This is a genomic window from Streptomyces soli (genome assembly GCF_003999195.1).
GTDB classification, from domain to species: domain Bacteria; phylum Actinomycetota; class Actinomycetes; order Streptomycetales; family Streptomycetaceae; genus Actinacidiphila; species Actinacidiphila soli.
Genome location: NZ_RJVR01000360.1, coordinates 1 through 101,549, shown reverse-complemented (window position 1 = coordinate 101,549; position 101,549 = coordinate 1). Strand labels below are relative to the sequence as shown.

The 101,549-nt window shown below is 69.7% G+C and carries 89 protein-coding genes and 7 pseudogenes; 39 read left to right on the top strand and 57 right to left on the bottom strand.

From position 1 onward, the window contains the following. Positions 1-101: 101 nt before the first annotated feature. Positions 102-2,747, bottom strand: a complete 2,646-nt coding sequence (gene glgP, locus EFK10_RS44765) for an alpha-glucan family phosphorylase (protein WP_164836437.1) — start codon at positions 2,745-2,747, stop codon at positions 102-104. Positions 2,748-3,024: 277 nt separating this feature from the next. Here glgP and EFK10_RS44760 point away from each other — a divergent pair, with 277 nt between their 5' ends. From EFK10_RS44760 to glgB, 5 genes are all read left to right on the top strand, one after another. Further along, a complete protein-coding gene (locus EFK10_RS44760; RefSeq protein WP_127361369.1) occupies positions 3,025-4,242 on the top strand; it encodes a S8 family peptidase in 1,218 nt (405 codons plus the stop codon). Between the two features lie 352 nt (positions 4,243-4,594). Beyond that, entirely contained in the window at positions 4,595-6,592 is a 1,998-nt protein-coding gene (locus EFK10_RS44755) for an alpha-1,4-glucan--maltose-1-phosphate maltosyltransferase (protein ID WP_127361368.1), read from the top strand. Further along, positions 6,589-8,307, top strand: a complete 1,719-nt coding sequence (gene treS, locus EFK10_RS44750) for a maltose alpha-D-glucosyltransferase (protein WP_127361367.1) — start codon at positions 6,589-6,591, stop codon at positions 8,305-8,307. Before EFK10_RS44755 ends, treS begins: the two co-directional genes overlap by 4 nt. A gap of 229 nt (positions 8,308-8,536) precedes the next feature. Then, the gene (locus EFK10_RS44745; RefSeq protein ID WP_127361366.1) at positions 8,537-9,976 is read left to right on the top strand and encodes a maltokinase N-terminal cap-like domain-containing protein; all 1,440 of its coding nucleotides are present in this window, start codon (positions 8,537-8,539) and stop codon (positions 9,974-9,976) included. Positions 9,977-10,128: 152 nt separating this feature from the next. Next, positions 10,129-12,369: a 1,4-alpha-glucan branching enzyme gene (glgB, locus tag EFK10_RS44740; RefSeq protein WP_127361379.1), complete on the top strand. Its 2,241-nt coding sequence runs from the start codon at positions 10,129-10,131 to the stop codon at positions 12,367-12,369. Between the two features lie 364 nt (positions 12,370-12,733). Here glgB and EFK10_RS44735 read toward each other — a convergent pair whose 3' ends face one another. From EFK10_RS44735 to EFK10_RS44720, 4 genes are all read right to left on the bottom strand, one after another. Beyond that, positions 12,734-13,000, bottom strand: a complete 267-nt coding sequence (locus EFK10_RS44735; protein WP_127361365.1) for a hypothetical protein — start codon at positions 12,998-13,000, stop codon at positions 12,734-12,736. Positions 13,001-13,146: 146 nt separating this feature from the next. Next, entirely contained in the window at positions 13,147-13,575 is a 429-nt protein-coding gene (locus EFK10_RS44730; RefSeq protein WP_127361364.1) for a MarR family winged helix-turn-helix transcriptional regulator, read from the bottom strand. Further along, entirely contained in the window at positions 13,575-13,982 is a 408-nt protein-coding gene (locus tag EFK10_RS44725) for an SRPBCC family protein (protein WP_127361363.1), read from the bottom strand. The genes EFK10_RS44730 and EFK10_RS44725 overlap by 1 nt, the downstream gene beginning before the upstream one ends. Positions 13,983-14,086: 104 nt before the next feature. Further along, positions 14,087-15,253 (bottom strand): YncE family protein, encoded by a 1,167-nt coding sequence (locus EFK10_RS44720; protein ID WP_206305834.1) that lies wholly within the window; start codon positions 15,251-15,253, stop codon positions 14,087-14,089. Positions 15,254-15,633: 380 nt separating this feature from the next. Here EFK10_RS44720 and EFK10_RS44715 point away from each other — a divergent pair, with 380 nt between their 5' ends. Beyond that, entirely contained in the window at positions 15,634-16,308 is a 675-nt protein-coding gene (locus EFK10_RS44715) for a class I SAM-dependent methyltransferase (RefSeq protein WP_127361361.1), read from the top strand. Here the strand turns inward: EFK10_RS44715 and EFK10_RS44710 are convergent. Next, positions 16,274-16,594: a metallophosphoesterase family protein gene (locus EFK10_RS44710; RefSeq protein ID WP_407647265.1), complete on the bottom strand. Its 321-nt coding sequence runs from the start codon at positions 16,592-16,594 to the stop codon at positions 16,274-16,276. The two genes, EFK10_RS44715 and EFK10_RS44710, sit on opposite strands and share 35 nt — an antisense overlap. 143 nt (positions 16,595-16,737) lie before the next feature. Next, positions 16,738-18,096 (bottom strand): cation:dicarboxylate symporter family transporter, encoded by a 1,359-nt coding sequence (locus EFK10_RS44705; protein ID WP_127361360.1) that lies wholly within the window; start codon positions 18,094-18,096, stop codon positions 16,738-16,740. Positions 18,097-18,225: 129 nt separating this feature from the next. Between EFK10_RS44705 and EFK10_RS44700 the strand changes: the two genes are divergently transcribed. Together EFK10_RS44700 and EFK10_RS44695 are read left to right on the top strand one after the other, a co-directional pair. Then, positions 18,226-19,854, top strand: a complete 1,629-nt coding sequence (locus EFK10_RS44700) for a sensor histidine kinase (protein ID WP_127361359.1) — start codon at positions 18,226-18,228, stop codon at positions 19,852-19,854. Next, positions 19,851-20,555 carry a response regulator gene (locus tag EFK10_RS44695; RefSeq protein WP_127361358.1) on the top strand — a complete coding sequence of 235 codons (705 nt, stop codon included), beginning with the start codon at positions 19,851-19,853 and terminating at the stop codon, positions 20,553-20,555. The genes EFK10_RS44700 and EFK10_RS44695 overlap by 4 nt, the downstream gene beginning before the upstream one ends. Before the next feature lie 290 nt (positions 20,556-20,845). Here EFK10_RS44695 and pyk read toward each other — a convergent pair whose 3' ends face one another. From pyk to pta, 3 genes are all read right to left on the bottom strand, one after another. Next, complete coding sequence (pyk, locus tag EFK10_RS44690) at positions 20,846-22,267, bottom strand: pyruvate kinase (RefSeq protein WP_127361357.1); 1,422 nt, start codon at positions 22,265-22,267, stop codon at positions 20,846-20,848. Between the two features lie 86 nt (positions 22,268-22,353). Further along, positions 22,354-23,502 carry an acetate kinase gene (locus tag EFK10_RS44685; RefSeq protein ID WP_127361377.1) on the bottom strand — a complete coding sequence of 383 codons (1,149 nt, stop codon included), beginning with the start codon at positions 23,500-23,502 and terminating at the stop codon, positions 22,354-22,356. Positions 23,503-23,525: 23 nt separating this feature from the next. Beyond that, positions 23,526-25,610: a phosphate acetyltransferase gene (gene pta / locus EFK10_RS44680; protein WP_127361356.1), complete on the bottom strand. Its 2,085-nt coding sequence runs from the start codon at positions 25,608-25,610 to the stop codon at positions 23,526-23,528. A gap of 222 nt (positions 25,611-25,832) precedes the next feature. Between pta and EFK10_RS44675 the strand changes: the two genes are divergently transcribed. Further along, entirely contained in the window at positions 25,833-26,858 is a 1,026-nt protein-coding gene (locus tag EFK10_RS44675) for an ATP-dependent 6-phosphofructokinase (RefSeq protein WP_127361355.1), read from the top strand. A 95-nt stretch (positions 26,859-26,953) separates the two neighbouring features. On the opposite strand, the gene EFK10_RS52975 is transcribed toward EFK10_RS44675, so the two are convergent. Continuing rightward, positions 26,954-27,727 carry a hypothetical protein gene (locus EFK10_RS52975; protein ID WP_322973475.1) on the bottom strand — a complete coding sequence of 258 codons (774 nt, stop codon included), beginning with the start codon at positions 27,725-27,727 and terminating at the stop codon, positions 26,954-26,956. Between the two features lie 22 nt (positions 27,728-27,749). Here EFK10_RS52975 and EFK10_RS52970 point away from each other — a divergent pair, with 22 nt between their 5' ends. Then, a complete protein-coding gene (locus EFK10_RS52970; protein WP_322973474.1) occupies positions 27,750-28,214 on the top strand; it encodes a hypothetical protein in 465 nt (154 codons plus the stop codon). 6 nt (positions 28,215-28,220) lie between these two features. On the opposite strand, the gene EFK10_RS44665 is transcribed toward EFK10_RS52970, so the two are convergent. From EFK10_RS44665 to EFK10_RS44650, 3 genes are all read right to left on the bottom strand, one after another. Then, the gene (locus EFK10_RS44665) at positions 28,221-28,760 is read right to left on the bottom strand and encodes a DUF6114 domain-containing protein (RefSeq protein ID WP_240677856.1); all 540 of its coding nucleotides are present in this window, start codon (positions 28,758-28,760) and stop codon (positions 28,221-28,223) included. Positions 28,761-28,855: 95 nt separating this feature from the next. Then, the gene (locus EFK10_RS44660) at positions 28,856-29,482 is read right to left on the bottom strand and encodes a DUF6230 family protein (protein WP_127361353.1); all 627 of its coding nucleotides are present in this window, start codon (positions 29,480-29,482) and stop codon (positions 28,856-28,858) included. Positions 29,483-30,093: 611 nt separating this feature from the next. Then, entirely contained in the window at positions 30,094-31,059 is a 966-nt protein-coding gene (locus tag EFK10_RS44650; protein WP_127361352.1) for a tetratricopeptide repeat protein, read from the bottom strand. Between the two features lie 110 nt (positions 31,060-31,169). On the opposite strand from EFK10_RS44650, the gene EFK10_RS44645 reads away from it, so the two are divergent. Next, the gene (locus tag EFK10_RS44645; protein ID WP_127361351.1) at positions 31,170-31,784 is read left to right on the top strand and encodes a TetR/AcrR family transcriptional regulator; all 615 of its coding nucleotides are present in this window, start codon (positions 31,170-31,172) and stop codon (positions 31,782-31,784) included. A gap of 66 nt (positions 31,785-31,850) precedes the next feature. Here the strand turns inward: EFK10_RS44645 and EFK10_RS44640 are convergent, their stop codons facing one another. From EFK10_RS44640 to EFK10_RS44630, 3 genes are all read right to left on the bottom strand, one after another. Then, the gene (locus EFK10_RS44640; RefSeq protein WP_127361350.1) at positions 31,851-33,551 is read right to left on the bottom strand and encodes an acyl-CoA mutase large subunit family protein; all 1,701 of its coding nucleotides are present in this window, start codon (positions 33,549-33,551) and stop codon (positions 31,851-31,853) included. A 94-nt stretch (positions 33,552-33,645) separates the two neighbouring features. After that, complete coding sequence (locus EFK10_RS44635; protein WP_127361349.1) at positions 33,646-33,984, bottom strand: DUF3817 domain-containing protein; 339 nt, start codon at positions 33,982-33,984, stop codon at positions 33,646-33,648. Between the two features lie 33 nt (positions 33,985-34,017). Beyond that, positions 34,018-34,530 carry a MarR family winged helix-turn-helix transcriptional regulator gene (locus EFK10_RS44630; RefSeq protein WP_127361348.1) on the bottom strand — a complete coding sequence of 171 codons (513 nt, stop codon included), beginning with the start codon at positions 34,528-34,530 and terminating at the stop codon, positions 34,018-34,020. 263 nt (positions 34,531-34,793) lie between these two features. Here EFK10_RS44630 and EFK10_RS44625 point away from each other — a divergent pair. After that, positions 34,794-35,129, top strand: a pseudogene (locus EFK10_RS44625) (M4 family metallopeptidase); the annotation flags it as partial. A 93-nt stretch (positions 35,130-35,222) separates the two neighbouring features. After that, positions 35,223-36,221 (top strand): ArsR/SmtB family transcription factor, encoded by a 999-nt coding sequence (locus EFK10_RS44620; protein ID WP_127361346.1) that lies wholly within the window; start codon positions 35,223-35,225, stop codon positions 36,219-36,221. Here EFK10_RS44620 and EFK10_RS44615 read toward each other — a convergent pair. The 3 genes from EFK10_RS44615 to EFK10_RS44605 all read right to left on the bottom strand — a co-directional run bounded on the left by EFK10_RS44615 (position 36,189) and on the right by EFK10_RS44605 (position 37,699). Beyond that, positions 36,189-36,827, bottom strand: a complete 639-nt coding sequence (locus tag EFK10_RS44615; protein WP_127361345.1) for a TetR/AcrR family transcriptional regulator — start codon at positions 36,825-36,827, stop codon at positions 36,189-36,191. The two genes, EFK10_RS44620 and EFK10_RS44615, sit on opposite strands and share 33 nt — an antisense overlap. Before the next feature lie 237 nt (positions 36,828-37,064). Further along, positions 37,065-37,355: an MTH1187 family thiamine-binding protein gene (locus EFK10_RS44610; protein WP_127361344.1), complete on the bottom strand. Its 291-nt coding sequence runs from the start codon at positions 37,353-37,355 to the stop codon at positions 37,065-37,067. Then, the gene (locus EFK10_RS44605; RefSeq protein ID WP_127361343.1) at positions 37,352-37,699 is read right to left on the bottom strand and encodes a DUF3817 domain-containing protein; all 348 of its coding nucleotides are present in this window, start codon (positions 37,697-37,699) and stop codon (positions 37,352-37,354) included. The genes EFK10_RS44610 and EFK10_RS44605 overlap by 4 nt, the downstream gene beginning before the upstream one ends. Positions 37,700-37,869: 170 nt before the next feature. Here EFK10_RS44605 and EFK10_RS44600 point away from each other — a divergent pair, with 170 nt between their 5' ends. The 5 genes from EFK10_RS44600 to EFK10_RS44580 all read left to right on the top strand — a co-directional run bounded on the left by EFK10_RS44600 (position 37,870) and on the right by EFK10_RS44580 (position 41,423). Next, entirely contained in the window at positions 37,870-38,667 is a 798-nt protein-coding gene (locus tag EFK10_RS44600) for a DUF2127 domain-containing protein (protein WP_127361342.1), read from the top strand. A gap of 3 nt (positions 38,668-38,670) precedes the next feature. Further along, complete coding sequence (locus tag EFK10_RS44595; protein WP_127361341.1) at positions 38,671-39,309, top strand: AIM24 family protein; 639 nt, start codon at positions 38,671-38,673, stop codon at positions 39,307-39,309. Positions 39,310-39,311: 2 nt separating this feature from the next. After that, positions 39,312-39,962 carry an AIM24 family protein gene (locus tag EFK10_RS44590; RefSeq protein ID WP_127361340.1) on the top strand — a complete coding sequence of 217 codons (651 nt, stop codon included), beginning with the start codon at positions 39,312-39,314 and terminating at the stop codon, positions 39,960-39,962. Between the two features lie 100 nt (positions 39,963-40,062). Then, on the top strand, positions 40,063-40,851 hold the full coding sequence (locus EFK10_RS44585; RefSeq protein WP_127361339.1) for an AIM24 family protein: 789 nt from the start codon (positions 40,063-40,065) through the stop codon (positions 40,849-40,851). A 65-nt stretch (positions 40,852-40,916) separates the two neighbouring features. Beyond that, entirely contained in the window at positions 40,917-41,423 is a 507-nt protein-coding gene (locus tag EFK10_RS44580) for a MarR family winged helix-turn-helix transcriptional regulator (RefSeq protein ID WP_127361338.1), read from the top strand. A gap of 31 nt (positions 41,424-41,454) precedes the next feature. Here the strand turns inward: EFK10_RS44580 and meaB are convergent, their stop codons facing one another. Continuing rightward, positions 41,455-42,411, bottom strand: a complete 957-nt coding sequence (meaB, locus tag EFK10_RS44575) for a methylmalonyl Co-A mutase-associated GTPase MeaB (RefSeq protein WP_127361337.1) — start codon at positions 42,409-42,411, stop codon at positions 41,455-41,457. Positions 42,412-42,452: 41 nt separating this feature from the next. Next, the gene (locus EFK10_RS44570) at positions 42,453-43,652 is read right to left on the bottom strand and encodes an acetyl-CoA C-acetyltransferase (protein ID WP_127361336.1); all 1,200 of its coding nucleotides are present in this window, start codon (positions 43,650-43,652) and stop codon (positions 42,453-42,455) included. A gap of 140 nt (positions 43,653-43,792) precedes the next feature. Between EFK10_RS44570 and mce the strand changes: the two genes are divergently transcribed. From mce to EFK10_RS44540, 6 genes are all read left to right on the top strand, one after another. Continuing rightward, on the top strand, positions 43,793-44,221 hold the full coding sequence (gene mce / locus EFK10_RS44565; protein WP_127361335.1) for a methylmalonyl-CoA epimerase: 429 nt from the start codon (positions 43,793-43,795) through the stop codon (positions 44,219-44,221). 182 nt (positions 44,222-44,403) lie between these two features. Continuing rightward, a complete protein-coding gene (gene scy / locus EFK10_RS44560) occupies positions 44,404-48,198 on the top strand; it encodes a polarized growth protein Scy (RefSeq protein WP_127361334.1) in 3,795 nt (1,264 codons plus the stop codon). A gap of 104 nt (positions 48,199-48,302) precedes the next feature. Next, positions 48,303-49,232, top strand: a complete 930-nt coding sequence (locus tag EFK10_RS44555; protein ID WP_127361333.1) for a coiled-coil domain-containing protein — start codon at positions 48,303-48,305, stop codon at positions 49,230-49,232. Positions 49,233-49,398: 166 nt separating this feature from the next. Further along, a complete protein-coding gene (locus EFK10_RS44550; protein ID WP_127361332.1) occupies positions 49,399-50,409 on the top strand; it encodes an ABC transporter ATP-binding protein in 1,011 nt (336 codons plus the stop codon). Position 50,410: 1 nt separating this feature from the next. Continuing rightward, complete coding sequence (locus EFK10_RS44545) at positions 50,411-51,181, top strand: ABC transporter permease (RefSeq protein ID WP_127361331.1); 771 nt, start codon at positions 50,411-50,413, stop codon at positions 51,179-51,181. Between the two features lie 86 nt (positions 51,182-51,267). Further along, entirely contained in the window at positions 51,268-51,858 is a 591-nt protein-coding gene (locus tag EFK10_RS44540) for a Uma2 family endonuclease (protein ID WP_127361330.1), read from the top strand. A 35-nt stretch (positions 51,859-51,893) separates the two neighbouring features. Here EFK10_RS44540 and EFK10_RS44535 read toward each other — a convergent pair. Further along, positions 51,894-52,228, bottom strand: a pseudogene (locus EFK10_RS44535) (LD-carboxypeptidase); the annotation flags it as partial. Positions 52,229-52,488: 260 nt separating this feature from the next. On the opposite strand from EFK10_RS44535, the pseudogene EFK10_RS44530 reads away from it, so the two are divergent. Both EFK10_RS44530 and EFK10_RS44525 read left to right on the top strand, forming a co-directional pair. Next, positions 52,489-53,499 (top strand): annotated as a pseudogene (locus EFK10_RS44530) (ABC transporter ATP-binding protein); the annotation flags it as partial. 20 nt (positions 53,500-53,519) lie between these two features. Continuing rightward, positions 53,520-54,407 carry an ABC transporter permease subunit gene (locus EFK10_RS44525; protein WP_240677855.1) on the top strand — a complete coding sequence of 296 codons (888 nt, stop codon included), beginning with the start codon at positions 53,520-53,522 and terminating at the stop codon, positions 54,405-54,407. Positions 54,408-54,433: 26 nt separating this feature from the next. On the opposite strand, the gene EFK10_RS44520 is transcribed toward EFK10_RS44525, so the two are convergent. Further along, complete coding sequence (locus EFK10_RS44520; RefSeq protein WP_127361328.1) at positions 54,434-54,769, bottom strand: ATP/GTP-binding protein; 336 nt, start codon at positions 54,767-54,769, stop codon at positions 54,434-54,436. A gap of 203 nt (positions 54,770-54,972) precedes the next feature. On the opposite strand from EFK10_RS44520, the gene EFK10_RS44515 reads away from it, so the two are divergent. Next, the gene (locus EFK10_RS44515) at positions 54,973-56,025 is read left to right on the top strand and encodes an LLM class flavin-dependent oxidoreductase (RefSeq protein WP_127361327.1); all 1,053 of its coding nucleotides are present in this window, start codon (positions 54,973-54,975) and stop codon (positions 56,023-56,025) included. 49 nt (positions 56,026-56,074) lie between these two features. Here EFK10_RS44515 and EFK10_RS44510 read toward each other — a convergent pair whose 3' ends face one another. Continuing rightward, complete coding sequence (locus EFK10_RS44510) at positions 56,075-56,467, bottom strand: SCO5389 family protein (RefSeq protein ID WP_127361326.1); 393 nt, start codon at positions 56,465-56,467, stop codon at positions 56,075-56,077. 237 nt (positions 56,468-56,704) lie between these two features. On the opposite strand from EFK10_RS44510, the gene nucS reads away from it, so the two are divergent. Continuing rightward, on the top strand, positions 56,705-57,370 hold the full coding sequence (nucS, locus tag EFK10_RS44505; protein ID WP_127361325.1) for an endonuclease NucS: 666 nt from the start codon (positions 56,705-56,707) through the stop codon (positions 57,368-57,370). A 320-nt stretch (positions 57,371-57,690) separates the two neighbouring features. Here the strand turns inward: nucS and EFK10_RS44500 are convergent, their stop codons facing one another. The 4 genes from EFK10_RS44500 to EFK10_RS44485 all read right to left on the bottom strand — a co-directional run bounded on the left by EFK10_RS44500 (position 57,691) and on the right by EFK10_RS44485 (position 61,992). Then, positions 57,691-60,183: an ATP-binding protein gene (locus EFK10_RS44500; RefSeq protein WP_127361324.1), complete on the bottom strand. Its 2,493-nt coding sequence runs from the start codon at positions 60,181-60,183 to the stop codon at positions 57,691-57,693. Positions 60,184-60,384: 201 nt separating this feature from the next. Beyond that, positions 60,385-60,705 (bottom strand): STAS domain-containing protein, encoded by a 321-nt coding sequence (locus EFK10_RS44495; protein WP_127361323.1) that lies wholly within the window; start codon positions 60,703-60,705, stop codon positions 60,385-60,387. 173 nt (positions 60,706-60,878) lie between these two features. Beyond that, positions 60,879-61,727, bottom strand: coding sequence for a 3-hydroxyacyl-CoA dehydrogenase family protein (locus tag EFK10_RS44490; RefSeq protein ID WP_127361322.1), 849 nt, complete (start codon positions 61,725-61,727; stop codon positions 60,879-60,881). Between the two features lie 79 nt (positions 61,728-61,806). After that, complete coding sequence (locus EFK10_RS44485; protein ID WP_127361321.1) at positions 61,807-61,992, bottom strand: hypothetical protein; 186 nt, start codon at positions 61,990-61,992, stop codon at positions 61,807-61,809. Between EFK10_RS44485 and EFK10_RS44475 the strand changes: the two are divergent. After that, positions 61,962-62,883 (top strand): annotated as a pseudogene (locus EFK10_RS44475) (ABC transporter permease). The gene EFK10_RS44485 and the pseudogene EFK10_RS44475 sit on opposite strands and share 31 nt — an antisense overlap. A 14-nt stretch (positions 62,884-62,897) precedes the next feature. Further along, a complete protein-coding gene (locus tag EFK10_RS44470; protein ID WP_127361374.1) occupies positions 62,898-63,470 on the top strand; it encodes a cob(I)yrinic acid a,c-diamide adenosyltransferase in 573 nt (190 codons plus the stop codon). A 13-nt stretch (positions 63,471-63,483) separates the two neighbouring features. On the opposite strand, the gene EFK10_RS44465 is transcribed toward EFK10_RS44470, so the two are convergent. The 25 genes and pseudogenes from EFK10_RS44465 to EFK10_RS44345 all read right to left on the bottom strand — a co-directional run bounded on the left by EFK10_RS44465 (position 63,484) and on the right by EFK10_RS44345 (position 89,095). Then, the gene (locus EFK10_RS44465; RefSeq protein ID WP_127361320.1) at positions 63,484-63,930 is read right to left on the bottom strand and encodes a DUF2550 domain-containing protein; all 447 of its coding nucleotides are present in this window, start codon (positions 63,928-63,930) and stop codon (positions 63,484-63,486) included. 121 nt (positions 63,931-64,051) lie between these two features. After that, positions 64,052-64,429, bottom strand: a complete 378-nt coding sequence (locus tag EFK10_RS44460; protein ID WP_127361373.1) for a F0F1 ATP synthase subunit epsilon — start codon at positions 64,427-64,429, stop codon at positions 64,052-64,054. Between the two features lie 125 nt (positions 64,430-64,554). Next, complete coding sequence (atpD, locus tag EFK10_RS44455) at positions 64,555-65,997, bottom strand: F0F1 ATP synthase subunit beta (protein ID WP_127361319.1); 1,443 nt, start codon at positions 65,995-65,997, stop codon at positions 64,555-64,557. Between the two features lie 5 nt (positions 65,998-66,002). Next, positions 66,003-66,941, bottom strand: a complete 939-nt coding sequence (locus tag EFK10_RS44450) for a F0F1 ATP synthase subunit gamma (protein WP_127361318.1) — start codon at positions 66,939-66,941, stop codon at positions 66,003-66,005. Positions 66,942-66,943: 2 nt separating this feature from the next. Further along, complete coding sequence (gene atpA / locus EFK10_RS44445) at positions 66,944-68,515, bottom strand: F0F1 ATP synthase subunit alpha (RefSeq protein WP_127361317.1); 1,572 nt, start codon at positions 68,513-68,515, stop codon at positions 66,944-66,946. 109 nt (positions 68,516-68,624) lie between these two features. After that, positions 68,625-69,473, bottom strand: coding sequence for a F0F1 ATP synthase subunit delta (locus EFK10_RS44440; protein ID WP_127361316.1), 849 nt, complete (start codon positions 69,471-69,473; stop codon positions 68,625-68,627). After that, positions 69,470-70,015, bottom strand: a complete 546-nt coding sequence (locus tag EFK10_RS44435) for a F0F1 ATP synthase subunit B (protein ID WP_127361315.1) — start codon at positions 70,013-70,015, stop codon at positions 69,470-69,472. The genes EFK10_RS44440 and EFK10_RS44435 overlap by 4 nt, the downstream gene beginning before the upstream one ends. Positions 70,016-70,054: 39 nt before the next feature. Continuing rightward, positions 70,055-70,291, bottom strand: coding sequence for an ATP synthase F0 subunit C (gene atpE / locus EFK10_RS44430; protein WP_127361314.1), 237 nt, complete (start codon positions 70,289-70,291; stop codon positions 70,055-70,057). Positions 70,292-70,364: 73 nt separating this feature from the next. Continuing rightward, on the bottom strand, positions 70,365-71,174 hold the full coding sequence (atpB, locus tag EFK10_RS44425) for a F0F1 ATP synthase subunit A (RefSeq protein ID WP_127361372.1): 810 nt from the start codon (positions 71,172-71,174) through the stop codon (positions 70,365-70,367). A gap of 222 nt (positions 71,175-71,396) precedes the next feature. Beyond that, complete coding sequence (locus EFK10_RS44420) at positions 71,397-71,810, bottom strand: hypothetical protein (protein ID WP_127361313.1); 414 nt, start codon at positions 71,808-71,810, stop codon at positions 71,397-71,399. A 261-nt stretch (positions 71,811-72,071) separates the two neighbouring features. Beyond that, positions 72,072-73,376: an MraY family glycosyltransferase gene (locus tag EFK10_RS44415; protein WP_127361312.1), complete on the bottom strand. Its 1,305-nt coding sequence runs from the start codon at positions 73,374-73,376 to the stop codon at positions 72,072-72,074. Between the two features lie 95 nt (positions 73,377-73,471). After that, positions 73,472-74,755 (bottom strand): serine hydroxymethyltransferase, encoded by a 1,284-nt coding sequence (locus EFK10_RS44410; protein WP_127361311.1) that lies wholly within the window; start codon positions 74,753-74,755, stop codon positions 73,472-73,474. An 81-nt stretch (positions 74,756-74,836) separates the two neighbouring features. Further along, a complete protein-coding gene (locus EFK10_RS44405; protein ID WP_127361310.1) occupies positions 74,837-75,472 on the bottom strand; it encodes an arsenate reductase/protein-tyrosine-phosphatase family protein in 636 nt (211 codons plus the stop codon). Beyond that, entirely contained in the window at positions 75,469-76,116 is a 648-nt protein-coding gene (locus tag EFK10_RS44400; protein WP_127361309.1) for an L-threonylcarbamoyladenylate synthase, read from the bottom strand. The genes EFK10_RS44405 and EFK10_RS44400 overlap by 4 nt, the downstream gene beginning before the upstream one ends. Before the next feature lie 109 nt (positions 76,117-76,225). After that, positions 76,226-77,071, bottom strand: coding sequence for a peptide chain release factor N(5)-glutamine methyltransferase (gene prmC / locus EFK10_RS44395; RefSeq protein ID WP_127361308.1), 846 nt, complete (start codon positions 77,069-77,071; stop codon positions 76,226-76,228). A 45-nt stretch (positions 77,072-77,116) separates the two neighbouring features. Then, the gene (gene prfA, locus EFK10_RS44390; protein WP_127361371.1) at positions 77,117-78,202 is read right to left on the bottom strand and encodes a peptide chain release factor 1; all 1,086 of its coding nucleotides are present in this window, start codon (positions 78,200-78,202) and stop codon (positions 77,117-77,119) included. Positions 78,203-78,322: 120 nt separating this feature from the next. Beyond that, on the bottom strand, positions 78,323-78,547 hold the full coding sequence (gene rpmE / locus EFK10_RS44385) for a 50S ribosomal protein L31 (RefSeq protein WP_127361307.1): 225 nt from the start codon (positions 78,545-78,547) through the stop codon (positions 78,323-78,325). A gap of 137 nt (positions 78,548-78,684) precedes the next feature. Beyond that, positions 78,685-79,761, bottom strand: coding sequence for an LCP family protein (locus tag EFK10_RS44380; RefSeq protein WP_127361306.1), 1,077 nt, complete (start codon positions 79,759-79,761; stop codon positions 78,685-78,687). 168 nt (positions 79,762-79,929) lie between these two features. Next, entirely contained in the window at positions 79,930-81,984 is a 2,055-nt protein-coding gene (gene rho / locus EFK10_RS44375) for a transcription termination factor Rho (protein WP_240677854.1), read from the bottom strand. 359 nt (positions 81,985-82,343) lie between these two features. Next, on the bottom strand, positions 82,344-83,267 hold the full coding sequence (thrB, locus tag EFK10_RS44370) for a homoserine kinase (RefSeq protein ID WP_127361305.1): 924 nt from the start codon (positions 83,265-83,267) through the stop codon (positions 82,344-82,346). A 331-nt stretch (positions 83,268-83,598) separates the two neighbouring features. Continuing rightward, positions 83,599-84,666, bottom strand: a complete 1,068-nt coding sequence (thrC, locus tag EFK10_RS44365) for a threonine synthase (RefSeq protein ID WP_127361304.1) — start codon at positions 84,664-84,666, stop codon at positions 83,599-83,601. 33 nt (positions 84,667-84,699) lie between these two features. Continuing rightward, the gene (locus EFK10_RS44360) at positions 84,700-85,992 is read right to left on the bottom strand and encodes a homoserine dehydrogenase (RefSeq protein WP_127361303.1); all 1,293 of its coding nucleotides are present in this window, start codon (positions 85,990-85,992) and stop codon (positions 84,700-84,702) included. 121 nt (positions 85,993-86,113) lie between these two features. Continuing rightward, positions 86,114-87,505, bottom strand: coding sequence for a diaminopimelate decarboxylase (gene lysA, locus EFK10_RS44355; RefSeq protein WP_127361302.1), 1,392 nt, complete (start codon positions 87,503-87,505; stop codon positions 86,114-86,116). A gap of 10 nt (positions 87,506-87,515) precedes the next feature. Then, positions 87,516-88,514 carry an ArgS-related anticodon-binding protein NrtL gene (gene nrtL / locus EFK10_RS44350; protein ID WP_127361301.1) on the bottom strand — a complete coding sequence of 333 codons (999 nt, stop codon included), beginning with the start codon at positions 88,512-88,514 and terminating at the stop codon, positions 87,516-87,518. Positions 88,515-88,614: 100 nt separating this feature from the next. Then, a pseudogene (locus EFK10_RS44345) lies at positions 88,615-89,095 on the bottom strand (response regulator). 751 nt (positions 89,096-89,846) lie between these two features. On the opposite strand from EFK10_RS44345, the gene EFK10_RS44340 reads away from it, so the two are divergent. Together EFK10_RS44340 and EFK10_RS44335 are read left to right on the top strand one after the other, a co-directional pair. Then, the gene (locus EFK10_RS44340; RefSeq protein ID WP_127361299.1) at positions 89,847-91,109 is read left to right on the top strand and encodes an alginate lyase family protein; all 1,263 of its coding nucleotides are present in this window, start codon (positions 89,847-89,849) and stop codon (positions 91,107-91,109) included. Positions 91,110-91,194: 85 nt separating this feature from the next. After that, positions 91,195-92,625 carry a chitinase gene (locus EFK10_RS44335; protein ID WP_127361298.1) on the top strand — a complete coding sequence of 477 codons (1,431 nt, stop codon included), beginning with the start codon at positions 91,195-91,197 and terminating at the stop codon, positions 92,623-92,625. A 108-nt stretch (positions 92,626-92,733) separates the two neighbouring features. Here EFK10_RS44335 and EFK10_RS44330 read toward each other — a convergent pair. Continuing rightward, positions 92,734-92,933: pseudogene (locus EFK10_RS44330) on the bottom strand (SigE family RNA polymerase sigma factor); the annotation flags it as partial. Between the two features lie 364 nt (positions 92,934-93,297). On the opposite strand from EFK10_RS44330, the gene EFK10_RS44325 reads away from it, so the two are divergent. Together EFK10_RS44325 and EFK10_RS44320 are read left to right on the top strand one after the other, a co-directional pair. Continuing rightward, positions 93,298-93,534, top strand: a complete 237-nt coding sequence (locus tag EFK10_RS44325; RefSeq protein WP_127361297.1) for a hypothetical protein — start codon at positions 93,298-93,300, stop codon at positions 93,532-93,534. 111 nt (positions 93,535-93,645) lie between these two features. Beyond that, positions 93,646-93,906, top strand: a complete 261-nt coding sequence (locus tag EFK10_RS44320; RefSeq protein WP_127361296.1) for a hypothetical protein — start codon at positions 93,646-93,648, stop codon at positions 93,904-93,906. 50 nt (positions 93,907-93,956) lie between these two features. Here the strand turns inward: EFK10_RS44320 and EFK10_RS44315 are convergent, their stop codons facing one another. After that, positions 93,957-94,463: a DinB family protein gene (locus EFK10_RS44315; protein ID WP_127361295.1), complete on the bottom strand. Its 507-nt coding sequence runs from the start codon at positions 94,461-94,463 to the stop codon at positions 93,957-93,959. Positions 94,464-95,309: 846 nt separating this feature from the next. On the opposite strand from EFK10_RS44315, the gene asnB reads away from it, so the two are divergent. Beyond that, positions 95,310-97,154 (top strand): asparagine synthase (glutamine-hydrolyzing), encoded by a 1,845-nt coding sequence (gene asnB / locus EFK10_RS44310; RefSeq protein WP_127361294.1) that lies wholly within the window; start codon positions 95,310-95,312, stop codon positions 97,152-97,154. Between the two features lie 24 nt (positions 97,155-97,178). Beyond that, positions 97,179-97,610 carry a MarR family winged helix-turn-helix transcriptional regulator gene (locus EFK10_RS51625; protein ID WP_127361293.1) on the top strand — a complete coding sequence of 144 codons (432 nt, stop codon included), beginning with the start codon at positions 97,179-97,181 and terminating at the stop codon, positions 97,608-97,610. A gap of 75 nt (positions 97,611-97,685) precedes the next feature. Here EFK10_RS51625 and EFK10_RS53680 read toward each other — a convergent pair. After that, a pseudogene (locus EFK10_RS53680) lies at positions 97,686-97,952 on the bottom strand (transposase family protein); the annotation flags it as partial. A gap of 716 nt (positions 97,953-98,668) precedes the next feature. Between EFK10_RS53680 and EFK10_RS44295 the strand changes: the two are divergent. The 3 genes from EFK10_RS44295 (at position 98,669) to EFK10_RS44285 (ending at position 101,145) form a co-directional block, all read left to right on the top strand. After that, a complete protein-coding gene (locus EFK10_RS44295) occupies positions 98,669-99,109 on the top strand; it encodes a superoxide dismutase family protein (RefSeq protein WP_322973473.1) in 441 nt (146 codons plus the stop codon). A gap of 399 nt (positions 99,110-99,508) precedes the next feature. Then, the gene (locus EFK10_RS44290; protein WP_127361290.1) at positions 99,509-100,438 is read left to right on the top strand and encodes an ADP-ribosylglycohydrolase family protein; all 930 of its coding nucleotides are present in this window, start codon (positions 99,509-99,511) and stop codon (positions 100,436-100,438) included. 527 nt (positions 100,439-100,965) lie between these two features. Further along, a complete protein-coding gene (locus EFK10_RS44285) occupies positions 100,966-101,145 on the top strand; it encodes a hypothetical protein (protein ID WP_164836434.1) in 180 nt (59 codons plus the stop codon). Positions 101,146-101,549: the final 404 nt, after the last annotated feature.

Sequence of the window (101,549 nt, the reverse complement as noted above, 5' to 3'; positions counted from 1 at the left end):
CGTGGGAGCCGCCAACGTTCTACGGGCCGGGCTGGTCCGTCGCGACGCCAACCCGGCGTAACGAGAAGCCCCCGGCTTCAGCCGGGGGAGGAGTCACGTAGCTACCGCAACAGCCCCGCCGTCATGCCCTCCGATTCCGCCGGGACCGCGATGAGCCCCGGCTCAGCCGAATTGGCGAGGAACGGATGGGTCGGAAGGACCCGGACGGTGTAGCCGAAGGGCCCGGTACGGTCGAGGGTGAGGGGCCCCTCGTAGTGCCAGCGGCCGTCAAGGTCGGGACGGCCGGTCGCCTTGAGGGAGACGACGGCCGGGTCCGCGATGCGGTCGGACTCGTCGACCCGCCCGGAGACCGCCTGGACATCCACGTCACCCGGATCGAGCTCGCCCAGAGCGACCTGCACCCGCAGCGTGAGCGTCGAACCGAGCTCCGGAGAGCCGCCCGCCGCCCCCGCCTCGACGTGGTCGACGGACACCCGGGGCCACTGCTCCCGCAGGCGCCGCTTCCACTCGGCCAATTCCCGCGCCGCGTCCCCGCTGACCGCCCGGTGGGCCCGGGCCGCGGGCGCGTACAGCCGGGAGACGTACTCCCGGACCATCCGCCCCGCCAGGACCTTGGGTCCGAGCGTTGTCAGCGTATGGCGGACCATCTCGATCCACCGCTCGGGCAGACCCTGCCCGTTGTGGTCGTAGAAGCGCGGAGCGACCTGCCCCTGGATCAGGTCGTAGAGCGCGGCGGCCTCGATGTCGTCCCGCCGGTCCGGGTCGTCCTCGGCGCGGAAGCCGTCGGCGGTCGGGATGGCCCAGCCGTTGTTGCCGTCGAACCACTCGTCCCACCAGCCGTCCAGGACGGACAGGTTGAGACAGCCGTTCAGCGCGGCCTTCATCCCGGAGGTCCCGCACGCCTCGAGCGGACGGAGCGGGTTGTTGAGCCAGATGTCGCACCCGGGATAGAGATGCTGGGCCATGGCCATGTCGTAGTCCGGCAGGAAGACGATCCGGTGCCGCACCCTCGGGTCGTCGGCGAACCGCGCCAGTTCCTGTACGAGTCGCTTGCCGCCGTCGTCGGCCGGATGCGCCTTGCCCGCGACGACGATCTGGATCGGCCGCTCGGGGTGGAGCAGCATCTCCATCAGCCGGTCCTGGTCCCGGAGCATCAGCGTGAGCCGCTTGTACGAGGGGACGCGCCGCGCGAAGCCGATGGTCAAAACGTCCGGGTCGAGGACGTCGTCGACCCAGCCCAATTCGGCCAGCCCGGCGCCGCGCTGGCGCCACGAGGCCCGCACGCGGCGCCGTACGTCCTCGACGAGCTGCTCGCGCAGCACGCGCCGCAGCTCCCAGATGGCGGCGTCCGGGATGTCGGCGACGGACTCCCAGCGGTCGGACCGGCCGATCATCATCGCGTCCTCGGCCCGCTGGGTGCCGATCTGGCGGGCGCCGAGCCGGAAGACCTCGGGGGCGATCCAGGTGGGTGCGTGCACCCCGTTCGTAATGGAGGTGATCGGCACCTCCTCGGGGTCGAAGCCGGGCCAGAGCCCGGCGAACATCCGTCGGCTGACGGCGCCGTGGAGTGTCGAGACGCCGTTGGCCCGCTGGGCGAGCCGCAGTCCCATCACGGCCATGTTGAAGACGTTCGGGTCACCGCCGGAGTACGTCTCCATGCCCAGCTCCAGCACCCGCTGGACGTCGACGCCGCCCAGCTCGCCGCCGTCGCCGAGATGCCGGGCGACCAGCTCGCGGTCGAAGCGGTCGATGCCGGCCGGGACCGGCGTGTGGGTGGTGAAGACGGTGCCGGCCCGCACCGCCTCCAGCGCGGAGTCGAAGTCCCCTAGCCCGTCGGTGGCGTCGGCCTCGCTCAGCTCCCTTATACGTTCCAGGCCGAGAAAGCCCGCATGCCCCTCGTTCGTGTGAAAGACCTCGGGCGCGGCGTGTCCGGTGAGCCGGCAGTATGTACGCACGGCCCGGACTCCGCCGATGCCGAGCAGCATCTCCTGCAACAGGCGGTGTTCGCTGCCGCCGCCGTAAAGCCGGTCGGTGACGTCTCGCTCGTTGGGATGGTTCTCCTCGACGTCCGAGTCCAGCAACAGCAGCGGTACGCGGCCGACCTGGGCCTTCCAGATGTGGGCGCGCAGCGACCGGCCGCCGGGCAGGGCCAGGACGACGGAGGCGGGGGAGTCGTCGTCCTCCCGCAGCAGGGCGAGCGGCAGCTCGTTCGGATCCAGGACGGGGTACTGCTCCTGCTGCCAGCCCTCCCGGGAGAGCGACTGCCGGAAATAGCCGTGGCGATAGAGCAGGCCGACGCCGATCAGGGGTACGCCCAGATCACTGGCGGCCTTGAGGTGGTCGCCGGCCAGGATGCCGAGCCCGCCGGAGTACTGCGGCAGGGCGGCGGTGATCCCGAACTCGGGCGAGAAATAGGCGATGGCGGACGGGGGTTCGTCGGGCTCTGCGGCAGCGCCCTGGTACCAGCGGGGATTGGTGAGGTAGTCGCTCAGGTCCTCCGCCGCGGCGGCGAGCCGGCGCAGGAAGCGGCGGTCCTTGGCGAGGGCGCTCAGTCGCTCCTTGGAGACGGTCCCCAGCAGCCGTACCGGGTCACCGGAAGCGGCCAGCCAGCCCTCGGGGTCGACGGACTGGAAGAGCTCACGGGTCTCGGGGTGCCAGGACCAGCGCAGATTCTGCGCCAGCTCCTGAAGCGGGTGTAGAGGTTCGGGCAGGACGGTTCGCACGGTGAATCGACGAATAGCCTTCACCTTCAGCAGCGTATAGCCCGCCGCCGGTGATCGACCGCTGAAGTTATTGCGCGCCGCGCTGCGCCTGCACTCGCGGGAGCGCACTGGTCACAGAGCTCTCCCCCGCGCACGCCCGTCCGCACGGAGGGCACCGCCTCAGTGCAACCACGGGCCGGACACCGTTCTCATCGGTGGGTGGGGGTGGGCGATTTGGCCGATTACACCACCGTGAGCCCCTTGTGTGCGGAGTGTCCCGCACGAAATCCTTTCGGTGACGTCTGAGGAGGGGACTTTCGTCATGCCATTCCCACGCATCAGCAGCAGAAGGGGGCGGCGGGTCGGGGCCGGGGTGGCCGCCGCCGCGGCGGCGGTCGCGCTGTCCGCCGTCACCTTTCCCGCCCATGCCGCGGTCGTCGAAGGGCGAATACTCGGCGCCGGGTCGCCCGGTTCCGTGAGCAGCAGTTACATCGTCACCCTGAAACAGGGCTCCGGGATCAAGGCGCCGTCGGTGGCCGGCAAGCAACTCGCCGCCAGATACGGGGGCACGGTCGAACAGACGTACAGCAAGGTGCTCAACGGCTACGCCCTGAAGATCGGCGAGAGCCAGGCCAAGCGGCTCGCCGCCGACCCGGCAGTGGCCTCGGTCGTGCAGGACACCGAAGTGTCCCTGGACCACACCCAGATCGACCCGCGCTCCTGGGGCCTGGACCGGATCGACCAGCCGGCGCCACCCCTGGACAAGTCCTACACCTGGCCCGCGACAGCCGGCGCGGGCGTGAAGATCTATGTCATCGACACCGGGGTACGCATCAGCCACCAGGAGTTCGGCGGCCGTGCGTCGTACGGATACGACTTCGTCGACAACGACACCACGGCCGACGACGAGAACGGCCACGGCACCCACGTCTCCGGCACCATCGCGGGCGAGACCTACGGTGTGGCCAAGCAGGCGGACATCGTCGCCGTCCGGGTCCTCGACGCCCAGGGCTCCGGCACCACCGCCCAGGTGATCGCCGGCATCGACTGGGTCACCCAGCACGCCCAGAAGCCCGCCGTGGCCAACATGTCGCTCGGCGGCCTGGCCAACAGCCAGCTCGACGCCGCCGTGCGCGGGGCCATCGCCTCCGGCGTGACCTTCGCGGTCGCGGCGGGCAACGACAGCCTCCCGGCCTCGCTGTATTCACCCGCCCGGGTCAAGGAGGCCCTGACCGTCGCGGCGAGCGACGCCACCGACGCCCAGGCGAGCTTCTCCAACTGGGGGGCGCGCGTCGACCTCTACGCGCCGGGCGTGGACATCACCTCATCGGTCAACACCAGCGACTCCGCGAAGGACACCTACTCCGGTACGTCCATGGCCACTCCGCATGTCGCGGGAGCCGCCGCCCTCTATCTGGCCGATCATCCGGCGGCAGCCCCGGCGGAGGTCGCCAAGGCCCTCACGGACGCCTCCGCCAAGGGCGTCGTCACCGGCGCCGGCCTCGGTACCCCGAACCGCCTTCTGCAGGTCAGCGGGTGAGTCGGCCCGTTCAGGAGTGCCCCGGAAGGTCACGCCTTCCGGGGCATTCACAGGGCATTCTCAACTTACGGCCCGGTACCCCTTCCCTCCGGGTATTCAGCCGTCATCCAATGGGCAGGCTCCCCCTTGCGCAGTGCGGCGCACACCTTCCTGCACATCTCTCTCGTCCCAGCCAACTCGCATCGGTCCACCCGAGTGAACGCGGACAGGAGCGGCCATGCCCGCCAACACCCACCACGGCATACCAGGGAAAAAGCAAGTAAAAAGGACTGAGGCACATCACCCTCTTCCGCCCCCGGCACCATCACCAGCTGCATCCACCGCCCAACTTCCAGCGCAACCAGGTGAGCCAATGATCGGCCGTATCCCCGTCCTGGACATCCGCCCGCTCGTGGACTGCGGGCGCCGGCCCGCGAAAGCGGTGGTCGGCGAGACCTTCGAGGTGACCGCCACGGTCTTCCGCGAGGGCCATGACGCGGTCGCCGCGAATGTCGTGCTGCGGGATCCGTCCGGACGCAGCGGTCCCTGGACGCCGATGAGGGAGCTGGCGCCCGGCACTGACCGGTGGGGGGCCGAGGTGACCCCCGCCTCCGAAGGGCGCTGGACGTACACCGTGGAGGCGTGGAGCGATCCGATCGCCACCTGGCGGCACACCGCGGGCATCAAGATCCCGGCGGGGATCGACACCGAACTGGTGCTCGCCGAAGGCGCCGAACTGTTCGAACGCGCTGCCACCGGAGTGCCGAAGAAGAAGAACCGGGCGGTGGTCCTGGCCACCGCGGACGCCCTGCGGGACGAGACGCGCTCACCCTCGGCGCGCCACGCCGCCGCCAACGAGCCCGAGGTCACCGCCCTCCTGGACCGCTACCCGCTCCGTGAGATGGTCAGCGCCGCCCGGCCGGTCGCCCTGCAGGTGGAGCGGCAGCGGGCCCTCTTCGGTTCCTGGTACGAGTTCTTCCCCCGTTCGGAGGGCGCGGAGGTCGACCCGCTCGGCATCAAGCCACCGAAGTCCGGCACCTTCCGCACCGCCGCAGATCGGCTTCCGGCCGTCGCCGCGATGGGCTTCGACGTCGTCTACCTGCCGCCCATTCACCCGATCGGATCAGCCTTCCGCAAAGGACCCAACAATTCGCTGACCCCCGGCCCGCATGACGTCGGCTCACCCTGGGCGATCGGCTCCCCGGAGGGCGGGCACGACGCCATCCATCCGGACCTGGGCACCATCGAGGACTTCGACTTCTTCGTGGAGCGCGCCCGCGAGCTGCGCATGGAGATCGCCCTCGACTTCGCCCTCCAGTGCTCACCGGACCACCCCTGGGTGGCGAAGCATCCGGAGTGGTTCACGCACCGTGCCGACGGCTCGATCGCGTACGCCGAGAATCCCCCGAAGAAGTACCAGGACATCTACCCCATCGCCTTCGACGCCGACTTCACCGGCCTGGTGGCCGAGACCGAGCGCGTCCTGCGGTACTGGATGGACCACGGGGTACGGATCTTCCGGGTCGACAACCCGCACACCAAGCCGGTGGTCTTCTGGGAAAAAGTCATCGGCGACATCAACCGAACCGACCCGGACGTCATCTTCCTTGCCGAGGCGTTCACCCGGCCCGCGATGATGCACACGCTGGGGCAGATCGGCTTCCAGCAGTCGTACACGTACTTCACTTGGCGCAATACGAAGGACGAACTCACGGAGTACCTCACCGAGCTGTCCGGGGAGGCGGCCGATTACATGCGGCCGAACTTCTTCGTCAACACCCCGGACATCCTGCATGCCTATCTGCAGCACGGCGGCCGCTCCGCCTTCGAAGTGCGGGCCGTCCTCGCCGCCACCCTCGTCCCGTCATGGGGTGTTTACGCAGGATTCGAGCTCTGTGAGGCCGTTCCCGTGCGCGAGGGCAGCGAGGAGTACCTAGACTCGGAGAAGTACGAGCTCAGGCCGCGTGACTGGGCCGCGGCGGAGGCCGCGGGCCGTTCACTGAGCCCGCTCGTCACGGCACTTAACCGGCTGCGACGCCGACACCCCGCGCTTCAGCAGCTCCGGAACCTGCGCTTCCACCCCGTGGACAACGACGCGGTGCTGGCGTTCTCGAAACGTTCCGGCGACGACGTCGTACTGGTGGTCGTCAACCTCGACCCCCACCACACCCACGAGGCAACCGTGTCGTTGAACATGCCGGAACTCGGCCTCGCCTGGCACGAGTCCTTCCCGGTGCGCGACGAGCTCACCGGCGAGACCTACCACTGGGGCAGGGACAACTATGTGCGCCTGGAACCGGGCCAAGGGCCCGCGCCCGCGCACATCCTCTCTCTGCGACCTACTCCCGCGACTGGAGGGTCACCCACTTGATCGTCAACGAACCCGTCCCTGACACCTTCGAGGACACCCCCGCCAAGGACCGCGATCCCGACTGGTTCAAGCGGGCGGTTTTCTACGAGGTCCTCGTCCGCTCCTTCCAGGACAGCAACGGCGACGGCGTCGGAGATCTGAAGGGCATCACCGCCAAGCTCGACTACCTGCAATGGCTCGGGGTCGACTGCCTCTGGCTGCCCCCGTTCTTCGCCTCGCCGCTGCGCGACGGAGGCTATGACGTCTCCGACTACACGGCGGTGCTCCCGGAGTTCGGCGACCTCGCCGACTTCGTGGAGTTCGTGGACGCCGCGCACCAACGCGGAATGCGGGTGGTCATCGACTTCGTCATGAACCACACGAGCGACCAGCACGAGTGGTTCCAGCAATCCCGGTCCGATCCCGATGGCCCCTACGGCGACTACTACGTATGGGCGGACGACGACAAGCGCTACCAGGACGCGCGGATCATCTTCGTCGACACCGAGACCTCCAACTGGACCTTCGACCCGGTGCGCAAGCAGTACTACTGGCACCGCTTCTTCTCCCACCAACCGGACCTCAACTACGAGAACCCGAGAGTGCAGGAGGAGATCCTCGCCGCGCTCCGGTTCTGGCTGGACCTCGGCATCGACGGCTTCCGGCTGGACGCGGTCCCGTACCTCTACCAGGAGGAAGGCACCAACTGCGAGAATTTGCCGCGCACCCACGGCTTCCTGAAGCGGGTCCGCAAGGAGATCGACACCCACTATCCGGACACGGTGCTGCTGGCCGAGGCCAACCAGTGGCCGGAGGACGTCGTCGACTACTTCGGCGACTTCCGCAAGGGCGGCGACGAATGCCATATGGCCTTCCACTTCCCGGTCATGCCGCGCATCTTCATGGCGGTGCGGCGGGAGTCGCGCTACCCGGTCTCGGAAATCCTGGCCAAGACGCCCGCGATCCCGGACGGCTGCCAGTGGGGCATCTTCCTGCGTAACCACGACGAGCTCACACTCGAGATGGTCACGGACGAAGAGCGCGACTACATGTACGCCGAGTACGCCAAGGACCCGCGGATGCGGGCCAACATCGGCATCCGGCGCCGGCTCGCCCCCCTGCTGGAGAACGACCGGAACCAGATCGAGCTGTTCACCGCTCTGCTGCTGTCCCTGCCCGGTTCGCCGATCCTCTACTACGGCGACGAGATCGGCATGGGCGACAACATCTGGCTCGGTGACCGCGACGCGGTCCGTACGCCGATGCAGTGGACCCCGGACCGCAACGCGGGCTTCTCGTCCTCGGACCCCGGGCGGCTGTATCTGCCGACGATCATGGACCCGGTCTACGGCTACCAAGTCACCAATGTGGAAGCCCAGATGAGCAGCCCGTCATCGCTGCTGCACTGGACCCGGCGCATGGTCGAGATCCGCAAGCAGAATCCGGCCTTCGGGCTCGGCTCCTACACCGAGCTGCCGTCCACCAACCCGGCGGTCCTGGCGTTCCTCCGGGAGGCCCCCTCAGTTGAGGGAAAGGGGGACGACTTGGTGCTGTGCGTGAACAACTTCTCACGCTTCGCCCAGCCGACCGAGTTGGACCTGCACGCCTTCAACGGCCGGCATCCGGTCGAGTTGATCGGCGGGGTGCGCTTCCCCGCCATCGGGGAGTGGCCCTACCTGCTGACACTGGCGGGACACGGCTTCTACTGGTTCCGGCTGCGACGCGACACGGCGTAATCCTTATGGCTTCAGCGGCTCTGCGCGGTTTTGCGCAGAGCCGCAGGGGCAGGCTCCACCGTGCCGGGTCTTCGCAGGATCTTTGTACGCCAACTGCACCACCTGCGCGGATGGCTTTCGTCCGACACGGTCCCCTCGTCGGACGTCCCCCATCCCTCGCCCCTTACCAAGGGGATCCAGCAGGCCCGGCCCCGGCTCCCCGGCCTCCGGCTTCCGAGGAAAGGACGTCATGTCGGACACCTCGTGGCTTCGCTCCTCCGCAATCCCGACCGAACACTTCGGTGCCGCCTCGCAGCAGGCCCCGGGCCTGCTGCAGGCGCTCACCCCCCTCTTGCGGGAGTGGCTGCCCCGGCAGCGGTGGTTCGCCGGGAAGGGCCGGCCGATCACCGGATTCGGGCTGGTGTCCGCGACCGAGCTGCTGCCGGGCGACGGCCGGATCGGAGCCCCGGGAATGCTGCATCTGCTGCTCGACGTCCACCAGCCCGACCAGCGCCCCGAGTGCTATCAGCTCGTCCTCGGCACCCGCGCGCTGCTCCCGCCGCCGCTCGCCCCCGCGTTGATCGGCCACGCGGTCGGCGGCCCGCTGGACGGGCTCACGATCTACGAGGCGCTGTACGATCCCCGGCTGGCCGGTGTGCTGCTGGAGCGGCTGCGGGCTCCGGGGCGGGCCGGGGAGCTGCGCTTCGGCTGCGAGGACGGGGGCGAGATCCCGGCCGGGCTCGCGCCCCGGCTGTCCACGGCAGAACAGTCCAACACGTCCGTCGTCTATGGCGATACGTTCATCCTGAAGCTCTTCCGCCGGGTGGCCCCCGGTCCCAACCCCGACCTGGAACTGTCGCTGGCGCTGGGCCGGGCGGGCTCGCGGCGGGTGGCGGCACCGGCGGCGTGGTTCGAGGCGGTGGGGGTGTACGAGGAGCCCGCGACGCTGGGGGTGTTGCAGAGGTATCTGCCCAGGTCGAAGGACGCCTGGGAGCTGGCGCTCCAGGCGGTGGACGAGGGGGCCGACTTCGCCGGGGAGGCGGCCGCCCTGGGGCGGGCCACGGCCGACGTGCACCTGGCGCTGGCGCAAGCCATGCCCAAGGCGGCGCTGCGGCGGCCGCAGATCGCGGTGCTCGCGGCGGCCATGGCGGAGCGGCTGGACGCGGCCGCGCTGGCGGTCCCGGCGCTGCGGCCCTTCCGTACCCAACTGCGCACCGCCTTCCACGACCTGGCCGAGCTGGGCGACCGGGGCGTCGTACTGGCGGCCCAGCGGATCCACGGCGACCTGCACCTGGGGCAGGCGCTGCGCACGCCGTCGCAAGGCTGGGTCCTGATCGACTTCGAGGGCGAGCCGGCCCGGCCGCTGGCCGAGCGGCGGCGGCCCGCACCGCCGGTGCAGGACGTGGCGGGCATGCTGCGGTCCTTCGACTACGCTGCACGGCACCGCGACCCGACCGCCGCGGGGGCCGCGGACTGGGCCGACCGCAACCGGGCCGCCTTCTGCGCGGGCTACGCCGAGACCGCGGGCACCGATCCACGTGACGAACCGGTCGTCATACGGGCCTTCGAGACCGACAAGGCCGTCTACGAAGTGCTCTACGAGGCCCGGCACCGCCCTGCCTGGCTCCCGATCCCCATGTCTGCCGTCCAACGGCTCGCGCAATCCCCTCCAGGGAGGACCTCATCGTGACCGATCGCCTGCAACCCGGCCCCGGATCCCAGCCGGAAGCCGTCGCGCGCGGCTACGACCCCGCCGGGTCCGAGCGTCCGCCCGCGTCGGGCACGGCCCCGCGACCGGCCACCACCACCCCCCTGCCGGTACGGTCCGCGACCCCGGCCCCGGTGCCGGCGCCCACCGCCGAGGCCCAGACCCGGGGCGTACGGCCCGCGCCGCGGCTCGACTCCGGCGAGCGGCAGCGCCTGCTGGACGGCGGCCACCACGACCCGCACGGGGTGCTGGGCGCGCACCCGGTGCCGGGTGGCGTGGTCTTCCGGGTCCTGCGCCCGTACGCGCGGGGCGTCGCGATCTCCGCCCAGGGGCTGGGGCTGCGGGCCGAGCTGCTGGACGAGGGCGACGGCCTGTTCGGCGCGGTGCTCCCGCTGCGGGACATCCCCGCGGACTACCGGCTGCTCGTGACGTACGACGACGGCGAGCACGAGGTCCACGACCCGTACCGCTTCCTGCCCGCCCTGGGCGAACTCGACCTGCACCTCATCGGCGAGGGCCGCCACGAACAGCTCTGGCACGCCCTCGGCGCCGAGCCCATGAATTACGCCGGCGTCACCGGCACCCGCTTCACCGTGTGGGCGCCGAACGCGCACGGCGTCCGGGTCGTCGGCGACTTCAACTACTGGGACGGCACCGGCTTCCCGATGCGCTCGCTCGGCTCCTCGGGGATCTGGGAGCTGTTCCTCCCCGAGGTCAAGGAGGGCGACCGCTACAAGTTCGAGATCACGACCCCGGCCGGCGAACGGCGGTTGAAAGCCGACCCGATGGCCCGCCGCACCGAGGTCCCGCCCGCCACCGCCTCGATCGTCGCCGCCTCGCACCACGTGTGGCGGGACGAGGAATGGCTCGCCCGGCGCGGCAGCGTCCCCATCCACCAGGCCCCGCTGTCCGTCTACGAGGTCCACCTCACGTCCTGGCGGCCGGGGCTCACGTACCGCGAACTGGCCGAGCAACTCCCGGCGTACGTCAGCGATCTGGGCTTCACCCACGTCGAGCTGATGCCGGTCGCCGAGCACCCCTTCGGCGGCTCCTGGGGCTACCAGGTCACGTCCTACTACGCCCCGACCTCGCGGCTGGGCACCCCGGACGACTTCAAGTACCTGGTCGACGCCCTCCACCGGGCCGGTATCGGCGTCATCATGGACTGGGTGCCCGCGCACTTCCCCAAGGACGACTGGGCGCTGGCCAACTTCGACGGCGCCCACTGCTACGAGCACGCCTTCCGGGGCGAGCACCCGGACTGGGGGACGCTGGAGTTCGACTTCGGGCGCACCGAGGTCCGTAACTTCCTGGTCGCCAACGCCGTCTACTGGTGCGAGGAGTACCACATCGACGGTCTGCGGGTCGACGCCGTCGCGTCCATGCTCTACCTCGACTACTCGAGGGAGGCGGGCGAGTGGGCCCCGAACGTCCACGGCGGGCGGGAGGATCTGGACGCCGTGGCCTTCCTCCAGGAGATGAACGCCACCGTCTACCGCCGCTGCCCCGGCGTCGTCACCATCGCCGAGGAGTCGACGGCCTGGGACGGCGTGACCCGGCCGACCGATCTCGTCGGCCCCACCGGCTTCGGCGGCCTCGGCTTCGGCCTGAAGTGGAACATGGGCTGGATGCACGACTCCCTGGAGTACGTGAAGCACGAGCCCATCCACCGCAAGTACCACCACCACGAGATGACCTTCTCGATGGTCTACGCGTACAGCGAGAACTACGTCCTGCCGATCTCCCATGACGAGGTCGTCCACGGCAAGGGCGCCCTGGTGAGCAAGATGCCGGGCGACTGGTGGCAGCAGCGCGCCACCCACCGGGCCTACCTCGGCTACATGTGGGCGCACCCCGGCAAGCAGCTCCTCTTCATGGGCCAGGAGTTCGCCCAGGGCGCCGAATGGTCCCACGACCACGGCCCCGACTGGTGGCTGCTCGACCCGACCTACTCGGCCGCCGCCGACCACCGCGGCGTACGCGACCTCGTCCGCGACCTGAACCACGTCTACGGCGAGACCCCCGCGCTGTGGCAGCTCGACACCTCACCCGAAGGCTTCGCCTGGCTCGACGGCGACGCCGCCGAGGACAACGCCTTCTCCTTCGTGCGGTACGACGCCTCCGGCGATCCCCTCATCGCCGTCAGCAACTTCTCCCCCGTCGTCCGCCACGGCTACCGCGTCGGCGTCCCCGACACCGGCTCCACCGCCGACGCCTGGCGCGAGGTCCTCAACACCGACTCCGCCCACTACGGCGGCAGCGGTGTCACCAACCCCGACCCCCTCAAGGCCGAGCCCCACCCCTGGCACGGCCGCCCCCTCAGCATCCAGCTCACGCTGCCGCCGCTGGCCACGGTCTGGCTGCGGCCGGCCTAGGGCCTGTCCGGCCGATCTCCGTGGCGTCGCGTGCCTCCCCCAGCCTGGCGGCTGGGTGGGGGTCCCCCCGGCCGAAGGCTGGGGGAGTGCCCCCAGGCACCAGCGCTCGCGGCGTTGCCGGACTGCCCTCGTAGCTCCGCTACGAGGGCAGTCCGGCGCCTTGCGATCACAGGCGCCAGACCCCGCTCCTTCTCCCACGGAGATCGGCAGGACAGGCCCTAGGCGCTGTCTGTCACATCCCGCCTGCCCCGCGACGCTCCCCCACCTGGCGGCTCGGGGAGGACCCCACCGCCTTGCGATCACACGCACCAGACGCCGCGCGGCCCGCCCTCCGGGGCGGCCGGCGCTATTTGTCGGACAGGGCCTAGCGGGGGCGAGGTCGGGGGATGGAGGCCAAAGCCCACTGCGCCATCAGCCTCAAGGCCGCGATGGCGGCCCCCGGGCCCATCAGGAACAGGCCAAGAACCACCGGCGCGGGATTGCGAATCCAGTAGCCCAGCATCGCGCCGAGGGACACCACCAGGTACGCGCTGGTGAGCCAGGTTCCTCGGCGCCTTGCGGCCATGAGCCCGAAGGGCACGCACGTCCACGCCAGAAGAAAGGCGTCATAGCTGTATGGCAGAAGGATCAACAGCGTGCCCCCGCTTAACCTGATGGGCCCCGAGCCGGGAAATCCGGCGCCAGGCTACGACACGGCCCAACGAACGCCCAGCCCTGTGCTGTCGACCGTTACGGCTTCGAAAGGCGTTCCCTCGGCGAACCTCTTGGCCGGGCCGGTCAGACCTCCGGCTGGGCCAGTCGCCGCAGCAGTCCTACCGCGTCGTCGACGGCCACCGGTCCGAAGAACTCCGCGTCGACGCCCTCCACCGCCTCGATCGCCCGCGGCGCGAGCTCGGCGCCGGCCGCGGTGACCCGTAGCCGCTTGGCGCGCGTGTCGGCCGGGTCCGTCTCGCGGGCGAGCAGTCCCTTGTCCTCCAGGGTGCGCAGGACCTGCGAGGTCATCTTCACGTCGGTGCCCGCCTGCCGGGCCACGGTCAGCTGGTTGGGGTGCTCGCCCTGCTCGTTGAGCCACCAGGTGCAGGCCAGGAGCACGAACTGCACATGGGTGAGGCCCAGTGGGCCAAGCGCGGCGGCAATGCCGCGCTGCCAGCGCAACGTGGCGTGCCACAGCAGGAATCCGGGGCTCTCCCCGGGGCTGAGGGACATCAGCCCCGGGTCTCGGCCAGGCGGGACAGCGCCGCCATCGTCTCCGGCCAGTCCGCGGTGATGCCGGGGCCGATCTGCGGGCCGATGTCGTCCGCGCCCGGGCCGGTGATCTCCATCCGGTACGTGACCAGGGTGCCGTCCAGCCGGTGCGTCGTCCGGAGCACGAGTTCACCGAAGCGGGCCTCGTCCACGAAGGCCTCGCCCTCGGTCAGTTCGGCGACGCTCAGCTCCACCGGGTCCTGGCCGGCGGGCGTCATCGTGATCCGGGCGCCCGCTGCGAAGGGTCCGCTGATCTCGATCTTCTCGATGTCGGCGTTCCAGTCGCCCCAGTTCTCAACGTCGGCCCAGAGCCGCCAGATCGCCTCGGGCGCGGCGCTGGTCTCGATGCTGTGCTCGTACACCCACATGGCAGCCTCCTCATGGCTGATAGACTATGCACAGACTATCTCTGCGCAGACTATCTGTCGAGAAAAGAGGGTGCGCGGGACCGAATCCCGCGCACCCTCAGGCGCTACGGCGCCGTAAGCCCGCCCAGTGCGGACTCGTCGACCTTGCCGAGGCGTTCGCGCTGCGGGAAGTCGCCGACGTCCACGCGGGCGACCTCCTTGGCGGTGCGGTAGTCGACCACGGAGACCTGGTCGAGGTTGCTGAGGGTCACGAGGCAGTAGTTGCCGTCGGCCGAGGTGGTGGCCCAGTAGGGCAGGGCGTCGGTCGGGTAGTTGACGAAGCCGTCGGTGGTCAGCGCGGGACGGGAGATGACGGCGGTGTAGTCGTCGATGGTGCCGACGTCGCAGAGCTTGGTCTTGGCACCGTTGAAGGCCATGCCGTGGTGCGCCGAGTTCTGCGGATAGTCGTCGGGGCTGAGGGCGGCGGCCTTGTCGCTGAAGGGCATCTGAACGGTTTTGGCGATCTTGCCGGTTGCGAGGTCGTACTCGACGAAGCCGTTGAGATAGGAGAGCTGGGCGTACATGGTCGTCTCGTCCGGGGTGATGACGGCCGGGCGGACGCCGTAGTCGAAGGTGTAGGTCTTGACGACCTTCAGGGTGGCGGCATCGACGACAGTGACAGCCTTGGTGCCCTTGAGGAAGTTGAGGGCTTTGGGGAAAGAAGTGACGCCGATGCTCATGTTGTAGATGTGCTTGCCGTCGGCGGAGTACATGTTCTCGTGCGGGTACGAGCCGGTGGCGAACTCGCCCACCACGGCGCCCGTGGCGGTGTCGAGCGCCTGGGCCTTGGACGAGGCGATCGCGGAGACGATGAAGCGGGTGCCGTCCGGGGAGAGGGCGGCGTGGTCGGCCTTGGAGCCCGCGATGTCGGTGCGCCAGAGCTCCTTGCCGGTGGCCACGTCGAAGGCGGCGGCGTCGCCGAGGGTGCCACGGGAGACATAAACCGTACGGCCGTCGGGGGAGAGATGGGCGTCGTCGACGTAGTGCTCGCCCTGGGTCTGGCTCACGATGATGTCGTGGAGGGCCTTGCGGAAGATGTCCCAGCTGTCGAAGAGCGCCTGCTTGTCGGGGATGACGTTGATCGAGCCGAGGTTCTTGAAGGTGTGGCCGTCGAGAAGGGTGACCGTGCCGTCGGAGCTGTTGCCGACCAGCACGACGTCGCGCAGGGAGCCGCTGTCGGCGGTCGCGGCCGGGGCCAGGCCGGCCAGCAGGAGGCTCAACGCCGCCAGCACGGTGGCCAGTAATCCTGCCCGGCGACCTCGTCCGCATCCGCTTCTGCCACGTATGTCCATGGGACTGTCCTTTCATCCGCACCCTTGAGCATGAAAGAGCCATGACAAGACAAGCTCATGGCAGGGCTACTGTGCCACGAGAGGGTTACCGACGGTAAGAGCACCACCCAAGAACAACGCCCGGAATCGGCCACCAGTTCAGGCGAACGTATGACGTGGAGGACCGTAAGCGGGGCGCGGACTTCCTCGACGGTGACCGACCGCTTCTGGCCGGCGGTGGCCGACTGAGGTTCTTGCCGACTCGGCAAGAACTTTTGTGAAGCTCCGGCGGGCGGGCGCACCATGGCCGCATGAACAGGGAAACAGGAGGCAGGCCGCCGATGACCGACGACACGAGCGGTACCCCGGGCGAGGCGTACTGGGACGCCCGCTACGCGCAGAGCGAGCGGATCTGGAGCGGGGACCCCAACGCGGCCCTGGTACGCGAGGTCAGCGACCTGGCGCCGGGTACGGCCCTGGACCTGGGGTCCGGTGAGGGAGGCGACGCGATCTGGCTCGCCCGGCGGGGCTGGCGCGTCACCGCCACCGACATCTCCGGGATCGCCCTGGACCGTGCGGCCGGGCACGCGGCGGCGGCCGGGGTCGCCGACCGGATCGACTGGCAGCAGCACGACCTGACCGAATCCTTCCCCACCGGCGCCTTCGACCTTGTCTCGGCGCACTTCCTGCACTCCCCCGGCATGCCCAGGGACGAAGTCCTGCGCACCGCGGCCGGGGCCGTCGCCCCGGGCGGGGTGTTGCTGATCGTCGGACACGCAGAGCAGCCTTCCGGGGACCACTCCCATCACCCCGACGTGCACTTCCCCACCCCGGAGGAGCTCCTCGGCGCCCTCGGCCTGCCGCCCGGGGAGTGGGAGGTCCAGGTCAGCGGCGAACACGAGCGCGTCCAGACCGGCCCCGACGGGCTGCCCGCCACACGCGTGGACAACACGCTCCGGGTCCGGCGTCTCGGCCTCAGCCTCAGTCCCAAGTCCGAGGGCTCCAGGCCTCGATGACCTCTTCGGCGGGGTAGGCGCGGCGTACGTACTCCTCCGCCCAGGCGGCGGCCTCCGGGAAGCCGGACTCGGCGGCGATACGGGCCGCCGCCGCGTCGTAGTCGTAGGCCGTACGCCTCAGTTGGGCACCGCCGCCGCCGAGCAGCGCCCAGTGGGCGCCCCTGCGGCCGTACGGCATGCCGACGCTGCCGGGGTTGACGATCAGGCGGCCGTGGGCGAGGCGGGCGTACGACATGTGCGTGTGGCCGCAGACCACGGTCTCGACGGAGGGATCGACGCCGGCCAACTACGTAAGGCGGCATGCGAGGTACGGTGCCGGGTCGCGGGGGGCGGCGGGGGCCCGTTCGCGGTGAGCGGAGGGGGGACCGCTACCGCGAGGGGCTGTCCCCCCGCCGCGCGCTGCCCGCGACCCGGCGGCTGGCGGGGTCGTCAGGCCGGGACGGGCTCCTTCGGCGGCGCCGCGGGCTCGGCCGGGGCGGTGGCGGCATCGACGAGGGTGGTCTCGTCGAAGGGCAGCTCGCCCGCGAAGACCCGCTGGGCCCGGTCGCGGTCGAACTCGCCGGTCCATGTACCGATGAGCACCGTGGCCACCGCGTTCCCGGCGAAGTTGGTGAGGGCCCGGGCCTCACTCATGAAGCGGTCGATGCCGATGATGAAGCCGACACCGTCGACGAGGGCGGGGCGGTGCGACTGGAGACCGCTCGCGAGGACGGCGACACCGGAGCCGGAGACGCCGGCGGCGCCCTTGGAGGCGATCATCATGAAGAGCAGCAGGGAGATCTGCTGACCGATGGCCAGCGGCTGACCCATGGCGTCGGCGATGAAGAGCGAGGCCATGGTCAGGTAGATCATGGTGCCGTCGAGGTTGAAGGAGTAGCCGGTCGGCACGGTGATGCCGACGACCGGGCGGCCGACACCGAGGTGCTCCATCTTGGCGATGAGGCGCGGCAGCGCCGAGTCCGAGGACGAGGTGGACAGGATCAGCAGGAACTCACGACCGAGGTACTTGAGCAGCTGGAAGAGGTTGACCTTGGCCACCAGCCGCAGCAGCGTGCCGAGCACCAGCACCACGAAGAGTGCGCAGGTGATGTAGAAGCCCAGCATGATCGTGCCGAGGGCCTTGAGAGCGTCGACGCCCGTCTCACCGACGACGGCGGCCATCGCGCCGAAGGCGCCGACCGGGGCGGCCCACATGATCATGGACAGGATGCGGAAGACCAGCTTCTGAAGATGACCGACACCGCGCAGCACGGGCTCACCGGCCGTGCCGAGCGCCTGCAGGGCGAAGCCGACGAGCAGCGCGACGAGCAGCGTCTGCAGCACCTGACCCTCGGTGAAGGCCGACACGAGGGTGGTCGGGATGATACCGAGCACGAAGTCGACCGGGCCCTCGGTGATGGTCGCCGCCTGGGTGTGGCCGACGGCCTTCGCGGCGGCGTCCAGGTGGAGGCCGGAACCGGGGTGCAGGATGTTGCCGACGACCAGGCCGATGCCGAGCGCGACGAAGGACATCACGAGGAAGTAGCCGAGCGCGAGGCCACCGAGCTTGCCGACCTTCGCCGCGCTGCGGATCGAACCGACGCCGAGCACGATCGTGCAGAAGATGATCGGCGAGATCATCATCTTGATCAGTGACACGAAGCCGGTGCCGAGCGGCTTGAGTTCCTTGGCCACACCGGGTGCGGCGAGGCCGAGAACGATGCCGGCGACCACGGCCACGATCACGGCGATGTACAGGTAGTGGGTGCGGTCTCTGCGACGGCCCCGGTCCTCGACGGCTGACACCATTGTCTCCTTCTGTCCCGGCGTCATCCCAACGCCTTCTGGTGGACACATCCCGGTGACTATGCGCGCCCTCCGTGACCCAGGTCACGTTTGCGTACATTGAGTTCGCGCCAGGGCATGCACACTGGTGGAATGCCGCGCGTGCCGTTCTCCCGCCGTACCCCGTCACGCCCGCGCAGCCTGGCCGGGCAGCTCTTCGCGATGCAGGTCGTGATCGTGGCCGCCGTGGTCGCCGGGTGCGCGGTGCTCGCGTATGTCAACGCCCACAGCCGGGCCGAGGACGCCGCCCGCGACCAGGTCGTGGCGGCTGCCGTGGCGGTCGCCGACTCACCCGCCGTGGTGCGGGCGGCGCGCTCCGCCAACCCCAGCGCGGCCCTGCAGCCGTACGCCGAGAAGGTCCGCAAGGACACCGGTGTGGCGTTTGTCACGATCATGAATCCGCAGGGCATCCGCTGGACCCACCCGGACGAGTCGCTGATCGGCAAGCACTTCCTCGGCCACATCGGCCAGGCGCAGCGCGGCGAGACCTTCACGGAGACGTACACCGGCACCCTCGGTCCGTCCGTGCGTGTCGTGACCCCGGTGAAGGACGGCGGAAAGATCACGGCGCTGGTCAGCGTCGGGATAACGGTCGACACGATCAGCCACCAGGTACGCGGCCAGCTCACCGCGCTGGTCGGCGTCGCGCTCGCCGCGCTGGCGGTCGGCGGCCTGGGCACGTACGTCGCCAACCGGCGGCTGCGGCGCCACACGCACGGCATGGCCGCGACCGAGCTGAGCCAGATGTACGACTACCACCAGGCGACCCTGCACGCGGTCCGCGAGGGCCTGGTGCTGCTGGACGCCGACCGCAGGGTCGCGCTGTGCAACGACGCCGCCCGGGAGCTGCTGGGCCTGCCCGAGGACGTCGTCGGCCGGTACATGGACCAGCTCGGACTGCCCGCGTCGCTGACCGGGGCCATGCTGGCTGCCGAGCCGCGCGTGGACGAGGTGCATCTGACGGCGGAGCGGGTCGTGGTGGTCAACACCTCGCCGGTGCGGGGCGGCGAGCGGCGCGGGACCGTGGTGACCCTGCGCGACCACACGGATCTGCAGGCGCTGACCGGGGAACTGGACTCCGTACGCGGCTTCGCGGAGGCGCTGCGCTCGCAGGCGCACGAGGCGTCCAACCGACTGCACACCGTCGTCTCGCTCATCGAACTGGGCCGCGCGGGCGAGGCCGTCGACTTCGCCACCGCCGAACTGGAGCTGGCCCAGGCCCTCACCGACCAGGTCGTCGCGGCCGTCGGCGAACCGGTGCTCGCCGCGCTGCTGCTGGGCAAGGCGGCGGAGGCCAGCGAGCGGGGCGTCGAGCTGACGGTCACCGAGGACAGCTCGATCGACGACGGCGTACTGCCGGCCGAACTCGCCGCCCGGGACCTGGTCACGGTGCTGGGCAACCTCATCGACAACGCCATCGACGCCGCCATCGACGGCTCCGCCGGCAACGGCACCCGGCCGCGCATCGAGGTCACCGCCCGCGTCGACGGCGGCGAACTGCTGCTGCGGGTCGCCGACTCGGGGCACGGCGTCGACCCGGCGACGATCCGCGAGGTCTTCCGGCGCGGCTGGACCACGAAGAGCGAGGGCCACGGGCTCGGCCTCGCCCTCGTCGAGCAGGCCGCGCGCCGGGCCGGCGGCACGGTCGGGCTGGACCGGGCGGCGGCGGGGGGCGCGGAGTTCACCGTACGGTTGCCTTTGCATCTGGAGGTACGCGCATGAGCAGCGTCAGGGTTCTGGTCGTCGAGGACGATCCCGTCGCCGCCGACGCACACCGTCTGTACGTCGAGCGTCTTCCGGGCTTCGAGGTCGCCGCCGTCGTCCACACCGGCGGCGCGGCGCTGCGCTTCCTGGAGAAGGAGCCGGTCGACCTCATCCTGCTCGACCTCAACCTCCCCGACGGGCACGGCCTCCAGGTCGTCCGCAAGATGCGGGCGGCCGGGCACACGGCCGACGTCGTCGCGGTGACCTCGGCCCGCGACCTGGGGGTCGTACGGCAGGCCGTGTCGGTGGGCGTCGTCCAGTATCTGCTGAAGCCGTTCACCTTTCCCTCCCTGCAGGACCGGTTGCAGCGCTGGGCCCGCTACCGGAACGAGCTGGCCGGCGGCGAGGCTTCCGGCCAGGACGAGGTCGACCGGGCGCTCGCCGCGCTCCGCAGCCCCGAGGCGGTACTCCCGAAGGGCCTCAGCGGGCCGACCCTGGAGGCGATCACCGTCGCCCTGCGCGACGCCTCCGACACCGGCGAAGGCATCTCCGCCAACGCCGCCGCCCAGGCCGTCGGCGTCTCCCGCATCACCGCCCGCCGCTACCTGGAGCACCTCGTCGACAGCGGCCGCGCGGTCCGCAGCCCCCAATACGGCCAAGTTGGCCGCCCGGAGCTGTGCTACCGCTGGTCCGGAAGCGCTCAGCGCAAACAACAGTAAACTTTCCTAACCAACGTCTTGTCGCCAGCATGGCGGGTTATTGGCGTTTCTCGGCACAGTGCAGCGCGCCGTATCGCGCGCCGCGCGGCTTCACGCGCTCATCCACAGCGACGGGACGTACGACTACAAGGCGCTCGCCGTGAAGCGGATCAACGCCATCAAGGCGGGCGAGCTGCATCAGCCAGAGGACGTACGACTTCACCAAGGGCCTGGCCGGCTACACCGGCTGAGGAAACGGCTGAAGGCGCCGATCCATCACGAGATCGGCGCCTTCAGCTGCGGAAGACGCGTCAGACACCCTCGCCGAGGTGGATCACGCGGACCATGTTGGTGGTGCCGGGGATGCCGGGCGGGGAGCCGGCCGTGATGATCACGGTGTCACCCTCGCCGTACTCCTGGAGCTTGAGCATCTCGGCCTCACAGATCCGGACCATCTCGTCGGTGGTCTGGACGTGCGGGACCACGATGGTCTGGACGCCCCAGGTCAGCGCGAGCTGGTTGCGGGTCGACTCGTCCGTGGTGAAGGCGACCACCGGTTGCGGGACGCGGTAGCGGGCGAGGCGTCGGGCGGTGTCACCGGACTTGGTGAAGGCGACCAGGGCCTTGCCGTCCAGGTAGTCGCACAGCTCGGCGGCGGCACGGGCGACGGCGCCGGACTGGGTGCGGGGCTTGCGCCCGTTGAGCGGCCAGAGGCCCTGCTTGAGCAGTTCGACCTCGGCGGCCTCGACGATGCGGGACATCGTCTTGACGGTCTCGATCGGGTACTTGCCCACGCTGGACTCGGCGGAGAGCATGACCGCGTCCGCGCCGTCCAGGATGGCGTTGGCGACGTCGGAGGCCTCTGCACGGGTCGGGCGCGAGGAGTTGATCATGGACTCCATCATCTGGGTCGCCACGATCACCGGCTTGGCGTTGCGGCGGCACAGCTCGATCAGGCGCTTCTGGACGACCGGCACCTTCTCCAGCGGGTATTCGACGGCGAGGTCGCCACGGGCGACCATGACCGAGTCGAAGGCCGCGACGACATCCTCCATGTTGTCGACCGCCTGCGGCTTCTCGACCTTGGCGCAGACCGGGATCCGCCGGCCCTCCTCGTCCATCACCTTGTGGACGGGGCGGACGTCGGAGGCGTCCCGCACGAAGCTCAGCGCGACCATGTCGACGCCCAGGCGCAGCGCGAAGCGCAGGTCCTCGATGTCCTTCTCGGACAGCGCGGGGACGTTGACGGCGGTGCCAGGCAGATTGATGCCCTTGTGGTCGGAGACGACCCCGCCCTCGACGACGAGACAGCGCACACGGACGCCGTCGACCTCGATGACGCGCAGGGCGACATTGCCGTCGTTGATCAGGATCGGGTCGCCGACGCTGACGTCGCCCGGCAGGCCCTTGTAGGTGGTGCCGCAGATGGTCTTGCCACCGGGGATGTCCTCGGTGGTGATGGTGAACTCGTCCCCCGCGACCAGCTCGACCGGGCCGTCGGCGAAGGTCTCCAGACGGATCTTGGGGCCCTGAAGGTCGGCCAGCACACCGATCGCACGCCCGGTCTCCTCCGAGACCTTGCGCACCCGGTGGTAGCGCTCCTCGTGCTCGGCGTGGCTGCCATGGCTGAAGTTGAAGCGGGCCACATTCATGCCGGCCTCGACCAGTGCCTTCAACTGGTCGTAGGAGTCAACGGCGGGACCCAGGGTGCAGACGATTTTCGCTCGGCGCATGAAGACGATCCTATCGGGTTTGTTCCGCTCCGGAATAATTCCTGTGCGGGCGGTGCGGGCTTTCGGTGCGGACGGCGGGCCATAGATTAGAGGGTGACCAGCGAGTACGCCTCCTGTGCGATCTGCAGTTCCTCGTCCGTCGGTACGACAGCCACCGCCACCCGGCTGCCCTTCGCCGAGATCAGGCGCGCCGCACTGCCTCGTACGGCATTGCGTACCGCATCCACCTCGATCCCGAGCAGACCCATTCCGCGCAGCGCGGCCTCGCGCACCGCGGCCGAGTTCTCGCCGACCCCGGCGGTGAAGGTGACGGCGTCGACCCGGCCCAGGACCGCGGTGTAGGCACCGACATACTTGCGCAGCCGGTGGACGTAGATGTCGAAGGCGAGTTGAGCTGCCTCGTCGCCCTCGGCCATCCGACGGCCGATCTCGCGCATGTCGTTGTCGCCGCACAGCCCGAGCAGACCGCTCTTCCTGTTGAGCAACGCGTCCACCTCGTCCGGGGTCATCCCGGCCGACCGCTGGAGGTGCAGCAGTACGGCCGGGTCGATGTCACCCGAACGCGTACCCATGACCAGGCCCTCAAGCGGGGTCAATCCCATCGAGGTGTCCACGCACACACCCCCGCGTACGGCGGACGCGGAGGCTCCGTTGCCGAGGTGCAGCACGATGACGTTGACCTCGGACGGGTCCTTGCCCAGCAGTCGGGCGGTGGCCCGGGAGACGAACGCGTGCGAGGTGCCGTGAAAGCCGTAGCGGCGGATGTGGTGAGCGTCGGCGGTGTCCCGGTCGATGGCGTAGCGGTAAGCGGCCTCCGGCAGGGTCGCGTGGAAGGCGGTGTCGAAGACCGCGACCTGCGGCAGGTCGGGGCGCAGCTCGCGGACCGCCCTGATGCCGGTGAGGTTCGCCGGGTTGTGCAGCGGGGCCAGCGGCACCAGCGCCTCGATCGCCGTCAGCACCTCGTCGGTCACCAGCGTCGGCTCCGTGAACCGGGTCCCGCCGTGCACCACCCGGTGCCCGACCGCCGCCAACTCCGGCGAGTCCAGCCCGAAGCCCTGCGCCGCCAGGTCGTCGCCCACCTGCTTGAGCGCGGTCACATGGTCGGCGGCCCCGCCCTCCTCACCGATCCGCTCGACCTGGCCCGCCGCCGGGCGGCTGCCGTCGGCCATGTCCACGATCTGGTACTTCACCGACGACGAGCCGGAGTTGAGGACGAGCACGCGGGTCGCGGTCACCGGGTCGGCGCTTTCGGTCACGATCACGGGGCGGACTCTCCCTGGGCCTGGATGGCGGTGATAGCCACGGTGTTGACGATGTCGGAGACGAGCGCGCCGCGCGAGAGGTCGTTGACCGGCTTGCGGAGCCCCTGCAGGACCGGTCCGACCGCGACGGCGTTGGCCGAGCGCTGGACGGCCTTGTAGGTGTTGTTGCCGGTGTTGAGGTCGGGGAAGATCAGGACGGTGGCCTGGCCGGCGACCTGGGAGTCCGGGAGCTTGGTGGCGGCGACACCGGCGTCGACGGCCGCGTCGTACTGGATGGGGCCCTCGGCCAGCAGATCCGGGCGACGTTCGTGGACCAGCTCGGTGGCCTTGCGGACCTTGTCGACGTCCGCGCCCGAGCCGGAGTTGCCGGTCGAGTACGACAGCATCGCGAGCCGGGGCTCGACCCCGAACTGGGCGGCCGTGGCGGCCGACTGGACGGCGATGTCGGCGAGTTGCTCGGCGTCGGGGTCCGGGTTGACCGCGCAGTCGCCGTAGACGAGGACCTTGTCGGCCAGGCACATGAAGAAGACCGACGACACGATGGCGGCCCCCGGCGAGGTCTTGATGATCTCGAAGGCGGGCCGGATCGTCGCCGCCGTGGAGTGGACCGCGCCCGAGACCATGCCGTCGGCCAGGCCCTGTTGCACCATCAGCGTGCCGAAGTACGAGACATCGGCGACGACGTCGTGGGCCAGCTCGTACGAGACGCCCTTGTGGGCCCGCAGCTCGGCGTACAGCCCGGCGAAGCCCTCGCGCAGCGGGGAGGTCTGGGGGTCGATGACCTCGCAGGCGGGGACGTCGAGGTTGATGCCCAGCTCGGCGGCGCGCTTGCGGACGAGGTCCTGGTCGCCGAGGAGGACGAGGTCGCAGACATTGCGGCGCAGCAGCACCTCGGCGGCGCGCAGGATGCGCTCCTCGGCGCCTTCGGGGAGGACGATGCGGCGGCGGTCGGAGCGGGCCCGCTCGAGGAGCTCGTGCTCGAACATCATCGGGGTGACGCGCTCGCTGCGGACGACCGACAGGCGCTGCAGCAACTCGGCGGTGTCGACGTGGTTCTCGAAGAGGCCGAGCGCGGTCTCGGCCTTGCGCGGGGTGGCGGCGCCGAGCTTGCCCTCCATCGCGAACAGCTCGGATGCGGTGAGGAAGCTGCCGGTCGGCACCGAGATGACCGGGGTGCCGGGGGCGAGCCGGGCGGCCAGGGCCATGATCTCGGGACCGGGGCGCTCGTCGAGGGTGAGCAGGATGCCGGCGATGGGCGGCGCGCCGGCGGAGTGGGCGGCCAGCGAGCCGATGATGAGGTCGGCGCGGTCGCCGGGGGTGATCACCATGCAGCCGGGGGTCAGGGCCTTGATGAAGGTCGGCAGCATCGCGCCGCCGAAGACGAAGTCCATCACGTCCCGCGACAGCCCGGAGTGGTCGCCGAGCAGCACCTCCGCCTCCAGCGCCCCGGCGATCTGCGCCACGGTGGGCGCCGACAGCGCCGGCTCGTCGGGCAGTACGTAGGCGGGCACCGGCAGCCGGCGGCTCAGCTGCCGCGTGGCGTCGGCGACGGCCTCGCGGGGGACGCGGTTGGCGATCACGGCGACGATGTCGCAGCCGAGGTTCTTGTAGGCGAGGTGCGCGTTGCGGACCTCGGCGGCGACGGACTCGGCGGTCTGGTCGCGGCCGCCGATCACCGGGAGGACGGAGGCGCCGAACTCGTTGGCCAGGCGCGCGTTGATGCCCAGTTCGCCGGGGAGGTTGGTCTCCTCGAAGTCCGAGCCGAGGACGAGGACCGCCTCGTAGTCGCGGGCGACGTCGTGGAAGCGGTCGACGAGGCGCGATATCAGCGCGTCGCGGCCCTGTTCGGCCTGGAGGGCGGCGGCCTCCCCGTAAGGCATCCCGTATGCCGTCCGCGGGTCCTGGGAGAGGCGGTAGCGGCTGCGCAGCAGGTCGAACATCCGGTCCGGTACGTCATGCAGCAGTGGACGGAAGACCCCGACCCGGTCCACCTGCCGGGTCAGCAGCTCCATGACCCCCAGCTCGACGACCTGCCGGCCGTCCCCGCGGCCGATGCCGGTTACGTACACGCTGCGCGTCACGCACTGTCTCCGATCCCTGTGTCGCGGCTGACGATCTCCGGTATTCCACTCGGAGGAGTGGCTTTATCCCCTTGACAATAGCGTCAGGGCCACATAGGGCGCCCACCGGGTCGGGGGCTGGAGATGCGCTGCCGCCAGCCTGGCATGGGAGTGCACATATAGGGTTAACACCGCGTGCACGAAGCACCGCCACAAGCGTGAGGAAGGAAGAGACAGACCGCCATGCGTATCGGAGTTCTCACCGCCGGCGGCGACTGCCCGGGCCTCAACGCCGTGATCCGCTCGGTCGTCCACCGGGCCCTGACCGGTCACCACGACGAGGTCATCGGCTTCGAGGACGGCTTCAAGGGGCTCCTCGAAGGCCGCTTCCGCCCGCTCGACCTCGACTCCGTCGGCGGCATCCTCGCCCGTGGCGGCACCATCCTCGGCTCCGCCCGCCTGGAGCGCGCCCGCCTGCATGAAGCCGCCGACGACTGGCGGGCCATCTGCTCCGACTACGGCCTGGACGTCCTGATCCCCATCGGCGGCGAGGGCACGCTGACCGCCGCCCGGATGCTCTCGGACGCGGGGATGCCGGTGGTGGGCGTACCCAAGACCATCGACAACGACATCTCCTCCACCGACCGCACCTTCGGCTTCGACACCGCCGTCACCGTCGCCACCGAGGCCATCGACCGTCTGAAGACCACCGCCGAGTCCCATCAGCGGGTGATGGTGGTGGAGGTCATGGGCCGGCACGCCGGCTGGATCGCCCTGGAGTCCGGCATGGCCGGCGGCGCCCACGGCATCTGTCTGCCCGAGCGGCCCTTCGACCCCGACGACCTGGTCGCGATGGTCGAGGAGCGCTTCGCCCGGGGCAAGAAGTTCGCCGTCATCTGCGTCGCCGAGGGCGCCCACCCGGCCGAGGGCACCATGCCGTACGCCAAGGGCGAGATCGACCAGTACGGCCATGAGCGCTTCGTCGGCATCGGCACCCGCCTCGCCGCCGAACTGGAGTACCGCCTCGGCAAGGAGGCCAAGCCGGTCATCCTGGGCCATGTGCAGCGCGGTGGCGTCCCCACGGCGTACGACCGGGTGCTGGCGACGCGCTTCGGCTGGCACGCGGTCGACGCCGCCCACAAGGGCGCCTTCGGGCACATGACGGCGCTGCACGGCACGACGATCGACCTGGTGCCGCTCGCGGACGCGGTGACCGCGCTCAAGCGGGTGCCGGAAGACCGGATGGAAGAGGCCGAGTCGGTCTTCTGACGCCCTTCACCTGAGCGGCGAAACGGCCGAGGGCGCCCGCCCCGCAAGGAGGTTGGCGCCCTCGGCCGTTTTCGTGCGGCTCCCGGAGGTCCGGTTCAGTTCGAGTTGTACACATGCATGCCGGGGACGGTCAGCGTGCCGCCGAACTGTCCCGCCTGGATGACCGTGACATTGGTGAAGAAGGCCACGGGGACGTTCACCGGCGGCGGGCTGTTGGGCGTGAAGGTGATCGGGATGAGGCCGAAGAGGTTGCCCTTCAGCGACTCCGTGTACATGGTCACCGTGCCGTCCTTGATGGTCGACGTGGAACCCGCGGCCGCCTGAACGTGGGACTTCGTACCGTTCGGGCCGTCCACGATCTGGTGCAGGTTCTTGATGTCGACGCCGGTCGCGGTGAACTTGAGGACCTTCTTGACCGTGCCGTTGTGCGTCCTGACCTCGACGATGCCCTTGTAGTCCAGACCTGTGAGGGTGAGCAGGTCGGTCTTCAGGGTCCAGGGCGTGTCCGGCAGCAGCGAGGACGTGTCCTGGGCCTGCGCGTTCGCCAGGGCTTGGGCGTCGTGCGTGGGGCAGGGGTACGGGGTGTCGGTGGACGAGGCGCTGGGGCTCGCGGTTGCGGTCGCCGTGGCCGCGGCCTGGTTGGCGGCCTTGGTGGCCTTCGCGAGGGTGTCCGCGGCCGAGGACGTCGCGTTGTCCGTCGTCTTCTTGGCCGCCTTGGTTGCCGTGTCCGACGCGGAGGCCGTGGTCGAGCTCGCCTTCGGGGTCGCCGTGGCGCTCGGGGTGGCACTGGAGGACGACGTCTTCGCCGACGAGGACGAGGACGACGTGGTGCTGTTGACGCCCAGCAGGTTCTTCAGCGCGTCGCCCACACCCAGCGGGTCCAGCGGGTTCGTGGTCGAACTCGCGGAGGCCGAGGGGGTCGAGGACGCGGTCGGGGTGCTGGTCTTGCCGCCGCCCGAGGACGACGAACTCTTCGTTGACGAACTCGCCGACGGGGTCGGCGTCGCGGTCGCCTTGGTGCCGGCGGTGCTGTCACTCGAGGACGACGAGGACTTCGAGGACGAACTCGCGCTCGCACTCGGAGTCGAGCTCGACGAGGACGATGCCGACGGCGTCGCCGACTCCGTGGTGTCGGAGCACGACGTACCGGAGAAGGGGTTCTTCGGTAGTTCGTCGGCGGACGCCAGGCGCGGTGTGAGCCCCATGCCCATGAGTACGGCGGTCGGCATGGCGGCGATGGCTATCGCCTTGCCCGCGGGTACCTGCAGTTTGGTCAGCAGCGACTTTCTCGGTGCCGCGTGGCGCGGCCCCGTTCCGACACGCGGGCCGCCACCCACGGTCACGTCGGCCTGCTGAGCCTCATCACCCCGCACTGTGCCTCCCGTTCGCTTCTACGGCGTGGTCGTGCTCGTACTCATGCGCGTACGCGTCGGTCTCGACGTACTCGCCCTGACCGCCGCCGTCCGCATCGCCGCCGTCCGGCAGCTCGGCCGGGTCGGCACCTGGTTCGGCCGCCGGGTCCGCGGGGACCCAGGCGACGGCGAGGGCGCCGCCGATCAGGCCCAGCAGGAAGCCCATCAGGAAGCCGCCGATGTTGGAGACGACCAGCGAGACCAGCGCCAGCATGATCGACGCGACACCGGCGAAGACCCGGGCCACCGCCTGGTACCACATGGTCAGGCCAAGCACCACCAGCAGTACGCCGATGATCAGCGAACCGGCTCCGGCCGTGGTGGCCATGGCCAGCGTGAGCCCGCCAAGGCTGAGATGTGCGTACGGGAAGTACGCGATGGGCCCCCCGGCGAGGATCGTGAGCAGGCCCGCCCAGAACGGCCGCTGCCCGCGCCAAACGCGGAAGCGGAACCGCCAATAGCCGACCCGGCCCTGTGTCTCGGCGCTCATGGAAAACAGCTCCCTGGGACTGACTTTCAAAGAAAGAGGGTGTGGCTGGGAAAGGTGAGGGGCGTCCCGCGCCCCTCACCCCCCTCAGTCAGTGCTTAGTAGCACTCGAAACCGGCGCCGGAGCCCTTCTTGACCGACATGCTCAGCCCGCTGAGCTTGAAGGTTCCCGCGCTGGTCGCCCAGGCGGTCTGCTTCACGTCGGTAAGAACGGCCTTGTCGGCCTCCTGGGCGAACGAGCCCGGGTCAGTGTGATCGCCGGCCTTGATGCCGGGACCCTTTGTGCTGTCACCGGCCGCGACACCAATGTTGATGTTGGTGAACGTGGCATCGGCGTTGAGCTGGTCCAGGTCGATGTAGAGGTTCTTCGCCTCGACAGGCGTGCTACCGCTACCCGCGCCCAGCTTCAGCGTCACATCACCGAAGACCGGGACCGGCACAACCACGGACTGGCAAAGGTTCTCGATCGTGGCGCTGTTGAACGCCGAAACCGCGACCGGGACCATCTTGCCGCCGTGCTGGGCGTCAAGAGCTCCGTACTGGACGAAGCCCTCACCGGTCAGCTTGTCGGCCGTGACCTTGAACTGCTGTCCGGACACACTGAACGACGCGGCGAGCGCACCCTGACCCAGGGCAACGCCAATCACCGCGGTGGCCGCGACGGACGGCACCATGACGACGGCGAACCGCTTCCATCTGGTACCGCCGCGAACGAGCGACTCCATGAAATTTTCCTCCTTCTCGGACGTACATCTCCGGCCGAGATCGGATCCGGGCCTGGGATGGGAGAAGTGCTACGTCCTCGGGAAGGAGAGCGCCGTCGACTTCACCGGCCATCCCAGGGGAATGCGGACGGCAGTGTCCGAACAATCGGCGATCACCCCCGAGCGACAACCACTCGGCCACGCTCTCGCGCAACCAGCTGGACAGGCCCCGCCGGTTGGCAGAGACCCCCCTGTCCACGGGCAGCGGCGATGGCCGCGAACCCGGCTCGGTGGGGACCCGTTTCCCTCGGGCCCGACCGGATGCCGGGCTGCGGTCACGGACCGAGCTTGGCCGATCGTGGTCCATTCGCGGCCGTCGCACAAGGGGCCTCGTTACTAGCGGGTAACGGAGCGATAACCCAGCACTGCCGGTCCGAACCGAGCTGCTCACGCTGAGTAGTTGAGGTGGGCCCGTGAAAGTCGGATAAAGAACGATGAAAACGGGCGAAAGGGCACCCTGCTCCTACCGGAAGTAACAGCGACCGCGCTTCATCAAGATTTGGTAAAGCGCGGCCGCCGAAGTCACTGCTGTACGCAAGTGGTCGAACCGGCATTCGATCCGGCCAACTTCGTCAGAACAGCACCCGCGCCAGCGCCGCCCGCGCCGCCGTCACCCGGGGATCGTCGGAGCCGATCACCTCGAACAGCTCCAGCAGCCGCAGCCGCGCCGCGTTGCGGTCATCTCCCGCCGTCCTGCGCACGGTCTCCACCAAACGCCCGAAGGCGTCCTCGACATGGCCGCCCGCCAGGTCCAGGTCAGCGGCCGCGAGCTGCGCCGGTACGTCGGACGGGTTGTCCGCCGCCGCCTTGCGCACCGCCTGCGGATCCGCGTCCTGCACCCGGTTCAGCAGCTCCGCCTGGGCCAGGCCCAGCTTCGCCTCCGTATTGGCCGGGTCGTCCGACAGCACGTTCTTGTACGCCTGGACGGCGCCGCCCAGGTCTCCCTGGTCCAGCGCGTCATGCGCCGCCGACAGCGCGATCTCCTGCGGCGTGGCCTCCCGCTCCGGCGCCTCCGCCGGAGCCTGGCCCTCCGCCACGGGGATCCCCACGATGCCGAAGCGCTGCTCGGCCACCGCGATCAACTGGTCCAGCACCTCACGGATCTGGTCCTCCGGCGCCGCGCCCTGGAAGAGCGGCATGGCCTGCCCCGCCAGCACCGCGAAGACCGCCGGGATGCCCTGCACCCCGAACTGCTGGAAGAGCATCTGGTTCGCGTACACATCGACCCTGGCGACGACGAACCGGCCGGCGTACTCCCCCGCGAGGCGGGCCAGCGTGTCGCCCAGCTCGAGGCTGGCGGGGGCTTGCTCGGCCTCGAAGCTGATGACGACCGGGACCTCGGTGGAGCGCTGCAGTACATCGCTCTCGAAGGTGGCCTCACTGACGTCGATCACAAGGGAAGAGGCGGTCGCGGCGGCACCGCCGCCGTTACGAGCGGCGTCCGCGCGGGCCTGTTCGGCCTTCGCCTTGGCCTCGCTGGCCGCCTTCACCGCGGCGAGGTCGACCACGCCGCTCATGGACATGTTCCGTGGCTGCATGAGACCAATCCTCCCCCCTCATCGCGGTCGCCGGACAATCGACCTTACGCTACGCGCCGTAGCGTATCTGCATGGCCGTTTTCCGCGCAACGGGGATAGGGTCCGAACCCATGTCTACCCACCCCACAGGGAAACGCACCGGCCGGCCGCGCAGCGCTTCGGCCGATCTGGCGATCCTGGAAGCGACGCGTGCCGCGCTGGTGGAACTGGGCTGGGGAAAACTCACCATGAGCGACGTCGCCGGCCGCGCGGGCGTTGCCAAAACCACCCTCTACCGGCGCTGGGCCAACAAGCACGACCTCGCCGTGGACGCCGTCGCCGTCCTCTTCGACGAGCTCCAACTTCCCGACCTGGGCAGCCTCCGGGCCGACGTGGAGGGCGTCGTCCTGCAGTTCGCCGCGCTGCTGGAGCGGCCCGAGGCAAAGACAGCCCTGATGGCGGTCGTCGCCGAGGCCACGAACGACGCCGCCCTCCGGCTGCGCATCCGCTCCTCCATCGTCGACCGCCAAAAACGCCTCGTCGTCGAGGGCCGCCGCCGCGCCCAGCGCCGCGGCGAAATCCCCCCCGACCCCCCCGGCACCGACCCCGCCCCCCAGATCGACCTCATCTTCGACGTCATCGCCGGCGCGGTGGTGCACCGCACCCTCGTCAGCGGCGAACCAGTCGACGCGACGTGGGTCGCCGGCTTCACGGCCCTGTTGCTCACGGGGCTTGCGTCAGCCTGAGCCGACGTGGTTGTGGGCAGGCGTTCCGCACTGGCGGACGGCCTACCCCCAATCCAGAGGCCACGTTCAGAAGCGCGCAGGCTCGATGTAGCCGCCCCACTCCTCCCTCAGGACCCCGCAGATCTCACCGAGCGTCGCTTCGGCCCGCGCAGCGTCGAGCATGGGGGCAATCATGTTCGTACCGTCTCGCGCGGCGGCGAGCATGGCCTTGAGGGCGGAGGCGACAGCCGCCTCGTCGCGGGCGGCCTTGCGATCGGCGAGGACGCGGACCTGGTCGCGTTCGACTTCGTGGCTGACGCGGAGGATCTCGAGGTCGCCGGTGACCGAGCCGTGGTGGACGTTGACGCCGACGACCCGCTTGTCGCGCTTCTCCAGGGCCCGCTGGTACGTGAAGGCGGCTTCCGCGATCTCCCCGGTGAACCAGCCGTCCTCGATGCCGCGCAGGATGCCGGAGGTCATGGGCCCGATGGGATGCCGCCCGTCCGGGACGGCCCGGACGCCCATCTCCCTGATCTTCTCGAAGATGCGTTCCGCGTCGGCCTCGATGCGGTCGGTGAGCGCCTCGACGTACCAGGAACCGCCCAGCGGATCCGCGACGTTGGCGACCCCGGTCTCCTCCATCAGTACCTGCTGCGTGCGCAGCGCGATCTCAGCCGCCTGCTCGCTCGGCAGGGCCAGGGTCTCGTCCAGGGCGTTGGTGTGCAGGGAGTTCGTCCCGCCGAGCACTGCCGCCAGGGCCTCGACCGCCGTCCGTACAACGTTGTTGTACGGCTGCTGGGCCGTGAGCGAGACCCCGGCCGTCTGCGTGTGGAAGCGCAGCCACTGCGCCTTCTCGCTCTTCGCGCCGTACACGTCCCGCATCCAGCGGGCCCAGATCCGCCGCGCGGCCCGGAACTTGGCGATCTCCTCGAAGAAGTCGAGGTGCGCGTCGAAGAAGAAGGACAGCCCCGGCGCGAAGGCGTCGACGTCCAGCCCGCGCGACAGCCCCAGCTCCACATAGCCGAAGCCGTCGGCCAGCGTGTAGGCGAGCTCCTGCGCGGCCGTGGAGCCGGCCTCACGGATGTGGTAGCCGGAGACGGACAGCGGTTTGTACGCGGGGATGCCGGCGGCGCAGTGCTCCATGAGGTCGCCGATGAGCCGCAGGTGCGGCTCGGGCTCGAAGAGCCATTCCTTCTGGGCGATGTATTCCTTGAAGATGTCGGTCTGGAGCGTGCCGTTGAGGACGGCGGGGTCGACGCCCTGGCGCTCGGCCGCGACAAGGTACATACAGAAGACGGGGACGGCCGGCCCGGAGATGGTCATGGAGGTCGTGACGTCGCCGAGCGGGATGTCCTTGAAGAGGAGCTCCATGTCGGCGGCGGAGTCGATGGCGACGCCGCAGTGGCCGACCTCACCCAGCGAGCGCGGGTCGTCGGAGTCGCGCCCCATGAGCGTGGGCATGTCGAAGGCGACCGAGAGGCCTCCGCCGCCCGCCTCCAGGATCATCTTGTAGCGCTCATTCGTCTGCTCGGCGTTGCCGAAGCCGGCGAACTGGCGGATGGTCCAGGTCCGGCCCCGGTACCCCGTCGCGTACAGGCCACGGGTGTACGGATACTCGCCGGGCCAGCCGATCCGCTCGAAGCCGGGCACCTCCGAACCGGGCGGCGGCCCGTAGACCGGCTCCACGGGGTCCCCGGAGAGCGTGGTGAAGTCCGCGTCCCGTTTGCGGGAGGCGTCGTACCGGGCCTGCCAGCGGCGGCGGGCCTCGTCGATCGCGTCGGCGTCCATACCTTCGAATTTACTAGGACGTCCTAGTAAATGTCGATGGCAAACCGCCCGCCGTACGAGCGATGCGCGAGGCGGGCGGTTGACGTCAGGACCGTCAGGCGCTGACCGGCTCGGCGGCGGCGGCCGCGATCAGCGGCTCGACCTCCCGCGACACCTTGCGTTCGACGAAGAACGCGGCGGTCGGGACCGTCCCGGCCAGCAGCACCCACAGGAGCTTGGGGAGCGGCCACTTCGCCTTGGAACCCAGGTCGAAGGCGAAGATCAGGTAGACCACGTAGAGCCAGCCGTGGGCGATGGCGACGACCTGGGTGAACGCCGCCGCCCCGTCGATCTTGAGGACGTACTTGGCGATCACACCGAGAGTCAGCAGGATCAGCAGTACGCCGGTGGTGTACGCGAGCGCGCGGTACCGGGTCAGAACACTCTGCTTCATGCGGATGAGCCTAACCGTTGCGATTCCGGCGCTTTACGCGCCCTCCTCGAAGTCGCCGGCCGCTATCCGCAGCGGCCTCAGCAGGGCGAAGATCTCGCCGCACTCCTCGGCGTCGTACGTCCCGAGGCCGAAGTCCATCGCCATGAGGTCCTCGGTCGCGGCGTCGCAGACCTCGCGGCCCTTGTCGGTGATCGAGGCGAGGGTGCCGCGCCCGTCGTTCGGGTTGGGCCGCTTGGCGACCAGGCCGGAGGCGACCAGCCGGTCGACGGTGTTGGTGACGGAGGTGGGGTGCACCATCAGCCGCTCGCCGATCTTGGACATCGGGAGCTCGCCGGCCTTGCTGAAGGTGAGCAGCACCAGCGCCTCGTACCGGGCGAAGGTGAGCCCGTACGGCTTGACGACAGCGTCGACCTGGCCGAGCAGGATCTGCTGCGCGCGCATGATCGAGGTGATCGCGGCCATCGAGGGCACCCGGCCCCAGCGCCGGGTCCAGGTCTCGTCGGCGCGTGCGATCGGATCGAAAGGCAGGCTCAGCGGCTTCGGCACGGGCCAGAGCCTACCCGCCGGTCACATCGTGGGCAGCCCTGTCTCACCGAACGGACGAGCCGAATCGATGATCATAAGCGATCGGCCTGTGGTGCCTATTACAGCGGTGTTTCAGCCACCCCAAGAGCGGATTACGGCCGGAAATCACCCCTCATAGGGGAGGGATTCCCCTAGTCCCGCGACGCTTTGGTGCCTCTTTATCCCTGGTAAGGCCAACGTAAGGGGACGTCCACGCGACCAATAACCGGCCATTGGGTGAAGTGGACCTGTGGTCCTCTTCGGTGAAGAACCTCGACGTCCACTACTCCTCGGGCGTCGGCAACCACTTCTACTACCTGCTCGCCGAGGGCAGCGGCTCCAAGACCATCAATGGCGTCAGCTACTCCAGCCCCACCTACAGCGGCACCACCGTCACCGGCATCGGCCGCGACAAGGCCGCCGCCATCTGGTACCGCGCCCTCACCGTCTACTTCACCTCCTCCACCAGCTACTCCGCCGCCCGCGCCGCCACCCTCAAGGCGGCCACCGACCTCTACGGCAGCACCAGCACCGAGTACAAGGCCGTCGCCGCCGCCTGGACCGGCGTCAACGTCAGCTGACCCCGCTCCTCAGGTCATCACCGGCGGTGGTGCGGTCCGTACGCTCTACGGACCGCACCACCGCTGTCGTACGTCCGGGGAGGTGACCGCCGCATGCCACTGCATCTGCGCTTCGGTACCGACGACCTGTTGCGCTGCCGGTTCGCGCTGTCGCCGCTGTGCGAGACGCATGAGGCCGTACGGACCCTGCGGCGCACCGAGCGGCACGGCTACCACCGGCCGTGGCTGCGGCGGATGCGGCCGGCCGTGGCCGGGCTCGATCTGGCGCCGTTGTGGCTGTTCATGCCGCAGCCGGGCTATACGCCGGACTTCCTGGGCCGGCCGCCGGCAACCCCCGCGCCCACCTTCGAGGACGAGCTGGCGCTGCTGCGCGGCACCGATCCGGGGCTGGCCCGGGAGGAGATGGTCCGGTCGCTGGCGTGCACGCCGGGTGCCGCCGAATCGCCCCTGGGCCGGGAGCTGCTGGCGGATCCGGCGTACGCCGTCCAGCGCCTGGCCGATGTCACCGAGCAGATCTGGCAGGCACTGGTCGCCCCGGACTGGCCCCGGCTGCGGGCGTTGCTCGAGGCCGACATCGCGTACCGCTCAAGGCAGTTGGCCCTGGACGGCCTGCGCGGGCTCTTCGCCGACCTGCACCCGAGGCTGGCCTGGGCGGACGGCACGCTGACCCTGCATACCCGCGACGACCACCTGGAGGAGCAGCGGCTCGACGGCCGGGGTGTCCTGCTGCTGCCCAGCGTCTTCGTCTGGCCGGACGCGGTCAGCGGCTTCGCCGAGCCCTGGCAGCCGACCGTGATCTACCCCGCCCGTGGCATCGGCGCCCTCTGGCAGACCCCGCAGGCCCCCTCCGACGCCCTCGTCCGGCTCCTCGGACCCAACCGCGCCGCCATCCTCGCCGGTCTCGACGAGCCCGCCTCCACCACCGTCCTCGCCGACCGGCTCGGCCTCGCCCCGTCCTCCGTCTCCGCGCACCTGACCGTCCTGCGGGACGCCGGACTGCTCACCTCGCGCCGCCACGGGCACCAGGTCCTGTACGAGCGCACACCGCCGGGCCTCGCCCTAGCGGGAGCCGGGGGCAGCGGTCCGGCGTAGCCTCGCCCGTACCGCGCGCTGCGCGACCGGGCCCAGCTCCTCCAACGCGGTCATCAGCCCGGCCAGTTGCTCCAGCGAGGACAGCGCGCGCTCGGTCCCCTCCGGATCCACGCCCTCGTACAGCTCCAGCCCGACAAAGCCCGCCGCCACGGCCCGCGCGAGCCCGCCGACATCCACGAACTCCGCGAGCGGCGTACCGCCCAGCACCCGCGTCAGCACCTGCTCGGTCTCGTCCACCCACAGCGTGAGCCCCGCCGCCGTCGCCGGCACCAGCCGCTCCTGCGTCTGGGCCCCGGCCAGCAGCTGGGCCAGGACGGCGACATGGCCGGCGGCGCGTTCCTGCGCGTGCAATTGCCTTGCCAGGGCGATGAGTTCGGCCAGCGTACGGACCTCTCCGAGCCGCTCCCGGTACAGCGCGACCCGCTCCTCGGCGCCATGCCGGGCGGCCGCCGCCAGCAGCTCGTCCATCGACCCGAAGTGATAGAAGACCAACGCCTGGTTCACCCCCGCCGCCGCCGCAACCGTCCGCGCCGACGCCCCCGCGATCCCGTGCTCCCCCAGCACCTCCAGCGCCCCCGCCAACAGCCTCTCCCGCGTGTCGCTCATGCCCGGGCCTCCTCCCGCACGCCGTGCACAGCGAAAGCCGGGGTCCGGATCCCGTCCGAGCAGTGCCGCTCCCCAGCGGTGGTGGTGCCCGACCAGTGACGCATTGAGTCCCGGAAGGACCCGGACCCCGTACCTGAATCGCCGCGGCTCCCCTTCCGCGCGTCCCAGGCAACTTTTGAGCGGTCGCTCAATTTGACTTTAAGGCAAATTTGAGCGACCGCTCAATGAGGGAAAACCCTACGCAAGGTGCCGTTCGATCGTTTCGACCTTGGACGTCAGGCCGTCCGTGACGCCCTGCCGGATGTCGGCCTTGAGCACGAGGGACACGCGCGGCGCACGGGCCTCGACGGCTGCGACGGCGCGCTTGACGACGTCCATGACCTCGTCCCAGTCGCCCTCGATGGAGGTGAACATCGCGTCGGTGCGGTTCGGGAGGCCGGACTCGCGGACGACGCGGACGGCGTCGGCGACGTATTCGCCGACGTCCTCGCCGACGCCGAGCGGGGAGACGGAGAAGGCGACGATCATGCCTTGGCTCCCGCTTCCTGGCGGGCCCGGGCCGCGATGATCTCGTCGTCCAGTTCGCGCCTCAGCTTCCGCTCGGCGACGAACCCGCCAAGCGGCACCACCGACAGGACGAGGTAGACGAAGGCGGGCTTCTTGTCCCACCTGGCACGGTTCCACGCGTCGGCCCAGAAGACCACGTACAGAATGAAGAGGATGCCGTGTACCCAGCCCAGCACGGGCACCGGGTTGAAGGAGGTCGCGTTCTTGAGGACCACCCCGATCGGCAGCAGCAGGAAGTAGGACACCGCCTCGGGGGCGGAGACCAGTCGGAGCCTTTGCAGCGCTGAGGCTGTTTTGATGTCCACGGATCACCTTCGGGGGTTGGGGCAGCGCTTGTGCGTACGTTCACAAGCAGCTCCCATTATCGCCCGTCCGTTCGCCGACCCTCGCCGGGGGTCGGCAACCGCGGGTCGCACGGTAGCGTCCCCCTCCACGACACCTGTGACACTCGCGACCAGCCAACGGGGATTGAGCCATGAAGTTCGACTGGGACCGGCGTACCTGCTCCCGCAAGGGGCACGTCACCTACGCCCCGGAGGAGGAGCATCTGCGCGAGCGGCTGCACGCCGCCACCGCGCTCGGCGACGCCTGGCGCTGCCTGCGCTGCGGCGACTTCGCGCTGGGCGCCCCGCACGGCTCGGGGCCGGCGGACCGGGCGCCCGAGGTGCCGCGCGGACGGGCGCTGCGGGACCTGTTCATCCTGCGCTTCCTCGCCGTGGAGCGGATCCTGCGCGGGCTGTTCATCGTCCTCGCCGCCTGGGCGGTGTGGAAGTTCAGCAACTCGCAGGACGCGGTCCACCGCCTCTTCGAGAACAACCTCACCGTCTTCCGGCCGATCGCCCAGCACTTCCACTACGACATCGACCACTCCCCCGTCGTCGACACCATCCGCAAGACCTTCGAGTACAAGCACTCGACGCTGTTGATCGTCGCCGTGGCCCTCCTCGCGTACGCGCTGATCGAGATCATCGAGGGCGTCGGCCTGTGGATGACCAAGCGCTGGGCGGAGTATCTGACCGTCGTCGCCACGGCCGCCTTCCTGCCGCTGGAGATCTACGAGCTGACGGAGAAGACCAGCTGGATCAAGATCGCCACGCTGGTCCTCAACATTCTCGCCGTCCTCTACATCCTGCTCTCCAAGCGGCTGTTCGGGCTGCGTGGCGGCGTCGAGGCCTTCGAGGCGGAGCGCCGCAGCGCGTCGCTGCTGGAGGTCGAGGAGTCGGCGGGCGAGCGCAACCCGGTGACGAGCGGCACGACGACGGATACGGTCTGACCCGTGGCGCAATTCCGACTGCAGGGCAGCAAAGTGCTCGCCGTGGACATGACCGGCGATGCCGTGAAGGCGAAGAACGGCGCGATGGTCGCGTACGACGGCCAGATGGCGTTCAAGAAGATGTCCGGCGGCGGCGAGGGCATCCGTGGCATGGTCACCCGCCGGCTCACCGGCGAGTCGATGGAGGTCATGGAGGTGAAGGGGCACGGCACCTGCTACTTCGCCGACCGCGCGAGCGAGATCAATCTCGTCCGCCTGCAAGGCGAGAAGCTCTACGTCGAGGCCAGCAACCTCCTCGCCACCGAGGCCGCCCTCCGCACCGGCACCACCTTCACCGGTCTGCGCGGCGCCTCCCAGGGCAACGGGCTGTTCACCACCACCGTCGAGGGCGTCGGCCAGGCCGCCATCACCTCCGACGGCCCGGCGATCGTGCTGCGCGTCACCTCCGGGACCCCGCTGCAGGTCGACCCGGGCGCGTACGTGGCCCACACCGGCAACCTCCGGCAGAACTTCCAGACCGGCATCAGCTGGCGCTCCATGATCGGCGAGAGCGGCGGCGAGTCCTTCCAGATCCGCTTCGAGGGCGAGGGCCTGGTCTACGTCCAGCCCAGCGAGCGCAACACGATCGGGGGGCAGTTCTGACCATGGCCTTCACCCGGATCAACTCCAAGATGGTCGAGGCCCAGGTCCTGCCGGGGCAGCGGCTCTTCAGCCAGCGCGGCGCCATGCTCGCCTACCGCGGCGACGTCACCTTCACCCCGAACATCCAGGGTGGCCAGGGCGGCTTCGCGTCCATGATCGGGCGGCGGGTCGCCAACGAGGCCACCCCCCTGATGACGGTCGAGGGGCGCGGCTCGGTGATGTTCGGCCACGGCGGCCACCACGTCCACACCATCGACCTGACCGGCGACACCCTCTACGTCGAGGCCGACCGCCTGCTGGCCTTCGAGGGCTCACTGCGGCAGAGCACGATGTTCATGGGCTCCCAGGGCGGCGTGATGGGCATCGTCCGCGGCCAGGTCACGGGCCAGGGCCTGTTCACCACGACCCTGCAGGGGCAGGGGGCCGTCGCCGTCATGGCCCACGGCGGCGTCATCGAGCTGCCGATCAGTCCGCAGCGGCCGGTCCACGTCGACCCGCAGGCGTACGTCGCCCATCGCGGCGACGTACGCAACAAGCTCTCCACCGCGCTGGGCTGGCGCGACATGGTCGGGCGCGGCTCCGGCGAGGCCTTCCAGCTGGAGCTGTCGGGGCAGGGCACGGTGTACGTACAGGCGTCGGAGGAGAAGCTGTGACGCTGCGCTCGCTGACCCGACGAGGACGAACCGGCCACCGCCGGGCGCACCACACACCGGCCGAGCGGCCGGGCACGGCACTGCGGCGAGGAGAAGGCCGATGAGTTCCCAGTACCCCGGCCCGGGAGGGCCCGTCGTCCACGACCCCTACACGCTCCCGGTAGACGACAACGTCAATCCGTACGCCTTCTGCGTGGACCTCAAGGGCCAGTGGTTCCTGCAGAAGGGCAAGATGATCGCCTACTACGGGCAGATCACCTTCAACGGCATCGGCCACGGCCCCCTCGACGGCCTCGTCCGCGCCAACTTCCACTCCCCACTGCATGCCTCCGACTGGATCGTCGCCGAGGGCCAGGGCAAGCTGCTGCTCGCCGACCGTGCCTTCGACGTCAACTCCTACGACCTCGAGAACGGCAACCTGACGATCCGCTCCGGCAACCTGCTGGCCTTCCAGCCCGGGCTCTCGCTCAAGCAGTCGATCATTCCGGGCTTCCTGACCCTGATCGGCACCGGCAAGTTCGTCGCCGCCTCAAATGGCGCCGTGCACTTCGTCGAGCCTCCGATCCGCGTCGACCCGCAGGCGCTGGTCGGCTGGGCCGACTGCCCGTCTCCCTGCCACCACTACGACCACGGTTACCTGCGCGGAGTTCTGGGCGGCGTCCGGGCGCTCACCGGCATCGGCGGCACCTCCGGCGAGGAACACCAGTTTGAATTCGTCGGCGCCGGGCAGGTCCTCCTCCAGTCCAGCGAAGTCCTGATGCCCGAGCAGGCCACCGGCGCCGTCCCCCACGAGCCCGGCGTCCCGGGCGCAGGCCACGGCGGACAGCAGCAGGGCGTGCCGCGCATGCCCGGCCAGCTGGGGGATCTGCAGCGCCGCTTCGGTCTGTGACCGCGCGGACACGGAAAAGCGACCCCAAGTAATCTAGTTTTCAACTTCCTAGGTATACTCACAACATGGAGACGGAGACGGAGACCAAGAAGCCCGGCAACAGCGATGGCCCCGACGTTTGGCTCACCGCCGCACAACAGCGTGCCTGGCGCACCCACCTGGAGGTCAGCAAACTCCTGACCCACCAGCTCGAACGCGATCTCCAGCCCTTCGGCCTGACCTACAACGACTACGAAATCCTGGTCAACCTCTCCGAAGCCCCGGACCGCCGCCTCCGCATGTCCGATCTCGCCCGCGCGACCCTCCAGTCCAAGTCCCGCCTCTCCCACCAGATCTCCCGTATGGAGACCGCTGGCCTGGTCCGCCGCGAGAACTGCGAATCCGACCGCCGCGGCCTCTTCGCCGTCCTCACCGACGACGGCTGGGAGACCATGCGCAAGGTCGCCCCTCACCACGTCGCCGCGGTGCGCGAGCACTTCATCGACCTCCTGGCGGATGAGGACCTGACAGCCCTGCAGCGCTCCCTGACGCCGGTGGCCGAGCACCTCCGCGAGGTCCGCGGCCGCGAATAGGGCGGGCGTAGGGCGGACCACGCCAGGGAGGTCAGCCCTCCGTCAGGCCCGCCACCAACTCGTCCGCCGCCGTGTACGGGTCGAGCTCGCCGTTGACGATGCGGTCGGCGAGGGAGTCGAGGCGGCGGTCGCCGTGGAGGTCGCCGATGCGTTCGCGCAGGGCCGTGACGGCGATGTGCTCGACCTCGAGGGCGGCGCGGCGACGACGACGGTCGGCGAGGACGCCGTGCTCCTCCATCCAGGCGCGGTGCTTTTCGAGCGAGGCGACGACTTCGTCGATGCCTTCACCACGGGCGGCGACGGTTTTGACGATGGGCGGACGCCAGTCGCCGGGAGCGCGGGATTCGCCGAGGCCGAGCATGTGGTTGAGCTCGCGGGCGGTGGCGTCGGCGCCGTCGCGGTCCGCCTTGTTGACGACGTAGACGTCGCCGATCTCGAGGATGCCGGCCTTGGCCGCCTGGATGCCGTCGCCCATGCCGGGAGCCAGCAGCACGACCGAGGTGTCGGCCTGGGCGGCGATCTCGACCTCGGACTGGCCGACGCCGACGGTCTCCACGAGGATCACCTCGCAGCCGGCCGCGTCGAGGACGCGAATGGCCTGCGGGGCCGCCCAGGCGAGGCCGCCGAGGTGGCCGCGGGTGGCCATGGAGCGGATGTAGACGCCGGGGTCGGACGCGTGGTCGGACATCCGGACCCGGTCGCCCAGCAGCGCGCCCCCACTGAACGGCGAGGACGGGTCCACCGCCAGTACGCCGACGCGCTTTCCGGCCCGGCGGTAGGCGGTGACCAGGGCCGACGTGGATGTGGACTTGCCGACGCCCGGGGAGCCGGTGAGCCCGACCACGTACGCGCCGCCGGTGAGCGGCGCGAGCGCGGCCATGACGTCACGGAGCTGCGGGGACGCCCCCTCCACGAGGGAGATCAGGCGGGCGACGGCGCGGGGGTGGCCCTGCCGTGCCTGCTCGACCAGGGTGGGGACGTCCACCATTGCGGCTCCGTTTCTACGATTTCTACGATCGGATCAGCGGATTACTTGTCCACGCGGATGATCAGAGCATCGCCCTGCCCACCGCCGCCGCACAAGGCGGCCGCGCCCACTCCACCGCCGCGCCGCTTCAGCTCAAGGGCGAGGTGAAGGACGAGCCGCGCGCCGGACATCCCGATCGGGTGACCGAGGGCGATGGCGCCGCCGTTCACGTTCACCTTTTCAGGTGTCACCCCGAGATCCTTCATCGACTGGACGGCGACGGCCGCGAAGGCCTCGTTGATCTCGATCAGGTCAAGATCTTCGACCCCCAGGCCCTCCTTCTTCAGGGCGTGCGCGATCGCGTTGGACGGCTGCGACTGCAGCGAGTTGTCCGGGCCCGCGACATTGCCGTGTGCGCCGATCTCGGCGATCCACTCCAGGCCCCACTCCTGCGCGAGGGCCTTGCTCATCACGACCACCGCCGCCGCACCGTCGGAGATCTGCGAGGACGTACCGGCCGTGATGGTGCCGTCCTTGGTGAAGGCGGGCCGCAGCTTGCCCAGGGACTCGGCGGTCGTCTCGGCGCGGATGCCCTCGTCCTTGCTGAAGACGACCGGCTCGCCCTTGCGCTGCGGGATCTCGACCGGCGTGATCTCGGCCTCGAAGAGCCCGTTCTTCTGGGCGGCGGCGGCCCGCTGGTGCGACAGGGCCGCGAACTCGTCCTGCGGGGCGCGGTCGATGCCGAGCCGGCTGTTGTGCTTCTCCGTGGACTCGCCCATCGCGATGTTCTCGAAGGCGTCGGTCAGCCCGTCGTACGCCATCGCGTCAAGGACCTCGACCGCGCCGTACTTGTAGCCCTCGCGGGACTTGGGGAGCAGGTGGGGGGCGTTGGTCATGGACTCCTGGCCGCCGGCCACCACCACGTCGAACTCACCCGCGCGGATCAGTTGGTCGGCAAGCGCGATCGCGTCGAGCCCGGACAGACACACCTTGTTGATGGTGAGCGCCGGGACGCTCATCGGGATCCCGGCCTTGACGGCGGCCTGGCGGGCGGGGATCTGGCCGGCCCCGGCCTGCAGCACCTGGCCCATGATCACGTACTGCACCTGGTCGCCGCCGATGCCCGCCCGGTCGAGGGCGGCCTTGATGGCGAAGCCGCCCAGGTCGGCTCCGGAGAAGCCCTTGAGCGACCCCAGCAGGCGCCCCATGGGGGTGCGGGCGCCTGCGACGATCACGGACGTTCGTGCTTCCTGGCTGGTCATGACGCGGCCCCTTTGCACGGAGGGAAGATGTTAACGAGGGTTTCCGTCAATGTACTGAGCGGTAGCGCCACGGTCACGCGGCGGACGGTGTGATCGCGCGCACGTTGCGTGACCATGCGTGTGAGGGGTGCACTGGACCCATGCTGACTCGAATCGACCACATCGGTATCGCCTGTTTCGACCTGGACAAGACCGTCGAGTTCTACCGTGCCACGTACGGCTTCGAGGTGTTCCACTCCGAGGTCAACGAGGAACAGGGTGTTCGCGAGGCCATGCTCAAGATCAACAACACCGACGACGGCGGGGCCTCCTACCTTCAGCTGCTGGAGCCGACCCGCGAGGACTCCACCGTCGCGAAGTGGCTGGCCAAGAACGGTGAGGGCGTCCACCACATCGCCTTCGGCACGGCGGACGTGGACGCGGACTCCGCCGACATCAAAAGCAAGGGCGTACGCGTCCTTTATGAGGAGCCGCGTATCGGTTCGATGGGGTCCCGAATCACATTCCTGCACCCCAAGGACTGTCATGGGGTACTCACAGAGCTCGTCACGTCCGACAAGGACCACTGACCCAGGCCCTTTCCCCCCGGTAGAGTGACCGAGCCGACCGGGGTGGGCTGGGTGGGGTACCGGCCCGCGCTTCGGCGTGGATCAGTCACAATTCTCCGTAAGGCCCTGCGCGAAACAGGGCCCCGGGGAATCTCACTCGGTTGGCGGGTGGGTACACCAGGACGGACGGATGGGACCGCGGAGTGCGGGGCAACGACCGCTACGAGGTTGAGGGCGACCACCTCTCGCAGTTCGAGGCCGAGATGGAACGGCTGCGGACCGAGCGGGACAAGGTGCTGCAACACGCCGACGACCTCGGCTACCAGGTCGAGGTGCTGCGCGCCAAGCTGCACGAGGCGCGCCGTAATCTCGCGTCCCGTCCTGCCTACGACAACCTCGGCCACCAGGCCGACCAGCTGCTCCGCAACGCCGAGATCCAGGCCAACCAGCTGCGCGCCGACGCCGAGCGCGAGCTGCGCGAGGCCCGTGCCGCCACCCAGCGCCTCCTCCAGGAGCAGGCCGAGCGCCAGTCCCAGATGGAGGCGCAGTGGCACGCCGAGGCCGTCGCCCGGCGCCGCCGCCTTGACGAGGAGCTGGCCGAGCGCCGGGCCAGCGTAGAGCAGCACGTCAACGAGAACGTGGCCTGGGCCGAGCAGATCCGCGCCCGCAGCGAGTCGCAGGCCCGCCGGCTCATGGACGAGTCCCGCGCCGGGGCCGAGGCAGCGCTGGCCGCCGCCCGCCAGGAGGCGCAGCGGATCGCGGAGGGCGCCCGCGAGCGCTTGGAGTCGGAGACCACCGCCGCCCGTGCCGAGGCCGAGCAGCTGCTGCGCCGAGCACGCACCGACGCCGAGCGCCTGCTGAACGCGGCCGGTACTCAGGCACAGGAGGCCACCAGCCAGGCCGAGCAGCTGCGCACCAGCACCCTCACCGAGTCCGACCAGGCCCGCCAGCAGGCCGCCGAGCTGACCCGGACCGCCGAGGAGCAGAAGCGCGAGGCCGAGGAGGCGCTGCGCGAGGCCCGGGCCGAGGCCGACCGGCTGCGCGAGGAGGCCGCCGCGAACGCGGCCAAGCGGCTGGCCACCGTCGACGCCGACAACGAGCAGCGCACCCGCACCGCCCGCGCCGAGATCGCCCGCCTGGTCACCGAGGCCACCAAGGAGGCCGAGGCCGCCAAGACCGAGGCCGAGCAGACCAAGGCCGACGCCAAGGCCAAGGCCGAGCGGATGCTCGCCGAGGCCGCGGAGACCGCCAAGGCCGCCTTCGCCGAGGACGCCGCGGCCGCGCTGGCCAAGGCCGCCCGGCAGGCCGAGGAGGTCCTGAACAAGGCCACCGAGGACGCCAAGTCCACCACCCGCGCGGCGAGCGAGGAGGCCGAGCGGATCAAGCGTGAGGCCGAGGCCGAGGCGGAGCGGCTGCGCGGCCAGGCGGAGGAGTCCGCCGAGCAGCTGCGCGGGGCGGCGCAGGACGACACCAAGGAGTACCGCGCCAAGACCGTCGAGCTCCAGGAGGAGGCACGCCGGCTGCGTGGCGAGGCCGAGCAGCTGCGCGCCGACGCCGTCGCCGAGGGCGAGCGGATCCGGGGCGAGGCCCGCCGCGAGGCCGTCCAGCAGATCGAGGAGGCGGCCAGCACCGCCGAGGCGCTGCTGACCAAGGCCAAGGCCGACGCCGACGAGCAGCGCCAGAGCGCCACCACCGAGGCCGAGCGGGTCCGAACCGAGGCCATCGAGCGGGCCGCGGGCTTGCGCCGGCAGGCCGACGAGGCGCTGGAGCGGGCCCGTACCGAGGCCGAGCAGCTGCGCACCGAGGCCGAGCAGCAGGCCGTCCAGGTCAAGGAGGACGCCGAGTTCGCCGGGCTGCAGCTGCGCGAGGAGGCCGTCGAGGCCGCCCAGCGGCTGCGAGACGAAGCCGCCGCCGACCTCAACCGCCAGCGCAGCGAGGCCGAATTGCGCATCGCCGCCGCCGAGGAGGCCCTGCGCGACGCCCGCGCCGAGGCCGAACGGCTGCGCGCCGAGGCCGCCGAGGAGGCCGCCCAGGTCCGCGCCGAGGCCGCCGAGCGGGTCCGTACGCTCCAGGAGCAGGCCGAACAGGACACCGTACGGCTACGGGACGAGGCCGCCGCCGACGCCTCGCAGACCCGCGCCGAGGCCGAGCAGCAGGCCGTCCGGCTCACCAGCGACGCCGCCACCGAGGCCGAGCAGCTGCGTACCGAGGCCCAGGAGACCGCCGACCGGCTGCGCGCCGAGGCCGCCACGGCCGCCGAGCGCATCGGGGCCGAGGCCGCCGAGGCACTGGCCGCCGCCCAGGAGGAGGCGCTGCGCCGCCGCCGCGAGGCCGAGGAACTGCTCGGGTCCGCCCGGGGCGAAGCCGACCATGAACGCGCCCAGGCCCGCCGCGAGAGCGAGGAACTGCTCGCCTCCGCCCGCAAGCGGGTCGAGGAGGCGCAGGCCGAGGCCGAGCGGCTGCTCGCCGACGCCGAGCGGCACTCCGCCGAACTCATGGGCGCCGCCGAGCAGACCGCCCAGCAGGTACGAGACTCCGTCGCCGGGCTGCACGAGCAGGCCGATCAGGAGATCGCCGGGCTGCGCTCGGCCGCCGAGCACGCCGCAGACCGCATGCGCGCCGAGGCCCAGGAGGCCGCCGACCGGCTGCACGCCGACGCCAACGCCGAGCGCGAGCGCGCCTCCGAGGACGCCGCCCGCATCCGCCGCGAGGCCGGCGAGGAAGCCGAGGCCGCCCGCGCCCTGGCCGACCGCACCGTCACCGACGCGATCGAGGAGTCCGACCGGCTGCGCGCCGAGACCCGCGCGGAAACCGACCGCGCCCTCGGCGAGGCCGCCAACCAGGCCGACGAGATCGTCGCCAAGGCCCAGCGCGACGCGGAACGCCTGGGCATCCTCGCCAAGGACGCTCTGGACACCGCAGAGCGCGACGCCGAGGAGCGCCGCCGCGCGGCCGAGGAAGCCCTCGCCGGCGCCCGCCAGGAGGCGCAGCGCCACCTCGACGAGGCCCGCGAGGAATCCAACCGCCGCCGCACCGAGGCCGCGCTCCAGGCCGACCAGCTCATCTCCAAGGCCCGTACGGAAGCCGAGCGCCTCGGCATCCTGGCCAAGGAGTCCCTGGACAGCGCCGAGCGCGACGCCGAGGCGGCCCGCGAGGAGTCCCAGGCCATGCGCGACCAGGCCCGCGAGGACGCCAACAGGCGCCGCAGCGAGGCTGCCGAGCAGGCCGACGAGCTCATCTCCAAGGCCCAGGACGAGGCCGTCCGGATCGCCACCGAGGCCGAGAAGCAGGCCGACACCATGGTCGGCGCGGCCCGCAAGGAGGCCGAACGCCTCGTCAACGAGGCCACCAACGAGGGCAACGGGATGGTCGAGCGGGCCCGTACGGACGCCGACACCCTGCTGCACGAGGCCCGACAGGACTCCACGGCCATAAGGGAGCGTACGGAGGAGCTGCGCGCCCGCGTCGAGGCCGAGGTCGAGGAACTGCACGAGCGGGCCCGCAAGGAGGCCGCCGCGCAGATGAAGTCGGCCGGCGAACGGGTCGACAAGCTGGTAGCCGCCGCGACCGAGCAGCTGACCGAATCCGAGGCGAAGGCCCGCAAGCAACTCGCCGACGCCGAGGCCGAGGCCGAGGCGACCCGGTCCAACGCGAGCGCCGAGGCGAGCAAGGTGCGGATCGCCGCGGTGAAGAAGGCCGAGGAGCTGCTCAAGGGTGCCGAGCAGAAGGAGTCCGACACCGCGCGCGAAGCGGACCGGATCAAGGCGGAGGCGCGGGCCGAGGCGGAGCGCATCGTAACGGAGGGCAAGCGCGAGCTCGAGGTGCTGGTACGCCGCCGGCAGGACATCAACGCCGAGATCTCCCGCGTACAGGACGTGCTGGAGGCGCTGGAATCATTCCAGGCACCCGGCGACGGCAAGAGCGCCGTCACGGCGGGAGCGGGCGCCGGAGGCACCCGATCGAGTGGCAAGCGGTCCGACGAGGCTCCACTCGATTGAGCGCACATTCTGCATACCTAATGGACATTGACTCGATGCCGCGCCCTTGCGGCCCCTAGGATTCCCCTAACACCCCACCACCGGTCTGAATTGACAGGAACCCCATGAGCGACACTTCCTCCCCCTTCGGGTTCGAGCTCGTACGGCGCGGGTACGACCGCGGCCAGGTGGACGACCGCATCACGAAACTGGTCGCCGACCGAGACAGCGCGCTGGCCCGTATCAACGCGCTGGAGAAGCGCATCGAGGAGCTGCACCTCGAGACCCAGAACGCGCAGGCCCAGGTCAACGACGCCGAGCCGTCGTACGCCGGTCTCGGTGCCCGGGTCGAGAAGATCCTCCGCCTCGCCGAGGAGGAGGCGAAGGACCTGCGCGAGGAGGCCCGCCGCGCTGCCGAGCAGCACCGCGAGCTTGCCGAGTCCGCCGCCAACCAGGTCCGTAACGACGCCGAGTCCTTCGCCGCCGAGCGCAAGAGCAAGGCCGAGGACGAGGGCGCGCGGATCGTCGAGAAGGCCAAGGGCGAAGCCTCGCAGCTGCGCGCCGACGCCACCAAGGACGCCGCCGCCAAGCGCGAGGAGGCCGACGCCCTCTTCGAGGAGACCCGCGCCAAGGCCGCCCAGGCCGCCGCGGACTTCGAGACCAACCTCGCCAAGCGCCGCGAGCAGTCCGAGCGTGACCTGGCGTCCCGTCAGGCCAAGGCCGAGAAGCGCCTCGCCGAGATCGAGCACCGCGCCGAGCAGCTCCGCCTCGAGGCCGAGAAGCTCCGCACCGACGCCGAGCGCCGCGCCCGCCAGACGGTCGAGACCGCCCAGCGCCAGGCCGAGGACATCGTCGCCGACGCGAACGCCAAGGCCGACCGCATCCGCAGCGAATCCGAGCGTGAGCTCGCGGCTCTGACCAACCGCCGCGACAGCATCAACGCCCAGCTGACCAACGTCCGCGAGATGCTGGCCACCCTGACCGGTGCGGCCGTCGCCGCCGCCGGCGCCCCGGACGACGAGCCCGTCACCCGCGGCGTCCCGGCCCAGCGCTGACGCCACGCCGACGCCTCACGTCTGACGGATACGTACGCCACGGAGCCCCCGCCCATCCCCCCTCCTGGGGCGGGGGCTCCGGCATGTTCGGAAACGTGGCCTGAACCCTGTCCGGAACCGCGCCTTCCGGGTGCATCGGCGCCGTCAGCCGAATAGCGTGGACCGCATGATCGAGCTGCAGGCGCTGACAAAGCGGTACGGCGGCAAGACGGCCGTCGACCACCTCACCTTCTCCGTACGACCGGGCGTTGTGACGGGCTTTCTGGGCCCGAACGGCGCGGGAAAATCAACGACGATGCGGATGATCCTCGGCCTGGACAATCCGACCTCGGGCGACGTCACCATCGACGGCAAGCACTACGCCCAGCTCAGCGATCCCTTCACCTACATCGGCGCCCTCCTCGACGCCAAGGCCATGCACGGCGGCCGCAGCGCGTACAACCACCTCCTCTGCCTCGCCCAGGCCAACCGCATCCCCCGCCGCCGCGTCGACGAGGTCCTGGAGACCGTCGGCCTCACGGCAGTCGCGAAGCAGCGCAGCAAGGGCTTCTCCCTCGGCATGGGCCAGCGCCTCGGCATCGCCGGCGCCCTCCTCGGCGACCCCAAGATCCTGATGTTCGACGAACCGGTCAACGGACTCGACCCCGAGGGCATCCACTGGATCCGTAATCTCATGAAGGACCTCGCCGCGCAGGGCCGCACCGTCTTCGTCTCCTCCCACCTGATGAGCGAGATGGCCCTCACCGCCGAACACCTCGTCGTCATCGGCCGCGGCCGGCTCCTCGCCGACACCTCCATGGCCGATTTCATCGAGCAGAATTCGCGCTCGTACATCCGCGTACGCACCCCGCAGCCCGAGCAGATGCGCGACGCCCTCACGGTGGCCGGTCTGACCCCGGTCACGGTCGGCGACGGCTCCATCGAGATCCAGGACGCCGACCCGGCGAAGATCGGCGAACTGGCCGCCCAGAATCACCTCGTACTCCACGAACTGAGCCCCCAACGGGCCTCCCTGGAGGAGGCCTTCATGCGCCTCACCGCCGAGTCCGTCGAGTACCACGCGGGCGTACCGGGCGTATCGGGCGTACCGGCCCCGTCAGACCAGCCCGCACCGGAGCAGCAGCCCGCCTGGGGCGCCAACTGGCAGCAGCAGAAGCAGAAGAAGGGGCAGTCCTGACATGGCGGCACCGAGCGCAGTCCTCCAGTCCGAATGGACCAAGGTCCGGTCCGTCCGCTCCACCGTATGGACCCTGGGATCCGCCCTCCTGGTCACCGTCATCCTCAGTGGCCTCCTCTGCCTCCTCACCAACGCCCAGTGGGACAACTTCGGCGAGAGCGACCGCGCCGGCTTCGACCCCACCTCCTCCAGCTTCTCAGGGCTCTTGCTAGGCCAGCTCGCCCTCATCGTCTTCGGCGTCCTGGTCGTCTCCAGCGAGTACAGCACCGGCATGATCCGCACCTCGCTGGCCGCTGTCCCCCAACGCGGCACCTTCTACGCCTCCAAGGTCGCCGTCATCGGCGCCCTCGCCCTCGTCGTCGGCATGGCCACCGCCTTCCTCTCCTTCTTCGTCGGCCAGGCCCTCCTCGGCGACCACAGCACCTCCATCACCGACCACGGCGTGCTCCGCGCCGTCGTCGGCGCCGGCCTCTACATGACCCTGACCGTGCTCTTCTCCGCGGGCATCGCCATGATGCTCCGCAGCCCCATGCTCGGCCTCGGCATCCTGATGCCCTTCTTCTTCCTCATCTCCCCGATCCTGGCCGCCGTCCCCGGTGCCAAGAACGTCGCCCGCTACTTCCCCGACCGGGCAGGCTCCAAGATCATGCAGGTCGTCTCCATCAACGACGACCGCCCGTACGGCCCCTGGGCCGGACTCGGCATCATGCTCCTGTGGGTGGCCGCGGCCCTGATCGGCGGATACGTGGTGCTGAAGAAGCGGGACGCGTAGATCTCCACCCGGCGTATCCCGGGGCCCGCACGTATCGTTGAACCGGGCGGCTGCGCGCACATGCTGCAGCGGGGAGGAGCGCCACGATGACCGTCGCACTGACCGACAGGATCGACATGGCCGACAGCAGCGAACTCAGTCTGGACGAGATGTTCGACGCGCTGGAGCGGATGCCCGTCCCCGAGGGCTACAAGGTCGAGATCGTCGAGGGGACCGTCCACATGTCGCCGCAGCGGGATGCCCACTGGGAGATCATCCGGAGGATCGTGCGGGCCCTGGAAGACCGCTTCGGCATGCAGGTGAAGGTGAAGTCCGACGTACGCATCGACTTCCCCGGCCACAAGAACGGCTTCGCCCCCGACGTCGTCAAGCTCTCGGACACCGCCCAACTGGACTCACACAGGCGCTGGCGGTACCAGGACGTCGAGTTCGTCACCGAAGTCATCTCCAGCGGAACCGCCGACAGCGACTACGGAAAGAAGAAGGCGGCCTACGCAACAGCCGGCGTCCCCGTCTACCTGATCGCCGACCCCTACACCGGCCTGTGCCACGTCTTCACCCTCCCGCAGGACGACGAATACCGGAACAAGCTCACCATCAAGTTCGGCGAACCCATCGACCTCACCGGCACGGTCATCGACCTCGTCCTGGAAACGGCCGACTTCCCCCGCGACTGAGCCCCACCGGCGATACGCCGTGTCGATCGGTCACATCATTCCAGCGTCTGCGTCAGTTCGTGGCGGGTTGAGGTATAGGTGACGCGGCCGTGCGCTCCGTTGACGATGGGCAGGTACGGCGGGACGTGGCCGCACTCGACGTCGGCGATGATCGGCACGCCCAGGGTGCCGAGTGCGTCCAGCACGGCCTCGTGTTGGGTCAGCGAGTCCTTGTCGGGTGCCGAGGTCCGGCCGACGAGGACTGCGTTCGCGCCGTCGAAGAACCCGGCCAGCCTCAGCCCTTGGCCCGGTGCCGGCCCGGCGGAGTCTGCGTGAACCGGCTTCCCCTCGGCGCGCTGACGATGTCCAGCCACGAGAGCAGCCCTTCGGGATTCCCACGCGGAGCGAACGCGGTGGACCAGAACACCCAAGACCGTTCGGGGTGTTCGGCTGAGCATGGGCTCTGGCAACAGGACTCACTCCCGCTCAGTCTCTAGGAACGGTGAGGATGGTCGACATGTCGGAGGACGCTGACGCCGGGTGGACGCCTTCACCTGCCCGGAACCCAGGGACGCTACGAGCGGGATGGAACCGGATTCGTGCTTGTACCCTCCTAACCCTTAATTGGCAGTGTCGGCGAGGGGCGGGAAATTGATCGAGGCAGTGGGCCTCACCAAGCGCTATGGAGCGAAGACGGCGGTGTACAACCTGTCGTTCCAGGTAAGGCCGGGGGCGGTGACGGGGTTTCTGGGGCCGAATGGCTCGGGGAAGTCGACGACGATGCGGATGATTCTGGGATTGGACTCGCCGACGGAGGGGCGGGTGACCGTCGGGGGCGTGCCGTATCGGGAGTTGCCGAACGCGCCGCGGCGGGTGGGGGCGCTGCTGGACGCGAAGGCGGTGCATGGGGGGCGGAGCGCACGGCAGCATTTGCTGTGTGTGGCGCAGTTGTCGGGGATTCCGGCGCGGCGGGTGGATGAGGTGCTGGGGGTGGTGGGCCTGCAGGAGGTGGCGCACCGGAAGTCGAAGGGCTTTTCCCTGGGGATGGGGCAGCGGCTGGGCATCGCGGGGGCGTTGCTGGGTGATCCGGAGGTGCTGCTGTTCGACGAGCCGGTCAACGGGCTGGACCCCGAGGGCATTCACTGGGTGCGGAATCTGATGCGGACGCTGGCGTCGGAGGGCCGTACGGTCTTTGTGTCGAGCCATCTGATGAGCGAGATGGCACTGACCGCCGACCACTTGATCGTGATCGGGCGTGGGCAGCTGCTGGCGGACATGAGCGTGAAGGACTTCATCGCGCACAATTCGGCGGGCTACGCACTCGTACGTACGCCGGATGTCGCGGAGCAGCGCGAGAGGCTGACCGCCTCGCTGACCGAGGCGGGCGGGCAGGTGCAGCCGGAGCAGGACGGGGCCTTGCGCGTGTCGGGGCTGGAGCTGCCGCGGATCAGCGACCTGGCGCATGAGGCGGACGTACGGCTGTGGGAGCTCTCGCCGCACCAGGCCTCGCTGGAGGAGGCGTACATGCGGATGACCAACGGCGCGGTGGACTACCGCTCCACGCAGGACCAGCGGTTCGGGCTGCAGCAGGCGGCGCCCCCGGGGTGGGGCCCGCCGATCGCGCCGCAGCCGAATCCACAGCCGCAGCCGTATACCGTGCCGAGCCAGTCCGAGGATGCCCGATGATCTACCCCGTTGAGGTCCAGCAGGGGCCGGCCGCGCCGGTGGTCCCTGTCGAGGCGACGAATCTGACGCATGCGCTGCGGTCGGAGTGGACCAAGATCCGGACGGTGCGCTCCACGATGTGGACGCTGGGGATCATGCTGGGGCTGGTCCTGGGCATCAACCTGCTGATGCTGTGGGCCATCAGCGCCAGCGGCGGAATGGCCACTTACAGCGAGCCGGTGCTCAGCCCCGGCCTGTACGGGCTGATGCTCGGCCAGTTGGCGGTGATCACGCTGGGAGTACTGGTGATCACCTCCGAGTACGGCACCGGGATGATCCGGACGACCTTCACCGCGTGCCCGCAGCGGACGCGGGTGCTGACCGCGAAGGCGATCGTCTTCTTCGGCCTCAGCTTCGGCATCACCACCCTGGCCTGCGGGGTGACGGCACTGATCAACTGGGCGGTGCTCAGCGGGAGGCACGCGCCGTCCGTCGACTACTACAGCGGCAACGGCTCGGTCACCATCTCGAACGGCGTCACCTCCGCCGCGCCCGCCGAGTGGCTGGGCGCGACGGTCGGCGTGGGGCTCTACGTCGCGCTGCTGGGCCTCCTGGCGCTGGCCGTCGGGACGCTGCTGCGGCACTCGGCGGGGGCGATCACGACCATGCTGGGCGTGGTGCTGCTGCCGCTGATCGTCGCGATCTTCATGCAGGCCCCGGGCCTGGTGAAGGTGCAGGAGAAGCTGCTCGAGTACTCGACCCCGGTGGCGCTGGCCGCGCTCTACCGGGTGCAGATGATCGGCGATAACAACGTCAACGGCCTCTCGCAGCTCGCGATGCTCGCCGTGGTGACCGCGCTGGCGCTCGCCGGCGCGTATGCCGTGCTGGCAAGGCGCGACGTTTAACAGGCTCGCAACTCAGAGCTCAGAGCTCAGTAGCGCGGGGCGTTACGGGACCGCTGCACCTTTGTGGTGCGGCGGTCCTTCGCGTTCCAGCAGGCGCGGTGCCAGTGGCGACGTTCGTCGATGCCGCCGCCGAAGCCGGCCTCGGGCCAGGCCACCAGGTGACCGACGCCGGGCGGGATCTCCTGGTCGCAGCCGGGGCAGCGGTAGTGCTTGCCGGCGGCGCCGGCGACGGGGCGGACGGACCACTCCTCGCCCTGCCAGGTCTCGGTGCGCTCCAGGCCGTGGCCGGGGCCGGTTTCCGGGCGCTCGGCGGGCGCGGGCTTGCCACCGCCTCGCTGCTGGCGGTTTCGGCGCGGGGACAAGGGGACACCTCACGGGCTGGTCGGGGCGCTGGCCGTATCCAGCGTAAGACAGCGCGCGCGTACGACCGCGTGGTCCGGGTAGATCCTCAGGACCCCCCTTTCCCGATTCCCCGTAGAAAATCATGAAATCGCCGCGCTGGACCGTGCCCTTGGCACGTGTCAGGCGTTAATGCAGTAGTAGCAATCGGAGGATGTGAAGCGCGATGCGTGTCGGTACGTTCGTCCTCGCAGCCCAATTCCCTGGCCAGGGCCAGGTGGAGGCGCTGCACCGGGCCGTGCGTTCGGCCGAGGCCGCGGAGGCGGCCGGGCTGGACTCCGTGTGGCTCGCCGAGCACCATTTTGTGCCGTACGGCGTGTGTCCGTCGGCGGTCACGCTGGCCGCGCTGCTGCTGGGCCGCACCCGCCGGATCGGCGTCGGGACAGCGGTGAGTGTGCTCCCAACCGTGCATCCGGTGGCGCTGGGCGAGCAGGCGGCACTGCTGCACATCGCCTCCGGCGGCCGCTTCACGCTGGGCGTGGGGCGCGGCGGACCCTGGGTCGACCTGGAGGTCTTCGGGGCGGGCCTGGAGGCGTACGAGTCGGGGTTCCCGGAATCCCTCGACCTGCTGCTGCGGTGGCTGAGCGAGCCCCGGGTCGGCGCCTCGGGGCCGCGCTTCTCCTTCCGCGAGGTCCCCGTCGTACCGCGCCCCGACGAGCTCGACGAGCCGTCCGGCCCGCCGGTGGTCGTCGCCTGCACCTCGCCGGCCAGCTTACGGCTCGCGGCGGAGCGCGGGCTGCCGATGCTGCTGGGGATGCACTGCGGGGACGAGGAGAAAGCCGACATGGTCGCAATGTGGCAGGCCGAGGCACGGGCTGCTGGGATTTCACCCGAAATGGTGGCGAAGACCGGGGCCGAGCATGTATCGGCTGGTGTCGTCCAGATCGCCGACACCCGCGCCGACGCCGCCGAGACTCTGACCAAGGCCATGCCCGGCTGGCTGCAGCGCGGCCTGGGCGCCCACGTGACGGTGGACGGGCGAAAGCGCAGCATGCGCGATCCGCTCGCCTACACCGAACTGCTCTGCGACCTCCACCCCGTCGGGCCGCCCGCCCTGTGCGCCGACCGCCTCGCCGCCACCGCCGAGCGCACCGGCATCACGCGCTTCGCGCTGCTGGTGGAGGGGTCCGGGGACCTCGCGACCACCGAGGCGAACGTGGCGAGGCTGGGCAGTGAAGTGCTCCCGCAATTGGCCGGATCCAACACTTCACAGGATTGAAGGACTGGACCAATGACGGGAGCAGGTCACCAAATCATGGTGCGGTGGATCAGCAGTCCCTGAACTCCGGAGACTGGTTCAGCAGTTGAGACCGTACGGAGGTGAACTTGGCGTAGCTTCCGTCCACCGCCCGGTCGAGCGGGAAGACCGCCACCCGGTGGCAGTTCTGGAAAGCCAGCCGGACCCCGAAGTGCCGTTGCAGGGCCCCCCGTATAGCGTCACTCGCCAGAGCTCGGAGCAGTTGTCCACGTGCTTGCTCGTCCGGCGGCGGGGTCTGGTTGTCGGCGAACGCACCGCCGTCCACCTTCAGTTGCGCTACCAAAGAGCTGATCATCTCCCATGCGTAAGGCAGGGAGGTCCGGACGCAGTCGACGAATTCCTTCTCGTCGACCTCGCCTCGCTCGGCCTGCTCGAGGAGGGCCGGTGAGACGTCGAGCGACATGAGTACTCCTCTCGTGACCCCCCGTGCCCGAGGAGTCAGACGGACTACGGAGGAAGCCGCCCTGTGTTCTCCCGCACGACGGCCTCCACTCACAACCGTAGGCTGTGAGGGTCCGGCCGCACCAGGAGCAGACGCGCACAACCGGCCATTCTCGAACAAGCTGACCGACACTGGACCCCGGCGGAGGCCCCACCGCGAATCGCGTGCCGGGGCCGCCTTCGAGTACCGTTGCCGACCATGCGTCTCGTCATCGCCCGCTGCTCCGTCGACTACGCGGGCCGGCTCTCCGCCCACCTCCCGTCGGCCACCCGGCTCCTCCTCGTCAAGGCCGACGGCTCGGTGTCCATCCATGCCGACGACCGCGCCTACAAGCCGCTCAACTGGATGTCCCCGCCCTGCACTCTCAAGGAGAGCGAGGACGGCCGGGTCTGGACCGTCACCAACAAGGGCGGCGAGCAGCTCATCATCTCCATCGAGGACGTTCGCCACGACTCCTCACATGAACTCGGCGTCGACCCCGGGCTCATCAAGGACGGCGTCGAAGCGCACCTGCAGGAGCTGCTCGCCGACCGGATGGAAGTGCTCGGGGAAGGCTGGACGCTGATCCGGCGCGAATACCCGACCGCCATCGGCCCCGTGGACATCCTCTGCCGGGACTCCGACGGGACGACCGTCGCGATCGAGATCAAACGGCGTGGTGAGATCGACGGCGTCGAGCAGCTCACCCGATACCTGGAGCTGCTCAACCGCGACCCGCATCTCTCCCCCGTCAAGGGCGTCTTCGCCGCCCAGGAGATCAAGCCCCAGGCCCGCGTCCTCGCCACGGACCGGGGCATCGGCTGCGTCGTCCTCGACTACGACGCGATGCGCGGCATCCAGGACGACAAGCTCCGCCTGTTCTGACCTTTCCGCCCTTCTCGCACTGCTCGGCCCCAGGGGGCCTCATAGGCTTCGGACGGCTGCGCCGGGCCCGAATCCTTCACACCGCGCTCGCGCTGCTCGGCCCCTGGGGGCCTCACAGGCTTCGCCCGGCTGCGCCGGACTCTCCCCCAGACCCCGTCTGGGTGGGGGTCCCCCCAGCCCTCAACGCCGGACGGGCTGAATTGACCCACCGGGTTGGGGGTAGGCCGTCCGCCTGAGGCGGGACGACCTGGCCCAACCCGGCCACGGGAGTGCAGGCCCGACGCGCCCGGGGCAACCGGGCGGCACCCGCGACCCAACCGTCAGGCGATCGTGCCGGAGGCCGAGGTGGAGTCGCCGGCGACCGGAGTGATGGACACCGGATCGCTGGCGCTGTTGGACGTGCTGGGCGAGTCGGATGGCGACGTGCTCGGGGTCGGGTCCGGGGGCGGCGACGGAGTCGTGGGCGTTGAGGTCGGGGGCTTGGTCGACGGCTTGTGGGACGGGGTGGGCGTCGGCTTGGGCGGTGTGGGACCGCCACCCGACGTGGGCGTACTCGCACCGCCCGTGCTGCCCGCGCCGGTGCTCGTGGTGGGATCCGTGGCCGCGGCGCCGCCCGTGGCACCAGGGGAAGACGCGGCGGGGCTGGTGCCGCTGCCCGTGGCGCTGGGCGCCGTCGTGGAGCCGGGAGTTGGGGAGACGGCCGGGAGGCCGTTGTCGGCTTGGTCTTGCTGGGCGGACTCGACGGGCTTGACGTTCATGGGGGTGTTGGTGTCGTTGCCGTTCGAGGTGGTGCCGAGGGTGACGAGCGTGCCCAGGACGGCGGCGAGGAGCGCGCCGGCGCCGGCGGTGGCGAGGTTGCGGCGGGTGGGGGTGAGGGAGAGGCGCCGGGAGAGGGGGGAGGAGCCGGGGCGGGAGAGGGCGAGGCGTTTGCTGATGATGGTGGCGGGGGCTTCACCGGGGAAGGCGGAGGCGTCCGTGCCGGCGGTGTGGGCCTCGACGCCGGAGGGGGTCGTGGCGGGCGCAGAGCCGCCGGAGCGGTCGGCGACGAGGGCGAGAGTGCGGCGCCCGACGGTGGTGCCCTGGCGGTCCGCTAGGGCACCGCGCAGGGCTATGGAGGCCTCCAACTCGGTGCGGGCCCGGCCGATGCTGCCGGTGCAGAGCGCGAGGACGCCCAACTCGTGGTGGAAGTACGCCTCTTCCGCGACCTCGCCCGCCAGCCGGGCGGCCTCCTGGCCGACCCGGAGCGTCCGCTCCCACGCGCTCCAGTGCAGCGCGGCTGCGAAGGCCGGGGCCGCCGTACGGGCCAGCAGTACGGCCGCGCTGGCGTGCCCGCCGTCGCGGCAGGCGGCGAGGGTGGCGAGGATCGCCTCGGCCTCCGCCGCGACCCGGTCCGGGGTCACCGACGGGTGGCCGGCCCACCAGGCGTAGTGCTGGGCGGTGGTGTGGGCCTGCGGCCCGGCAGGGCCGCCCGCGGCGGCGTCGGCGGCGAGGCCACCGGGGGCGGCGAGCTGCTGCCGTACGCCGGTGGCGAGCCGGAAGTGCGTGGCGACGGGGGTGGCGAGCCCGACGGCGACCATCTCACCGAGCGCGGCGTCGCCGTGCGTGTCGCCGACAAGGGCCGGGAGGTGGGCCTGGTGCGGGATCTCCCCGCCCAGGGCGACGGCGAAGCACAGGGCCTCCCGCGCGGACTCGCTGATCCAGGAGGCGAGCAACTCGGCGGGGGCGGCGCTCTCGGCGAGCGAGGGCAGGGGTATGTGCGTGGCGGGGGTCGAGGGGACGGCATCGTGCGGGGCGTCATTCCCAGCAGGGTCGGCCGGGTCGCCCCAGACGGGCGCGTCGCCGTCCAGTGATGCCATGCCCTGCGCGTCGCGCCGCCGCAGCAGCGCGCCCGCCTGGACGAAGCGCAGCGGCAGTCCCTCGGACTCGAACCACAGGTCGGCGGCCCAGGCGGCCTCCTCGTCCTGCAGCGGCCGTTCGACGGCCCGCTCCAGGAGCTCCAGGCAGGCGATCCGGGTGAGCCCGGGCAGGAAGATCTCCTCGACGAGCGAGTCGGAGGCCGGCGCCGTGACTTCCGGGGTCGCCGACATCAGGAAGGCGCACTCGGGCACCGACGCGAGCAGGTCCTCCAGAGCCGTGCCGCCGAACTCCAGGTCGTCCACGACCACGACCGCGCCCACGTCGCGCAGCAGCTCCAGCAGCCGCGCCCGGTCGGGCCGGTAGCCCTCGGCGTCGTAGACGAGGGCGAAGAGCTCCTGCAGCAGGTCGCTGGGCGTACGGCGGTAGCCGGAGAGCCGTACGACACCGTCGGGCGCGAGACCGTCGCAGGCGCCGGCGACGGCGTCGAGCAGCACGGTGCGGCCGGCCCCGGACGGCCCGGTGACCCGCACGGAGCGGCCCCGGGAGAGCAGCCGGGCGAGCCGTTCGCGCTCCTCCTCGCGTTCGAGCAGCGGCAACTCGGGGCCGCGCGGCCCCGGCGGGACCGGGGGACGTGCGGCGGCCTGCCGGGCCGCGCGCTCCTGGGCGGTGCGCCGCACGGGTGCGGGGCGGTCCTCAGTCGGGCAGGTGGTGATCTCGCTGCCGTCGACCGGGTTGAGCGTCAGCAGGAAGTCGCCCGCGACGAGCTGCACGACCCGGGCCGAGCCGCCGCCGGTGCCACTACTGCCTGCGCCGCCCGCGCTTGCCGCCAGGTCCGCCGTCGGCGGCACCAGTGGCTGGCGCTGGGCGCGCGGCAGCGCGAACGTGCCGTCCTCGGCCTCGCCGGCCTGGGGCCGCTCGTCGTTCGGCTCGTCGGGTACGCCGTTACGTGGGTCCATGAGTCTCCGCCCCCCATATGCGTCGCTGCAGGGCCTTGTCGGGGGCGCCCGCGCGTCCGCTGTGGACCGGGCTCGGTTCCCCTCCTCGGCGTACGGTTGGTACGTCGGAAACCGAACCCTAAACCTTTGCACAGTATGAGCGAACGCCAGGGCTGCCACGCCGCCCTTGCGTCCGAATTTGGCCGTCCTTGGCCGCCTTGCTCAGCCTTGGGCCGATCCCACCACGATGCCCCCCTCGATGAACAGGATGCGGTGCAGCCGGGTGGCGATCAGCAGTCGCTGCATCTGCGGCGGTACGCCGCGCAGCACGAGCCGCCGGTCGGCCCGGCCGGCCCTGCGGTGTGCCCCCATGATCACACCGAGTCCCGTGGCGTCCCACGAGTCCAGCTCGGTCAGGTCGAGCACGAGGTCGCCGTGACCGGAGTCAACGGCGTCGTGCAGGACCGAACGGGCGTCAGCCGCGCTGTGGACATCGAGGCGGCCCCCGACGACCAGCTCGGCGTGGTCGCCCCTGATGTGCATATGCGCTCCGCTCCCGTTATCGCGTTCCCGTATCCCGTGGAAATGTGTCGTAGTTCTAGGTAACTGACGGCCCGTTGTACGAAGAGGTTGCCGTCTGTGAGCGAACCGATACCGAATTCACTCCTGCGAGTGAATGAGGGCCGGGGGCACTCCCCCGGATGGCCCGTCATCCGTCAGTAGCGGTAGAAGCCCTCTCCGGACTTCCGGCCGAGCGCGCCCGCGTCGACCATGCGCCGCATGATCTCCGGCGGGGCGAACTTCTCGTCTTGCGACTCGGTGTAGATGTTGCCGGTGGCGTGCAGCAGGATGTCGACGCCGGTCAGGTCGGCGGTGGCCAGCGGCCCCATCGCGTGGCCGAAGCCGAGCTTGCAGGCGATGTCGATGTCCTCGGCCGACGCGACCCCGGACTCGTACAGCTTGACCGCCTCGACGACCAGGGCGGAGATCAGTCGGGTGGTGACGAAGCCCGCCACGTCCCGGTTGACGACGATCGTGGTCTTGCCGATCTCCTCGGCGAAGGCCTTGGCGCGGGCCAGCGTCTCGTCGCTGGTCTTGTAGCCGCGGACCAGCTCGCAGAGCCCCATCATCGGGACGGGAGAGAAGAAGTGCGTGCCGACCACGCGCTCCGGACGGTCCGTCACAGCCGCGATCTTGGTGATCGGGATGGCGGAGGTGTTGGAGGCGAGGATCGCGCCCTGCTGGGCGATCTTGTCGAGTGCCCGAAAAATCTCCTGCTTGACCTCGATCTTCTCGAACACCGCCTCGACGACGATGTCCGCGTCGGCGACCGCGTCCAGGTCCGTGGTCGTCGCGATCCGGGCCAGCGCGGCTTCGGCGTCCGCCGCCTCCAGCTTCCCCTTGGCGACGAACTTTTCGTACGACGCCGAAATCCCGCCGAGACCACGGGCCAACGCCTCGTCCGTGACATCGCGCAGAACGACTTCATAGCCCGCCTGGGCCGCTACCTGTGCGATGCCGGAACCCATCAGGCCGGCTCCGATGACGGCGAGCTTCTTCGCCACGGCACACACCTTCTTGTCGACGCTGTTGCGGGGACCATAACGTCCGTTCACAGCGCAGCGCAGCACTAAGAGAGGCGGGTCACGATGTGTCCTTGGTCGCATAGTTGAGGACCACGTCGGTCAGCAGGTCCGCAGCGGCGTCCAGTTTGGCCAGAACAGCCCTGGAAACCCCGATCGGCTCGCCGCCCTCGCCCATCGCCCGGCCGATGCTTCGCATCACCGTCTGCTGCAGCCATGCGAGCTGGCCGGCGACCAGCTCGGGCACCGGGTCTCGGGCGCCGCGCCGGTCTCCTTGCGCAGGGTGTGCGCACCGTCGAGGCCGTACGCGGCGTCGACCTCACGGTCGAGCGCGGCGAGATCCTCGGCTTCCTGGGGCCCAACGGCGCAGGCAAGACCACCACCCTGCGCATGCTCACCACCCTGCTCGCCCCCACCCGGCGGCACCGCGACCGTCGCCGGGCGCGACCTCGCGCCCGACCCCGAGGGCGTACCCCGACGCATCGGCTACGTCGCCCAGTCCGGCCCGCTGCTCACCAAGGTGCAGCTCGGCACCGCCGGCAGCTCCTGGCAGACCCTCGTCCCCGGGCTGATGATCCAACTCGGCCTGTTCAGCGCCGTGTTCGCCGGCTTCGGCATCCTCATCGAGAAGCAGCACGGCATCGTCGAGCGCATGCGGATCACCCCGGTCTCGCGAGTCGTCCTGCTGCTGGGGCGGGCTCTGAAGGACGTACTCGTACTCCTTGTCCAGTCACTGCGGCTGGTCCTGGTCGCCCTTCCCTTCGGGCTGCGCGCGCCCGTCGCCAACGTGGCTCTGGGGTTCGTCTTCATCGGCGTGGTGACCGTGTCGATCGCCTCGTTGTCGTACGCACTGGCCATGCGCGTCAGCACCCCGCAGGAATTGGCGCCCGTCATCAACGCGCTCAACATGCCCGCGATGCTGCTCTCCGGACTCCTGCTCCCGATGGCCCTCGCCCCCGCCTGGTTGGACGTCGTCTCCCACTTCATCCCCTTCCGCTACCTCGTCGACGCCGTACGCGCCGCCTTCGTCGGCGACTACGAGAGCAGCACCGTCGGCATCGGCGCCCTGGTCGCGGCCGCTTTCGCCGCCGTGTCCGTGGCAGTCGGCACACGGGTCTTCACCAGGGCCGGAGCCTGACTACTCTCGACCTCATGGTCAATCTGACGCGCATCTACACCCGCACCGGCGACGACGGCACCACCGCCCTCGGCGACATGAGCCGCACCGCCAAGACGGACTCCCGCATCTCCGCGTACGCCGATACCAACGAGGCCAATGCCGCCATCGGTGTCTCCATCGCGCTGGGCGGCCTGCCGCAGGAGGTCACAGCCGTCCTCACCCGCGTCCAGAACGACCTGTTCGACGTGGGCGCGGACCTGGCCACCCCGGTCGTCCGCGACCCCAAATATCCGCCGCTGCGCGTGGAACAGGGTTACGTCGACAAGCTCGAGGCCGACTGCGACCGGTTCCTGGAGGACCTGGAGAAGCTCCGCAGCTTCATCCTTCCGGGTGGCACGCCGGGCGCGGCCCTGCTGCACCAGGCCTGCACGGTCGTACGGCGCGCCGAGCGGTCGACATGGGCGGCGCTGAAGGAGCACGGCGACTCGATGAACGTGCTGACGGCCACCTACCTCAACCGCCTCTCGGACCTGCTCTTCATCCTGGCCCGGATCGCGAACAAGGAGGTGGGCGACGTGCTCTGGGTGCCCGGCGGGGACCGCTAGGCCGTAGAGCCCGCTAGGCGACGTTGACCCGCTGACCGGGCGGGGCAGCCTCGAGCCAGGCCAGGAAGCCGGTGAGGGCGTCGTCGCTCATGGCCAGCTCGAGCCGCAGGCCCTTGTGCTCACACACCAGCACGACGGAGTCCGACAGCAGGGCCAGCTCTTCCTGGCCCTGCGGCTCACGCCGGTGCAGGACCTCGATGGCGGAGCGCTCAAGGACCCGGCGCGGCCGGGGGGCGTACGAGAAGACGCGGAACCACTCCACGCGGTCGCCGCTGTAGCGGGCGACGCCGTAGCCCCAGCCCTTGCCGGACGGCTCGGAGCCGGCGTCACCGGCGAGCCGGAGACTGCAGTCGAACGTGCCGCCGGACCGTTGGATGAGCCGTCGGCGCAGCCCGAAGACGAACAGTCCCAGCAGCGCCGCCGCCACCAGCGTTCCGCACACCTGAAAAGCGAGGATCACGCCCACCGACCTCCTCGCTCAACGCTCAACGTCACGAATAGGAATACTCTCCGGCACGGGTGCCGGGTGTGCCGCAGCCGCGGGACGCCTCGAAAGGCTTCCCGCGGCTTCCGGCTGGTTGTCAGCGCGTGCCCGTTGCGGCGATGAGGCGAACCTCGGCGCGGCGCTCGGCGATGGCGTCCTCGTTGGCCCTGGCGCGTTCCAGGTCCTGCTGAGCACGCTCGACGTCGATCTCCTCGGCGAGCTCGGCGATCTCCGCGAGCACCGACAGCTTGTCGTCCGCGAAGGAGATGAAGCCGCCGTGCACCGCAGCGACGACGGTACCGCCGTCACTCGTACGGATGGTCACCGGGCCGGACTGCAGCACACCGAGCAGCGGCTGGTGGCCCGGCATGACGCCGATATCGCCCGACTCGGTGCGTGCGACGACCAGGGTGGCCTCGCCGGACCAGACACTGCGGTCCGCGGCGACCAGCTCGACGTGCAGCTCAGCCAAGATGGCTCCTCGGGTCGGCACCCACCGCCTACGGCGGGTGCATAAAACAAAGGATAACGGGGGTGCGGCAGGGGGGTGGACGCAGGGCCCGCGTCCACCCCCCTGTCGCGATGAGTCAGCGGCCGGTCTCAGCCGACGCCGAGCTCCTTGGCGTTGCGCTCGAGGTCCTCGATGCCACCGCACATGAAGAACGCCTGCTCGGGGAAGTGGTCGTACTTTCCGTCCGCGATGGCGTTGAACGCGGTGATCGACTCCTCGAGGGTGACGTCCGAGCCGTCGACACCGGTGAACTGCTTCGCCGCGTGGGTGTTCTGCGACAGGAAGCGCTCGATACGGCGGGCACGGTGGACGGTGAGCTTGTCCTCCTCGCCCAGTTCGTCGATGCCGAGGATCGCGATGATGTCCTGGAGGTCCTTGTACTTCTGCAGGATGCCCTTGACGCGCATGGCGCAGTCGTAGTGGTCCTGTGCGATGTAGCGCGGGTCCAGGATCCGGGACGTCGAGTCCAGCGGGTCGACCGCCGGGTAGATGCCCTTCTCCGAGATCGGCCGCGACAGCACCGTCGTCGCGTCGAGGTGCGCGAAGGTGGTGGCCGGGGCCGGGTCGGTCAGGTCGTCCGCGGGGACGTAGATCGCCTGCATGGAGGTGATCGAGTGACCACGGGTCGAGGTGATGCGCTCCTGGAGCTGGCCCATCTCGTCCGCCAGGTTGGGCTGGTAGCCCACGGCGGACGGCATGCGGCCGAGCAGGGTGGAGACCTCGGAACCGGCCTGGGTGAAGCGGAAGATGTTGTCGATGAAGAACAGCACGTCCTGCTTCTGCACATCGCGGAAGTACTCCGCCATGGTCAGACCGGCCAGGGCCACGCGCAGACGGGTGCCCGGGGGCTCGTCCATCTGACCGAAGACCAGCGCGGTCTTGTCCAGAACGCCGGACTCCTCCATCTCGGCGATGAGGTCGTTGCCCTCACGGGTACGCTCGCCGACACCGGCGAACACGGAAACACCCTCGTGCAGCTTCGCCACACGCATGATCATTTCCTGGATGAGGACGGTCTTGCCGACGCCCGCACCACCGAACAGACCGATCTTGCCGCCCTTGACGTACGGGGTCAGCAGGTCGACGACCTTCAGGCCGGTCTCGAACATCTCGGTCTTGGACTCGAGCTGGTCGAAGGCCGGGGCCTTGCGGTGGATCGGCCAGCGCTCGGTGACCTCGACCGTGGACGGGTCCACGTTCAGGATCTCACCGAGGGTATTGAACACCTTGCCCTTGGTGATGTCACCGACGGGGACGGAGATGCCCGCGCCCGTGTCGGTCACCGGGGCCTGGCGGACCAGGCCGTCAGTGGGCTGCATGGAGATGGCGCGGATCACGCCGTCACCCAGGTGCTGGGCGACCTCGAGGGTCAGCGTCTTGAGCTTGCCGTCCTCGGCCGGGTCAGCAACCTCGACGGTCAGCGCGTTGTAGATCTCCGGCATCGCGTCGACGGGGAACTCCACGTCGACGACCGGGCCGATGACGCGCGCGACGCGGCCGGCGGCCGTGGCGGTTTCAACAGTGGTGGTCATTGGTGTCAGTCACTCCCCGCGGTCGCGTCGGCCAGGGCGCTCGCGCCACCGACGATCTCGCTGATTTCCTGGGTGATTTCGGCCTGGCGGGCCGCGTTGGCAAGCCGGGACAGACTCTTGACGAGGTCCCCGGCGTTGTCGGTAGCCGACTTCATGGCGCGGCGGCGGGCGGCGTGCTCGGAAGCGGCGGCCTGCAGCATTGCGTTGTAGATCCGGCTCTCGACGTAGCGCGGCAGCAGCGCGTCCAGGACGCCTTCCGCCGACGGCTCGAAGTCGTACAGGGGCAGAATCTCGCCCCCCGCTGCGCCAGCAGCTGATTTCGCAGTCGCCGATTCCTTCGCCGCCTCGTCGAGGCTGAGCGGCAGCAGCCGGTTGTCCACCGGCGACTGCGTCATCATCGACACGAACTCCGTGAAGACGATGTGCAGTTCGTCCACGCCACCGTCGGCCGTGTCCTTCTGTACGGCCTCGATCAGCGGAGCCGCCACCGACTTCGCGTCCGCGTAGGACGGCTTGTCGGTGAACCCGGTCCACGACTCCACGACCGGACGCTCGCGGAAGCCGTAGTAGGCGACACCCTTGCGGCCGACGATGTAGTGGTCGACCTCCTTGCCCTCCGAGCGCAGGCGCTCGGTGAGCCGGTCCGCGGCCTTGATGGCGTTGGAGGAGTAGCCGCCGGCCAGACCGCGGTCGCTCGTGACGAGCAGGACCGCGGCCCGGGTCGGGTTCTCGGCCTCAGTGGTCAGCGGGTGCTTGGTGTTGGAGCCGGTCGCCACCGCGGTCACCGCGCGGGTGAGCTCGGTCGCGTACGGAGCCGACGCCTGCACCTGGCGCTGGGCCTTGACGATGCGCGAGGCGGCGATCATCTCCATCGCCTTGGTGATCTTCTTGGTGGCGGTGATGGACTTGATGCGACGCTTGTATACGCGAAGCTGTGCGCCCATGCTCAGCCCTCACCCAGCAGCTTGCCGTCCGAGGTCTCGAACTGCTTCTTGAAGTTCTCGATGGCCTCGGTGAGGGCTTCGACCGTCTCGTCGGGGAGCTTGCCGGTCTCGACGATGCCGGTCAGCAGCGCCTTGTGCTCGCGGTGCAGGTAGTCGAGGAACTCGCGCTCGAAGCGGCGGATGTCCACGACCGGTACGTCGTCGAGCTTGCCGGTGGTGCCGGCCCAGATCGAGACGACCTGGTCCTCGATGGCGAACGGCGCGTACTGGCCCTGCTTGAGCAGCTCGACCATGCGCTTGCCGCGCTCCAGCTGGGCCTTGGAGGCCGCGTCCAGGTCGGAACCGAAGGCGGCGAAGGCCTCCAGCTCGCGGTACTGGGCGAGGTCCACGCGCAGGCGGCCGGAGACGCCCTTCATGGCCTTGATCTGGGCGGAGCCACCGACACGGGAGACCGAGATACCGACATTCAGCGCCGGGCGCTGGCCCGCGTTGAACAGGTCGGACTCCAGGAAGCACTGGCCGTCGGTGATGGAGATGACGTTGGTCGGGATGAACGCCGACACGTCGTTGGCCTTGGTCTCGACGATCGGGAGGCCGGTCATCGAGCCCGCGCCCAGCTCGTCGGAGAGCTTCGCGCAGCGCTCCAGGAGGCGGGAGTGCAGGTAGAAGACGTCACCCGGGTAGGCCTCACGGCCCGGCGGGCGGCGCAGCAGCAGGGACACGGCGCGGTAGGCGTCGGCCTGCTTGCTCAGGTCGTCGAAGACGATCAGCACGTGCTTGCCCTGGTACATCCAGTGCTGGCCGATGGCCGAGCCGGTGTACGGGGCGAGGTACTTGAAGCCGGCCGGGTCGGACGCCGGAGCCGCGACGATCGTCGTGTACTCCAGTGCGCCGGCCTCCTCCAGGGCGCCGCGCACGGACGCGATGGTGGAGCCCTTCTGGCCGATGGCGACGTAGATGCAGCGGACCTGCTTCTTCGGGTCGCCGGACCGCCAGTTGTCGCGCTGGTTGATGATCGTGTCGACGGCCAGGGCGGTCTTGCCGGTCTGGCGGTCGCCGATGATCAGCTGACGCTGGCCACGGCCGATCGGGGTCATCGCGTCGACGGCCTTGAGGCCGGTCTGCATGGGCTCGTGCACCGACTTACGGGCCATGACGCCGGGAGCCTGGAGCTCCAGCGCGCGGCGGCCGTCGGTCTCGATCTCGCCGAGGCCGTCGATCGGGTTGCCGAGCGGGTCGACAACGCGACCCAGGTAGCCCTCGCCGACGGCGACGGACAGGACCTCACCGGTACGGGTGACCGGCTGCCCCTCCTCGATGCCGCTGAACTCGCCGAGGACGATCGCACCGATCTCGCGCTCTTCGAGGTTGAGGGCGAGACCGAGAGTACCGTCCTCGAACTTCAGCAGCTCGTTCGCCATCGCCGAGGGAAGGCCCTCGACCTTCGCGATGCCGTCTCCGGCCTCGCTGACCGTGCCGACCTCCTCGCGCGAGGCGGCGTCCGGCTTGTACGACTGGACAAAGTTCTCCAGCGCGTCCCGGATCTCCTCCGGCCGGATCGTAAGCTCCGCCATCTGGGTTCCCTGCTCTCCTTGTTGGGCCCGAAGTCTTCGTCACTACGGCCCAACTCGGGCCGCTAACTGCGCTTGTCTGGTAAAAACTGGGCTTTGAGTTGGTGGCTGGTCAGCCGGCCATTCGCCGGGCCGCCTCGTCGAGACGGTCGGCGATGGTCCCGTTGATGACCTCGTCGCCCACCCGAACGGTGATCCCGCCGAGGACCGTGGGGTCCACGTCGAGGTTCAGGTGCACCTGCCGGCCGTAGAGCTTGGCAAGCGCGGCGCCGAGGCGCTCCTTCTGCTGGTCACTCAGCGGAACCGCCGACACCACGACCGCGACCATCCGGTTACGGCGCGCAGCGGCCAGCTTGGACAGGGCGTCGATCCCTGTCTCAAGGCTACGGCCACGCGGGTGCGTCACAAGGCGGACCACGATCCGCTCGGTGACCGGGTTGGCCCGGCCGCCCAGCAGCGAGCGCAGCAGCTCGGCCTTGGCCTGGTTGGACGCGGCCTTGTCGGACAGCGCCGCCCGCAGCTCACTGCTGCCGGTGACGATGCGGCCGAACCGGAACAGCTCGTCCTCGACCTCGTCCAGTGCGTTGGCGCGCTGGGCGTCGATCAGGTCCGCGCTGTAGGACAGCTCCTCCAGCGCGTCGGTCAGATCACGCGACCGCGACCAGCGGGAACGGACCAGGCCCGAGACCAGGTCGAGGGTCTCTTCCCCTACCTTCGGCGGGGATGCCCCTACGCCGACCTGCGGACCGAGCAGCTGCTGGGCCAGACCGGCCTTGGCCTCACCGGGCTGTGCCGGGTCGGTCAGGTGCCGGCGAAGCGAACCCTCGCGGTCAAGGAGCGCCGTGACGGCGGCCAGCTCGTCGGCGAGCTTGGCAGCGTCGACGGATGTGTTGTCCGTCAGCGCGTCCAGCTGCTCGCGCGCGGCGGCCAGCGCCTCGCGGCTCGCTCCGTGGACGGTCATCGGGCCGCCTCGGCCTTCTCCTCAAGCTCGTCGAGGAAACGGTCGATCACACGGCTCTGCCGCGCCACGTCCTCCAGCGACTCGCCGACCAGCTTGCCGGCCAGGTCGGTGGCCAGCTGGCCCACGTCCTGGCGCAGCGCCTGCGCGGCAGCCCGGCGGTCGGCGTCGATCTGGGCGTGGCCGGCCGCGATGATCTCCTCGCGCTGGCGCTGGCCCTCCGCACGCATCTCCGCGATGAGCGCGGCGCCCTGCTCCTGCGCCTCCTGACGGAGACGGTTGGCCTCGTGGCGGGCCTCGGCGAGCTGCTCCTTGTACTTGGCAAGGGTCTGCTCAGCCTCGGTTTGAAGGGCCTCGGCCTTCTCGATGCCGCCCTCGATGGCCTCACGGCGCTCTTCCAGAACCTTGTTGATGTTCGGGAGGAGTTTCTTCGCAAGGAAGATGAAGACGATTGCGAAGGCGATCAGGCCAATGACGAGCTCTGGGATCGGCGGGATGAGGGGGTTTTCCGGCGCGGCGGCCGCCAACTGTGCCAGCGCGATCACATCAATGCCTTTCGTCTGAAGGGGCTATGTCCCGGAAGATCAGGTGCCGTAGACGAACGGCAGGACGATGCCGATCAGGGCGAGCGCCTCACAGAACGCGAAGCCAAGAATCTGGTTGGCGCGGATCAGGCCGGCAGCCTCGGGCTGACGGGCGAGGGCCTGGGTGCCGTTACCGAAGATGATGCCGACGCCGACGCCGGGGCCGATCGCGGCGAGGCCGTAGCCGATCGAGCCGAGCGAGCCGGAAACGGCGGCAAGGGTCTCAGTGGCAGCCATGGTTACTTCCTTCTCTTTCACGGACCGGTGGGGGTTGGCCACCGGACAATTGGGGGGGCTGGCGATCGGGCGCTCAGTGGTGCTCGGCGAGAGCGCCCTGAACGTAGGTGCAGGCCAGGAGCACGAACACGTACGCCTGGACGGCCTGGATGAACAGCTCGAACGCTGTCATCGCGATGGTCATCACGAACGAGACGCCCGCATAGGCGATCCCGATGCCGTTGAGCAGGTACCAGCTGGCGATGGTGAACATCAGCAGCAGGAGGTGCCCTGCGAACATGTTGGCGAAGAGCCGGACCGCGTGGGTAAACGGCCGCACCAGCACGTTGGAGAAGAACTCCAGGACGACGACCAGCGGAAGGATCGGGCCCAGCGACTTGTCGTAGCCGGTGACGTTCTTCCAGCCGCCGACGAAGCCGTGCTTCTTGAACGTCAGGTACATCCACATGATGTAGACGATCGCGGCGAGCCCGGCCGGGAAGGCGATGATCGACGTCACCGGGAACTGGGCGACCGGGATGATCGACCACAGGTTCATGATCCACACGAAGAAGAACAGCGAGACCATGAAGGGGACGTACTTCTCGCCAACCTTCTTGCCCAGGGTCTCGTAGACGATCCCCCGGCGTACGAAGTCGTATCCCGCTTCGCCGACCATCTGAAGCTTCCCCGGTACGACCTTCGGCTTGTTGAACGCCGCCCAGAAGAAACCGACGATCACGACGGTGCTCAGCAGGGCGAGCAGCATCGGCTTGTTGAAGTCGAAGCTGCCAACGCTGAAGAGCGGCTTGAAGATGAAGTTGTGCAAGCCCGGGGCCGGGAAGCCGCACCCTTCAAAGATGTGGCAGTTGGTCTCGGAGGCGAGCGTCGTTACATCACTCACCATGAGCTCCTTCAGCGTGGCACATAGGTACGGCAACCTCGATGTGTCGGCGCGGCGCACAGCCACGGAACGGCACTGGACTGGTCTTGCAGATATGGGGGCGGCGTCTAGGCGCTGAGCCGTTGGGCCGCGCAGGCATGACTGCTGCCCGCGCCAGCTCTGCCGCAGTTGAGACCGGACGATAGCAAACGAGCGCAGGCCCGCTCACACCGGCCCCGATGTTCACGACGGAGACCCGGAGGTATCCGGCTCCACGTAAAGGATCTTTGCCTTCATATGGGCACGGGCCTGTGCTGCGATCCACACGAGAGCGGCTGCGAGCAGCGTGAACCCGAAGGCCTTCGTGTTGAAGAGCGTGGTGTGCTTGAAGACGGCGAGGAAGATGCCGAGCAGCAGGATCTGTGTGGTGTAGAGCATCAGGCCCATGGCCTGGAACAGCTGGGGCAGCGATCGCGCGGTGCGCTGCAGGGCGATCAGCCCGGCACCCATGAACGCGATCACGATCACTGTGCCGAAGACGGCGCCGATCACACCCTTGCCACCCACGAGGGCAGCGCTCACAGCGACCGCGACCACGCCTGCGGCGGCAGTGGGGACGGCGCAGTTCAGGATGGTTCGGACGTCGTTGGACTGCATGGTGGCAGCTCCTCCGGCGAGGTGTTGGGGAAGACGTTCTGTCGTCGTTGGGTGACGAGCGTAGCCCGGGGCCGAGGACACGCCTCACACCGGAAGACCATCGCTCTAGGGTCTTTCGGCTCGCTTCCGGGTTCTCGTGAACGATATCACAAACTATTTGATGAGGTCTTTACTCGGTTCGTGTGTGCGCCGTCACACAGGAGGAGTACAAACTTCGACCGTCCGGGGGACGGCCTCACTCGGAGATCGGCCGGACAGGCCCTAACGGCGGCTTTCCGCAGGCTGGCGCTCCGGGCGGCCCGGGAGCAGGGCGCGCTCACCCACGGCGGTCGCGCCGTTGACGCCGGGGGCCTGGCCGGAGGCGACGAGGGCGGCGGCGGCCGCCTGGGCCTCGCGGCGGGAGCGGCGGTAGCGGGGTGGGACGAAGGACTCGGCCCAGCGGGGGGCGCGCGGGCGGAAGCGGGGGAAGAGCAGGGCGACGAGGCCGATGGCGCTGAGGGCGATGATCGCGAGGACGATCCAGAGGCTGGAGGAGTTGACCGAGAAGGCGACGGCGCCGAAGGCGATCAGGGCCGACCAGAAGTACATGATCAGGACGGCCCGGCTGTGCGAGTGGCCGATGTCCAGCAGCCGGTGGTGGAGGTGGCCGCGGTCGGCCGCGAAGGGCGACTGGCCGTTCCACGTACGGCGGACGATGGCCAGGACGAGGTCGGAGGCCGGGATGGCGATGATGCTCAGCGGGAGCAGCAGCGGCATGTAGACCGGGACCATGAAGTGCGTGGTGGCGCGGCCCGAGCCGGTCATGTTGGTGATGGAGTCCGGGTCGACCTGGCCGGTGATGGAGATGGCGGCCGAGGCCAGCATGAGGCCGATCAGCATGGAGCCGGAGTCGCCCATGAAGATGCGGGCGGGATGCAAGTTGTGCGGGAGGAAGCCCAGGCACATGCCGATGAGGATGGCGCTGAAGAGGGTGGCGGGGGACGCCGCGTCGACGCCGTAGCCGTACCAGAGCCGGTATGCGTACATGAAGAACGCGATGGAGGCGATGCAGACCATACCGGCGGCCAGACCGTCCAGCCCGTCAACGAAGTTGACCGCGTTGATCGTGATGACGACCAGCGCGACGGTGAGCAGGGTGCCCTGCATCTGCGTCAGCGAGACCGTGCCGACGCCGGGCACCGGGAGCCAGAGGATCGTCAGACCCTGAAGGACCATCACGCCGGCGGCGACCATCTGCGCGCCGAGCTTGATGAGGGCGTCGACGCCCCACTTGTCGTCCAGGACGCCGAGCAGCCAGATCAGCCCGGCGCCGGAGAGCAGCGCGCGTGGCTCGTTGGACAGCTCGAAGACGCTCCGCAGGTTCTCCAGATGCGCGGCGACCAGCAGTCCCGCGCACAGGCCGGCGAACAGGGCGATGCCGCCCAGCCGGGGGGTTGGTTCCCGGTGGACGTCACGGTCGCGGATCTCGGGCATGGCGCCGGCCGCGATGGCGAACTTCCGCACCGGCCCCGTGAGGAGGTAGGTGACGGCTGCTGCCACGCAAAGGGTCAGGAGGTACTCGCGCACGGGCACACCCTATTCGCGTCCGGGTGGCGACTGTAAACACTTCTAGTGACTCACAGCGGGTGCCCAGGGTTGCAGGGCACCATGCTCTGTGTCCGTTATGTCTGATAAGGGGGGTACGGCGGGAAGCCGCCGACCAGCTGTGCGACCCGCTGCGCGATGCCGCGCTCCTGGCGTACGGCGCGGGCGATCAGGCCTGCGACCTGCGGCATCTCGTCCGTCCCCATGCCCTGGGTGGTGACCGCGGCGGTGCCCAGGCGGATGCCGGAGCCGACCGAGCTGGGTTCCGGGTCATACGGGAGTGTGTGTTTGTCGAGCACGATTCCCGCCGCCGCGCACCAGCCGCGGGCCTGAGCGCCGGTCGCGCCGAGCGGGGAGACGTTGGCGGTGATCAGGTGGGTGTCGGTACCGCCGGTCGAGATCCGCAGGCCCTGGCCGGCCAGCGCCTCGGCGAGGGCGCGGGCGTTGGCGGTGACCTGGTGGGCGTACGCGGCGAAGGCGGGGGTGGCCGCCTCGGCGAGGGCGGCGGCCTTGGCGGCGATGGCGTGCATGTGCGGGCCGCCCTGCGAGAACGGGAAGACGGCACGGTCGATCCGCTGCGCGAGGTCCGCGCCGCACAGGATCAGACCCCCGCGCGGGCCACGCAGCGTCTTGTGGCTGGTGGCGCACACCACATCCGCGTACGGCACCGGGTTGGGCGCCGCGCCGCCGGCCACCAGGCCGAGGGTGTGGGCGGCGTCGACGATGAGGTAGGCGCCCACGTCGTCGGCGATCTCGCGGAAGGCGGCGTGGTCGATGTGCCGGGGGTAGGCGATGGAGCCGCAGACGATCGCCTTGGGGCGGTGCTGGTGGGCGAGTCGTCGGACCTCGTCGTAGTCGATCAGGTCGGTGCCGCGGGTCACGCCGTAACCGACGATGTGGAACCAGCGGCCGGAGAAATTGGACTCCGAACCGTGTGTGAGGTGCCCACCGTGCGGAAGTGCCATCGCCAGGACGGTGTCACCGGGCACGAGAAGGGCCGCATACGCCGCCAGGACGGCCGAGGAGCCCGAGTACGGCTGGACGTTCGCGTGGGCCGCGCCGAAGAGCCTGGTGGCCCGTTCAATGGCCAGCCGCTCGGCGAGGTCGACCAGCTCGCAGCCGGCGTGGTGGCGCTGGCCCGGGTAGCCCTCGGCGTACTTGTTCGCCAGCGGTGAGCCGAGCGCGGCGAGGACGGCGGGCGAGGTGAAGTTCTCGCCGGCGATCAGCTGCAGGCAGTTGCTCTGGCGCTGCACCTCGCCGAGGACGACGTCGGCCAGTTCCGGATCCTGCGTACGCAACTGCTCGAAACCGGTGCCGGTGGCCCAGGTGGTCTGCCCTGCTGTTTCCGCGGTCGTCGACATGGCTCGGCGCTCCGGTGTGACGGGGATCTCCCCACCACTGTGGCACCGATGCGGGCAAACCGCCCAGTACACGCAGAAGCGTTACGCCGTCGGGGCGGGGACGCCGGTGAGGGCGGTGACCACCGGGTCGAGGGCGGCGTGTATCTCCTCGCCGACGCTGCGGAAGAACGTGAGGGGAGCGCCGTACGGGTCGTAGACCTCGTCGGCCTCGGCGTCGGGCGCGAGGAGCCAGCCGCGGAGGGCGGCGGCGGCCCGGACCAGGGAGCGCGCCCGCGCCGTCACGCCACCGTCGTCGGGGAGGGTGGCGGGGTCGATGGCGCGGACGAGGCGGGTGAACTCCTTGAGGGTGAAGGTGCGCAGGCCCGCCGCGTGCCCCATGGAGATGACCTGGGCGCGGTGGTCGCGGGTGGCGGTGAGGACGAGGTCGGCGTCGATGACGTGCTCGTCGCGCAGCTCGCGGCCGGTGAAGCCGGAGGGGTCGGCGGAGTACTCGGCGAGGACCGCGGCGGCGTGGGCCTCCATGGGGGCGCCCTCGTGCCCCCAGGTGCCGGCGCTCTCGACGAGGATCCCGGCGGCTCCGTCGCCGAGCCGCCGGGTCAGCTCATGACGAGTCAGCCGCTCGGCCATCGGCGAGCGGCAGACGTTGCCGGTGCAGACGTGGAGGATGCGGAAGACGTCATCGCGCTCACGCTGAACACCCGGCAGGCCAGGTATCAACTGCTGACCTCCAGGTCGGGCACGACCTCCCGGAGCTGCTCGGCGGTGAGCGCGCCCGCCCGCAGCAGCACCGGTACCTTGCCGGTGACGTCGACGATCGACGACGGTACGGCGGCGGGCGTGGGTCCGCCGTCGAGGTAGACGGCGACGGAGTCGCCGAGCATCTCCTGGGCGGCGTCGCAGTCCTGCGGGGACGCGTGGCCGGTCAGGTTGGCACTGGAGACGGCCATGGGACCGGTCTCGGTCAGCAGCTCGATGGCGACGGGGTGCAGCGGCATACGGACGGCGACGGTCCCCCGGGTGTCGCCGAGGTCCCACTGCAGGGACGGCTGGTGCCGGGCGACGAGCGTGAGCGCGCCCGGCCAGAAGGCGTCGACCAGCTCCCAGGCCTGCTCGGAGAAGTCGGTGACCAGGCCGTGCAGGGTGTTCGGGGAGCCGACGAGAACGGGCGAGGGCATGTTGCGGCCACGCCCCTTGGCCTCCAGCAGGTCGCCCACGGCCTCGCGGTTGAAGGCGTCGGCGCCGATGCCGTAGACCGTGTCGGTGGGCAGCACGACGAGTTCGCCGCGGCGAACGGCAGAGGCGGCCTCACGCAGTCCGGCGGCGCGGTCGGTCGCATCCGAGCAGTCGTAACGCCGTGCCATTAGCTGACCTCCAGGTGATGCGCCGTCCTGACGGCGGGGCTTTTGTACGCAGAAGTACGGGGCGTCGCGCCCCAGGAGAACGCGGCAGGAGCGAGGTTGCCCGGCGCCATCATGGCGTCGCCTTGCGGGCAGTGGTGAACCTGGGCCGGTTGTTCAGGTCGGGATGGTCCGCGGCGTCGGCCCAGCCCGCGTCCTCCTTGAAGATCCACGGGACCTGGCCGCCCTGCGTGTCGGCGTGCTCGATGACGACGACGCCGCCGGGGCGGAGCAGGCGTTGGGCGGTGCGCTCGATGCCACGGATGGTGTCGAGGCCGTCCTCGCCGGAGAAGAGCGCCAGTTCGGGGTCGTGGTCGCGAGCCTCGGGCGCGACGTACTCCCACTCGGTGAGCGGGATGTACGGCGGGTTGGAGACCACGAGGTCGACCTGGCCGTTCAATTCCGGAAAGGCCGTCAGCGCGTCGCCGTGCCGCAGGTCGACCTTGCTGCCCTCGGTGTTCTTCCGGGCCCAGACCAGGGCCTCTTCGGACAGTTCGACCGCGTGGACGCGGGAGCGCGGCACCTCCTGGGCCAGCGCGAGCGCGATCGCGCCGGAGCCGGTGCAGAGGTCGACGATCAGCGGCTCGGCGACGTCCATGGCGCGTACGGCGTCTATGGCCCAGCCGACCACGCTCTCGGTCTCCGGACGCGGTACGAAGACGCCGGGACCGACCTGCAGCTCGAGGTAGCGGAAGAAGGCGCGGCCGGTGATGTGCTGCAGCGGCTCGCGGGCCTCGCGGCGGGCCACGGCCTCCCAGTAGCGGGCGTCGAAGTCCGGGTCGGGGACGGCGTGCAGCTCACCGCGCTTCACCCCGTGCACGTACGCGGCCAGTTCCTCCGCGTCGAACCGCGGGGACGGCACGCCAGCGTCGGCCAGCCGCCGCGTCGCTGCCGCGACTTCGGCGAGCAACAGGTTCACGTCGTCCTCTCCTGGGCCAGGGATGTCCTCAAACGCCGGACGGGCTTAGTTTTCACCGGCCGCGGCCAGCTTCGCAGCCGAGTCGGCGTCGACGCACGCCTGGATCACGGCGTCGAGGTCCCCGTCGAGGACCTGGTCCAAGTTGTACGCCTTGAAGCCGACGCGGTGGTCCGAGATGCGGTTCTCGGGGAAGTTGTACGTACGGATGCGCTCGGAGCGGTCGACGGTGCGGACCTGGCTGCGGCGGGCGTCGGAGGCCTCGCGCTCGGCCTCCTCCTGGGCGGCGGCCAGCAGCCGGGAACGCAGGATGCGCATCGCCGACTCCTTGTTCTGGAGCTGGCTCTTCTCGTTCTGGCAGGAGACGACCAGGCCGGACGGGAGGTGCGTGATACGCACCGCGGAGTCGGTGGTGTTGACCGACTGGCCGCCGGGGCCGGACGAGCGATAGACGTCGATACGAAGGTCGTTGGGGCCGATCTCGACCTCGACCTCGTCGGCCTCGGGGGTGACCAGGACGCCGGCGGCGGAGGTGTGGATGCGCCCCTGGGACTCGGTGGCGGGCACGCGCTGCACGCGATGCACCCCGCCCTCGTACTTCAGACGCGCCCAGACGCCCTGGCCGGGCTCGGTGGCACCGTTGCCGCCCTTGGTCTTCACGGCGACCTGGACGTCCTTGTAGCCGCCGAGGTCGGACTCGTTGGCCTCGATCAGCTCGGTCTTCCAGCCGACGCGCTCGGCGTAGCGCAGGTACATCCGCAGCAGGTCGCCGGCGAACAGCGCGGACTCCTCGCCGCCCTCGCCCGCCTTGACCTCGAGGATGACGTCCTTGTCGTCGCTGGGGTCGCGCGGGACGAGCAGCAGCCGGAGCTTCTCGGTGAGCTCCTCGCGCTGCTTCTCCAGCGACTTGGCCTCGGCGGCGAAGTCCGGGTCGTCGGCCGCGAACTCGCGGGCTGTCTCGATGTCCTCGCCGGTCTGCTTCCACGTGCGGTAGGTGCCGACGATGGGGGTCAGCTCGGCGTAGCGCTTGTTGAGCTTGCGTGCGTTGGCCTGGTCCGCGTGGACCGAAGGGTCGGCAAGCCGCTTTTCGAGGTCGGCATGCTCGCCGATGAGTTCCTCGACCGCCTCGAACATCTGGGATCCCTGCTTACTGCTGCTTGAGGTGAAGGTGAAGGTGACGGGCCGGGACGACAAAACGCCGGTCCGGCTGACCGGCATGAATCCGGGCAGCCGAGAACCGGCGCTTGTGGGTCGCTACTTCTGGGCGGACCCGGCCTTCTTGCCGAAGCGGGCCTCGAAGCGGGCCACACGGCCACCGGTGTCGAGGATCTTCTGCTTGCCCGTGTAGAACGGGTGGCAGGCCGAGCAGACGTCGGCGCGGATGACGCCGCTCTTCTCGGTGCTGCGGGTGGTGAACGAGGCGCCGCAGGTGCACGTGACCTGGGTCTCCACGTACTCCGGGTGGATTTCGCGCTTCAAGGGAATCTCCTGGTTTCTCGGGAGGGTCCCGGGTCGTGAGGCGGGTTTGCGTCACGTGAACCGGGGCCGACGTACCAGTCTGCCAGGACCGGCCGTATCTCCCAAAACGAGGCGTCCCCGGTGGTTATTCCTGCGCTCTAAGAGGAGCTCTTCACGACACCCTTCGTGCCCGCCTGGTCACCGGCGGAGCCCTTCGTGGCGCTCTTGGGGATCGTCCGGTCGGCCCGCAGCGCGGCCCAGACCTGGTCGGCCTTGCCGGTCAGGGGGATGACGCGGTTGGGGTCGGCGGGGTCGTACTGGACCGGCATGGTGATCATGTGGAGGTCGTTGGAGCCGATGCTCTTCATGCTCTGCGCGAGGCCCATGAGGTTGCCGACCGAGGCGAGGTCGGAGTCGGTGGTGAGGGCACCGGTGGCGGTGTCGGCGACCTTGTAGAGCTTGGTGGGGCTGGTGAGCAGGCCGAGGCTCTCGACGCGGGCGATGAGCGCCTTGACGAAGGCCTGCTGGAGCTCTATCCGGCCGAGGTCGCTGCCGTCGCCGACGCCGTGGCGGGTGCGGACCAGGCCGAGGGCCTGCCGGCCGTCGAGGGTATGGGTGCCGGCCTTGAGGTGCAGGTGGCTCTCGTTGTCGTTGATGTCCTGGGCGGTGGTCACCTTGACCCCGCCGAGGGCGTCGATGAGGTGCTGGAAGCCGGAGAAGTCGATCTCGATGTAGTGGTCCATACGGACGCCGGTCATCGACTCGACGGTCTTCACGGCGCAGGCGGGGCCGCCGACGGCGTACGCGGAGTTGAACATGACGCCGGTGGCGGCGGGGAGCTGCGTGCCGCCCTTGGTCTTGGTGCAGGAGGGCCGGTCGACGAGGGTATCGCGGGGGATGCTGACCACGCCGGCCTTCTTGTGGCCCCTGTAGATGTGCACGATCATCGCGGTGTCCGAGCGGGCCGTGCCGTCGTCCTGGCCGCCGCCGGCCTTCTTGTTGCTGCCGGAGCGGGAGTCGGAGCCGAGGACGAGGATGTCCATGGAGCCGTTGTCGAAGTTCGTCGGGCGGTCGGTGCCCAGCGCCCCGTTGATGTCGATGCCCTTGATGTTGCCGTTGAGCTTGAAGTAGATGTAACCGGCACCGGTGAGGCACAGCAGGACCGCGGCAGTGGCTGTCCAGACGACCGCGCGCAGAGCTTTGCGACGGGGGGCGCGATGATTGGGCTGCGTCATTATCTCCTCTGTCCTTGCCTGCTCCGATACCCCCAGTTGTGGTGATCAAGCACCTTTTGTCCTGGTTGTCAGACGTTCGGGGGACAGACAGGGTTCCAAATACTGATGAACATGCAAAAAAGGGCCACCCCGTCGACGCGGCGACAGGGTGGCCCTTCGTACGATCCGTCAGTCGTTGTTCTGACCGGGGGTCGTCTTGGCGATCTGCATCAGGAACTCGGCGTTCGACTTCGTCTGCTTCATCTTGTCGAGCAGCAGCTCGATCGCCTGCTGCGAGTCGAGCGCGTGCAGCACTCGGCGCAGCTTCCAGACGATGGCGAGCTCCTCCGGGTTGAGCAGGATCTCTTCCTTACGGGTGGCGGACGCGTCGACGTCCACGGCCGGGAAGATCCGCTTGTCGGCGAGCTTGCGGTCGAGGCGGAGCTCCATGTTGCCGGTGCCCTTGAACTCCTCGAAGATCACCTCGTCCATGCGCGAGCCGGTCTCGACCAGCGCGGTGGCCAGAATGGTCAGCGAGCCGCCGTCCTCGATGTTGCGCGCGGCACCGAAGAAGCGCTTCGGCGGGTAGAGCGCGGTCGAGTCGACACCACCGGACAGGATGCGGCCGGAGGCGGGCGCCGCTAGGTTGTACGCACGGCCCAGACGGGTGATGGAGTCCAGCAGGACGACGACGTCGTGGCCCAGCTCCACCAGGCGCTTCGCCCGCTCGATGGCGAGCTCGGCGACGGTGGTGTGGTCCTCGGCCGGGCGGTCGAAGGTCGAGGAGATGACCTCGCCCTTGACCGACCGCTGCATGTCGGTGACCTCTTCCGGACGCTCGTCGACCAGAACGACCATCAGGTGGCACTCGGGGTTGTTGTGGGTGATCGCGTTGGCGATCGCCTGCATGATGATCGTCTTACCGGTACGCGGCGGGGCCACGATCAGACCACGCTGACCCTTGCCGATCGGCGCGACGAGGTCGATGACCCGGGGGATCAGCTGGTTCGGCTCGTTCTCCAGCCGCAGCCGCTCCTGCGGGTACAGCGGGGTGAGCTTGCCGAACTCGGGGCGGCTGCGGCCGGAATCGGCGGCCATGCCGTTGGCCGAGTCCAGGCGGACCAGCGCGTTGAACTTCTCGCGGCGCTCGCCGTCCTTGGGCTGGCGGACCGCGCCGGTGACGTGGTCGCCCTTGCGCAGGCCGTTCTTACGGACCTGGGCGAGGGACACGTACACGTCGTTCGGGCCCGGCAGGTAGCCGGAGGTCCGGATGAACGCGTAGTTGTCGAGGATGTCGAGGATGCCCGCGACGGGGATCAGGACGTCGTCCTCGTTGACCTGGGGCTCGTTGCCGAACTCCTCGCGGCGGCTGCCGCTGGTGCCCCGGCCCCGGCGGTCGCGGTAACGGCCGCGGCGACGGCGGCCGCCGCCCTCGCCGTCGTCGTAGTCGTCCTGGGCGCCGCCGCCCTGGCCGCCCTGCTGGCTCTGGCCCTGGCCCTGCTGCTGGCCCAGGCCCTGCTGCTGGCCCTGCTGGCCCTGCTGGCGGTCGCGGTCACGCTCGCGGTCACCGCGCTGCGGCTGGCCGGCGCCACCGCCGTCCTCGCCCTTGTTGCGGCGGTCGCGCTGGCGGTCCCGGCGGCCCTCACGGTCCTGGCGGTCGCCGCGCTGGCGGTCCCGGCCGCCCTGACGGTCGTCGCCGGCCTTGGCCTCGGCCGCGGGGGCCTTGCCCTCGGCGGTGTCGACGGCGGCCTCGGCACGGTCGTTCCGGGCGGCGGGAGCGGTCCGGTCGGCACGCTCGGCGCGCTCGGCCTTGGGCTGCTCGCCGCCGGGCTGGCCGGGGATGTCGATCTGCTTCGCCTGGTCGGGCGCGGCGGGCGCGGTGGCCGCTACGGCCTTGGCCTCGGCGTTGTCGCCGGTGCGGGTCCGCGAGGTGGCGCGGCGCTTGGGCTTCTCGGCGGGCTCTCCCCCCTGGGAGGCGGCCGGAGCGGCCTTGGCAGCGGTGGTGGCGCCGCCGGACTGCGCGGCCTTGATGGTCTCGATCAGCTGCCCCTTGCGGAGCCGCGCGGTGCCCTTGATCCCGAGACTGGAAGCGAGCTGCTGCAGCTCGGCCAGGACCATGCCCTCAAGACCGGTGCCTGAGCGGCGGCGCTTGGGGGCAGCAGCACCGGTGGCAGGCGCGGCAGCGTCGGGCGCGGCGGCATTGCCTTCCACGCGCACGCCCATCAGATCGGTGGTGTCGCTCACGAAGGGTCCTTCCCTGGAGCGGACGTCGGCCTGTCTGGCTCGGCGACCGGTTGTGCTGTCCGGATCTGGCCTTTGTCCCTGACCTGATCCGGGGCGGTGGTCCGCCTGACGGCGGCAGAAAATGACATACGTGGTTTTGGCGCGGAGAGATCACTCAGGTGATGTGTCGCTCGCGCCGACTCCGGAGCGTGCTCGGCACTGCTCAGGCAGGCTGCCTATGCGGTGTGGGAGGCTCCCGGAAGAATGGCGGTCCCGAGACGGGACACGGAGCACCGAGCCGCAATGGCATCGAGTGCAGACTTGACATTAACACTACCGGATCCAACAAACATTCCCCCTCTCATCGACCGGCAATCGTGTCACTGCCCCACAGCCAGCGGCAGGACACTCGCCCCAGCCCCGTCCAGGGTCAGGCGGTTGGCCGCCCACCCGGTGCCGGCCAGCTGGGAGACCTTGTCGGCGGCCCCGTCATCGGTGAGCGCCAGCACCGTGGGGCCCGCCCCCGAGATGACAGCAGGGACGCCCTCGGCGCGCAGACGGTTCACCAAAGCCACACTTTCGGGCATGGCGGGAGCACGGTAATCCTGGTGCAACCGGTCCTCGGTGGCGGGAAGCAGCAGCTCGGGGCGGTGCGTGAGGGCCTCCACCAGCAGCGCGGCCCGGCCGGCGTTCACCGCGGCGTCGACATGCGGGACGGTGCGCGGGAGCAGGCCACGGGCGGTCTCGGTCAGCACGGGCTTGGACGGTACGAACACCACGGGCACGACGGCCTCGGAGGGGTCCAGCCGGATCGCGTGGGCGGTGCCGCCCTCCGTCCAGGCCAGGGTGAAGCCGCCGAGCAGACAGGCGGCGACATTGTCCGGGTGGCCCTCGATCTCGTTGGCCAGCTCCAGCAGCGCTGCGTCGTTCAGCTTGTCCTGCCCGCCTATCGTCACCGCGCGGGCGGCCATGATGCCCGCGCAGATGGCGGCGGAGGAGGAACCGAGGCCCCGGCCGTGCGGGATGCGGTTGGCGCAGACGACCTCGAGGCCGCGCGGCTGCCCGCCGAGCACGTCGAACGCGGTGCGCAGGGAGCGTACGACCAGGTGCTTTTCGTCCCGGGCGAGCGTTTCGGCACCCTCTCCGGCGATGTCGACGTGCAGCCCGAAGTCGGCCACGCGGACCACGACGTCGTCGTAGAGCCCCAGGGCCAGGCCGAAGGCGTCAAAGCCGGGTCCGAGGTTTGCGCTGGTCGCGGGGACGCGCACTCGGACGGCGGCGGCGCGGAAGGCGGGTCCGGCCATCGTTCGATGACTCTCCTTGTACTTCAGGGCGGTTCTGCCTCGGATGCCGCTGCTTTACGGCTTTACGGCGGGAGGACTTTTGGGGCGCCAATGCCGGTGGCATGGGCCGGATCGGCGCACGCGCGACGCCTGTGTGGGCTCAGCCTATCGAAGGAAGGTTCTGTTGCGACATAGGGCGCACGAACAGCGCGTGATGCGTGTCGCCTCCGGCGCATGCGCCCCCCTGTGCGGCCGGCCCGTACACGAGCCCCGGGCGGCCCGGATCCCGCCGTGTCCTCAATCGCCGGACGGGCTCATTGAGCCCGTCCGGCAGAGCGGTGCCGCATGGGCCTCAACCAGCGAGACCCAGCTTCTCCGCGGCGGCGTCCGCGTCCACGGGGACCGTGATGGGCTGGGGCGCGCCGGCGACGGCCCAGTCGGGGTCCTTGAGGCCGTTTCCGGTCACGGTGCAGACGATGCGCTGGCCGGGATCGACCCGGCCCGCCTCGGCAGCCTTGAGCAGGCCGGCCACGCTCGCGGCGGAGGCGGGCTCGACGAAGACGCCCTCCCGGGCCGCCAGCAGGCGGTACGCAGAGAGGATCTGACGGTCCGTCACCGCTTCGATCAGGCCGCCCGATTCATCCCGGGCCTCCTCCGCGAACTGCCAGGACGCGGGGTTGCCGATCCGGATCGCGGTGGCGATGGTCTGCGGCTGACGGACCGGCGCACCGTTGACGATGGGGGCCGAACCAGCCGCCTGGAAGCCCCACATGCGGGGGTTTCGGGTGGACACGCCGTCAGCGGAGTATTCGCGGTAACCCTTCCAGTACGCGGTGATATTGCCCGCATTGCCGACCGGGAGGACGTGAATGTCGGGCGCATCGCCGAGCGCGTCCACGATCTCGAACGCGGCGGTCTTCTGGCCCTCGATACGTGCCGGATTGACCGAATTGACCAGCGCCACCGGATACTTGTCGCTCAAGCCGCGCGCGAGGTCCAGGCAGTCGTCGAAGTTGCCGTCGACCTGGAGGATGCGGGCGCCGTGCACCAGCGCCTGGCCCATCTTGCCCAGCGCGATCTTGCCCTGCGGGACGAGGACGGCGCAGACCATCCCGGCCCGTACGGCGTACGCGGCCGCCGAGGCCGAGGTGTTGCCGGTCGAGGCGCAGATGACGGCCTGCGCACCCTCCTCCTTGGCCCGGGTGATGGCCATGGTCATGCCGCGGTCCTTGAAGGAGCCGGTCGGGTTGGCCCCCTCGACCTTGAGGAAGACGTCGCAGCCGGTGCGCTCGCTCAGCAGCTGGGCCGGGACGAGCGGGGTGCCACCCTCCAGCAGCGTGACCACGGGGGTCTCGGCGGTCACCGGGAGGCGGTCCCGGTACTCCTCGATGATGCCGCGCCACTGGTGCGTGCCGGACATTCGGGGACGGTCTGTTACGGCGTTCATCTCGGATTACTCCCCTTCGACGCGCATGATGCTGGCGACGCCACGTACGGTGTCGAGTTTGCGCAGGGCCTCGACGGTCGCCGCGAGCGCAGCGTCGGGCGCGCGGTGGGTGACGACGACGAGAGCGGCGTCTCCGTCCTTGCCCTGCTGGCGGACGGTGTCGATGGACACCTGATGCTCGGCGAAGACCGTGGCGACCTGGGCCAGGACGCCCGGTTTGTCGGCCACGTCGAGGCTGATGTGGTAGCGGGTGACCACATCGCCCATCGGGCTGACGCGCAGCCGCGCGTAGGCGGACTCGCCGGGTCCTGTGGTGGCCGCCAGCTTGTTGCGGCAGGCCGCGACCAGGTCGCCGAGGACGGCGGAGGCGGTCGGTGAGCCGCCGGCGCCGGGACCGTAGAACATCAGCTTGCCGGCCGCGTCGGCCTCGACGAAGACCGCGTTGTACGCCTCGCGGACGCTGGCCAGCGGGTGCGTGAGGGGGATCATCGCGGGGTGCACGCGGGCAGTGACGGAGGCGCCGTCCTCGCTGCGCTCGCAGATGGCCAGCAGCTTGACGGTGCAGCCCATCTGTTTGGCGGAGGCGATGTCGGCGGCGGTGACCTCGGTGATGCCCTCGCGGTGGACGTCGTCGATGGTCACCCGGGTGTGGAAGGCGATACCGGCCAGGATCGCGGCCTTGGCGGCGGCATCGAAGCCCTCGACGTCGGCGGTGGGGTCGGCCTCGGCGTAACCGAGGGCGGTGGCCTCGTCCAGCGCCTCGGAGTACCCGGCGCCGGTGGTGTCCATCTTGTCGAGGATGAAGTTGGTCGTGCCGTTGACGATGCCCATGACCCGGTTGATCTTGTCGCCGGCCAGCGACTCGCGCAGCGGGCGGATCAGCGGGATGGCGCCGGCGACGGCGGCCTCGTAATAGAGGTCCGCGCTGTGCTCGACGGCGGCGGCGTGCAGCGCGGTGCCGTCGGCGGCCAGCAGGGCCTTGTTGGCGGAGACCACGCTCGCGCCGTGCTCGAAGGCGGTGGTGATGAGGGAGCGGGCGGGCTCGATGCCGCCGATGACCTCGACGACGACGTCGATGTCGCCGCGTTTGACCAGGGCCGTCGCGTCCGTGGTCAGCAGCTCGGCCGGTACGCCCGCGCGGACCCGGTTCGGGCGGCGTACGGCGATCCCGGCGAGCTCGACGGGGGCGCCGATGCGCGCCGCGAGGTCGGCCGCGTGCGTCGTCATGATGCGCGCCACCTCTGAGCCGACCACACCACAGCCCAGCAGCGCCACCTTCAGCGGACGCGTACGCATCATCCGACCTCGTTTCGTTTACAGCTCATTGGCCTGGGAGCAGAACCAGTCTCACTCACCGGACGGAAGTTTCCACGTCCTGTCCGGTGAATGAGACCGTCCCGATTACAGGTGAGATTTCACTTCAGCCGACATCGAGACGCAGGAGATCTTCCTCCGTCTCACGCCGGACGATCACCCGGGCCTCGCCGTCGGCGACGGCGACGACGGGCGGTCGCATGGCGTGGTTGTAGTTGCTCGCCATCGAGCGGCAGTAGGCCCCGGTGGCGGGTACGGCGATCAGGTCGCCGGGTGCCAGATCGGCGGGGAGGAAGGCGTCCCGTACGACGATGTCGCCGGACTCGCAGTGCTTGCCGACGACGCGGCTGAGCATCGGCTCGGCGTCGCTGGCCCGGGAGACCAGGGCGACGGTGTACTCGGCGTCGTAGAGCGCGGTACGGATGTTGTCGGACATACCGCCGTCCACGCTGACGTACGTACGAAGGCCCTCCAGCGGCTTGATCGTGCCGACCTCGTACAGGGTGAAGGCGGTCGGGCCGACGATCGCGCGGCCGGGCTCGACGGACAGCCGGGGGGCGGTGAGGCCCGCGGAGGCGCTCTCGCGGGTGACGATCTCGCCGAGGGCCTTGGCGATCTCGTGCGGCTCGCGCGGGTCGTCGTCGGGGGTGTACGCGATGCCGAGACCGCCGCCGAGGTCGATTTCGGGGAGCTCGACGCCGTGCTCGTCGCGGACCTGCTTCAGCAGGCCGACGACGCGGTGGGCGGCGACCTCGAAACCGGAGGTGTCGAAGATCTGCGAACCGATGTGGGAGTGGATGCCGATCAGTTCGAGGGAGGGCAGCGTGAGCACCCGGCGGACCGCCTCGGAGGCGTCCCCGCCGCTGAGGGAGAAGCCGAACTTCTGGTCCTCGTGGGCGGTCGCGATGAACTCGTGGGTGTGCGCCTCCACGCCGACGGTCACACGGATCTGCACGCGCTGCCGCTTGCCGTGCTTCCTGGCGATGTCGGCGACCCGGACGATCTCCTGGAAGGAGTCGAGCACGATCCGCCCGACCCCGGCGGTGACGGCCCGCTCGATCTCCTCGGCGCTCTTGTTGTTACCGTGCAGCGCGATCCGCTCGGCGGGCATCCCCGCGGACAGGGCGACCGCCAGCTCGCCGCCGGTGCACACGTCGAGGTTGAGGCCCTCCTCGTGCAGCCAGCGGACGACGGCGCGGGAGAGGAAGGCCTTGCCCGCGTAGAAGACGTCGGCGTCCTCGCCGAAGGCCTCGCGCCAGGCACGGCAGCGGGCCCGGAAGTCGGCTTCGTCCAGGATGTACGCGGGGGTGCCGAACTCCTCGGCGAGGTGGCGCACGTCCAGGCCGCCGACCTGGGCGGCGCCGTCGGTGGTGCGGGCGACCGTACGGGACCAGACGCGCGGGTCGAGGGTGTTGAGGTCGGCGGGGGGCGCCGTGTAGTGGCCCTCGGGGAGGACGTCGGCGTAGCGGGGCCCTGCGGGGTGGGCGGAACGACTCATCTCTGCACTCTCATAGGTGATCGGGGGCGCTGATGCCGAGCAGGGTCAGGCCGTTGGCGAGCACGGTCCCGGAGGCTTCGGCGAGCGCGAGCCGGGCGCCGTGAACGGCCGAGGGTTTCTCGTCGCCCTTGGGCAGCACCGGGCACTCGTCGTGGAACCGGAAGAAGGCGTCGGCCGTACGCTCCGCGTGCCGCGCGACCCGGTCGGGGGCGCGATGCCGGGCGGCGGCGTCGACGACGCGGGGGAAGTCCGCGATCAGGCCGAGCAGATCGGTCTCGGCGGGGTGCCGGTACTCCCCCGGTGCCGGCTCGACGCCCAGGTCATGGGCGTTGCGCAGCAGGGCCCGGGTGCGGGCGTGGGCGTAGCGGACCCGGAAGAGCGGGTTGCTCGCGCGCTGGGTGAGGTGGACGGCCGGGTCGGGCAGCGGCACGTCGCCGGATGGCGGGCGCAGCAGGGCCCAGCGGGTGGCGTCGGGGCCGAGCGTGCGCATCAGCTCGTCGAAGCGCGCAGCCACCGGCTGCGGCTTGGCCGGCTCGGGCGGGCCCTCCTGGGCCCCGCCGGCCCGCAGCAGCCGGTTGGCGGCCTCCGCGACGACGGTGGCCCTGGCCTCCTGCGGGTCGGCGGAAACCACGGTCACCCGTACGTCCCGCAGGCCCTCGCCGTGGCCGTATGCCGGGCCGCGCTGCCGTACGGCGCGTACGAGGTCGGCGTGCGTCACCGCGTCGAGCGTGATGTTGAGGAACCCCGGCTCGGCGATGTCCACCCGGGCGATCCCGGGGGCGTGCGCGAGGTGCCTGCGCAGTATCTCGGCGACCTGGCGGGGCGGGCGGCCGGCCGGTCCGGCGAGCTTGAGCGCCACGTTCGTCGCGTAGTCCCCGCAGCCGGGCCTCGGCGGCCGCTGCACGAGGATCTGTTCCGGCAGCTCCGGCACCGACAGGCTGAGCTCATCGGCCTCCACGGCACGGCGCACCGTCCTCAGCACGGTGCGGGAGAGCTCAGCGGGGGTCACAGAGGCAAGCGTAGGCGAGGTGGGGGGTGCGCACGCCAACGGGTTTCACCCATTGGGCAGGTCGGCGCGCGGGGCTCCGGGGGGCGCCCGGGATGGTCGCTCAGCCTCCGCCGGGTGCCGTGGCGGGCTCCCCCGTCGCCGGCTCCCCGCTCTGCCCGCCGCTGTGCGCCAGCCTGCGTACGAGATTCACCAACTCCGCCGGGTCGAACGGCTTGCCCAGGAACGCGTTCACCCCGGCCGCCACGCCCGCCTCCACCTCGGCCTGCGTGCACGCGCTCACCATCGCGATCGGCACCCCGCCGGTGCGGGGGTCCGCCCGCAGCGCGAGCGCCGTCTCGATGCCGTCCAGCCTCGGCATCACCACGTCCAGGGTCACCACATCCGGACAGACCCGGTGCACGATGTCCAGGCACTCGGCACCATCGGCCGCGGTCACGACCTCGAAACCCTCCAGTTCGAGGTTGACCCTGATCAGCTGCCGGATGACCTTGTTGTCGTCGACCACAAGCACCCGGCCGGACATGCCCGGCACACCTCGAAGAGTAGGCGCGCACGATCCGCCGCGTCGGCGTTTTGCCCACTTCTTCCCCGTGAGTGGGACGTTTCCGCTCTCCCCGCTTACCCCTGCCTACTGCTGGGTAGGGACGGAGTTCGGTCGCCGCGTGACTTCGCCGCCGCGCACCAACCGCTCGGCGTCTCCGGCGGATCTGTTCGCTGTCGTACGCGGTGGCCCGTGCAGGCGATCAACGACGCGCCGCACGCCGATGAAGAGGTGGAGCCCGGAACGCGTACGGGACGGGGAGGTCACGGCGGCGCGTCGGGGCCGTGAGGTGCGCATGACCGGCGCGTTGCACGGACGGGAGTAGTCGGGGCGCTGACGAACTTGCGCGTCTCACCAAAGCCATCGTGCGTGGCGGATCGCGGCAAAGGGCTGGCGGCGTGGGTGAGGACCGTTCCCCGTGATGGCTCTGCCTGGACCGGCCGGACGTGGCCCTCGTCGTGACGTCGAACGCGTACGAGAACCGAGCCATCGGGGCGAGCACCCAGCGCCTCGGATTCGCAACTGCCGCGGAGTGGACAATCGCGGTCTTCTCGGTCTGACTGCTCGACAGTTCACGTATACGAATCAGCGCTCCGACCCACCTGACCTCAACCGCCACAAGAGCACAGCCACCGAACCGTCAGCACCACCCGCCGATGCAGCAACGCCGCCATATACCTGGGACGGAGACCTTGACGGGATCATTGGTCTAGTCCTACCTTCTCGCTCAATCAGTCGCTCACGGGGGAGGCTGAAGTTCACACACATGAACTCACGGGAAGGCCCAGTCCATGCCCGGTACACCTTTACTGACGCCCCGTCGACCGAAACCGCGTAGGCGAAGGGGTCTGGCTCTCCTCATCGCCACTCTCTCCGGCGCACTCCTGGCCACCGTCCTCGCTGGTGCGGCCTCAGCAGCGAACCCGCCGACCACCGCAGCCACCGCCGCGACGGTCACCCCTGCCGCGCCTGCCGTCTTCACCCACCCCGGTGTGATGGTCAGCCAGTCACAGCTGGACTTCGTACGAGGCAAGGTGCAGGCGGGCGCGCAACCGTGGAAGAGCGCGAACGACCAGATGATGGCCTCGTCGTACGCCTCGCTGTCGCGGACGCCGGCGCCTCGGGCGGTCGTGGAGTGCGGGTCGTACTCCAACCCGAACTACGGGTGCACCGATGAACGGCAGGACGCGATCGCGGCGTACACCGACGCGCTGGCCTGGTACATCACCAAGGACGCCCGGTACGCGCAGAAGGCAATCCAGATCATGGACGCCTGGTCGGCCGTGATCACCTCCCACACCAACAGCAACGCACCGCTGCAGACCGGCTGGGCCGGATCCGTGTGGCCGCGGGCGGCGGAGATCATCCGCTACACGTACAGCAGCTGGCCCAACGTGGACCGCTTCTCGACGATGCTGCGCAACGTCTACCTGCCCGAGGTCATCAACGGCTCCAACAGCAACGGCAACTGGGAGCTGAGCATGATGGAGGCCGCCGTCGGCATCTCCGTCTTCCTCAACGACCGCACCAGCTACGACAAGGCCGTGACCCGCTACCTCAACCGGGTGCAGGCGTACATCTACCTCAGCACCGACGGCTCCGTGCCCAAGACGGTGCCGGGCAGCGGGCTGGACACCACCGCGAAGATCGTCAGCTACTGGCAGGGCCAGTCGACCTTCGTCACCGGCCTCACCCAGGAGACCTGCCGGGACTTCACCCACACCGGCTACGGCATCTCCGCGATCTCGCACGTCGCCGAGACCTCCCGGATCCAGGGCGCGGACCTCTACCCGCAGGTCGGCGAGCGTCTGCGGCAGGCGCTCGGCTTCCAGGCCAAGTACCAGCTCGGCACGGCCGTCCCGTCCTGGCTGTGCGGCGGCACCCTGACCCTCGGTCTCGGCCCGGTCACCGAGGTCGGCTACAACGCCATGCACAACCGCCTGGGTTACGCCATGTCCAACACCCAGACGCTCACCGAGCAGCAGCGCCCGGCCGGCACGAACAGCCTGTTCGTCGCCTGGGAGACCCTCACCCACGCCGACAACCCCAGCTGAACCCCCACCTTTCCGGCACGTCGGTTCCAGCACCACCTCTCCCCCGTTCCCCTCTTGCGTGCATACGCCAACAGGAGCTCCCCCCATGCGTAAATCCCGTTCCTGGCTCAGAGCCCTCTCCGCCGCGATCACCGTTCCGGCGATGGCCGCCGGGCTGCTGCTCGGTTCCAGTACGACCGCGAGCGCGGCCGCCAACCCCGGCCCAGGCTTCCCCGCCCAATACGCCGCGCCCTACGTCGAGACCTGGAACTCGGCCTCGGCGATGGCCAGCGCCCAGTCCGCCACGGGCCTGAAGTACTTCACGCTCGCCTTCATCCTCGACGGCGGCGGCTGTAACGCCACCTTCAACGGGAACGTGTCCATATCCGACAGCAGCTGGACGACGGCCATCAACTCCCTGCGGGCCTCCGGCGGCGACGTCATCGCCTCCTTCGGCGGCGCGGCCGGCACCGAACTCGGTCTGTCCTGCACCTCGGTCTCCACCCTCAAGGCCCAGTACAAGAAGGTCATCGACACCCTCAACCTCACCCGCGTCGACTTCGACATCGAGGGCAGCGCGCTCGACAACACCACGGCCAACGACCGCCGCAACCAGGCCCTCGCCCAGCTCCAGTCGGAGTACGCCGCCGCCGGCAAGAAGCTGGACGTGCAGTACACCCTGCCGGTCATGCCCACCGGCCTCCTGCAGAACTCGCTGAATCTGCTCAACAACGCCAAGAGCAACGGCCTGACCGTCAACCTCGTCAACCTCATGACGATGGACTACGGGTCGGCCATGGACATGGGCCAGGCGGCCATCAACGCGGCCACCGCGCTCCACACCCAGCTCGGCCAGATCTGGACCACCAAGACCTCCGCCCAGCTGTGGGCCATGGAGGGCAACACGCCCATGATCGGCGTGAACGACACCACCAGCGAGGTCTTCTCCACGAGCAACGCCTCGACCCTCGAGAGCTTCGCGAAGACCAACGGCATCCAGGAGCTCGCCTTCTGGGCCCTCGGCCGTGACAAGGCCTGCTCCACCAACGGCACCCTCTCCAGCACCTGCAGCGGCACCTCGCAGAGCGCCTACCAGTTCTCCAGCATCTTCAACTCCATCACCGGCACCTCCACCGGCGGCGGCACCTCGCGTACCGGCAAGATCACCGGCTACGGCGGCAAGTGCGTCGACGTCGCCTCCGCCGGCACCGCCAACGGCACCGCCATCCAGCTGTACGACTGCAACGGCACCAGCGCCCAGCAATGGACCGTTGGCACCGACGGCACCCTCAAGGCCCTCGGCAAGTGCCTCGACGTCACCAGCGCCGGCACCGCCAACGGCACCACGGTGCAGCTCTACGACTGCAACGGCACCGGCTCCCAGCAATGGCTGGCCGGCGCCAACAACCGCCTCACGAACCCCCAGTCCGGCCGCTGCCTCGACGCCACCGGCCCCAGCTCCGCCAACGGCACCCGCCTCCAGATCTGGGACTGCTCCGGCGCCGCCAACCAGCAGTGGATCCTGCCGGCCGCCTAATTCCCCACACGGTACGGGGCCCTGGACGACTGTCGTCCAGGGCCCCGTACCGTTTCTCCGGTCGGTCGACGGGCTATCGCTCCAGTGAGGCCGCGTCGCCCATGACGACCACCGGGTGCAGCGCCGGGTCCAGGGCGCATGCGTATTGACCAGAGCCCTCCGCGCGTACGCCTCCGGGTCGCCCGCCGCTAGCAGTGCCACTTCGGCCAGACCTTGGCCGGCACCGTCTGCAGCAGATCCCCGGCCAGATACGCGTCCGCCGTCAGCAGCCACGCGACACGCAACAGCCGGGGGCCGCACGCCGCCACGAACTCCTCGAAGCTCGGCGTCGCGCGGTGACGACCTCCCGGCCACGGACATCGACCCTGAACAGCACGGACCTCAGGTGGAGTTCCTTCTTGGCCTTTCCACAACGTCGAGGATCTGACGGCCCGGGCCCCGAGCCGGTTTCGGGGAGCTGACACAGGCGCGCCGTCCCCGGTCAGAGGCCGCGGCCCCCACCGCCGCCCCGGCCGTGGTCGGGAGCATTACGGCGATCAGGGTGGCGGCGCAGAGTGCCGCCGTCCGCATACATGTCATACCGCACTATGTGCGGACGAACACCACTGTCGCCCGCCACATTCACTCGTGCGGGTGGTGCGCAGAAAATCGAACACATGCTTGAATCTGGGCATGGCGCACACCTTCCCTGATGACCTCGTCGCCGCCCAGCGCGACTGGTACGCCGTATACCAGCAGCTCGCAGACCGCGTCGGCGGCCCAGCCCAGACCACCACCCTCCGCCGCCGCCTCAACCGCCTCAGCGTCCAGGTCTCCACCCACCCCTACTGGACCACCCACGGCGCCCAGGCCCCCGCAGCCCGCATCGCCCTGAGGCAACTGGCCCGCGACGAAGGGCCGCATTCATGAGCGGAGGCCGCGTGGTGGGGCGCGGCAGGAGCACTTCGGGCGCGGGCACATGAAGCCAACTCGACCCTTCCGGTAGATGGCTTTGCCGAGTTCAGGGCGGCGGTTCTGGACATGCGCGACGCTTTGGATGCCGTTGAGCTGTATGCCGACCTTCGGTGGGATTGGGAGGAAGAGTGGCTGCCCACGGAAGAGACCTTCGCCTCACCGCTTGGGCAGTTGAAGGCACACGGCGCCGGCGCGCTCGGTGGGGCCTTCTGCGCCTCGAAACGGGTGAGCGGGCCGGCAACAGTGTGGAGGTCCTGCTGCCTCGACGGCCGTGACGAGGTCGCGAACCGGCGTATTCAGAGTCTCCTGGACGGCGACGACGGCTGAGTGGTGCGGCACCATGGGACCCCCGGAGCAGTCCGGGGGTCTTGCCCTGGTCAGCCCATGGTCTTCTGACCGTCGACGGCCTCGCGGATGATGTCGGCATGGCCGGCGTGCTGCGCGGTTTCGGCGATGATGTGCATCAGAACGCGGCGCAGCGACCAGCTGGCGCCGGGCTCGAACCACGGGGCCTCGGGCAGCGGCCGGCTCTTGTGCAGGTCCGGCAGCGACGACACCAGGTCGTCGGTCCGCTTCGCCACGGCGTCGTACTCGGCCAGCAGGTCGGCCAGCGTCTCGCCGGGCTCCATACGGAAGCTGCCCATGTGCTGCTCCCAGCCGCCGGACAACGCCTCGGCGCCGTCCAGCACGAAGTTGATCCAGCCCTTCTCGGCATGCGTCACGTGCTTGATCAGCCCACCCAGGCACAGCGCGCTCACGGTCGGCGTGAGCGCGGCCTGCTCGTCGGTCAGCCCCTGCACGGTGTAGCGCAGGAAGAAGCGGTGCTTGCTCAGGCTGGCCAGCAGGTCCGCGTGCTCACCGATGAGGAGCGTCTCCGTGGTCATGATCTCCGCCTTTCCTCGTTCTTGGTCGTCACGGAGGACACTACGAGGCATTGCGGACAGATACGGTCCTCAATTCCGCCATCAATCGGCCACCGACTCCATGCTGACGCCTGGGAGTTGAGCCACCTCGTGCCGGTCCCGGCCGGCGCGAAGTGCTGCCGCGGCCCGCATCTGCAGAGCTTCCTGGGCCTTCGGCAACAGGCGCCCAGCATCCCGGACCAGACAATGATCTTGCCGGAACACCGACACCTCGGCAGAGGGTTCGAGAACAACGACACGCTGGAAACTCGGCTCGCGCGATGGCCGACCGCCGAAGCCCGCTCGGGCGGAGGTCGACGCCCGCCTGGCTGCGATCACCCGTGCCCGCCGCGGACGCCACAGCGCTGTGGGACTTCCACCGCGCCCACACCCTGAGACCATTTCCCTCGAGTCCATCGACCCGGTGCTCGGCACCGTGCCGTCGCTCGCGGAAGCCAACCTGTGGGCCAAACTCTGGCTGGATGACTCGTACACGGCAGCGGAGGGTGAGCCCCGGTCCTCTTCGATGCGCGTGCGCTCACTCGAACAGGCGCCCCGCCCGTGTCCCCGGACGCTAGGTGCGAGGACCGCATCGTACGGCGATTCGGGCAGCTCAGAGCGCCTGTGGCGGGATGGGCGAACGTAGCCCACCCCGCGCGCGCCGGTGTCGTCCGGCGTTGACGAACAACCTCCGCCGACGGACACTTGTTATATAGGTGCTCGATACACATTACGGAAGGTGAGCGGATCTCAGCGCGGAGTAGGTAGGTCCGCAGCAGGCCGTAACGCCGCGGAACACCTGGGCAAGGCAGAGTCGGAGGCAGACACATGTGCGGAATCGCCGGATGGATCTCGTTCGAGCGGGACCTGCGGAACGAGCAAGACACCGTGGACGCGATGACCGAGACGATGGCCTGCCGCGGGCCGGACGACCGCGGCACCTGGGTGGACGGACCCGCCGCGCTCGGACACCGCCGGCTCGCCATCATCGACCTGCCCGGGGGCCGGCAGCCGATGACCGCCGAAGCCGGCGGTGGCGGCACGGTGGCGATGGTGTACTCCGGTGAGGCCTACAACTTCACCGAGCTGCGCACGGAACTGACCGCGCGCGGCCACCGCTTCACCACCGCCTCCGACACCGAAGTGGTGCTCCACGGCTACCTTGAGTGGGGCGAGGCCGTCGCCGACCGGCTCAACGGCATGTACGCCTTCGCCATCTGGGACAGCCGCGAGCAGAAGCTCGTCATGATCCGCGACCGAATGGGCATCAAGCCGTTCTACTACTACCCGACCGACGACGGTGTGCTGTTCGGGTCCGAGCCCAAGGCGATCCTCGCCAACCCGCTCGCCGCCCGCCGTGTCTCCCTGGACGGCCTGCGCGAGCTCTTCGCCTTCGTCAAGACGCCCGGTCACGCGGTGTGGGAGGGCATGCACGAGGTCGAGCCCGGCAGCGTGGTGACCGTCGGGCGCAACGGCATCCGTACCCACGTCTACTGGTCTCTGCAGACCAGGCAGCACACCGACGACAAGGAGGCGTCGATCGCCCGCGTACGCGAGCTGCTCGACGACATCGTGCGCCGCCAGCTCGTTGCCGACGTGCCACGCTGCACCCTGCTCTCCGGCGGCCTGGACTCCTCGGCGATGACCGCGTTGGCGGCACGTCAACTCGCCGCCCAGGGGCAGACCGTGCGCAGCTTCGCGGTCGACTTCGTGGGCCAGACCGAGAACTTCGTCCCCGACGGCCTGCGGGGCACCCCCGACACCCCCTTCGTGCACGACGTCGCCGCCGGCTCGGGGACCGTGCACCAGGACATCGTTCTCAACTCCGACCAGCTCGCGGACCCCGAGGTTCGTTCCAGGATGATCCGCGCCCGGGACATCCCCGCCGGGCTCGGCGACATGGACGCCTCCCTCTATCTGCTGTTCAAGGCCATCCGGCAGCACTCCACCGTCGCCCTGTCGGGCGAGTCCGCGGACGAGGTCTTCGGCGGCTACCAGCAGTTCTTCGACGAAGAAGCCCGCAAGGCCGACACCTTCCCCTGGCTGGTGCGGTACGCCCAGCACTTCGGGGACGACGGCAACATCCTCACCGACACGGTCATTAAGTCCCTGGACCTGGAGGACTACATCCGCGACAGCTACCGCGTCGCGGTCCGCGGTGCCCAACGCCTAGACGGCGAGAGCGACTTCGAGTACCGGATGCGGGTCATCTGCTACCTCCACCTCACCCGCTTCGTGCGCATCCTGCTCGACCGCAAGGACCGCGCCAGCATGGCGGTCGGCCTGGAGGTCCGGGTGCCGTTCTGCGACCACCGCCTGGTGGAGTACGTCTACAACACCCCCTGGGAGCTGAAGTCCTTCGACGGCAGGGAAAAGAGCCTGCTGCGCGAGGCCACCGCGGACGTGCTACCCAAGTCCGTCTACGACCGCGTCAAGAGCCCCTACCCCTCCACCCAGGACCCGAAGTACGCCGTGGCGCTGCAGGAGAACGCCAAGGACCTGCTGGCCAAGCCCTCGCACCCGGTGTTCGACCTGGTCAGCCGCGCATGGCTGGAGCGCGCGGTCAAGACCGGCACTCCGCAGGTCACCCAGGCCTCCCGGCACGGCCTGGAGCGCGTCCTCGATCTCGCGCTGTGGATGGACCTCTACTCGCCTACGATGGCGATCGCTTGACCAGACTGGAGATGTGACGGGCGGATGACTGCGGCGGTCAGCGAGGAGGCGGCGCTCGAACTCGTGGTGTCCCTGCACCGCTTGTTGCGCGCCCTGCGCAAGGCCCGGCCCGATCCTGGGCTGCAGCCGACTCCGCTCATCGTTCTCGCCCTGCTGACTGAGTACGGTCCCTCGCGCATCGGCGTGATCGCGGACCGCGTCCCCTGCTCCCAGCCGACGGTCACCGCCGCCGTAGCGAACCTGGAATCCGCGGGACTGGTCCGCCGCGAACCCGAGCAGGCCGACGGCCGCGCCATCCGTGTGGCCATCACCGATTCGGGTTCACGGACAATGTCCAGGGTGGCGCACAGCGAGGCCGAGGCTCTTGCCGAACGCCTCGGCTCGCTGTCGCCGCAGGACGTGCAGAAGGTGCTGGAGGTGGGCCACCTGCTGCGTCGGCTCACCGATGCCGACTGAGACCGGGGGCCGTCGCGGATCATCGGACGCCCATGCCGTTTCACCCGGACCGGGCCGGCCCGCACACGTCGGCCAGGACAGCCGCAGGTCGCGGGCTGCCTGAACGACCGTGGAGCCGGCGTCGCACACCCGCAGCCCCGCCGCGGACCGTAACCGCTCGGTGATCCTGGCTCCCGCCGGGACCTGGCGGACCTGCTCGGTGAACGACTTCCTCGGGCACCGTGGTTCCGCGCAGTACCAGCGCCGCTTACGCCACACCACTTCCAGGCCCCGCTCGCCGAAGGGCAGGTCGCGTGGCCGCGTGATCGCGGACCCCTTGATGCGCAAGGAGAACGCTCCGCACTGCGGGCAGGCCCGCGCGCCCTCTTCGGAAAGTGACCGAGTGCACCCGTCGGGTGCCGTCCTCCAGCCGCTCCACCCGAGCGACCGCCAGGCCTATCGTTGTCCAAGCCCGTGGTCCCATGATGATCAAGCTGCGTAGAGAACAGCAATGATCACTCATGGCCACGGGCACTCTGCATCCAGGGCCACGGGTGGTGTGACCTAGAACCAGCGGCTATGGACACGCTGTGTCACCACCCGCCGAGCCCGCGGACACCTTCGCACCGCTCAACTTTGAAGACCCACTTACGGGGGTCGACTTCGCCGATGGCTGCAATACGAACTCGTGTTGCAGCCGCAGGGCCTCAGGATTCCAGGGCACGGCGCTTCGTCCGACGTCAGTGGTGCGCCTGCCGCTGTGGGGGGTGTTTACGGGAGTGCGCCTGCTCGACCGCTTCGCTCCAACGGACGCTTTCAATTCGCGGCGCGGAATTACTGGCCTTTACGGTGGGACCGCCACCTGCTGGACTCCTCATCACCTTCGTCGAGGGAGACCGCTCATGAGGACTCTTCACAAAGCGTCCGCTGCCTTTGCCGTGACAGCATTGCTCGCGGTGCCGACCACAGTGGCATTCGCGTATGGCGGCTCCCGCACAGTGAAGGCGGAGGGGCGGTTCGTGCCGCCTTCGCCGTTCCATCCGTCGAAACCGCTGACATACGACTCGAAGAAGGTGCCCGTGGGCGCTCGCATCTCCGTTGTCGAGCATGTGGGCGGGCGCGTCGGCGGCGCGACCACCAGCGTTCGGCTCCAGGTGAGCGGGCTGCCCCCGAACCGTATGTACGGCGCGCATGTGCACACCAAGCCTTGTGGCCGCACCCCGGATGCCTCGGGGCCGCACTACCAAAACGTCAAGGACCCAAAAAAGCCTTCCACCGACCCCGCCTACGCGAACTCCGAGAACGAGGTGTGGCTGGACTTCACGACCGACGCCCGGGGCCGTGCCACCGCCGAATCCCGGCACGACTGGCGCTTCCGGCCGGGCGCGGCCCGGTCCGTGGTCATCCACGAGCACGGGACGGCGACGAAGCACGGCAAGGCAGGAATGGCTGGGGCGCGGCTCGCCTGTCTCACCGTGCCTTTCGTCAACACGACGGACGTGGCGGGCACCGGCAAATAAGACCGGCCGGAAATGGGGGGCGTCGGTGGCCGATGGCTGTCCCCGGCCGCGTTGTCGTCAGCCTTATCGTCTCGACTCGCCCCCAGTCGGTAACCTGACGCATGCGGACTCAAGTGGGCTCTCTTACCAGCCTCATCTGATCGGCACGGTCTGGCGCCGTCGGGCGACGTTGATGTCAACCGGTGATGTCAGCTCTCCCTGTGCAGGCATGGTCGTACCAGTGCCGCAGCTCGACAACGGCGGCCCAGGCCAGAGCGGTGCAAGGACGGTCACTGCCGGGTGGCATCTGTCACCGTTGGCCAGCCTCGCACGGCCCAGAGACGGCCCAGGAGGCCATGCGTCTCCAGACTTGCCGAGACATCCGACGTGCACGCTGTGCGGCGCCGATAGCCTGGCTTGGTGAAGCGCATTCAGCGGGCCGCCGGAGCGGTCATCGGCTCGGCGGTCGGCGATGCGCTGGGAGCCCCCTTCGAGTTCGGTCCCGCGGGCGCGTTCTCGGCACGGTTCCCTCTACCTAGTGCCGGCGGTGAGATGTGCGGTGGCGGTGGCTGGGAGCCGGGCGAAGCCACGGACGACACGCAGATGGCAGTCCTGGTCGCTGAGTCACTGCTGGAGCGGGGCGGGCTGGACCTGCCGGACATGTTCGCCCGCTTTCAGCATTGGGCGGTTTCCGAGCCCAAGGACATCGGGCTGCAGACAGAAGACGTCCTGACCAGCGGTATGCCGTGGGATCTTGCCGCCGGGATTCACTTCCAGGTCAACCAACGGGCGGCGGGCAACGGGTCGTTGATGCGGGCCTCCACCTCGGCGGTCTACTTTGCTCGCGACGGCCAACAAGCAACCATGGACACCGCCCGCCGCATTGCCGCTCTCACCCATGGCGACCGCGCTGCCTGGGAAGGCACTGCCGTATTCCACGAGCTTCTTCGGGTCACACTGGATGGGGCCGATCCCCTCGAAGCGCTCCCCGCCACCTTGGCTCTTGTCCACCCCAACCATCGCGAGCGGTATGGCACCGTCCTTGCGCCGGATTGGCACCCCGATCAGGCCACGGAGTTCAACGGCGCCGTCTGGCCGTGCCTTGGCTCGGCTGTCTGGGCCCTGCGCACCACTGATACTTTCGAGGACGCGATACGCACCGCAATCGACCTCGGCGGCGACACGGACACAGTCGCTGCGGTCACTGGCGGCCTCGCGGGCGCCAACTACGGGGTGGACGCGATCCCCGTTCGGTGGACTGAATCTCTGCATGTCCCCCTGCCAGGTTCCGGCGGCCGAATCCTGAGGCTTGGACAGCTACTGGATCTCGCGCAGCGCCTCGCGACCTGAACGGCCTCGGTGCGCATGCGTCATCCGAGCCATGAGCTTGGGAATCACTGTGCGTTCACACGCGATCAAGTCCCTGAGCAGCGCAAACGCCAGCACGACCCTTCTGGTCCGGCCGTGCTGTGACCCCTATTGACCGTGGTTTACCGCCCGTTCTGGTGCGCCACTGGTGCGGATCTCGTGCAACGGCTCCGGAGGGCGTGGGCCTGTGGAGCGTTCGTGCAGGTAGCGGGCCCTTATCGGCTCTAACTCCCTTTGTCAGGCCGTGAATAGGCCGTGAGACTCGATTGACAGCTGGTACGACCTGCCGCCGCACACCGGTCACCGCTCAATCTGACGCGCATCTGGCATGACACCTTGTCATCTGCATACTGTATACGGTGACCGGTCGACAGACTGACCACCTTCCCCCGCGTCGACCACCGCAATTCGGGAGTATTCCAATGAGCCGTAAGGAACTACCCGCCTGGGTGCAAGTCCTCACCATCGCCTTAGGAGCCACGGCAGGTATATGGGGCCTGTGGTGCACCGTGATCGAACTCATCGGCGGCACCATGCCCCTCATCGGCATCCATGTCCACAACGGGAGCGTCATCGACTTCCTCCTGATGTTGTTCATCGGCGCCCCCCTCCTCACGACGATCGCCTACCGGGTCAGCATGCTGATCCTGCTGCCGATTGTTGTCACCCCCAAGAGGTCAGCACGGTGAAGCTGACGTAGGTGGCCGGGGCCGCGGGAGGGTGAGCCTCACAGGCAAGGGCATCGAAACCAACCAGCCCGCCGGACCCGGCCGCCGCTACGCAGCCGCGCGAGTTGGCGCCCGCATGATCAGGGGGCCGTACGCTTGTCAACTCCTCGGACAGGCTTCACCCCGGGGCCCCTTCGTCCCGAAGCAACCCGGGTACGGTTACGACCTGCCCGGACGCGGTCGCCGTGAGAAGTCGCCGTAGGTGTTGGTGTGCACGTTGGTGTCGACCATCATCTCGCTCCGCTCACGATCGCCCCCGGACAGGACCTAGTAGTGCTTGGTCAGGTTGGTGTGTGGGTGGGTATGTCGCGGTGGCAGGTGGGGCAGGTGCCGGTCCATGCCGCGAGCAGGGTCTGTAACTCGCG

Excerpts from the sequence above, each read along its gene's own strand:
- EFK10_RS44550 (WP_127361332.1), top strand. The coding sequence starts at position 49,399 with ATGATCGAGCTGCAGGCGCTGACAAAGCGGTACGGCGGCAAGACGGCC.
- EFK10_RS44700 (WP_127361359.1), top strand. The coding sequence starts at position 18,226 with ATGCCGCGCGTGCCGTTCTCCCGCCGTACCCCGTCACGCCCGCGCAGC.
- EFK10_RS44525 (WP_240677855.1), top strand. The coding sequence starts at position 53,520 with ATGATCTACCCCGTTGAGGTCCAGCAGGGGCCGGCCGCGCCGGTGGTC.
- EFK10_RS44695 (WP_127361358.1), top strand. The coding sequence starts at position 19,851 with ATGAGCAGCGTCAGGGTTCTGGTCGTCGAGGACGATCCCGTCGCCGCC.
- EFK10_RS44730 (WP_127361364.1), bottom strand. The coding sequence starts at position 13,575 with ATGTCCCTCAGCCCCGGGGAGAGCCCCGGATTCCTGCTGTGGCACGCC.
- EFK10_RS44470 (WP_127361374.1), top strand. The coding sequence starts at position 62,898 with ATGGTCAATCTGACGCGCATCTACACCCGCACCGGCGACGACGGCACC.
- EFK10_RS44600 (WP_127361342.1), top strand. The coding sequence starts at position 37,870 with ATGAAGTTCGACTGGGACCGGCGTACCTGCTCCCGCAAGGGGCACGTC.
- thrC (WP_127361304.1), bottom strand. The coding sequence starts at position 84,666 with ATGTCCGGCACGCACCAGTGGCGCGGCATCATCGAGGAGTACCGGGAC.
- EFK10_RS44635 (WP_127361349.1), bottom strand. The coding sequence starts at position 33,984 with ATGAAGCAGAGTGTTCTGACCCGGTACCGCGCGCTCGCGTACACCACC.
- atpA (WP_127361317.1), bottom strand. The coding sequence starts at position 68,515 with ATGGCGGAGCTTACGATCCGGCCGGAGGAGATCCGGGACGCGCTGGAG.
- EFK10_RS44335 (WP_127361298.1), top strand. The coding sequence starts at position 91,195 with ATGCGTAAATCCCGTTCCTGGCTCAGAGCCCTCTCCGCCGCGATCACC.
- EFK10_RS44540 (WP_127361330.1), top strand. The coding sequence starts at position 51,268 with ATGACCGTCGCACTGACCGACAGGATCGACATGGCCGACAGCAGCGAA.
- EFK10_RS44610 (WP_127361344.1), bottom strand. The coding sequence starts at position 37,355 with ATGATCGTCGCCTTCTCCGTCTCCCCGCTCGGCGTCGGCGAGGACGTC.
- EFK10_RS44545 (WP_127361331.1), top strand. The coding sequence starts at position 50,411 with ATGGCGGCACCGAGCGCAGTCCTCCAGTCCGAATGGACCAAGGTCCGG.
- EFK10_RS44665 (WP_240677856.1), bottom strand. The coding sequence starts at position 28,760 with ATGAGCGCCGAGACACAGGGCCGGGTCGGCTATTGGCGGTTCCGCTTC.
- EFK10_RS44590 (WP_127361340.1), top strand. The coding sequence starts at position 39,312 with ATGGCCTTCACCCGGATCAACTCCAAGATGGTCGAGGCCCAGGTCCTG.
- EFK10_RS44320 (WP_127361296.1), top strand. The coding sequence starts at position 93,646 with ATGCGCGACGCTTTGGATGCCGTTGAGCTGTATGCCGACCTTCGGTGG.
- EFK10_RS44570 (WP_127361336.1), bottom strand. The coding sequence starts at position 43,652 with ATGACCAGCCAGGAAGCACGAACGTCCGTGATCGTCGCAGGCGCCCGC.
- EFK10_RS44515 (WP_127361327.1), top strand. The coding sequence starts at position 54,973 with ATGCGTGTCGGTACGTTCGTCCTCGCAGCCCAATTCCCTGGCCAGGGC.
- pyk (WP_127361357.1), bottom strand. The coding sequence starts at position 22,267 with ATGCGCCGAGCGAAAATCGTCTGCACCCTGGGTCCCGCCGTTGACTCC.
- EFK10_RS44755 (WP_127361368.1), top strand. The coding sequence starts at position 4,595 with ATGATCGGCCGTATCCCCGTCCTGGACATCCGCCCGCTCGTGGACTGC.
- meaB (WP_127361337.1), bottom strand. The coding sequence starts at position 42,411 with ATGGTGGACGTCCCCACCCTGGTCGAGCAGGCACGGCAGGGCCACCCC.
- EFK10_RS44675 (WP_127361355.1), top strand. The coding sequence starts at position 25,833 with ATGCGTATCGGAGTTCTCACCGCCGGCGGCGACTGCCCGGGCCTCAAC.
- EFK10_RS44420 (WP_127361313.1), bottom strand. The coding sequence starts at position 71,810 with ATGCAGTCCAACGACGTCCGAACCATCCTGAACTGCGCCGTCCCCACT.
- EFK10_RS44615 (WP_127361345.1), bottom strand. The coding sequence starts at position 36,827 with ATGAGCGACACGCGGGAGAGGCTGTTGGCGGGGGCGCTGGAGGTGCTG.
- EFK10_RS44400 (WP_127361309.1), bottom strand. The coding sequence starts at position 76,116 with ATGGCACGGCGTTACGACTGCTCGGATGCGACCGACCGCGCCGCCGGA.
- EFK10_RS44510 (WP_127361326.1), bottom strand. The coding sequence starts at position 56,467 with ATGTCGCTCGACGTCTCACCGGCCCTCCTCGAGCAGGCCGAGCGAGGC.
- EFK10_RS44640 (WP_127361350.1), bottom strand. The coding sequence starts at position 33,551 with ATGGACGCCGACGCGATCGACGAGGCCCGCCGCCGCTGGCAGGCCCGG.
- asnB (WP_127361294.1), top strand. The coding sequence starts at position 95,310 with ATGTGCGGAATCGCCGGATGGATCTCGTTCGAGCGGGACCTGCGGAAC.
- EFK10_RS44315 (WP_127361295.1), bottom strand. The coding sequence starts at position 94,463 with ATGACCACGGAGACGCTCCTCATCGGTGAGCACGCGGACCTGCTGGCC.
- EFK10_RS51625 (WP_127361293.1), top strand. The coding sequence starts at position 97,179 with ATGACTGCGGCGGTCAGCGAGGAGGCGGCGCTCGAACTCGTGGTGTCC.
- EFK10_RS44580 (WP_127361338.1), top strand. The coding sequence starts at position 40,917 with ATGGAGACGGAGACGGAGACCAAGAAGCCCGGCAACAGCGATGGCCCC.
- EFK10_RS44725 (WP_127361363.1), bottom strand. The coding sequence starts at position 13,982 with ATGTGGGTGTACGAGCACAGCATCGAGACCAGCGCCGCGCCCGAGGCG.
- EFK10_RS44705 (WP_127361360.1), bottom strand. The coding sequence starts at position 18,096 with ATGGTGTCAGCCGTCGAGGACCGGGGCCGTCGCAGAGACCGCACCCAC.
- nucS (WP_127361325.1), top strand. The coding sequence starts at position 56,705 with ATGCGTCTCGTCATCGCCCGCTGCTCCGTCGACTACGCGGGCCGGCTC.
- EFK10_RS44645 (WP_127361351.1), top strand. The coding sequence starts at position 31,170 with ATGTCTACCCACCCCACAGGGAAACGCACCGGCCGGCCGCGCAGCGCT.
- EFK10_RS44450 (WP_127361318.1), bottom strand. The coding sequence starts at position 66,941 with ATGGGCGCACAGCTTCGCGTATACAAGCGTCGCATCAAGTCCATCACC.
- atpE (WP_127361314.1), bottom strand. The coding sequence starts at position 70,291 with ATGGCTGCCACTGAGACCCTTGCCGCCGTTTCCGGCTCGCTCGGCTCG.
- mce (WP_127361335.1), top strand. The coding sequence starts at position 43,793 with ATGCTGACTCGAATCGACCACATCGGTATCGCCTGTTTCGACCTGGAC.
- EFK10_RS44410 (WP_127361311.1), bottom strand. The coding sequence starts at position 74,755 with ATGTCGACGACCGCGGAAACAGCAGGGCAGACCACCTGGGCCACCGGC.
- atpD (WP_127361319.1), bottom strand. The coding sequence starts at position 65,997 with ATGACCACCACTGTTGAAACCGCCACGGCCGCCGGCCGCGTCGCGCGC.
- prfA (WP_127361371.1), bottom strand. The coding sequence starts at position 78,202 with ATGTTCGAGGCGGTCGAGGAACTCATCGGCGAGCATGCCGACCTCGAA.
- EFK10_RS44360 (WP_127361303.1), bottom strand. The coding sequence starts at position 85,992 with ATGATGCGTACGCGTCCGCTGAAGGTGGCGCTGCTGGGCTGTGGTGTG.
- EFK10_RS44715 (WP_127361361.1), top strand. The coding sequence starts at position 15,634 with ATGACCGACGACACGAGCGGTACCCCGGGCGAGGCGTACTGGGACGCC.
- EFK10_RS44500 (WP_127361324.1), bottom strand. The coding sequence starts at position 60,183 with ATGGACCCACGTAACGGCGTACCCGACGAGCCGAACGACGAGCGGCCC.
- EFK10_RS44325 (WP_127361297.1), top strand. The coding sequence starts at position 93,298 with ATGGCGCACACCTTCCCTGATGACCTCGTCGCCGCCCAGCGCGACTGG.
- EFK10_RS44620 (WP_127361346.1), top strand. The coding sequence starts at position 35,223 with ATGCCACTGCATCTGCGCTTCGGTACCGACGACCTGTTGCGCTGCCGG.
- EFK10_RS44440 (WP_127361316.1), bottom strand. The coding sequence starts at position 69,473 with ATGACCGTCCACGGAGCGAGCCGCGAGGCGCTGGCCGCCGCGCGCGAG.
- EFK10_RS44760 (WP_127361369.1), top strand. The coding sequence starts at position 3,025 with ATGCCATTCCCACGCATCAGCAGCAGAAGGGGGCGGCGGGTCGGGGCC.
- EFK10_RS44340 (WP_127361299.1), top strand. The coding sequence starts at position 89,847 with ATGCCCGGTACACCTTTACTGACGCCCCGTCGACCGAAACCGCGTAGG.
- EFK10_RS44495 (WP_127361323.1), bottom strand. The coding sequence starts at position 60,705 with ATGCACATCAGGGGCGACCACGCCGAGCTGGTCGTCGGGGGCCGCCTC.
- EFK10_RS44745 (WP_127361366.1), top strand. The coding sequence starts at position 8,537 with ATGTCGGACACCTCGTGGCTTCGCTCCTCCGCAATCCCGACCGAACAC.
- EFK10_RS44585 (WP_127361339.1), top strand. The coding sequence starts at position 40,063 with ATGAGTTCCCAGTACCCCGGCCCGGGAGGGCCCGTCGTCCACGACCCC.
- EFK10_RS44555 (WP_127361333.1), top strand. The coding sequence starts at position 48,303 with ATGAGCGACACTTCCTCCCCCTTCGGGTTCGAGCTCGTACGGCGCGGG.
- thrB (WP_127361305.1), bottom strand. The coding sequence starts at position 83,267 with ATGGCCGGACCCGCCTTCCGCGCCGCCGCCGTCCGAGTGCGCGTCCCC.
- lysA (WP_127361302.1), bottom strand. The coding sequence starts at position 87,505 with ATGAGTCGTTCCGCCCACCCCGCAGGGCCCCGCTACGCCGACGTCCTC.
- EFK10_RS44650 (WP_127361352.1), bottom strand. The coding sequence starts at position 31,059 with ATGCAGCCACGGAACATGTCCATGAGCGGCGTGGTCGACCTCGCCGCG.
- EFK10_RS44380 (WP_127361306.1), bottom strand. The coding sequence starts at position 79,761 with ATGACGCAGCCCAATCATCGCGCCCCCCGTCGCAAAGCTCTGCGCGCG.
- EFK10_RS44660 (WP_127361353.1), bottom strand. The coding sequence starts at position 29,482 with ATGGAGTCGCTCGTTCGCGGCGGTACCAGATGGAAGCGGTTCGCCGTC.